We start from the raw sequence: 113,168 nt of genomic DNA, 5'->3' as shown, positions 1-113,168 counted from the left end.
ATATTTCCTCGAAACCCTCACGCAGGGCGACACCTTCCTGTTTTCCGGCAGGGTGCTGCGCTTCGAGGGCATTCGCGAGAATGAATGCCTCGTGTCTGCAGGCGGCGGAGAGGATGCCAAGGTGCCCTATTACGCCGGCGGCAAGTTTCCACTCTCCACCTATCTGGCAGCGGAAGTGCGCGCCATGCTGGCCGACCCGGAGCGCTGGAAGACATTGCCGCCACAGGTCGCCGAATGGCTTTCCATCCAGCGCGACAAATCCATTCTGCCGCGCCGCGAAGACCTTCTGGTCGAGACATTTCCGCGTGGCAACCGCTTCTACATGGTGCTCTACCCGTTCGAGGGACGGCTCGCCCACCAGACGCTTGGCATGCTCCTGACCCGCCGGCTCGAGCGCGCCGGTGCGCATCCGCTGGGCTTTGTCGCCAATGATTACGCGATCGCCGTTTGGGGCCTGAACGACATGAGCGCCATGCTTAAGAGTCGCAAACTTAGCCTGGCCGCGCTCTTGGACGAGGACATGCTCGGCGATGACCTCGAAGCATGGATCGCCGATAGCTGGCTTTTGAAGCGCACCTTCCGCAATTGTGCGCTGATCTCCGGGCTGGTCGAAAAACGCCACCCCGGTCAGGAAAAGACCAGCCGGCAGGTGACCGTTTCCGCCGACCTCATTTACGACGTTTTGCGGGCCCATGAGCCGGATCACATTCTCATGCAGGCCACATGGGCGGACGCCGCGCAGGGCCTGCTCGATGTCAGGAGGCTGGGCGAGATGCTGTCGCGCATTCGCGGGCGAATCGTGCATAAGGCGCTGACGCGCATTTCCCCGCTGGCCGTGCCCATCATGCTCGAAATCGGCAAGGAAGCGGTGGCCGGCGATGCAAATGAGGCGCTGCTTGGCGAAGCGTCGCGACTTTCAGGCGAGGAATTGATGCAGGAGGCGCTTGAGGCATGAACAGCCTTGCACCCGCAACCGAGACAAGCACGGCACTGACGGTGCGCATTGCCGGACATGAGGCCGTGTGCGACTGGCGGGGCGTGCTCTTCTTTCCCGCGATGGGGCTGATGGTGGTCTCCGACCTGCATCTGGAAAAGGGCGCGGCTTATGCCAGGCGGGGGCGCATGTTGCCGCCCTACGACACCGCTGCAACGCTGCAGCGGCTCGAAGAGGTTGTCGCCACTTATGACCCCGAAATGGTGATCAGCCTCGGTGACAGTTTCCACGATGAAGAGGGTGCCGCAGAAATGCCTGTCCCTTTTCGCGATCACCTCTTCCAGATCATCGACAAGCGCGACTGGCACTGGATTGCCGGCAACCACGATCCCGCGCCGCCACCCGACCTGCCCGGCCACTGCGCTCAGGTAATCGCTATCGACGGCCTCACTTTCCGCCACGAGCCTGCACGCGGTGCGGGCCCGGGCGAGATCGCCGGACACCTGCATCCTGGCGCGCGCATCGTAAGACGCGGGCGTGGTGTGCGTCGGGCCTGTTTCGCCTGTGATGGTAGCCGGCTCATCATGCCGGCATTTGGCAGTCTGACCGGCACGCTGAACGTACTCGATCGCGCATTCAACGGCCTTTTCATGCGTGAGAAGCTGGCAGCCTACATGCTGGGGCGGCAGGGAATCTACGCCATTGCCGGCAGCATGCTGCGGTGATCAATCCTTGCGGAAGAACAGCCGCCCAAGCCAGCCAGTAACGATCGCAATCAGCACGGAAAGAATGCCATAGAGCATGCTGTTCTGATGGGCAAACTGGTAAAGGCGCTGCTCCAGCCCCGCCTTGCGGATGGTGAGTTGCGCCGAGGTTTCACGCAGGAACATGCCATTGCGAAACAGGAAGGCTCGTGCCCTGTGGGTGCCGACCGCGACATTGGGGGCGAGCCTGAGCGACGCCCTGAAAAGGCTTTGCGACAGGAACCGCACCGCGCCCGCTCGCGTCGAGTAAAGTCCCTCGGCTTCCTTGCGTTCGCGCAGCGCACGGGTGAATTCCTCGATCGTTTTCGGGTCGCCATCTGAATCCAGCGGCTGAAGATGAAGATTGTCTGCACCCAGCGCCAATTGCCGATAGCCATCGGGGGCCGTGATATCCTGCGGTGCGCGCGTGAGCGCCATGGAATAGGAGGCGGGAACATCGCGGAAGATCACCGATTCCGTATTGATCCACATGCCCGCGACGCGGGTTTTCTTGCGGACCGTCACGGGACGCGGTGGCCCTTCCAGAACCACGATCACGTCGTATCGCCCCTGCCGGGAAATCAATGGGTCAGCGTTGTCGAGCGCACCAAATATCGTGAGCTCCGCACCGCTGAAATCCGAGGTAATCGAGACCTGATCCGTGGACAGGCCGATCTGGATATTCTCCGGGATGTGGTCCTGCGCCCGCGCAGCCAGCATGGGCATCAAAAGGGCAAGCGTGGACAACATTGCAAAACGCATCGCTCACCCCCCTACCATTGATAGCGAATAGACGCTCTCGGGCCGAACGAAGAGATCGAAGCCCAGACGAAGCGCCACGGCCAGAACGAGGAGTGCAAGAAGCGCACGCAACTGCTCGCCGCGAAGCTTTTGTCCCACCCTCGCACCGTATTGGGCACCGGCAACTCCACCCACCATGAGAAGAAAAGCGAGGACCACATCGACGGTCTGGTTGGCCGTGGAATGAATGATCGTCGTGAAAGCGGCCACGAAGATGATCTGGAACAGCGATGTGCCGATCACGACATTGGTGGGCACCTTGAGGAGGTAAATGAGCGCAGGCACCATGATGAAACCGCCGCCCACACCCATGATCGACGCCAGAAAGCCAATGAAGGCGCCGAGCACCAGAACAGGGATGACACTGACGAACAGCTTCGAGGCGCGAAAGCGCATCTTCAAGGGTAGACGGTGAATCCAGTTGTGCTGACCGGGCTTGCGCAATGTCACTGTCTGGCCACCACGGGAGCGCCTGATGGCACGCAGGCTTTCCATCAGCATCAGCCCGCCGACCACGCCAAGAAACGCCACATAGAGCAGAGAGACAATCAGGTCGAGTTGCCCCAGACGCCGCAGATAGGCAAAAACGGACACACCCAAAGATGCGCCGACTATGCCGCCTGCCAGCAATACGGTGCCAAGCTTCAGATCAAGAGATTTGCGTTTGAAATGCGCCAGTGCGCCAGAGAAAGACGATGCGATCACCTGATTGGCGCCGGTGGCAACAGCAATGGCGGGAGGAATGTTGTAGAAGATCAGGAGCGGCGTGATGAGAAATCCGCCACCGACGCCGAACATGCCGGAGAGAAAGCCGACCGCGCCGCCCATGGCCAGCAGCACGAACACGTTGACGGACATTTCGGCGATTGGGAGATAAATACCCACCCGCGGCACCCGAATAATTGTTTGCCCGGCGAAGAGGCCGGGCGAGATGTGGAAGCATTATGCGTGCTTCCGTTCTGCGCTCTGACGGTCTCGAAGTCAAACCGAGTTGTCACCAAATCGGGAAAAGATTGAACGACTTGCCCGGCAAACGTGAACTGCGACCATTCAGACACACATAAAGCGGCGGGCGGACAGGTGGCATTGCCCGAACGCCCGCCCGCAAACGGAAATACATCGCGGTCGTTCGCCGGATGTGGGCGACTTTACCCACACCGCGATTTAAAGCCGGCTGTGTTCAAAGCGCCAGGCTGCCTTACTGGGCAGCTGCCGCGGCCTTGTTCTTTTCCAGAAGGGCGCGCACCAGCGCCTCATCCACTTCTCCGGTCGGAGCCAGACCGTTGGCCTTCTGGAAAGCACTGATCGCCGTTTTGGTTTTGGCGCCCATAATGCCGTCCGGCTTGCCCGCATCAAACCCCTGCTGGTTCAAGATCAGCTGAATGTTCGTGACCGCCTTCTTCATGTCCACGCTGGCCGTCAGCTCTCTGCTCTCACGCCAGGATTCGGGGATATCCACCATGTTTGCAGCAGGATCGACGGATTTGGCTTTCCACAGAGCCGTTTTGTTCTTTGCCTGTTCCAGCTTGTCCGGCGAAAGAGCGGCGGCGATTTCATCGCGCTTGCTTGCAGCATCTGCGTCGCCACCATTGGCAACAATGGCGAACCATTTATACGCTTCCGTCAGATCCTGCGGGACGCCCATACCTTTGGCAGAGAGAATGCCGAGGTTGAACTGGCTGTCCTTGACGCCGTGCTCCGCCGCTTCCAGAAACCAGCGAGCTGCAGAAGCGTTGTCGGCCGGTCCATCAGCTCCCATGGCGTAGAGAACGCCCAGATTGTGCATCGCGCCGGCATTGCCCTGCTGTGCTGCAAGCTGGAACCACATTTTCGCTTTCGCCGCGTCGCGGTCTACGCCGGTTCCTTTTTGATAAAGATCACCGAGGCGGTACTGGGCCGGAGCAAAGCCGGCTTCAGCGGCCTTTGTGTACCATTCGACGGCTTTTGAGATGTTGGCCGCCGCTCCGCGTCCTTCCGCATAACGGCTGGCAATCTCGAAATACGCTTTCGGATCTCCCTCGGCAGCCGCTTCCCGAAGCGGTACCGGTCCTGCATCCATGGGGATCTCATCCAACGAAACCGGCTGCACCACCTCCGGGATTGGCATTTGGAGTGTATTGTCCACTTCAGCAACCGAAAGCGGTTCTTCAAATTTTCCCTCGGCGGGACCATCCATGTCCGGCATGGAGGCCAGAGTGTTCACGGTCTCGTCAGCGCTTTCGCTCACGGCTGCGTCTTCCAGCGGCTGTTCATCAAGGACGCGAACGGGCCGATCTTCGGCCTTGGCCACTACAGGTGCTGCTTCCGGCGAAAAGCTATCGCTGGCAACCGGCGTCGGTATAGAGGTCGAATTCGACAGATAAATCTTGGTCATCTGGTAGCCGCCAGCGACCACGATACCAGCTCCGAGCATGACCATGAGAGGCTTCTTGGAGCGTTTCAGGAGACGGCCGAAACCGAAGCCCCCGCGTTCCTCTGTCGTCTCGCCGCGGCGTTTTTTGAGGATTTCAGCCTCGGCAGCGGCAGCCTGAGCTGCCCTGCGCGCCGCTGCGATGAAGTCCGATTTCGCTGCGTCGTCAGTCTCCGCGCGCGCTGGCGCTTTCTTTTCGTCACGCACGCGGCGCAGGATCGCGTTGAGGTCCGGGGCGCCTGAGCCTGGTTCAAGCGGCTGATTGATGCGCTCTGCATCAAGTTCGACCGCATCGAGACTTGAATCGACTTCGAAATCGTCCGGCCCTTCGGCATTCTCCTCCAATTCAACGTGTTGCTTGTCCCCTCGGGAGCTCCAGGCACGGGACAAGCCACCGAGCAGAGATGTACGACCCGGTTTTGCCTGTTCCCTCTCACCATCCTCATCCAATGCAGCGCGTGCTGCGGCTGCGGCGGCTTCGGCGGGAGAGCGGTTGGACGCCGGCTCGTAGTCTGCAGCACTTGTTGCAGCAGGGTCGTCTTCATCAGGCGAGATCGACGGGGCGGCTGCCACGGCAATCTTCGCAGCGTCGCCCCGACCGCCGTCTTTGGCAGATCCCTCTACAGCGCCGATCCGATCAACAATTTTGAGAAGCGTATCGTGAATGGCCTCGAAGGTTTTGGTGTTGCGTTCGTCCGACTTGCGCGTGAGTTCCTCAAGCGCTCGCAGTTCCGCCCGCAGTTCGCGATCGAAGGCTTCAGCCTGTGCACTGTTGCCAAGGGCGCCGATCGCCTGTTCCGCAGCGTGCCGTGCGGCTTCCACAACGGCGGCGCGGTTCTCGTGAATGGACCGTTCAATGTTCTCCAGACGCGGACCCAGATCCTCGAACTCCGGCAGGTCGGTATTCGGGCGCGAGAGATGTTCGGAAAGGCTGCGCACCTGCGCTTCAAGATTCCGAATTACGTCGGGATCAACTGAGGAAGCGCTTGCTGAGGATGCCTGCAAGCGTCCGGAGATGTCGTCAAGGCGAGCTTCCAATGCGCGCAGTGCATCACCATCACCACGTCCCCCGCCGGCGCCTGTATCGAGACGCGCGACCAGTTCGTTGAACCGGGCATCGATCGTCGCCATGATGCCCGCCTCATCCTGAACAGGATGGCTGCGCTCATCGATCCGGGCGGAAATTTCCTGAAGACGGCGTTCCAGCTCGTCGACCAGCGTTCGGCTCTGCTCGACCACATCGCCCTGTCGCTGTTCGATCATTTGGGAAAGATGCGCGAAGCGGTCTTCGATGCCGCGCAGCATGTGCTCCGCAATCTGAGGCTGCGGTGCGTTGTCCAGCTTCTCGGCGATGCCGGCAATCTGTCCGGCAAGGCGTTCCACGGTCTGTTCCGGCATGTCGATACGGCGGGCGATATCATCGACGCGCTGTGACAAGGAATAGAGCTGGTCGCTGAGTTGCCCGACTGCCTCGCCACCTCCGCGCTCTGCGAGCAATTCCGACACCTGGTTCGCCAGAGACGAAATACGTGCCTCAATGCGCTCAAACGGCTGTGGATCAAAATTGGCCGCCTGCGCCTTAGGAGCAGAGGCAGCGATCGCCCTGCTGATCTCATCCAGACGCTCGTCGAGTGCCGCATAGATTTCGGGATTGCTTTGCTGCTTGCGCTCAAGCAGCTGATCAAGCGCGCCGGCCAGTGTGCGCACACGATCTTCAAGCGACTGGATGGAAAGCGACTCGGGGAGATTGTTGACCGCATGGGCAATCTCTTCGATGCGCTGATGCAGCATTTCAATCGCCGGATCGCTTTTGCGTATATCACTGGAAACACGATCCTCGAACGCGCTCCAGCGATCATCCAGTGCATCCCAACGCTGATCGACCGCTCGCAGCGTTTCTTCGCGCGCCAGGTTGGAGATGGACGACTTCAGCTCCTCCATTTCCAAACGGAGCATTTTGACATTCTTGTCATCGCTGCGTTCAGCAAGCTGACCAATGGCATTGGACAAGCGTTCGAACTCGACCACAAGCTCGCGGCTCAGCGCGGCGTTAGGCACGGAAGCCATGATGCCAGCCAGTTCACGGCGCAAGACGGAGAACTCGTCGTTCAAGCCGGACTGCATCGCATCCCGCAGGTCCGCTCTCAGGGTCTTGAGCTCATTGGCAATGCTCCCGATCGAAGCGATTTCGCGTTCCTGCCTATGGCTGCGCTCGAGCTCATGCGCAGCGCGCTCAAAGGACGTGTGCGGCGGTGCCTTACGTCTGTGTGGCATCGACCGCTCCATGGGACGGGCATAGGTCTGCGAGACGGTTTCGGAAAGTTCCTGGATCCGACGGGCAACCTCATTCTCTTCCGTTTTTCGGTCGAAACGACCCGTTGCATGCCCGAGGCGATGCTCCATTTCCTCCAGCGTTCGGCTTATCTCATCAAGAGACGCGTTCGCCCCTGGCCGCCGCCGACGACCGGCATTTATGTTTTCCAGATAGGAACGCTTGTTGTTCATCGGAACGCCCGCCTCTCCACCGGTTGCCGGTTGGCCATCGATAGTCCTTGCCACGCGGGCCCTTGAGCTTTGGAACGCCGGGAAGGCTGAAGACAAACGCCGCAAAGACACCCACGGTCAGGCTGCCATGCCCGAGGCGACAAAAGCGAACGGGCACGGTCTACTGACGAACCCACAATTCCCCGATCATGGTAAACACGAAGTTAATATTTCTTACCGGGGATTAATCATACGCGCGGAAATCGGTCGAAAAGGTTGTTGGCAAGACATTCACAATTTGGCGTCAGGCCCTTGTAATGCCGTATTCTGCAACGCATAAGCCCGCCTTCAAATCATGTCTGCGTGGCACAATCTTCGCCATCAGCGACGCTTGACCAACAGACATGGCATCATTCCGGCCCCCCACCGGAGTGTTCATTCGATACGGAACAGTGATCATGACGAACATTGCAAAGGCAGTCGAAAAGGCCGCCGAGGGAAATGATTCTCCCAACCACTCCGAAGACTACACCCGCATTGGTGAGATGGCGCGCGAGTTTGGCGTCACGCTACGCGCATTGCGGTTTTACGAAGACAAGGGTCTCCTGACGCCGGAGCGAATCGGCACATCACGCCTTTATTCGCGATACGACAAACTTCGCCTCCAGCAGATTTTGCTCGGCCGGAAGATCGGATTTTCTCTGAGCGACATCAAGGAAGTGCTCGATCTGCACGATCCCGAGAAGGATCGTAAGGCGGGCAATGTCGAGCAGTTGAAACTCGTGCTTAGAAAATCCGAACGCCAGATGGTGCGGCTCGAAAAACAGCAGCGCTCCATCGAGGATGCAATTTCCGAGCTCAAGAAGCTGATCGCAGACGTAACGGCTCGCCTGGAAGGCGCTACGGCCTTCAGTCAGGCCGGCTGATTTCCCACTGCATCCGGGCGGGCGACACCAAACGCCCCTCATTCAGTTAGCGCCGCTGCACTTTCATTGATCCGACCGCGCTGAAACGATTCCGCGCGGGGCTTGTTTGCGTCTCGAGTCATTTTTTGACGTTTACGCAAACGTCAAAATTTGCTACAGCGTTTGCGACATTGCGCGAAAGCTCTTTTCGCGCGCAAATCCGAGAGCTGGAGGAGTCTCATGCCGACCTACCGGGCGCCCGTGCGCGATACGCTGTTCGTGCTCAATGATGTTCTTGGCTACGGCAATTATGACAATCTGCCGGGCTTTGCCGACGCCTCGCCGGACATCGTCGAGGCGATCCTGAGCGAAGGTGCGAAATTGGCCGAAAACGTCATGCAGCCGCTCAACCGGGTTGGCGACGTGGAAGGCTGCACCCGCCATGACGATGGCTCCGTGACCACGCCGAAGGGTTTTGACGAGGCCTACCGTCAATATTGCGAAGGCGGCTGGCTGGGCCTTTCCGTGCCTGCGGAATATGGCGGCCAGGGCCTCCCCTACACGGTGCACTCTGCCGTCAGCGAGTATCTGGTTTCCGCCAATATGGCGCTGATGATGTATCCCGGCCTCACCCAGGGCGCCATCGCGGCGATCCTTGCGCATGGGACGGAGGAGCAGAAGCAGAAGTGGCTGCCGAAGATGGTGGAAGGCAGCTGGACCGGCACCATGAACCTGACCGAGCCCCATTGCGGGACCGACCTCGGCCTCCTGACTTCCAAAGCCGTGCCAAACGGCGACGGAAGCTACAAGATTTCCGGCCAGAAGATCTTCATTTCCGCGGGCGAGCACGATCTCTCGGAAAACATCATCCATCTGGTTCTGGCTCGCATCGAGGGCGCACCCGCCGGCGTGAAGGGCATCTCGCTCTTCATCGTGCCGAAGGTGATGATCGACGATGCCGGCACGCCCGGTGCGCGCAATGCGGTTTCCTGCGGAGCCATCGAGGAAAAGATGGGCATTCACGGCAACGCCACCTGCGTCATGAACTATGACGATGCGACCGGCTATCTGCTTGGTGAAGAGAATGGCGGATTGAAAGCCATGTTCACCATGATGAACGAGGCGCGTCTCGGCGTCGGTCTGCAGGGCCATGCCATTGGTGAAGCGGCGTATCAGGGTGCGGTGGAATATGCGCGCGAACGGCTTCAGGGCCGCTCGCTCACAGGGGCGAAAGCGCCGGAAAAGAAGGCCGATCCGATCATCGTCCACCCGGATGTGCGCCGCAATCTGATGACGATGCGCGCCTTTAACGAGGCCGGACGTGCGCTGATCCTGTGGACCGCGCTCAAATCCGACATCGCGCATCTCTCCGAAGACGAGAAGGACCGCGAAGCGGCATCCGATCTCCTGGCGCTGATGACGCCCGTGATCAAGGGTGTTCTCACCGACAAGGGGTTCGAGCACGCCGTCATGGCGCAGCAGCTTTTCGGCGGTCATGGCTATATCGAAGAGCATGGCATGAGCCAGTTCGTGCGTGACGCCCGCATCGCCATGATCTACGAGGGCGCGAACGGCATTCAGGCGCTGGACCTGGTGGGCCGCAAGCTGCCAGCCAAGGGTGGCCGCGCCGCACAGGCCTTCTTCAAGGAGGTGGGCGATTTCTGTGAGGCCCATCGTGGAGACGAGGCGATGGCCCCCTTCACGAAGGCGCTCAAGAAAGGCCTTAACGACCTGCAGGCCGCTTCGCTGTGGCTGATGCAGAACGCCGTACAGAAGCCTGACAATGCGGGTGCGGCCTCCCATGACTACATGCATCTGATGGGCCTTGTGGCGCTCGGCTACATGTGGGGCCGAATGGTCAAGAAAGCGCAGGAGCAGATTGCCGCAGGTGCCAATGGCGACGCCTCCTTCCTTGAGGCCAAGATCGCCACCGGCCGGTATTTCATGGAGCGCGTCATGCCGGAAACGGCGGCGCACCTTGCCCGTATCTCCACCGGCGCCGACGCGATGATGGCACTGCCGGAAGAGGCGTTTTGACTGGCATGAAAACCGTGCTCGTTCTAGCGTGCTTTCGCTAGAGCGCAGTGCTGTCAGCGAGGAGGCGTAGAGTGGCAGACCCACAGTCCGTACTTGGCCTTTCCCGGCCCGACTGGGCCGGCGAAGACGTCGCCATGCTCTATGACATGGCGAGCCGCTTCCTGACGGAAGAGATTGCGCCTCACTATGAAGCGTTCGAGAAGGCGGAGATCTTCGACCGCGCTAGCTGGGAGAAGGCCGGCGCTGCGGGCCTTCTATGCGCCTCGATGCCGGAAGAGCATGGCGGTGCGGGCGGCACCTACGCCCATGAAAGCGCGATCATCGAAGCGATCAGCCATGTGGGCGTCGATGGTTTCGGCATTGCGCTCCACAACGCCATCGTCGCGCCATATATCCTCCATTACGGCTCGGAAGAGCAGAAGCAGCGCTGGCTGCCGAAGCTCGCGAACGGCGAGCTGATCGGCGCGATCGCCATGACCGAACCCGGCGCCGGGTCCGATCTTCAGGGTGTGAAAACGCGGGCGGAGAAGGACGGAAACCATTACCGCCTCAACGGCTCCAAGACCTTCATCACCAACGGGCAGTTAGCCAATCTCGTAATAGTGGTGGCCAAGACGGACCCTAGCCAGGGCGCGAAGGGCACATCCCTGATCGTGGTCGAAACCGACGAGACCGAAGGGTTTGAGCGCGGTCGCAACCTCGACAAGATCGGCCTCAAGTCCAACGACACTTCGGAACTCTTCTTCAACGATGTGCGTGTTCCAACCGCCAATCTTCTCGGTCATGAGGAAGGCCAGGGTTTTGTGCAGCTCATGCAGCAACTCCCGCAGGAGCGGCTTCTGATCGGCGCTCAGGCGATAGCCATGATCGAGCGCGCTCTGGCTGTCACCCTCGACTATGTGAAGGAGCGCAAGGCCTTCGGCCAGAAGGTGATCGACTTTCAGAACACCCAGTTCAAACTGGCGGAACTGAAAACCGAGGCGACGGTCGGCCGCGTTTTCTACAATGATTGCGTGGCACGTCACCTCGCCGGAAATCTCAATACCGCCACCGCCTCCATGGTCAAATACTGGCTCACCGACCTGCAGTGCAAAGTGGTTGATGAATGCCTGCAGCTCCATGGCGGCTATGGCTATATGAACGAATATCCCATCGCGCGCATGTATCGCGACGCCCGCGTGCAGCGCATCTATGGCGGCACCAACGAGATCATGAAGCTGGTGATCGCCAGAACCCTTTGAACCAATCGCACGACCCCGCGTTGGGTCGGTAAAGCAGGGAGACCGATATGGCTGACGCTTATGTATATGACGCCGTGCGCACGCCGCGCGGACGGGGCAAGAAGGACGGTTCGCTGCACGAGGTGCCCGCCGTACGCCTTGGTGCGAAGGTTCTCGAAGCCGTGCGCGACCGTAACGGGCTGGACACCACAAAGGTGGACGACATCATTTTCGGCTGTGTCGATCCGGTCGGCGAAGCCGGCTCCGTGATCCCGCGCTCGGCCGCCTTCGAGGCGCGCTACGCGAATGCGGCTCCGGGCATGCAGATCTCGCGTTTCTGCGCCTCCGGCCTCGACGCCATCAATCTGGGCGCGGCCAAGATCGCCGGCGGCTCCGACGAAATCGTGATTGCCGGCGGCGTGGAAAGCATGTCGCGCGTCGGAATGGGCATGTCCGGCGGCGCATGGTTCATGGACCCTTCGGTCGGCATTCCCTCCTATTTCATGCCGCAAGGCGTTTCCGCCGACCTGATCGCCACGAAATACGGCTTTTCCCGCGACGACGTGGACGCCTATGCCGTGGAAAGCCAGAAGCGCGCCAAGCACTCCTGGGACAAGGGCTATTTCAAGAAGTCCGTGATCCCGGTGGAGGACCAGAATGGCCTGACCATTCTCGATCATGACGAGCACATGCGCCCCGGCACCGACATGCAGGCGCTTGGCCAGCTGAACCCCTCCTTCGTGATGCCGGGCGAAATGGGCGGTTTCGACGCCGTCGCCGTGCAGCGTTACCCGGAGCTTGAGAGCATCAACCACGTGCACCACGCCGGCAATTCGTCGGGCATCGTCGATGGCGCGGCCGCCGTGCTGCTCGGTTCGCGCAAGGCCGGCAAGTCCATGGGGCTGGAGCCGCGCGCAAGGATCCGCGCCTTCACCAATATCGGCTCCGAGCCAGCAATCATGCTGACCGGCCCGGTCGACGTGACGGAAAAGCTTCTCAAGAAAGCCAAGATGAAGCTTTCGGACATCGACCTGTTCGAGCTGAACGAGGCCTTCGCCTCGGTGGTGCTGCGCTACATGCAGGCTTTCGAAATCGACCACGACCGGATCAATGTGAATGGCGGCGCAATCGCCATGGGCCACCCGCTCGGCGCAACCGGCGCGATGATCTTCGGCACGGTTCTCGACGAGCTGGAGCGCCGCGACCTGAACACGGCGCTTGTCACGCTGTGCATCGGCGCGGGCATGGGCACCGCAACCATCATCGAACGCGTTTGAGCTGTCGGGGAGAGATCAGACCATGACCGACTACAAGAACTTTACCGTTGACGTGGACGCAGACGGCGTCGCGCTCGTCACCTGGGACATGCCGGACCGTTCCATGAACGTCTTCACCGAAGAGGTGATGAACGAGCTGGACGCGATCATCGACCAGATTGCCGGCAGCGATGCGATCAAGGGCGCTGTCATCACCTCCGGCAAGGAGACCTTCTCCGGCGGCGCGGACCTGACCATGCTGCAGAAGATGCTCGGCCTGTTCGAGAAGGAAAAGGCAAACGACCGCAAGAAGGCGGTCAAGCTTCTGTTCGACAATGCCGGCCGCATGGGCTGGCTCTGGCGCAAGCTCGAGACCTCCGGCAAGCCGTGGGTCTCGGCCATCAACGGCACCTGCATGGGCGGCGCGTTCGAGCTGTCACTCGCCTGCCATGGCCGTGTCGCAGCCGACAGCCCGGCAGTGAAGATGGCGCTTCCTGAAGTGAAGGTGGGCATCTTCCCCGGCGCGGGCGGCACCCAGCGCGTGCCGCGTCTGGCCAAGCCGCAGGAAGCCCTGCAGATGCTGACCACCGGCCAGACGCTGACGCCGCAGAAGGCGAAGGCCATGGGGCTGATCCACGAGATCGCCGCGCCGAAGAAGCTGGTCGAGACCGCGAAGAAGATGATCCTCGACGGCCTCAGCCCGGTTCAGCCATGGGACGAGAAGGGCTTCAAACTGCCCGGCGGCCCCGTCTACTCGGCGGCGGGCGCAAACCTCTGGCCGCCGGCAATCGCCATTCTGCGCCGTGAGACCTACAACAATTACCCGGCAGCAGCTGCGATCCTGAAATGCGTCTATGAGGGCATGCTGGTGCCCTTCGAGACGGCGCTGACCATCGAGCAGCGTTATTTCACCGAGATCATGCAGACGACCGAAGCGAAGATGATGATCCGCTCGCTCTTCGTCTCGCTGCAGGAGCTCAACAAGGGCGCGCGCCGCCCCGACGACGTGCCGGTCAGGAAGTTCAAAAAGATCGGCGTTCTGGGCGCAGGCTTCATGGGCGCGGGCATCGCCTTCGTCACGGCCAAAGCCGGCATTCCGGTCGTTCTGATCGACCGCGACACGGCATCCGCCGAAAAGGGCAAGGCGCATTCCGCCGAGCTGATGGACAAGAGCATCAAGCGCGGCCGCGCCACCGCCGAGGACAAGGAGAAGCTCCTCTCGCTCATCACGCCGAGCGAGGATTATGCGGAGCTTGAAGGCTGCGATCTGGTGATCGAGGCCGTGTTCGAGGATTCGGAGATCAAGAGGGTGGCGACGGAGAAGGCCGAGGCCGTTCTGAAACCGTCCGCCGTGTTCGCCTCCAACACCTCGACCATTCCGATCTCTGGTCTGGCGAAAAACTCCAAACGCCCGAAGCACTTCATCGGCATTCACTTCTTCTCGCCCGTCGACAAGATGATGCTGGTCGAGATCATCATGGGCAAGAAGACCGGCGACAAGGCGCTTGCCATGGCGATGGACTATGTGCGCGCCATCAAGAAGACGCCCATCGTGGTCAACGACACGCGCGGCTTCTACGTCAATCGCTGCGTCCTGCGCTACATGCAGGAGGCCTTCTCCATGGTCATCGAAGGCGTTCCCGCCCCGATGGTGGAGAACGCGGCGAAGATGGCCGGCATGCCGGTCGGCCCGCTTGCGCTCACCGATGAAACGGCTGTCGACCTCGCCCAGAAGATCATGAAGCAGACCGTGCGCGATCTCGGCCCCAAGGCCGTCGACCCGCGCCACATGGAGCTGATCGACACGCTGGTCGACAAGCATGGCCGCCTTGGCCGCAAGAATGGCAAGGGCTTCTATGACTATCCGGCAAAGCCCGCGAAGAAGCATCTGTGGGCAGGCCTGAAGGATCTCTATCCGCAGAAGAACCCGGACAAGATCGACGTCGAGGAGCTGCAGGAGCGCTTCCTCGCCACGATCGCGCTGGAAGCGGCCCGCATCATGGAAGAAGGCATTGTCGTCGATCCGCGCGAGGCGGATGTCGGCTCCATTCTCGCCTTCGGCTTCGCGCCCTACACGGGCGGCGCGCTGTCCTACATTGATGGGATGGGTGCGGAGGCTTTCGTTGCCATGACCAAGCGCCTTCAGAAGAAGTACGGCAAGCAGTTCAAGGCCCCTAAACTCCTTCTGGACATGGCCGAGAGCGGCGAAACCTTCTACCAGCGCTTTGCGCCTGACAAGGCGGCAGAGAAGAAGGCGGCCTGAAGCAATCACACCGCCTCGGGGCGCTTTCCGCATCCGGGGCGGTGGACACGTCAGAACCTCATTGCGCTATTTCCCCAAAACGCCTTAAAGGTCGGGAGGAACCCCCTCCGCAACGCCAAACTTTTCGGGATAAAAAATCATGTATGTCTGGATGCGTCTTCTTCGCGTGGCCGCCACACGCAAGAGCCGGGGCGTCTACCGGCTGGGCGATGAGAGCAAACTCTCGTTCCGCTGCCTGCCCACCGACATCGACATGAACATCCACCTCAACAACGCCCGCTACATGATGCTGGCGGATATGGGACGGATCGACATCTTCCTGCGCAGCGGGCTGATCGGTGCCGCGCGCGAGCGCGGCTGGGCACCTCTGCTTGGCGGGTTACAGACGGCTTATGTGCGCGAGGTGCGCCTGTGGCAGCGTTTTGATGTGATCTCTACAATCGAGACTTGGGATGGCACGCAGATTATCGGCCAGCACCGGTTCGTGCTTGGCGATGGGCGCGTCGCCGCCATGATCCTCACCACGGGCGGCGTCTATGATTACAAAGGCAGACGCTTTGTCCCCGTCGAGGAGGTTATGGGCGCTCTTGGTGTGGACGCCGCCCCGCGCCCGCCAAACGATGAAGAGCGCGCATTCATGGCTTCACATCAGGGCATGCGTGCTCGCGCAAAAGTGTTGTCCTGAAGCCTATCGGTGCGCGACCGGGGCCGATAGTTTCGACCTGCTAGTTTGAACCGGAGACATCGATGACGACCACCGTTGATTACTATTTCACATCTGCATCGCCCTTCACCTATCTGGGGCATCAGCCTCTGCGTGCGGTTCTTTCCAAGCATGGAGCGAGCGTGCGGGTGAAACCGGTCAACCTGATGGGGATCTGGGAAATTTCCGGTGCAGTGCCACCGGCGAAACGTCCTCCTGTTCGCCAGAGATTGCGGCTGGTGGAACTTCAGCGCATCGCCGACTTCCGGGGCATGCCCATCAACAAAATGCCCAAACACTGGCCGGTCGACCCGGCTCTCGCGGACCATGTGATCGCGGCGCTCGTCGCCGAGGGGCATGATCCCATGAGCTATATGGAGCGTGTCTTCGCCGCCGTGTGGGCAAATGAAGAAGACATCGCCGATCCCGATACGCTTGCGAAATATCTCGAACTGGAAAAATTCGACTCCGCGTCCATTCTGGAGAGAGCACAAAGCGAAGAGATTTCGGCAATTCGCGCACAGAACACCAAAGATGCCGTGGAAGCCGATGCTGTCGGCGTTCCTACCTACGTGCTCAATGGAGAGGCATTCTTCGGCCAGGACCGCGTGGAATATCTTGACCACGCGCTGGCGACAGGCCGTACTGCCTTCAAAGCCTAAGTCTCAGCCTGCCTCACCATCGGCGAGCGGCACCTCTATCCCGGCAAGCTCGGCTGCCGTGACACGTGCCGCCCCCGCCCGCGCAAAGCGCAGCATCATTGCCTTGCGCGTGGCAGCGGCGAGCCTGTGCTCATCCGGTTCACGCAGGATCTCTGCCCCATAGCCATCGGAGAGGATGAACCCGCACTCCTCGGGAAAAATCTCTGCCGGCACTTCCGGATGAGTCGCAAAGAAGAAGCGATCGGAATGCTGGCGATACTCAGGCCATTTCCGATCCACTCGAAAATCCTCAATTGACGACTTGATCTCGATAATCCAGATGTCGCCCTTCTTCGTCAACGCAACGAGATCGGCGCGGCGGCCGGTGGCAAGCGTCACTTCCGGCAAGACCACGGCCCCCATGGCTATCAACAGCCGCTGGACACCGCGGCGGATAACCATGGCCCGGTCGGACTGGCGTCCATCTGCCAGCGGATTGAGAGGAATCGGAGAGATGATCGGCATCTGCTGACTATGCCATTCCTGCTCGTCTGATTGAAGCCTCAGCGCGCGCCGGCTATGTCGTTGAGGATCGGGCAGTCAGGACGTTCATCGCCACGACAGGCGTGGATCAACTTGTTCAGGGTCGCGCGCATGGATTGCAGTTCAGCGATCTTTTCATCGATCGCCGCCACATGGGAGACGGCTATGTCGCGCACGTCCTGGCTTGCCCGTTCCCTGTCCCGATAAAGCGCCATGAGTTGCCGGCACTCGTCGATCGAGAAGCCAAGCCCCCGCGCGCGCTTCAGAAATGTGAGGAAATGCAGGTCCTCATCGCTGTAGGCGCGATATCCATTGCCTGCGCGCTGCGGCGCTATCAGGCCAATTTCCTCATAATAGCGGATCGTCTTAGCCGGCAATCCCGAGCGGCGGGCGGCCTGTCCAACATTCATGATGCAGCTCCTGCGCTTTCCTCGAAACTGGGGATTGTGTTGCCTGTTTGCAATAATCGGAGTCAATAACAGGCTTACGCAACGTCAATGCGGCCGAAGCCTTGGCAATTCATTAACCAAGAATTTAACAATGGTACTCAAATTACGCTACGCTTCAGGCACAATTAAGATATCCGGGTTTGGGGGAACACATGAGATTCAAGTCGATTGCCATCGCTGCGGCACTGGGATTCGCAACGGCACTCGCAGGTTGTACGTCGGGCGGACCCCTGAAGGTCTTCACCTCGGACTACGGCACCGTGAAAGACGCTGGCTATCAATTGCCACGAATTCCGATCAACGAAGTTCCCCGACAGTATCACCGTCAGATTGTTTCCTACGAAACCAAGGAAAAGCCCGGCACGATCATTGTCGACACCAACGCCAAGTTTCTTTACCTGGTGATGGATGGCGGCAAGGCGATGCGCTATGGCATCGGTGTGGGGCGTGAGGGTTTTGAGTGGGCAGGCACAGCACGCATTGCCATGAAACGCGAATGGCCAACATGGACGCCGCCCTCTGCAATGATCGGTCGTCAGCCGGAGCTGGCGAAATGGCGCCAGGGCATGCCGCCCGGCCTGTCCAATCCGCTGGGCGCTCGCGCGCTCTATCTCTTCAACCGTGGTGGCGACACGGGCTATCGCCTGCACGGTACGCCGGAATGGCGGTCGATTGGCAAAGCAATGTCGTCGGGATGCATCAGATTGATGAATCAGGACATCATCGACCTTTACAACCGTACCGAAGTTGGTGCTAAAGTAATCGTTAAGCGGTAGAAACCGTCTCAGCGACCAGGGTCACTCGATCTGACCCTGAAAAAAACCGGGCCTTGGAGCCCGGTTTTTTCTTGCCTAACCTTGATGAAGAGAGGGATCAGAGTACCTGCTCGACTTCCCGGACTTCCGGCACGAAATGATGAAGCAGGTTCTGGATGCCGTGCTTCAACGTGGCTGTGGAGGACGGGCAGCCAGCGCAGGCACCTTTCATATGCAGAAAGACGGTGCCCTTTTCATAGCCGCGGAAAGTGATGTCACCACCATCCTGGGCGACTGCGGGACGCACCCGGGTATCCAACAGTTCCTTGATGGTGGATACGATCTGCTCGTCGGCCTCGTCGTAAAACTCTCCATCTTCCGAAACCGGAAGCCCGCCTAAGCCTGCCTTCGCCATCACCGGCTGGCCCGACATGAAGTGCTCCATGATGGTGCCGAGAATGGCCGGCTTCAAATGCTGCCAATCCGGACCATCCTCTTTGGTGACCGTGATGAAGTCATAACCGAAAAAGACACCGGACACGCCTGTGACCGAGAAAAGCCGCTCTGCCAGGGGCGATGTCTCTGCTGCAGACTCCGCCTCGCGGAAATCGGCAGTGCCCTCTTCCAGAACCACGCGGCCAGGCAGGAATTTCAGCGTCGCGGGATTGGGGGTCGCTTCGGTCTGAATGAACATGGTGGTTTTCCGATCTGGCGTTTCTTGGAATGATTCTAAAATAGGAGGAATCGTTCGAGGGTTCAAGCGCACATATGGGAAGCAAAGCGCGCTTATGCCAGACTTTCGATTTCCTCGTCGCTCAGATTTTGGGGGACGACGGTGACGGGGATGGGAAAAGCAGCCGTCTTGCCGGCGATCGACGAAACCAACGGTCCCGGCCCTTCCTTGGAACTGCCCGCCGCCAGAACGAGAATAGCGATGTCCTGGTCTTCCTCGATCAGCTTGTGAATCTCGTCGGCGGATTTTCCTTCGCGCACGACGAGCTCCGGCTCGATGCCGATGGTCTCGCGAACCTTGGTCGCGTGGGTGTCGAGAGCCGCATTGGCGGTTGCCGTGGCTTCTTCACGCATGATCTGCTCAACACCGAGCCAATGCTGAAAATCGCCGGGTTCGATCACGAAAAGAAGCACCAGAACGCCGTTCGTCGACTGGGCACGCCGGGCCGCATAGGCAACGGCCCGTTCGCATTCGGGCGTGTCATCAATGATGGCAAGGAATTTGCGGCGGTGTCCCGCCTCGCGGATCAGTCGCTTGGAGACCATTCACACGTCCTGTTTCGCCGGCGAGTGACCCGCCAATTCCGCGCAATCTGCCATCGCAGAGAGCTTTCGGCAAGACGGGGCAGTCAAAGGCCTCACCCGTCGATGAGCCCGATGATCTCGCGCACCATCTTCATGGTCGCTTCCGCCTTCTCGCGCGCCCGGCCAGCACCTTCACGCAGAACACCGTCAATATAAGCCGGGTCGTCGAGGATGCGGCGCATTTCACCAGCGATCGGAGACAGTTTCTCGACCGCAAGTTCCGCCAGTGCCGGCTTGAACTCGGAGAATTGCCGCCCACCGAACTCTGCAAGCACATCCGCCTTGGTGGCACCGGAAAGCGCGGCATAGATGCCAACGAGGTTCTGCGCCTCGGGCCGCTCGGCCAGGCCGTCCAGTTCTGAAGGCAGAGCCTCGGGGTCGGTCTTTGCCTTCTTGATCTTTTTGGCGATGGCGTCGGCGTCGTCCGTAAGATTGATGCGCGACAGGTCGGACGGGTCCGATTTGGACATCTTCTTAGAGCCGTCACGCAGGCTCATCACGCGCGTGATCGCGCCTTCGATCAGCGGTTCGGTGAGCGGGAAGAAGCCGTTCACCTTCTCTTCGCCCACCTCCATCTCCACGCCATAACCCAACTCGGCGATGCGGGCTGAGAAGTCGTTGTTGAACTTCTGCGCAATGTCACGCGTCAGCTCGAGATGCTGCTTCTGGTCATCGCCCACCGGCACGTGGGTGGCGCGATAGACGAGAATGTCAGCAGCCATGAGGCTCGGATAGGCGAGCAGGCCGAGCGATGCGTTCTCACGGTCCTTGCCGGCCTTGTCCTTGAACTGCGTCATGCGGTTCATCCAGCCGATGCGCGCGACGCAGTTGAAGATCCATGCGAGCTCAGCGTGCTGCAGCACCTGGCTCTGGTTGAAGACGATGTTCTTCTTCGGATCGATTCCGCTCGCCAGGAAGGCGGCGGTGATCGAACGCGTCTGGTCGGCCAGATCGTCATGCGTCATGGTCGCGGTCAGCGAATGCAGATCGACGACGCAATAGATGCACTCATGGCTCTCCTGAAGCGCGACAAATTTCTGCAACGCGCCCAGATAATTGCCGAGGTGAAGATTGCCCGTCGGCTGAACGCCGGAGAAGACGAGCTCCCTGAATTCGCTCATGGATCTTTCCTGAATGCCCTGTGGAGCGCGAAGGCCGCGCGCCATGGCTTATGAACGACGCGAAACCGGCAATCAAGCCCCACGCATCGATTGCGTTTCCGCGCCACCCGCCGGAAGCGGTTTTCCACGAGGCGGAAGCCCCACCAGAAGGCCGATGCGCCCGGGCAGCAACTCAACCGCCGCGGCGAACAGGAAAGAGCCGGCGAACGTGATCGCAAGAACCAGCAAATATTCCGTCCAGACAGCGAGCCCAAGCGGCAACACGTAATAAAGGGCCGCCACCACCACGGTCTGGTGGACGATATAAAGTGGAAACACCTTGCGGTTAAGCCATGAGACAGTGGCACTCGGTGCATCCAGATACTTCGCGGTGAACCCGCATATCGCCAGGATCATCGTCCATGCGAGCGCCATTAGCAGCACCTTGTATAGTGGTGTCATGGTCTCATAGTCGCCGATGAAGTAGCCGCCAGCTCCTGTCCATGAAAAGAGGTAGAGCGCTAAAGTCAGCGCCGCCGCAGACCACGCGCTTTGCCAGCGTAAACCCACGACATTCCCGATCAGCGCTTGATGGTATCGCGCGAAAAGAAAGCCGAGCCCGAACCAGCTCGCCCATACCGCAAACCATGCACCGTCATTGTAGAGCGCATTGGTCTGGCGCGGGAAGAAGGGCGACAGCGCGAGATTGAGCACAAGCGGCAGAAGGAAAAGCAGGTAAACCCAGGAGGAGCCCGCCACCCGCTGGAACCAGTCGGTCACCGGTTTCATGAAGGGCTGGTCGATCAGGCGGAAGACCGGATAGCAGACGACGGTCATCACCAGCAGATAGGCAACAAACCACATATGCGCCCAGGTGAAATTCCCCTCCGGATATTTGCCCTCGGTGAAATAGCGCGTGAGCCAGAAGGTGAGGAACGAGCCCTCATAGCCATTCTCATACATGCGCTCGTACCAGACCTGCGGAACGATGATGACACACATGGCGAAGATCAGCGGCGGGAAAAGCCGCATGAACCGACCCTTCAGGAAGGTGAGATCATGGCACCGCCGGTAGACAAACCAGGTTCCCATGCCTGACACGAAGAAAAGCAGGGCAAGCCGCCATGCGCGCGGGTGTTTCATAATCAGCGCCAGTGTGGCGCTGCCCTCCGGCGCCTCAATGAGCCATTTCATGTCCGGAAAGAACGCGACGGAGGCGTGATATGCGATCAGCAGCATGAACGCGGAAACACGCAGGAAATCGATGTAATAAAGACGTTGCTGCATGCTTCTCCCCCCGATATTGCGAAGGGCATGCTATCAGCAGCGCCTTCGCATTCGGTTAATTGGGGGCTTATCTGCCGCGTCTGCGCCGAACACGCGCCAGTTCTGCCCGGTCGATGCCGCCGGTCGCGAGCGCCACGCCGAAATAGGCAATGGCTGCCAGTAGGACGATGCCAACAACCGTGAGTACACGCACGATCAACAGATCGTGCCCCACGAACCCGGGCAGCGCAGCAAGCAGCGCCCATACAACGGCCCCCATGACCGCGCTCGCAAGCAGCATGAAGGCGATGCGGCGGAGAGTGAGCGACGAGGGGCGAAAATCACCCCGCCGCCAGAGGGTAATGGCCAGAAGAAGCACGTTCACCCAGGCAGAGAGCGCCGTCGCGGCCGCGATGGCCACATGACCATATACAGGGAAAAACAACAGGCTTGCCGCGATGTTCACCGCAACCGTGATCAGCGAGAACCACATGGGTGTTTTCATGTCCTCGCGGGCAAAAAATGCGGGCTGGAACACTTTCGTCAGCACATAGGCCGGCAGGCCGCTGGCGAAGGCGGCGAGCGCCGCCGCCGTCATTGCGGTGTCAAGTGCGGTGAACTGGCCGCGCTCATAAAGCAGCGCAACGATTGGTGCAGGCATCACCATGAGCCCCACGGCAGCCGGCAATGTGAGCCCCAGCGCGAATTCCATGGAGCGGTTCTGCAGATGCTGGGCATCCGCGTGATCGCCGGCCTTCAGGGCGCGTGAGAGCTCCGGCAGAAGCACCACACCCACGGCGATGCCGATGACGCCGAGCGGCAACTGGTTGATGCGGTCGGCGAAGTTCAGGAGGCCGATGGCGTTGTCCTGTGTGGAGGCGATGATCTGCCCGACCAGAAGATTGATCTGCATGATACCGCCGGTCAGAAGCGCCGGCGCCATGAGCACAAGCAGGCGTTTGACACCCGGCGTGAGGCGCGGACGCCGCACCCGCATGGAGTAGCCTGCGCGGCGCGCACCCTGGATGAGAAAGAAAAGCTGCGCCAGACCCGAGGCGAACACGCCCCAGGCAAGCCAGATGCCCGTCTGGCGCGGGTCAAACTGCCAGAAAAGCGCGACGAGCAGAACCCCGATCAAAATGACGTTGAGAAGCGTCGGCACCAATGCCGCCAGGAAATAGTGGCGCATCGCATTCAGAATGCCGGAAAACATGGCCACGAGCGACATGCAGAACAGATAGGGGAACATGATCCGCGTCATGATCACCGTCAGATCGAATTTCTCCGGCGTGTCGGCAAAACCCGGTGCGATGATGGTGGAGACGAGGAAGGGCATGGCCAGCATGGCCACAGCGGAAAGCAGCAGAAGCACCGTGACCAGAACGGCGAGCACATTTTCGCCAAAACGCCGCGCCGCCTCAATGCCGCCGCCCTCCATCTCCTTTGCAAACAATGGAATGAAGGCGGTGTTGAACGCGCCTTCAGCGAACAATCGGCGGAAGAGATTGGGAAAGCGGAATGCAGCGTAGAATGCATCGGTTACAGGGCCGACACCGATGGCGGCGGCAATCAGCGCTTCGCGCACAAAGCCGAGGATGCGGCTTGCCATGGTGGCGCTGCCGACACTGGCGAATTTTCCGATGAGACTCATGGAAGGAAAGACCTGAAATTGGGGGCGGGATGGGGGCTGCAGTCCATAGAATTGCGATGCTGAGATGCTCTGGCATGGATCCTCGGGTCAAGCCCGAGGATGACGAACTCATTGGAAACCCTGAGTGCCCCGAGACGAGCGAGCAAGCGGACAACATTCCGCTTCGTCATCCTCGGGCTTGACCCGGGGATCCATGCCGGAACGCTGCTGCCGCTGCCGCCCCGCAAGGCTCCCTCCCCCTCCGTTCCGCTCATTCGGCAGCCGCCCGTGACTTGCCTCTCGCCGATCGCTCCACGTCGCTTTCCAGCGTTTTCAATAGCGCCTTGCGGATCGCATCCAGCCGGTCGGTGCTGACGATCTTCTGGCCTGTGAGATCGGTCACGTAAAACGTGTCGATCACCTTTTCGCCAAACGTCGTGATGTGTGCCGAGGCAATATCAAGCGAGAGGTCGGAGAGCGTTTCGGTCACCTCAGAAAGAAGACCGGGCCGATCGAGCCCCTTGACCTCGATGACGGAGAAGCGGTTCGACAGGGTGTTGCCAATCTCCACGCGGGGCTCGACGCGGAATGCCCGGGTGCCGCGGCGTGGCTTCGCGCGCTTCTCGATCATGTCGGGCAGATAGGATTTGCCCGAGAGCACATCCTCGATGAGCTTGCGCACGCTTTCGGCGCGGCGGCGCTCATCGGCATCGAAATCGAATTCGCGGTTGATCAGGATCGTGTCGAGCGCGCGGCCATGGGTGGTGGTGAAAATCTGCGCATCGACGATGTTCGCTCCCGCCGCCGAGCACGCGCCAGCGATGATCGACAGGAGGCGCGGGTGATCGGGCGCGAACACCGTGATCTCCGTCACAGCCTCGAATGTATGCGGCTTGACCATCGTTGCCAGCGGGCGCTCTTCCCTGTCGGCTTCGCGAATAAAGTCCGCGTGACGGATCTGGTCATCCAGATCAACAGCCAGCAGGTAGGCCGAGTAGTGCAGATCGAGATAGTCCTCGATGTCCTTTTCAGGCCAGCCATGCTCTTCAAGTGCCCCTGCCAGCCGCTGGCGCGCCTCGTCTGCACGGGTGGAGCGCGGCGCTTCGGAGAAGCCACCGGTCAGAAGCACTTCGGTCTCGTAATAGAGCGTGCGCAGAAGCTGGCCTTTCCAGCCATTCCACACGCCGGGGCCGACGCCGCGAATGTCGCAGACGGTCAGCACCAGAAGCAGCTTCAGCCGCTCCACAGACTGCACCATGTCGGCGAAGTCCTGGATCGTCTTGCGGTCGTTCAGATCGCGCGTCTGGGCGACCATGGACATGTCGAGATGATGCTCGACCAGCCAGGCGATCATCTCCGTTTCCTTGGGATCGAATCCCATATGCGGGCAGAGCCTGCGGGCGATGCGTGCACCTGCCGTGGAGTGATCCTCCGGCCTTCCCTTGGCGATGTCGTGCAGGAGAAGCGTCGTGTAGAGCACTTCGCGCCACGGCTTCAGCGACGGCATCAGCGAATGGGAAAGCGGATGCAGCTTCTCGCCGTCGCCATGCTCGATTTCCGAAAGCACGCCGATGCAGCGGATGAGGTGCTCGTCGACCGTATAGTGGTGGTACATGTTGAACTGCATCATCGCCACGATCTTGTTGAAATCGGGGATGAGCTTGCCCAGAACGCCGGCCTCGTTCATGCGGCGCATATTGAGCGCGGGATCGCGGTCGGATGTCAGCACATCCATGAAGAGGCGGTTTGCCTCTTTGTCACGGCGCAGATTGCGATCGATCAGCTTGAGCGAACGGGTGAGCAGTTTCAGCGCCTCGGGGTGATATTCGAGCCCGTGTCGGTCTGCGAACCAGAACAACCGCAACAGGTTCACCGGGTCGCGCTCGAACACGCCTTCATCGGCCACGTTGATGCGGTGATTGTCGACGATGAAATCGCTGGTGCCGGCAAGTTTTCTACGGCGGCGCGAAAAGTTCATGAAGAAGCGGTTGAAGCCGGGCACATGCTTGCCCTGTTCTTCCTCAAGCGCTGCACAGAAGATGCGTGTCAGGTCGCCCACGCCCTTGGCCGTCAGGAAGTAATGCTTCATGAAGCGCTCGACCGCCGACAGGCCGGGATGGCTTGTATAGCCAAGCCGCTCTGCGATATCGCGCTGGATATCGAAATGCAGCCGCTCTTCCGCCTTTCCGGTGAGGAAATGCATGTGGCAGCGCACCGCCCAGAGAAAATCTTCCGCCTTGCGGAACTGGAGATATTCCTTGCGGGTGAAGACGCCCTGCCCCACCAGGTCTTCCGCGCGGCGTACGCGGTAGAAATATTTTCCGATCCAGAACAGCGTGTGCAGGTCTCGCAGGCCGCCCTTGCCGTCCTTCACATTGGGCTCGACCAGATAACGGCTCTCGCCCGCCTTGGCGTGACGCAGGTCGCGCTCGGCGAGCTTGGCCTGGCTGTATTCGGCGCCCGTATCCTTGACCACTTCCTCGTCGAAACGCTCGACCATTTCTTCATAGAGTGGCTTCTCGCCGCAGATGAAGCGCGCTTCCAGAACGGCGGTGCGGATCGTCATGTCGGTGCGCGCCTGGCGGATGCACTCGTCGATGTTGCGGGTGGCATGACCGACCTTCAGCCCCATGTCCCACAGCATGTAGAGCACATATTCCACGATCTGCTCGCCCCAGGGCGTCTGCTTGTAGGGCAAGAGAAACAGGAGATCGATGTCGGATCCGGGCGCCAGCGTGCCGCGCCCATAGCCGCCGACCGCCACAATCGCCAGGCGCTCCGCCGATGACGGGTTCTGCGTCGGATAAACATGCGCCGCCGCAAAATGCTGCACTTCGGAGATGATCACATCCATGAGATGCGAAAGCCGCGCGGCGCAGGCCGTGCCGCCGCCATCGTTCATCAGCATGGTTTCGGCCGCCTTGCGGCCTTCCGCAATGCGCGCCTTCAGCGCCTTCATAATCTTCGAGCGCTGCTCCGGACCGCTCGTCTCTTCGGCAAAGGCTGATAGTTCGGCACGCAGCGCGGTGCCGTCTATGATCTGATCGAGCTTAAGTGGAACCTTGGCCATGAGTTTCCCGAATTGGCGGCGCTGTATAGCCTGTTTTCGCCCGCTGCGAAATGGCTGTCAAAAACTGCGGTTGCAGCACAGACACCCGGCCGCTATGTCGCAGAGGTTTCGCACAGAAAGCACACGGGTTTCAAATGGAGCTTCCCGCCCCGCTGCGCCAGGCAGTCGACGCATATCTGGAGGGCACGCCGCTTTCCCAGATACAGGATGCTGCCCAGCGCCTGTCAAAGCGCTATCGCGCCGAAACCCGTGACGGAAGCCTGCATGTGGGCGATGCGCTGGCTGCAAAAGCCTATCTGGCAACCCGCCTGCCCGCCACCTATGCCGCGGTGCGCCAGTGCCTGGCGGAGACCGCAGCACGGCGTGAGGATTTTGCGCCATCGTTCCTACTCGATGTGGGCGCAGGCCCGGGCACCGCGCTCTGGGCCGCACATGCACAGTGGCCACACCTCGGTGCGGCGACGTTGATCGAAACCAGCACTGCCATGCGCAAGGCGGGAGCAGAACTGGCAAGATCGCTCGCCATAGACACGAACTGGCATGCCGCCAGTGTGGAAAGCGGGCTTGCGGACATCGCGCCCGCCGACCTCGTGACGCTCTGCTATGTTCTGGACGAGCTTGCTCCGGCGGTACGCGAAACGCTGATCGACCGTCTCTGGGCCCTGACCGCCGACACGCTGGTGATCGTGGAGCCAGGCACCCCTACCGGATGGCAGCGCATTCTTGCCGCACGCGACCGGCTCATCGCCCTTGGCGGCCACATTCTCGCCCCCTGCCCGCATCACGCGCCCTGCCCGGTGGCAGCGCCCGACTGGTGTCATTTCTCCCGCCGCGTCGCCCGCTCGCGCCTGCACCGCACGGCCAAGGGCGGCGAGGTGCCGTGGGAGGATGAGAAATTCAGCTATCTGGCGGTTTCACGCCGTGCCCCCGACGACCGCCCCGCCCGTGTGCTCGCCCCACCGAAAACGGCAAGCGGCATGGTGCGGCTGAAACTGTGCACCAGCGACGGCGCGCTGGACGAGCCCCTCGTCACCCGCCGCGAAGGCCGCACCTTCAAGGCCGCCCGCAAGGCCGACTGGGGCGATGTGCTTTAGATTGGTAGCGCAGCCTATTTCTCAGCCGCGAGCTGCTTCAGCCGATAGAGCGCCTCCAGCGCTTCACGCGGTGTCATGTCATCAGGGTTGATCCCGAGCAGTTCCTCGCCAATCCGATCCGGCGTCTTCGACGCTTTCGCTTCCTGCTTCGCCGCCACCGAGAAGAGCGGCAGATCGTCGATCAGTTTCGACGCCTTGCCGGAGGTCTCGCCCTCTTCGAGCTGCTGGAGCACCTCGCGCGCGCGCTCCACCACCGCATTCGGCAGACCGGCGAGCCGTGCCACCTGCACACCGTAGGAACGGTCGGTCGCGCCGCGCCCCACCTCGTGCAGGAACACCACGTCGCCCTCGAATTCCTTCACCCGCATGGTGACGTTGGACAGCCGCCCGAGCTTTTCGGAAAGCGCGGTCATCTCGTGGAAATGGGTGGCGAAGAGCGCGCGGCAGCGGTTCTCTTCATGCAGATATTCAACCGCCGCCCAGGCGATCGACAGGCCATCGAAGGTCGCCGTACCACGACCAATCTCGTCGAGGATCACCAGCGCACGCGGCCCAGCCTGATTGAGGATCGCCGCGGTCTCCACCATCTCGACCATGAAGGTCGAACGGCCACGCGCCAGATCATCGGATGCGCCAACGCGGCTGAAGAGGCGGTCCACCACGCCGATGCGGGCAACGGACGCCGGCACGAAGGAGCCCATCTGCGCCATGACTGCAATGAGTGCGTTCTGGCGCAAAAAGGTCGATTTACCGCCCATGTTCGGACCGGTCAGAAGCCAGATCGCGCCGGCCTCTTCCCCACCTGTCGGCGAGAGATCGCAGTCATTGGCGACGAAAGGCTCAGCAAGCTGCTTGCGCAACGCCTGCTCCACCACCGGGTGACGCCCGCCCTCAATGTGAAAATCGAGACTGTCATCCACCTGCGGGCGGCAATAGTTTTCCGCTTCCGCAAGCTCGGCAAGTGCTGCCGAAACATCAAGCACCGCTAGCGCATCCGCCGCAGCGCGGATGCGGTCGGCGGCGGCCACGGCTTCCGACAGCAGTTGATCGAAGACGCCAAGCTCGATCTGCAAGGCGCGGTCGGCGGCGTTGGCGATTTTCGTTTCCAGTTCCGCCAGCTCCGTCGTGGTGAAGCGCATGGCGTTGGCCATGGTCTGGCGGTGGATGAAGCGCGCCTTCGCCTCGTCCGTGCCGGTCATCACGCCGGCATTGTTGGCCGTGACCTCGATATAGTAACCAAGCACATTGTTGTGCCGGATCTTGAGCGACTTGATGCCCGTCTCCTCGGCAAGCTGCCGCTCCATCCCGGCGATAACCCGGCGCGACTGGTCGCGCAGCGCGCGCATTTCATCGAGCTCGTCATTGTAGCCAGCGCAGATGAAACCGCCGTCGCGCTTCAGAAGCGGGAGCTCGTCCGCCAGTGCGCGCGATAGATGGGCGGCGAAGTCCAGAGGCAATCCGGCAATACCCGACAGCGCCCCGGCGATCTCCGCAGGCGCGTCCTTGCCCTGAAGCAGCTCCGCCACGCCATGCGCCGCCTCGAAACCGGAGGCGAGCGCGCCGAGATCGCGCGGGCCGCCACGGTTGAGAGCCAGACGCGAGAGCGCGCGGGCAATGTCCGGCACGCCCTTCAAAAGCCGGCGCACAACTTCGCGCAGGCCCGGCTCGCCAAGGAAGAACGAGACCGCATCAAGCCGCCCGCCAATCGCTTCCGGATCGGTGAGCGGTGACATGAGCCGCTCGTAGAGAAGCCTGCTGCCCGCCCCCGTCACCGTGCGGTCGATCGCCTTGGCCAGACTGCCCTCGCGGCTGCCCGAAAGCGTGCGGCCAAGTTCCAGATTGGCGCGGGTGGCCGGGTCGATGAAGAGGCTCGCGCCCTCATCATCGCGCTCCGGGCGGCCAAGCGGCGGACGCTCTGCCTTTTGGGTCTTCTCCACATAGGCGACCGCGCCGGAAATGGCCGAAAGCTCGGCGCGGGAATAGCGGCCAAAGCCTTCCAGCGTCGCCACACCATAAAAGCGCGTCAGGCGCATTTCGGCAGAGGCGGAATCGAACAGGTTCGCCGGCTGCGGATTGGCCACCCGCCCCAGCACATCGAAGGCAGGCCGAAAAGCCTCGTCATAATAGACGGCCTCGGGCACGATCAGTTCGCGCGGGTCAATCCGCAGCACATCGGCCAGAAGCCGGTCGGGCCGCGTGGGCGCGACGCGGAATGCGCCGGTGGAAATGTCGATCCAGGCGAGCGCCAGGCTCTCATCCCCGCCCTTCACCCGGCCAAGCGCCATCAGGTAATTGGCCTCGGAGGGATCGAGCAGCTTTTCCTCGGTGATGGTGCCCGGTGTGACCAGCCGGATCACATCGCGCTTTACCACGGATTTCGAGCCGCGCTTCTTGGCCTCGGCAGGGTCTTCCATCTGCTCGCAAACGGCCACGCGATGGCCAAGGCCGATCAGCTTTTGCAGATAATCGTCTGCCGCATGCACCGGCACGCCGCACATGGGGATGTCGTCGCCCTGATGCTTGCCGCGCTTGGTCAGCGTGATGCCCAGCGCCCGGCTGGCGATCTCCGCATCCTCGAAGAACAGCTCGTAAAAATCGCCCATGCGATAAAACAGGAGCGAATCGGGATTGGCCGTCTTGATTTCGATGTATTGCGCCATCATGGGCGTTGCCCCGGCGGCGGCCTGCATTGCCTTGTGGCGCATGGGCGTTTCGTCGTTCAAGGAAGGGCTCCCGGCCTTTGCATTGGCTTTGTACTGGCTTCAAATCAACAGCTTCAATCTGCTTGGCCATTTACTGGGCAAAAGTGTAGCCTTATGCACCCGTCACTGGCAAAACTCCACAGAAAGCATAAGCCAGAGCCCGTCTCCCGGAGGAAACAAGCCGACATGCCCAACGATAAAAAGTCCGAACGTCAGGGACCATCCGTCAGCCCGCAGGAAGCGCTGGACTTCCACTCATCCGGCAGGCCCGGCAAGCTGGAAATCACCCCCACCAAGCCGATGGCGACACAGCGCGACCTGTCGCTTGCCTATTCTCCGGGCGTGGCCGTGCCCGTTCAGGCCATTGCCGAAGACCCGAGCCGCGCCTTCGACTACACGACGCGCGGCAACATGGTGGCCGTCATTTCCAACGGTACGGCGATCCTCGGCCTCGGCAATCTGGGCGCACTTGCCTCCAAGCCGGTGATGGAGGGCAAGTCCGTGCTCTTCAAGCGCTTCGCCGATGTCGATTCCATCGATCTGGAAGTCGACACGGAAGACGCCGACGCCTTCGTCAACTGCGTCAAGCTGCTCGGCCCCTCCTTCGGCGGCATCAATCTGGAAGACATCAAGGCGCCTGAATGCTTCATCATCGAAAGCCAGTTGCGCGAGCTGATGGACATTCCCGTCTTCCATGACGACCAGCACGGCACGGCCATCATCGCGCTCGCCGGCCTCATCAACGCGCTGCACCTCACCGACCGCGACATCAAGACGACCAAGCTTGTCTGCAATGGCGCGGGCGCTGCCGGCATTGCCTGTATCGAGCTTGCCAAATCGCTTGGCCTCGCACCGGAAAACGTCTTCCTCTGCGACACGAAGGGCGTGGTCTACAAGGGCCGCGAGGAAGGCATGAACCAGTGGAAATCCGCCCATGCCGTGGAAACCGACAAGCGCACGCTGGCCGAGGCGCTGGAAGGGGCGGATGTGTTTTTCGGCCTTTCGGCCAAGGGGGCGCTTACGCCGGCCATGGTGCAGTCCATGGCGAAAAACCCGATCATCTTCGCCATGGCCAATCCGGACCCGGAGATCACGCCGGAGGAAGTGGCCGAAATCCGCACCGACGCCATCATGGCGACGGGCCGCTCGGACTATCCCAACCAGGTCAACAACGTCCTCGGCTTCCCCTATATCTTCCGTGGCGCGCTCGATGTGCGCGCGACCACCATCAACGACGCGATGAAGGTGGCCGCTGCCGAGGCGCTGGCCGAGCTTGCCCGCAAGGACGTGCCGGACGATGTGGCCGCCGCCTATCAGGGCAACCGCCCGAAATACGGCCCCAACTACATCATCCCCGTGCCGTTCGACCCGCGCCTCATCTCGGCCGTGCCGGTGGCTGTTGCAAAGGCGGCGATGGATTCGGGCGTTGCCCGCCGCCCCATCCTCGACATGCAGAAATACGAAAACGAGCTTTCGGCCCGCCGCGATCCGCTCGCCTCGACGCTGCAGCGCATCTACGACCGGGTGCGCCGCCAGCCCAAGCGCGTGGTCTTCGCCGAGGGCGAGGAAGAACAGGTGATGCGGGCTGCCGCCTCCTATGTGAACCAGAAGCTCGGCACCGCCATCCTGCTCGGCCGGGAGGAGCAGATCCGCGAGACGGCGCGGCAGGCGGGCGTCGATCTTTCCAAATCCGGCATCGAGATCATCAATGCGCGGCTTTCGCGCCGCAACAGCATCTATGCCGACTATCTCTATGAGCGCCTGCAGCGGAAGGGCTATCTCTTCCGCGATGCGCAGCGCCTCATCAACAACGACCGCAACCATTTCGCCGCCACCATGGTGGCGCTGGGCGATGCGGATGCGATGGTGAGCGGCGTGACGCGCAACTATTCCACCGTGCTCGACGATGTGCGCCGCGTGATCGACGCGCGCCCCGGCCACCGGGTGATCGGCGTCACGCTGGCGCTGTGCCGCGGGCGCACCGTGCTCGTGGCCGATACGGCGGTGCACGACATGCCCAATTCCGAGGAGCTGGCCGACATTGCCGAGGAGGCCGCCGGACAGGCCCGCCGCATGGGCTATGAGCCGCGCGTGGCGATGCTCGCCTATTCCACCTTCGGCCACCCGCCGGGCGAGCGCTCCGAGCGTGTTCAGGAGGCGGTGAAGATCCTCGACAAGCGCCGGGTCGATTTCGAATATGATGGCGAGATGGCCGCCGATGTGGCGCTGAACCCGAGCCTGATGCAGCAATATCCCTTCTGCCGCCTGTCGGGCCCGGCCAACGTGCTGGTCATGCCCGCCTTCCACTCCGCCTCCATCTCCACCAAGATGCTGCAGGAACTGGGCGGCTCAACCGTCATCGGCCCGCTTCTGGTGGGGCTGAACAAGTCTGTTCAGGTGGTTTCGCTAAACGCGAAGGATTCCGATATCGTGAACATGGCGGCGATTGCGGCTTATAATGCCGGGGGGTGATTGGAATTGGATTCTCGGCTTGAATTTTATAATGCCAACTACGATGCAGTTTTTCGTCGCCTCTGGGAGGTTAATGAAAGAATAACCCTTGGCAATAGGTCAAGAAGGCAATGCCGCTTTTGTGGCTTAAGCTCTCCAGAAACTTCCTTTAGAAAAAGAGCTCATGCGGCGCCCGAGTGCATCGGGAATCGCGGACTAACTACTTACTATGAATGCGATATCTGCAATGGATACTTCGGGAGGACGATTGAAAATGATCTAGGCGTATGGCTGAAGCCCATGCGGACATTTATCCGCATTCCAGGGAAACGGGGCGTTCCTACTTTAAAAGACTTATCAGACGAGCACGGCTATAGAATAGAGTACACGGACGGCAGAATAATAGCAAATATTAATGAACACTCTAAAATCGCTATCATAGACGAAGAAAAAAATATAATTTCCTTCAAAATACCAAGAGGGTCATATACACCTGTTGCAGTTTATAAATCATTCGTTAAAATTGCATTAAGCCCTATTCCAGAAACAGAATTTGACCCATTCAGGCCAACCTTTTCCTGGATTTTAGAGCAAGACCACACAAAAATATCGATGCCTCAACTTTTTATACACATTAAAGAAATGGGGCCATTTCAATCTGACAGGATATTTGCTCAGGTTCTTCGGAGAAGAGAAGATGATCACCCTACCCCATACGCATTTCTGATCGTCGGCTTTGGAAATAGTATTTTTCAGGTAATGATCCCGTGCCCGAATAAAGACAGAATACTCTCCGACAAGAAAATAAAATTTCCACCTTTTCCTACCCCTGGCGGCCTCAACCCTGAGAGACACGGAAAACCTTCTTGGGAAAAATTGGACCTCAGCAACACAAATCAAACTTCTGATGAATACAATCTGTCACTAAAATTCGAAAGTATTCATAAATCATACAAGGGATGACGCACTACGCCGCAAAACGCTGCGCTTCAGCCCCGTAGTAATTGATATACCGGTCCGAGATCGCCTCCACCGGCAGCACGACGAACACATCCGTGGTGCCGAAATCATGGTCGATCACGCAGCCATCGCCGAAGCGTGCGCCGAGGCGCAGATAGCCTTTCACGAGGGGCGGCATGGCGGCGAGCGCCGAGCGGGTCTGGATCGCTTCCTTTGGCATCAGATCGAGCGGGGCATAGCGGCTGGCGACGGCGCGCACATGCCATTCAGGCTCCACCTGGCAGAAATGCCCGAGGAAGGAGAGCGCTTCCGCATGGGCGGCCGGCACCACGCCGGGGAAGGAGGCGCAGCCCATCATCACGTCGATGCGCTTCTTGCGGCAATAGGCCCAGATGCCCTGCCACAGAAGCTCGATCGTGCGCTTGGTGCGGTAGGGCGGCAGAACGCAGGAGCGGCCAAGCTCCAGAAAGCGGCGGCCCTGGTGGCGGGCCATCAGCGTTTCGATGGCGAATTCGTCTGCGGAGTAGAATCTTCCGGCCCGGCACGCGCCCTCCGGCGTCAAAAGCCGGTAGGTGCCGACAATGCGGTCGACATCCTCACCCGGCAGCGCGGTGTCGAACACCAGAAGATGGTCGCATACGGCATCGAACGCATCCGCATCGCGGTCGGCACTCAGCGCGCCGAGCGGCGCTTTCGCGCCCATTTCATTGTAGAAAACCCGGTAGCGAATGCTCTGGGCCGCGGCAATCTCCTCCTCGCTGCGCGCAAGGCGCACTTCGAGCGAGCCGATGCGGCCCAGAAGCGCGTCCTCGGCATCGCCGGCGAGCGGCGGCCTTGCGGCCTGGTCATCGAGAGGGGCCCGGTTCAGCGTGATGCCCTGCATTGCTGATTCTCCTCCGCTTGGCGTTGACGCTGAAATAGTGATCGCTTGCGACAGAACTATGACACTACCGTCACACGGGGGTAAGCGGCAAGCGAGTGTGCGGTCCGGGCATCGCCCCTGCTTCACCGGCAGCTCCTTCTGCGAAACCCGGCCTCGCTTCTCAATGGGTCCCGGGTCAAGCCCGGGATGACGCGGTGGTGCGGGGAGAAGGAGGCCGTCACAGCGGGAGCCGGGCCGGTATGTCCCACCCTGTTCTCAGGCCGTGACCTGCAGCTCCAGCGCGGCCAGAAGTTCGTCCGGATCGAGCGGCTTGGTCACAAAGCCATTGGCGCCATGGGCAAGCACGCCGCTGCGCGTCTCTTCCTGCCCGTCGGCGGTGAGAACGAGGATGGGCAGAGGTGCCAGCCCTGTTTCCTCCTCGTGCCGGCGGATGGCGTTGATGGCGTCGAGCCCGTCCATCACCGGCATGTGCAGGTCCATCAGCACCGCGTCGAAGCGCGTGCCCGGCGCGCTCACCGCCTCCACCGCCTCGCGCCCGTTGGAGACGAGCGTCACCCGGTGCCCGGCTCGCGACAGTGCCGCGCGCGCCAGCATGGCGTTGATCTCGTTGTCCTCGGCGACAAGGATGTTGAGCCCGCCCGCACGCCGGCCCATGGTCCCGGCATCATGTGTGCGATCATGCGTTTCCGCAGCCGGCCAGGTGGCCTCGCCCTTGCTGCCCAAAAGCTGGCGCAGCAGCGTCCTGCCCCGCACGGGCCGCGCGAGAAACGCGCCATAGCCGCTGGCGCGAAACGCGGGAAGCCGCCCGCGCTCGGATGGCGTGATCAGCGTGAGCGCGCGGTCTCCGCCAACGCCCAGCGCGTGCAGACGGGTGATCAGCGCGCCATCGTCGCTTTCAAGCGAGGCGTCGACCAGCACCGTGTTGAACGGCCGGCCGCTCTCTTCGGCAAGTCGTGCCGCATCCTCCGCAGTGGCGGCGATGGCCGCGCGTCCGCCATGCACACGCACGGTCATGGCGATGGTTTCGGCCTCCTGCGCGAAGGGCGAGAGAATGACGGCGTTGACCTCTTCGAGCACGGGCTCGACACGGCCCGCCTCGTCCGCCTCCGCGCCCAGCGGCAGGAGCACGGCAAATTCCGAGCCCTCGCCCGGCGTGCTCGCCACGCTGACCGAGCCATTCATCGCGTCGACAATGCGCTTGGTGATGGCAAGGCCGAGCCCCGCCCCGCCATGGCGGCGGGTGGAGCTGCCGTCCACCTGTTCGAAATCCTTGAAAATGCGGTTGATGTCGTCCTTTTCGAGCCCGGGTCCGGAATCGGAAACGGCAATCCGCAGCGCCGGCGCGCCATTCTTCTCCGCCCGCGAGACCGCGACCGTCACCCCGCCCTCATCGGTGAATTTGAGAGCATTGCCGAGCAGGTTGATCAGCACCTGGCGCAGCCGACCCGGATCCGCCGTGATGGTTTCGGGCACATCCGGCGCGATGTAGCAGCCAAGGCCGATGTTCTTTGCAAAGGCGCGGGCAGCCAGAAGCTCGACCACGTTTTCCACGAGCTCGTTCACCGGAAGCGCCTGGGGCTCCAGCTCCAGCCGCCCCGCCTCGATCTTGGAATAGTCGAGCAGATCCTCGATCAGCGCCACAAGCGCGCTTGCCGAAGTGGAAACCGCGCCCACATAGGTGCGCTGCTCGGGCGTCAGTTCCGTGTCGGCCAGAAGCGTCGCCATGCCCATAATGCCGTTCATCGGCGTGCGGATTTCATGGCTCACCGTGGCAAGGAAACTCGATTTCGCGCGGCTTGCCTGTTCGGCGCGTTCGCGCGCGTTGATCAGCGCTGTCTCGGCCCGCTTGCGGGCGGTGATATCGCGCGCAATGGCCCGGTGCGACACCGAATCCGCGCTGTCGTCGCGCACCGAGTGCTCGATCCATGAATACCAGCGCGCCCCGCCACGCGTGTGGATCGCCACATCGGTGGAGCTCAGGCATTCGCCATCGGTGAAGGCGGCATCCGGCACGAGGCCGATGTCGATGCCGAGCTGGCTCAGCGTGCGGCCCACCAGGGTGGAAGGGTCGCGGCCCAGAAGGTCTGCAAACACGCGGTTCACATAGACGATGCGGCCGCTGCGGTCGCGGTGGACGATCAGGTCACCCAGCGCATCCACCAACCCGTGAAAGCGCTCCTCGCTTTCGCGCAGCTCCCACATGCGGTCGGCCAGTTCTTCGAGCTCGCCGCGATTGACCGTCTCGGATTCGGCAAGCGCAGTCGCCATGCGCCGGTCTGCCGTGGAAGCGCGGAAGGCAAGGGCCAACGCAAGGGCGCCCAGCCCCAGAAGCGCTATGCCGACCAGCGGCGAGGCGCCCGTCAGATGGCTGAGCCCGGCGATCAGGATGATCGCGAGGCCGATGGCCACCTCGCCATGATGTGTGGGTACGGGGAGCCGCACCGGCGCGAGCGCCGGTGGCCTGATGCGGATCCTCTTGCGCGGCTGCCGCTCTGGAGAGAGCGTCCTTGCCGGCTTCGGGTCGCCTTTGTCTTTCCCCGCCATTGTCATGGCGAGAACAATAGGCGGCGGGCATTACGGAAGCTTTTGGCTGGCCGTTCGAATTTTAGCGAATGGCTTAACCGGGCATCTCCACCACCACGCGTCCGCGCACCCGGCCCTCGATGATGTCCGTTGCAGCCGAAATCACGTCGCTGAACGGCACGACGCTTGCGATCGCGCCGAGCTTCTTGTGATCGAGTTCCTTGGCAATGCGCTGCCAGGCCTCCATGCGCAGCTCCTTCGGCGCCATGACGGAATCAACGCCCAGCAGCGAGACGCCGCGCAGGATGAACGGCGCGACACTGGCCGGCAGGTCCATGCCCTGCGCCAGCCCGCAGGCCGCCACCGCGCCGCCATAGGAGGTCATGGAAAGCACATTGGCGAGCGTGTGGCTGCCCACCGCATCAATGCCGCCGGCCCAGCGCTCCTTGCCGAGCGGACGGGCGGGACCGGAAAGCTCCTCCCGGTCGATGATTTCGGCAGCGCCCAGCTCCTTCAGGTAATCGGCTTCGGATGCGCGTCCGGTGGAGGCGATCACGTGATGCCCCTGCCCGGCCAGAAGCGCGATTGCGACAGAGCCGACACCGCCGGCCGCCCCCGTCACCACCACCGGCCCGCGTTCCGGCGTGATGCCGTGGCGCTCCAGCGCCATCACGCACAGCATGGCCGTATAGCCGGCGGTGCCCACGGCCATCGCGTCCTTCGGGGTCATGCCATCGGGCAGCGGCACCAGCCAGTCGCCATTCACCCGCGCGCGCCCGGCATAGGCGCCATAATGCGTCTCGCCCACGCCCCAGCCATTGAGAATGACCTTATCGCCCTCTTTCCAGCCGTCATGGGTGGATTTCGTCACCGTGCCGGCGAAATCGATGCCCGGCACGAGCGGAAAGCGCCGCACCACGGGGGCCTTGCCGGTAATGGCGAGCCCGTCCTTGTAGTTGACCGTGGTCGCCTCCACGGCGACTGTAACGTCGCCGTCCATCAGATCATCTTCGGAAAGCTCCGTCCACTCGACGGACTGCTTCTTGTCCTCGTCGCGCGAAATCAGAACCGCTTGAAACGTGTCCGCCATCACTCACTCCGGCTGGTTACGGTCATCAATGATCGCAGACTTTGCGGCGCGGCGGGCGCGAGGTCAATCCGCGTGCGTCTGGCCACCCGTGCGGCCGCGCCGCCAGTCAAGAAACTCGTCGAGGATGACAAGCCCCGCACCGATGGTGATGAACACATCGGCCAGATTGAAGATCGCAAACGACCAGACCGGCGTGTGGAAATAGATGTAGTCGGTGACGAAACCGTTGGTGAGCCGGTCGATGAGATTGCCGAACGCCCCACCCAGAATGAGCGCGAAGCCGAGGCGCGCCCATTTTTGGGCAGATCCCGTGCGCAGTGCGAGATAGCCGATGAACAGGATCACGCCTGCCATCACGAGGCTGAGTGCCATGTCGCTCATGCCGGAAAACATGGAGAAGGCAATGCCGGTGTTGCGTGAATGCAGAAGCGAGAGGAACGGCAGAAGCTCGATCCGCTCATGCAGCGGCATCATCGTCTCGACCAGTTCCTTCACCACCTGATCTGCGACCGTGAAGAGCACGATCAGCAACGCGTAGAACCCGATGGCGCGCGCGCTCATGCGTCGGCCCTTTCTTCAAGCGGCAGCGCCTCGCGCCGGATTTCATAAAGCATCACGCCCGTTGCCACGGCGAGATTGAGCGAATCCGCCCGCCCTGCCTGCGGGATGCGCACGAGTGTGTCGCAGCTTTCAGCAAGCCGGTCCGGCAGGCCCTGCTGCTCATTGCCCATCAGGAGCAGGACCGGCCCCTTCTTGTAATCGACGGTGCGATAATCGACCGAGCCCTTCAGATGCGTGCCCACGACCCGGCCGGCAAAACCTTTCCGCCAGGCGAGAAACGCCTCTTCGCCCGTGCGCACGATGGGCACGGCGAATATGGAGCCCATCGTGGCCCGGACCGTCTCGAAGGAAAACGGGTCGGTGCAGTCGCCAACCAGAATGACACCCTTTGCCCCCACCGCGTCCACGGTGCGCAGAACGGTGCCCAGATTGCCGGGATCGCGGACCCGGTCGAGCGCCACCCAGACGTCGCCATCGGCGGGCTTTACGGTTTCAAGCTTAACCGTCTTCTGCTCGAAGACGCCGACAACCATCTGCGGATTGTCGCGCTTGGTGATGGTCGAGAGCACCTTTTCGCTGACGATGAGAACAAGACCGCCGGATGCCACGGTGCGCGCGGCCAGCCGCTCTACCGCCTCATTGCCGCGCCCCGCCTTGGCATAGAGAAGCGTGCGGATCGTCCAGCCGGCATCGAACGCGTCGATCACCAGCTTCTGTCCCTCGGCAATGAAGGCGTGTTCGCGGTCGCGATACTTCTTCTGCGCCAGCGCGCGAATGTCCTTGATGATCGGATTGGTGAGGCTGGTGACTTCCTTCACCTGACCCGGCCTGCGCCGTTCGTTTTCATGTCCGCTCATGATGCCACCCAGCGCGAAAAGAGCGAGGTGGACAGCGCGCGGCCGGCCGACTTCTCGCGAATAATGAGCTCCCCCGATTCCACCTGGCCACCATCGCCGGCGAATGTGTCGCGCATCAGGGCGTGGATGGCGAAGAAGGAAGCGCGGATGGAATAGGCCGTCAGCACCACCGCCAGCGGCTTGGGTGTCAGGATCGAGCGGCAGAGATCGGCCAGATAGGGCAGATCCTCGAACAGCTGCCACACCTCGCCCTTGGGCCCGCGCCCATAGGCCGGCGGGTCGAACAGAACGATGTCATAAGCATTGCCGCGCCGCGCCTCGCGCTCGGCAAATTTGACGGCGTCCTCACAGATCCAGCGGATCGGCTTGTCGCCAAGGCCCGCCATTTCCTGGTTTTCACGCGCCCAGCCGATCGCCTTCTTGGAAGCGTCCACGTGGGTCACTTCCGCGCCGGCACGGGCCGCAACCAGCGAGGCCAGCCCCGTATAGCCGAACAGGTTCAGCACTTTCACCGGGCGGCGCGCCTCGCGCACCAGGGTTTCCATGTGCGACCAGTGGGTCGCCTGCTCGGGAAACACGCCCACATGGCGAAACGAGGTGAAACGGCCGAGATAGTCGATCCCGTCATGGCGCATGGGCCAGGTCTCGCCCAGCGGCTCTCTGGGGAAACGCCAGCGGCCCATGCCTTCTTCATCCGTATCGCCGGTGAAAATGGCATCCGCCCTGTTCCATTCCGCCGGGCCAAGCGCAGGTTGCCAGATCGCCTGCCCCTCAGGCCGCACGATCCGATAGGGGCCGTATTGCTCAAGCTTCTGCCCGCCGCCGGAATCGAGCAGCGCATAGTCTTCATTGGGCAGCACTTCGAGAATGACGGGCAGGCGCTCATCCGGTAGGGCACCGCTGCGCCGCGGGGGCGCCGGACGAGCACTTGGAGCACTTGTCGCGGGTTGCCGTTGCGGCTTCTCGCTCGGCGCTGAGTGTTTCCTGGGGCTGCGCCGGTCTTCGTTCCGGCGTTTGGGGCGCGCTGGCTTCAATCGGGTCTCCGAAACTGGGCGATCACGCCCGCGCTTCTGCCATAGCCGCGCACGACAGGCAACAAAGCCTCAACCAGCTTCAGCTCTGTCGTACAGCGCTCACGAAGCGGAATGCTTGATCTGCGGTGCATTGCTCGCGACCACAGGCGGAGCCTTGCGCAGCTTGTCGACTTCTTTTCTGCGTTCACGTGCATCGCGGCGGTAGCGCCCCTGACGGACCCAGGTGGCAAGACTGCCAATCACCATGCCCAGCGCCGCAGAGCCAAAGAGGTAGGTGAAGAGCGGCCAATGGACAGTCAGCACGGGATTGCCGGGATTGAACGGGTCGATGGTGAAAGGCACGAGGGCGCGGTTGGCAACTGCCAGCGCAATGATGATCACTGCCAACGGCACGAGAACGAGTACGAGAATGATGCGGTTGGCCATTTCAACCCACTGTTAAATTCTGGAGGCTTCGAGAAAGACCGATCAGTCTTTCTCCGCGTTCAGTCGCTCACGCAGTTCCTTGCCGGTCTTGAAGAACGGGACCCATTTTTCCTCGACTTCGACGGACTCGCCGGTGCGCGGGTTGCGACCAGTGCGGGCCGGGCGGTTCTTCACGGAAAATGCTCCGAAACCTCTCAATTCGACGCGGTTTCCTTCCGCGAGCGCGTCAGAAATCTCCTCGAAGATCGCGTTGACGATGTTTTCCACGTCACGCAGATAGAGATGCGGGTTGCGATTGGCAATCGTCTGCACGAGCTCTGATTTGATCATGGATTCTTTTCCGCCGCTGAGTTGCCCTGTTTGGCACCGTGTGTCTGTGACACAAAGATGATTTTGCTTGCTTTTTTAGTCAGTCAACCTTTTCATTTCAGGTTGCCAGACCGATAGGAGACCGTCAAGGAAGATGCGGTCGGCACCGAGCTCGCGCAGGATGTCGGCACCGCCTTCGGGTACTCCGAGGAAGCGGGAAGCGATCTGAGGCAGAAGGAGACTGCCGGCCGTTTCGCGTTTCTTCCATTCGACAATGTCGAGATCGTCGCTGAGACCCTTTGAAACGAGCCACTCTTTTGCTTCACGTTCGCCGCCAAGCCCATCGACCAGTTTGTTCTCAAGCGCCTGACGCCCGGTAAATACCGAACCGTCGGCAAGTTTCAAGACTTCGTCCCGCGACAAGGGACGGCGCTCGGTGACCAAATCCACGAGCCAATCGTAGCTGTCGAGAATCATGGCGCGGATCATCGCTCGTGCCTCATCGCTCGTCGGCTTGAAAGGCGACGGTTCTGCCTTCAGAGGCGATGACTTGATCTCTTCGAGCTTTACACCCAGCTTGTCCATCAGCCCGCTGACATCCGGGTATTGGAAGAGAACGCCAATGGACCCAACGATTGAGGACTGGCGCGCAACGATATGATCGGTCGCGCTTGCGATCATGTAACCGGCCGACGCTGCCAGTGTGCCCACCTGCGCTGTCACCGGCTTCTCGCTGGCGAGGCGTCGGACCTCTTCGTAGATCGCCTCGCCCCCGGCTGTGGTGCCGCCGGGCGAGTCGATCGTCAGGATCACGCCTTTTACCGATGGGGCCTCGCGGATGCGCTGGAGCCGCTCCAGCAATTCGTCGTCTTCGAAGATCGTTCCGGAAATCTTGACCTGCGCAATGTGGTTTGCGGAAACATCCGCTGCGCTTCCCATGATCTGACGTGTGGCGAACGCAATCGCCAGCACAATGACGGCAAAGGCCACGATCCGCCAGAATGTCAGCTTGCGCCGCAATCGCCGCCGGTCGATCAGTTCATCCGCTCGAGTGGACATGACATCCTCGCTTTCACCTGGTTTCGGTCCAGACCAAGCGCCTTTTAGTGCAAAGGCCAATCCGGGACCACCGCCTTTGTACAAGATTTTGCGTCGAGTACACGCCATGGGCGAGAAAGCCGCAAAAATTGCGCCTAAATCATTGTCGTTAATCCAAAAATAGCCATATTGGGATTGAATGGAGTAAGAAGGGGCGAGTTTGGAACTCGGGGTTTTGTGGCTGCGCTGTTTCGGTCGGAAGCCGTGTTGGGTTGTATCGCCTCATGGATCGTGCGCTCCTCGTCGGATCGTGATCGGTAAGCATCCGGAGGGTTCAGCCCTGATCGGTTCATTGGTCCGCTGCAGCGCACACGGAAAAATAGAATGATTGAATCAGTCAACAGCAGCGCCACGGCGGCGAAGAGCGGGCGGGGGCAGGTAATCCGTAGCAGCGAACGCGGTGTGGAAGCCTTCGAGCAGGCATCCCGGCATTCGCAGCGTGTGCGACTTCTCAAACGCGTTCTTCCCGCGGCGGCTCTTGTGATCACCGTTGTGTTTGCCGGATATTCCTACATCTTCTCGGGCACACGCGGTGCGATAGATCTGGCAAGCGCATCCATCGAGGGCGGATCACTGGTCATGTCCAGCCCCGAATTGAACGGTTTTACCAGTGACGACCGCCCCTACAAGATGACAGCCGAGCGCGCCCGCCAGAAGCTGGGCGGCGAGGACGTGATCGAACTGGAGGGTATTCGCGCTCATGTGCCGGTGGACGCCGATAATTTCGCCACCATTCAGGCGAGTGACGGCATCTATGATCGCGGCAACAATCGTCTGGACATTACCAGCAAGATTTCGCTACGCACCACTTCAGGTATTGTCGCCACCTTGGATTCTGCGGAAATCGACATCGAAAACAGCAGCCTTGCCTCCTCAAAGCCCGTGGAAATCGAGCTTGAAGGAACGAAGATTGCAGCCGATTCCTTCGCAGCGGAAGACGGTGGCAAAGTGTTTGTATTCGATAAACGCGTTCGCGTTACAATCGACCCGTCGCGGCTTCGCGAAACGGCGTCAGCATCGGGAAATTGAATCACGGTCACCGGCGCGATGACCAATCAACGGAGAGGAACACAATGCGCATCGGAAGCTTTTCAAGGCTCGCCTCGGGCGCGCTTCTCCTGACGGGAGTATCGTCTGCCGCAATTGCTCAGGATTCCCAGAGCCGCCTGACGGGTCTCCAGCTTTCCGGTGACAAGCCCATCCAGATTGAGAGCGAGCGCCTTGAAGTGCGCGAGAGCGAAAACGTGGCAGTGTTTTCAGGAAATGTCTCTGTCGTGCAGGGGCCAACCCTCCTCAAGGCCGGGCGCATGAAGGTCTATTACCTGAAAGACGGGGGCTCTGCGGCTACCGGAAGCGCGAATATCGACCGGCTCGAGGTGGACGGCAATGTCTACGTGAAGTCGGAGAATCAGGTCGCCACCGGCGATAGCGCCACCTTCGACATGGCAAGCGAAGTGCTTGTGCTTTCGGGCAAGGAGGTGGTGCTTTCGGAAGGCGAGAACGTGATTGTCGGTTGCCGCCTCACAGTGCAGATGAAGAGCGGGCAGGCAAAGCTCGATGGCTGCAAGGGCGGTGGTTCGGGCGGCCGTGTGAAGATGCTGCTCACCCCCGGCTCACAAAACAGGCAGTAACCCACATTGATTTCCAAGTTGCGTAAGAAGCGGGCGGCAAAACAGCCCGCGGCGGAAAATCCCGCCACCAGCAAGTTGCCCAATTACAAGGGCACGCTTATCGCGCGCGGCCTCACCAAAGCCTACAAGGGCCGCCAGGTCGTCAGCGGGGTTTCCATCGGTGTGCGCGCGGGCGAGGCCGTGGGCCTGCTCGGCCCCAACGGTGCCGGCAAAACCACCTGCTTCTACATGGTCACCGGCCTTGTTCCCGTGGATCAGGGCACGATCCATATCGACGGGCACGATGTGACCGGCATGCCCATGTATCGCCGCGCGCGACTGGGGATCGGCTATCTGCCTCAGGAAGCCTCGATCTTCCGCGGCCTGACGGTGGAACAGAATATCCGGGCCATCCTCGAAGTGGTCGAGCCCAGCCGCAAGGAACGCGACAAGAACCTCGACGCACTTCTTGACGAGTTCAACATCGGCCATCTTCGCAAATCGCCATCGGTGGCGCTTTCCGGCGGCGAGCGGCGAAGGCTGGAGATCGCCCGCGCGCTGGCCAGCCGCCCCAACTTCATGCTGCTCGACGAGCCGTTCGCCGGCATCGACCCGATTGCAGTGACTGACATCCAGCAGCTTGTGCGCCATCTCACCGCCCGCGGCATCGGTGTGTTGATCACCGATCACAATGTGCGCGAAACATTGGGGCTGATCGACCGGGCCTACATCATTCATGCCGGCCAGGTGCTCACCCACGGACGTCCCAACGATATCGTTGGCAATGCCGATGTGCGCCGCCTTTACCTTGGTGAAGGCTTCACACTTTAACCATCCCTGCCTTTCAACTTGACAAGCAAAAGTCGGGCCAATTGAATCCGGCTTCGTTTCGGCACTCCCTGTCGGGCTCAATCGGGGCTGGTTTTAATGGTGCTTGCGCCAAAACTCCATCTGCGTCAGACGCAATCGCTCGTCATGACGCCGCAATTGCTGCAGTCGATCAAGCTGCTGCAGATGACGCATCTGGAGCTTGAGCGCTTCCTCGATTCCGAGATCGAGCGCAATCCGTTGCTGGAGCGCGGCGAAACCAATTCGGAAGAACGGACTGAACCCGGACCAAGTGCGCCAGAACTGCGCGAAAGCACAGCCGAATTCATTTCAGAAAAACTGGATTCTTCACTGGAGAACCTGTTTCCGGACGATCCGGGCACAAAGGAGCGCATCGGCTCCGACCTCTCAGCACAATGGAAATCGGCGAGTGGCAACGGGCTCCAAACCAGCAGTGGCACCGCCTTTGACCTGGAAAGCACAACGGCCGCCGCCCCCACCCTGCGCGACCATGTGAATGGCCAGATCGCGCTGGCCTTTACCGATCCGGCGCAGATGCTCATCGCCCATGAACTCGCCGATGGCCTGGACGAGGCGGGATATTTGAGCCTCGACATTGAAGAGCTCACTGAACGTGTGGGCGCATCACCCGAAACCGTTCAGGCAACGCTGTCAATCTGCCAGACATTCGATCCGCCGGGTCTTTTCGCCCGTGATCTGGCCGAGTGCCTTGCACTGCAGTTGATCGCACAGGATCGATACGATCCCGCCATGAAGGCGATGGTAGAAAATCTCGAACTTCTGGCAAAACGCGACTTCCGTACGCTTGGCCGCCTGTGCGGCGTCGATGCGGAAGACCTCGCAGACATGTTGTCGGAAATTCGCGCGCTCGACCCCAAGCCCGGCATGGCGTTCTCGGGCGGCACCGCAGACCCGGTCGTGCCTGACATCGTCGTCAGGGCGGCAAGCGATGGAAGCTGGGCGGTAGAGCTCAATCCTGAAACCCTGCCACGGGTTCTCGTCAACGAGCCATACTACGCGAAGGTTTCCCGTCACGCCCGCGAAGGCGAACGCCAGTTCCTGAGCGAATGCCTGCAAAGCGCCAACTGGCTCGCCCGCAGCCTCGACCAGCGGGCAAAGACCATCGTGAAAGTCGCTTCCGAGATCGTGCGCCAACAAGACGCGTTTCTGGTCCACGGTGTCAGTCATCTGCGACCACTCAATCTGCGCACCGTGGCAGAAGCGATCGGAATGCATGAATCGACGATAAGTCGCGTGACCGTAAACAAATACATGATGACGCCGCGCGGCACATTCGAGCTGCGGTATTTCTTCACATCGGCGCTTGGCTCTGCGTCCGGCGGCGACGCGCACTCGTCGGAATCGGTTCGTGATCGCATCCGCTCGCTGATTGAAGCCGAAGCGCCGTCAGCGGTGCTTTCCGACGACACGCTGGTGGACATGTTGCGCAAAGAGGGTATCGACATCGCCCGCCGCACTGTCGCCAAGTACCGGGAAGCGCTCAATATTCCGTCGTCGGTGCAGCGTCGCCGCGAGAAGAAGATGCTGGCGGCAGCAGGCCCGCGCGGCTGATTGCGCCTGCGGTTGAATTGACAAGGGCGGCGGAAGCCACTAGAAGCCCGCCCGCATGGACTACCAGGCCTTGAGAGCCTTCGACTTTTGTCCGCAGTGCCAGCAACCGAAGAAGGGATACGCGGCCGACTTACATCACAATCCGCCGCGGCACCTTGTACATGCAAGCCACACGTATAAACTCGATTCGTTCGGTGTCTGATCAGGAAAGGTCTGTTTTCAGATGAGCTTACGTATTTCCGGAAAGCATATGGACATCGGCGAGGCGTTTCGCTCGCGTATCGAGGAGCGGATCGGCGAAGCCGTCGATAAGTATTTCGATGGTGGTTTTGCCGGTCGCGTGACGGTTGAAAAGTCGGGTTCTCGTTTTGCCGCCGATTGTATGATCCATCTCGACACGGGCATGGTGTTGCAGGGCACTGGCCAGGCGCAGGAGCCGCAATCCGCTTTCGATGCTGCCGCCGAGCGCATCGAAAAGCGTTTGCGCCGCTACAAGCGCCGGCTGAAGTCCCACAACAACGGCCAGAATGTCGATCCGATGGACATTGCGTATCGCGTCATGGCGCCGGTGGCCGAAGATGAAGAAGAGGTCCCGGAAGATTACGCGCCCACCGTGGTCGCCGAATCGAAGATGGCGCTGCAGACCATGTCTGTCGCCTCAGCCGTCATCGAGCTCGACACCAAGGACAATCCCGTCTTCGTGTTCCGCAATGCCGGAAACAACGAAGTGAACATTGTCTACCGCCGTGCTGATGGAAACATCGGCTGGATCGATCCATCGGCAGTGGCAAGCGCATAGGTTCCGTGCCAGCCTCAGCGCCTGTCATGCAGCAACATGACAGGCGAACAGACGAAGCAGAGGATGCATAGACATGGATCTGAGCGATCTGATCGACCAGAAGGCCGTGATCCCCGCCCTGAAGGCCAATTCGAAGAAGCAGCTCCTGCAGTTGCTGGCTGAGAAAGCTGCCGGCGTGACCGGGCTGCCGGAGCGCGAAATTTTCGACACCATTCTGCAGAGAGAACGCCTGGGTTCAACGGGCGTCGGCAACGGTGTTGCGATCCCGCACGGCAAACTTCCCGGCATTGAGCGCATCACAGGCGTGTTTGCGCGCCTGGAGACCCCGGTCGATTTCGAGGCCATCGACGACCAGCCCGTCGATCTCGTTTTCCTGCTTCTTGCGCCCGAAGGAGCCGGTGCGGATCACCTCAAAGCACTGTCTCGTATTGCGCGTGTGCTGCGTGACGCAGACAACACCGCGAAGATCCGCGGCACAAAAGATGCTGCCGCCATTCACAGCTTCCTGGCGCAGGCGCCTGCTTCCAACGCGGCCTGACCAATCATTTCTGACGACAGAATTACCGGTTCAGCCGGAAAACGGCCTTTTCACATGGAAAGGGCCGTTTCTTTTTCCATCACCGGAAACTGGTGAAACGGATTGTCGGGATCATTGCCGCGTCGGATATGCATCAGCCTTTGTGACAGATCCATCGCGATGGTGCACACAGTGCCCTTTCGACCGAGAAACCCGTCGCTGTCTTTGTAGGGTGCAAGGATTGCGTGCTCCGGGTGCTCTTGATCGGAAAGAACCGATTTGAGCCGAGCAAGGTCCCTCGGCGGGCCAGACGCCGTCAGGGCGCGGATGCGGTCGAGCCGAGCTGTCGAATTTTCCAGCAATTCGGCATCCACAGGGGCATCGCAGGTCAGGTAGTGGTTGGTGTGGGTCGTGGCAGAGCCACCCGCCTCCATGCGCCGCGCGGCATCACCCTCATATTCGATGTTGATACTGCGCCCGTCCGCACTGGCGACCAGCAGGTTCAGCGACCGGCCGGTGCCGGCACGCTCAATCGTTTCTTCCACCTCTGCCCAGGATCCCGCATCCAGGAGCGCGCGCAAGAGTACGTGCGAGGGTAGCCCGTTGGTTTGTTTTGGAGTGGGGAGGAAATTGAGGCAGACGCAGAAGCCTGCATCATTCAATCCCACCTTTGCCAGAATGCCCGGCTCGGTCATCGTGAGAAAACGACGCCCCCGTTCGTCCTCCGAGCGGATCAAGACGACCAGATCCTCAAGCTTGTCGGACCAGTCCCAGTTTTGCCCGACAAAAGGTGTGCCGGAATAGTGAACGACGGTGCATTCCGAGGCTGAAAGCGCTGCAAGAAGCTCACTGCGCGCATTTAGAGCGTAGATCCACAATGGATCCACCTCTGCCCCCTCCGCAATCCCTTCGATTTCGGCTGAATACTGCGGGTTGAAACTGTCGATAACACCACGAAAATGAGCGGCCACAGGGAGGATAGCCTCGTCGGGCCGCGCAAAATATGCCTTGTAGATGGAGAGTGTCTGGGCAATGCGCTCGCCGAAGGCGGCGCCTATTTGACGGCCCCTTTCTTTCGGTCCACCCCAAACATCAAGAAGTGGAAATCTGTTTTTGCCGACCGGCATGGCCACCCCTCCCATTCTGATGCGCCAAAAGCGCGCCAGCCATTCCCCGGGAGATCGGCCCCGCTGTCAAGCCCGGAGAGCGGCTTTACAGAGGCGAAGAGGGGCGCGGCCTCCGGCACACGCCCCTGCCGTGTTCAAGCTACGCCTCAATGCTCAATGGACGCTGACAGTCTCCAGATCATTCTGCATTGCACCTGCAAGTGCTGCATCACGGGCATCCGCCAACAGAATCGGCTGCCCATCGGCACCGAAAAGCGCCCATAACCGCGTGCCCGGCTTCAGATCGGGCATACCAGGGAACTTGCCCTGCAAATCCTCGGCGTTCATCTCGCGCATATAGGCCACTGCGCCTTCGCCGATGTGTGCAAGCTGCTGCTGAGTAATCGCCAATTTATGCTCATGTTCGGTCATGCAAGCCTCCTTAACGCAGGCGTTTCCCTGGGAAACCAACCCGCTGAAGAGCCCAAGGTTCCGGAACGGGTCAGCCCGCCCCGGGTTCCTCCCGAATAAGACCAGTATGTCAGTCTTTCACGGAAATGTTTATTTTTTGTACAAGACGCTCAGGTTCGGGGCGGTCGAGATCGATGGACAGAAGGCCGTTTTTCAGTTCGGCGTTTAGAACCCGCATCCCTTCCGCAAGCACAAACATGCGCTGGAACTGGCGCGCTGCGATACCACGGTGAAGATATTCGCGCTCGCCTTCGTCCGCCTGGCGGCCACGGATAATAAGCTGGTTCTCTTCCGTCGTAACATCCAGATCGTCTGCGCTGAAACCAGCGACAGCCAGCGTGATACGAAGCTTAACGCCCTGCTCGTTTTCTGCGCGGATGCGCTCGATATTGTAAGGCGGGTAGCCATCGCCCGATTTCGCAATGCGCTCGAGCGTTTTTTCCATACTGTCGAACCCAAGCAGAAGCGGATTCGAAAAAGGAGTCATACGCGTCATTTCAAACAGTCCTCAAAGAGCGACGTGGATAGAGAAAAACCCGGTTGGCATTTTTCTCTTCCCAACTGATATGGTCGCTCAAAACACGCGTTTCAAGCATTTTGGAGCTTCTGTATGACGTCAGCGCGCAAGATCATTATCGACACGGATCCGGGCCAGGACGACGCGCTGGCCATATTGCTGGCACTGGGCAGTCCGGAACTGGATGTGCTTGGTATCACGGCCGTGGCCGGAAATGTTCCGCTGACCCTGACGGAGAAGAATGCACGCAAAATTTGCGAACTGGCCGGCAAACCCGAAACGCGCGTTTTCGCAGGCGCAATTCGCCCCATGGTTCGCGAACTGGTGACGGCAGAGCATGTGCACGGCCGGACCGGGCTCGACGGGCCTGACCTGCCGGAGCCTCAGATGCCGTTGCAGGAAAAACACGCCGTCGATTTCATCATTGAGTCCCTGATGGCCCATGAGGAGGGCGAAATCACCCTGTGCCCCCTCGGTCCCCTCACCAACATCGCACTCGCGCTCAACCGAGAGCCCCGGATCGCCTCTCGTATCCGCGAAATCGTCCTGATGGGTGGCGGTTTCTTCGAGGGTGGCAATGTCACGCCCACGGCCGAATTCAACATCTATGTCGATCCGCATGCGGCTGATGTGGTGCTGCGTTCGGGTGTACCGGTTGTCATGATGCCGTTGGACGTCACGCACAAGGCCCTCACCACACGTGCGCGCATTGATGCCATTCGTCACCTCGGCACCAGGGTCGGTGAGGCCTGCGCGGAATTGCTGGAGTTCTTTGAGCGGTTCGATGAAGAAAAATACGGTACCGATGGGGGACCATTGCATGACCCCTGCGTCATTGCCTACCTTCTCAAGCCTGAACTCTTCAAAGGACGCATCTGCAACGTAACCGTAGAGACCGGCTCCGAACTCACCATGGGCATGACTGTGGTCGACTGGTGGCAGGTGACCGATCGGCCGAAGAACGCCCTTGTCATGCGAGACGTGGATGCCGACGGCTTCTTTACGCTGCTGACGGAGCGGCTGGCGCGGTTATAAGCCGCGCCGCCGACCAATTCCCACTCACGATAGTGCGTTGTCGACATCCTTCCGCAACGGAATGGCCGGCTGTGCACCCGGCTTAAGACAGGCCAGCGCTCCGGCCACGGTCGCCTGCCGCAGCGCCAGCTCGAGATCCAACCCCTCGGAAAGGCCTGCGGCCAGATACCCGCAAAACGTGTCGCCCGCACCGACCGTATCTATGGGTGTGATCTTCATGGAGGGACAGGCAACAAAACCATCCGGTGTTGCAGCCCAAGCTCCTTCACCCCCCAACGTCACAATGACGGTTCGACCGGTCTTGGCGACGAATGCTTCCATGCGCGCACGACGGTTTTCACCCTGGAGGGCGAGTGCCTCTGCATAAAGATCAAATTCCGTTTCGTTGGCGACCACATAATCTGCACCCTCAAGCAGCTCTGTCGCCTCCGGTCGATAGGGTGCCGTGTTGAGTATGGAGATTGCTTCGGCCTTGCGCGCAGCTTTGAGTGCCGCAGCCACCGTTTCGATAGGAACCTCAAGCTGGAGCAGCACGTGATTGCCGGCGGCAAGCGCTGCCTGTGAGACGTGCCCCGGCAAAACGTCGGCATTGGCACCCGGAACAACCGCAATGGTGTTTTCACCCTCGCGGTCAACAAGGATATGCGCCGTGCCCGTCGCACTTTTCGCTTGATGCACTGCGGAAAGATCGACGCCCGCAGCTTTCAGAAGGCCCAGTGCCTCGCTGGCAAAGGGATCGTCTCCGACTGCACCGACCATGCGGGTCTTGGCACCGGCGCGCCTTGCAGCCAGCGCCTGATTTGCCCCCTTGCCACCCGGTGCGGTGACGAACGTGTCACCTGGCACCGTTTCGCCCGGCTTGGGAAGGCGATGAACGGTTGCAATCAGGTCGAGATTGATGGAACCGATAATGACGATCAAGGCACACTCCCACGCAGATTTGCGGGGAACCTAGACCATTTTGCAGCATGGTGAAATCCATTCGAACTCCAACATCCAAGGCTCGATCAATCGGCCTGGCAAAGCTGCCCCGCTTCCCAGCCAAGGATCGCGCGTTTGCGCGTCAAACCCCAGTGATAGCCCGTCAGAGCACCGGATTTGCCCACCGCGCGATGGCACGGCACCACGAAGGAAACCGGGTTCGCACCCACCGCCGCACCCACGGCGCGCGAGGCGGTGGGCTTGCCGATCCGCTCGGCGATATCGGAATAGGCGCAGGCCCGGCCCATCGGGATTTTCAAAAGCGCATCCCACACCCGCACCTGGAAATCCGTCCCGATCAACACAACGCGCAGCGGTTCTTCCGCGCGCCAGCGCGAGGGATCGAATACCCGCGCCGCATAGGGTGCAGTGGCAGCCATGTCTTCCTCGTAATCGGCGTTCGGCCAGCGCGACGCCATATCTTCGAATGCCGCGCGCTCATCGCCCGGATCGCAGAAGGCAAGTCCTGCCAGACCGCGCTCCGTCACCATGACAAGCGCCTGACCGAAGGGCGAGAGATGAAAACCGTAGCGCATGGTGAGGCCAGCACCCCGCGCCTTGTATTCACCGGGTGAGATCGCCTCGTGTGTGACAAACAGGTCGTGCAGCCGCCCTGGCCCGGACATGCCGAGCTCCAGTGCCGCGTCGAGCAGCGGCATGCCTGAATCGAGCAAACGACGCGCATGATCCAGCGTCACCGCCTGCAGAAACGCCTTGGGTGATAGCCCCGCCCAGCGCGTAAACAGTTTCTGCAGACCGTTCGGCGTATCACCCACCTCCTGTGCGATTTCTTCCAGCGAAGGTTGGTCCCGATAGTCGAGGCTGATCTTCTCGATCACGCGGCGCACGACCTCATAGTCACTGCCTTCCGGTGTGACGTCGCGTTGCAACAAAGCCGTCTGCATGTTCATGGCGCTAACTCCCGGCACCCGCCTTAGCGTTGGTGCCACATGACATTCTTCCTGAACATGACCATGCCGTTTTTCGCACCGGCCAACCACCCGATTCCTGCCGAGTTCACGGCCCTTTTGCAGTGGCGAGCGCCTTTCCGAAGGCCGTTGCGAAACTTTCCCGGTCGTCCGGGTTCAAAAAACTGCCAAGCGAGACACGCTTGCCGCGCATCTCAACCGCCATGTCGGTGATGCCGGCCTCGTCGTGCCGGTCGATGCGAAACCGTGTCCAGAACGGGTTGAAATGGTACTCTTCAGCCTTGCCCGAGGGCGGCACCTTGCGGATATCGAGGCTGGTGCGCGACAGGCGGACCTCTTCGCGCACGCGGGCAGCACGGTAGTTCAGCCGGAAGGCAATATAGATCGCGAGCACATCGAGCCCGAAAAAACCAAACACCGGCCACGCGCCGAGCTTCAGGAACACCGCGCCGATGGTCAGCCAGACAAACAGAAGAACGCCCATCAGCGTCGCGAAACCCCGCTTACCCAGCGAGCGATAAGGCGTCAGCAACGCCTGAAAGACGGGAGCATCTGCACTGTTTGTTTCGGCCATGATCCCGATTATAGAAGGCCCATGGAAAAGCCCAAGAAGAAAATTGCCGCGCCCCGCAAACCCGCCCGCTCCCGCAAACGCAAAACCGTCTATTCGCCCGAGGAGGTCCACGAGATCTTCCGCCGCTTCTCGGTTCAGCGGCCGGAGCCGAAAGGCGAGCTCGAGCATGTGAATGCCTTCACGCTCCTGGTGGCCGTCGTGCTGTCGGCGCAGGCAACGGATGCAGGTGTCAACAAGGCGACGCGGGATCTTTTCAAGGTTGCCGACACGCCGGAGAAGATGCTGGCACTCGGCGAGGAACGGGTGGGTGAATATATCCGTACCATCGGGCTCTGGCGCAACAAGGCGAAGAACGTCATCGCGCTTAGCGAAGCGCTGATCCGCGATCATGGATCTGAGGTGCCCGACAGCCGCGAGGCCCTCGTCACCCTGCCGGGCGTGGGCCGCAAGACGGCCAATGTTGTGCTCAACATGTCGTTCGGTCAGCCCACCATGGCCGTCGACACGCATATTCTGCGCATCGGCAATCGCATCGGGCTTGCTCCCGGCAAGACACCGGAACAGGTCGAAGATACGCTGGTGAAGATTATCCCGGCCGAATTCATGCGCCACGCCCATCACTGGCTGATCCTGCACGGGCGCTATGTCTGCAAGGCGCGCAAGCCCGATTGCGTGGCCTGTGTCATTGCGGACATCTGCAAATCAGCTGAGAAAACGACCGAAATACCTGCGCCGCTGGTGGAATTGGCACCACAGGCCTGATCGCTGGCTTCGACTACCCGCGCTGCTCTGCACTCTGCCCAGCGCGGGCCGCATCTTCCTGTGAAATCATCTTGTGCAGATGGACCATCATGGCGGCTGCGAAAAGCGGCGTCAGAAGGTTGAGGATCGGGACGGCGAGGAACCCCGCGATAACAAGACCGGCCAGAAAGATCGTACCTGCATGGCGACGGCGCAGCGCCTTCGCCTCAGGCTCACTGCGGAACCGCATGGCGGCGAACTCGAAAAACTCGCGGCCAAGCAGGTAGCCATTCACAAGGAAGAAGGCGAGGATGTTGATGCCTGGGACGAGCAGCAGGAACAACGCGACGATGTTTCCGAGAATGACAATACCGAAAAACTTGATCGATGTGGCGATCGCAGCGCCCAGCGGCAGCGCCTTGCCCGGCGGATCCTGCGGATAATCTTCCTTTTCGACAACTTCGGCCACATCGTCGAGAAATAGTCCGGCGATCACAGCGGTCACGGGCCCGATCAGAAGCGCCAGACCGGCAGCGAGCCCCAGACCGGCAGCGATCAGCGCGACGAAACTCATCCAACCCAGCCAGGAAGGAAGGTCAGGAAAAAATGCATCAAGCCACGGCAGTGCGATGTACTCAAAAAGCTCCTTGGCTCCCAGCCACAGCCCGGCAAGCACCAAAAGTGTCAGACCCAGCGTCTTGAAAAACACGCTGCGAAACTCTCTGGAGAAAAGTCGGCTGATAGCGGCGCGCGCCGCGTCGAAGATCATGGAAAGCCAAGGCCTTTCGAACTTTGATTTCCCATCCGAGATAGGAAGCCTTTCGGGCCGGCGCAAGCAAAAGCGTTCACACCAATGGCTTGCAAATCACGCTCAAACCAGTAAACCGCCCGGAGCCTAGAGACAAAAACGCTTCCCTTGCATATCTGGAGATCTGAATTTGAGCGAATATGACGTGCTGTGCATCGGCAACGCCATTGTCGACATTATCGCCCGCTGCGACGAAGCGTTTCTTGAAGAAAACAACATCATTCGTGGTGCGATGAACCTGATTGATGTTGATCGTGCTACCCTTCTCTACGAGCGTATGGGGCAGGCCATCGAGGCCTCCGGGGGGAGTGCTGGCAACACGGCAGCCGGTATCGCCAGCCTTGGCGGAAAAGCAGCATTCTTCGGCAAGGTTTCAAACGACACGCTTGGCGAAATCTACGCGCACGACATCCGCGCTCAGGGTGTCGCCTTCGATACAAAACCGCTTGTAGGTCATCCGCCAACGGCGCGATCGATGATCTTCGTCACGCCAGATGGTGAGCGCTCCATGAACACTTATCTCGGCGCTTGCGTGGAGCTTGGCCCGGAAGACGTGGAGGAAGACAAGGCGAAGGGTTCCAAGGTTACATATTTCGAAGGCTATCTGTGGGATCCGCCTCGTGCCAAGGAAGCGATCCGCATGACCGCCGATGCTGCGCATGCGGCGGGCCGCGAAGTTGCGATGTCCTTGTCTGACCCGTTCTGCGTCGATCGCTATCGCGACGAATTCCTGGAGCTGATGCGTTCAGGCAGGGTCAACATCGTGTTCGCCAACGAACACGAATTGCTGTCTCTTTATCAGACCTCGTCGTTCGACAGTGCGGTGGAGGCCATCCGCAAGGATACCCGCCTTGCGATCGTCACCCGCTCCGAGAAAGGCTCGGTTATCGTGTCGGATAACGAGACCATCCCAGTCGAAGCCACGAAGATCGACGAGTTGGTCGACACGACTGGTGCGGGTGATCTCTACGCGGCGGGCTTCCTCTACGGCTACACCAACGGACACAACCTCGCCGAATGCGGCCGTCTTGGCTCATTCGCAGCCGGTCTCGTCATTCAGCAGATCGGCCCGCGTCCGCAAAAGGACCTTCGCTACGAGGCGCAGCAGGCCGGCCTACTCTAGCTCCTCGGGCGGTCGGCCGGGGCGGGAACGGTAGCGCGGAATGGTCCATCCGAACCGGAGGGCTCCACCGCGCACCAGAAATGCCGCCGTGACCGCGATCAGCGCTGCGATTGCACCCTCAATTCCGGCAAAGCCGGCCACGGTAAACACGCCCGCCCCGACAAGTGCCGCGGTGACATAGACCTCAGGCCTGAGAAGCACTGAGGGCTCCCCAGCCAGCACATCGCGCAAAATACCTCCGAAGGTCGCTGTAAGGACACCTGAGACCAACGCGACAATGGCCGAACCGGAAGCCTCCAGCCCCTTGGCCGCCCCCAGAACCGAATAGGCGGCAAGGCCCGCGGCGTCCAGCCACAGCAGTAGCCTGTAGCGATACTCCACGAGTGGCGCAGCAAAGAATACGAGGACCGCAACCAGGGCGCAGACGATGATGTATGTGTGGTTCTCGACCCAGAAAACTGGCACACCAAGCACGAGGTCGCGCAGGGTGCCGCCGCCAGTGCCCGTTACCCCCGCAAGAAAGATGAAGCCAATGAGGTCAAGTTCCTTGCGCGAGGCAGCAAGAGCGCCTGTAGCCGCAAAAACGGCCACGCCGGCATAATCGAGAAGCTGAATCAGATCCATGGGGGCCTCCATGCTCTGGATAGCCGAAGCCCCCCTGAATAGGAAGTGAGTGCTTGCCTCACTTCCACTTGCCGCACACAGAATGCGGCGCGACAGAGATCAGGCGTCTCGCTCGGCCTGCGGATTGGGCGGACCAGGTTCGGCGCCGGCATTCTCGCCGTTCTGGATCGCTCCCGCCTTGGGGCCGCCCTTGGCGACACCGACCATTGCGGGACGCAGAACACGCTCGCCGATCACATAGCCCTGCTGAACCACCTGAACGACGGTGTTCTCCGGGGTTTCGGGATCGGGCACCTCGAACATCGCCTGATGGAAATGCGGATCGAAGCGCTCGCCCTTGGGATCGATCTGCTTCACACCGTGGCGCTCCAGGGTGGAGAGCATGGAACGCTCGGTCATCTCCACGCCTTCCATCAGCGAGGAAAGGCCGCTGTCGCCGGCGGCTCGGGCCTCTGCGGGCACAGCCTCGAGCGCGCGGCGCAGATTATCCGAAACCGTCAGCATGTCGCGGGCAAAGCCAGCGATCGAATAGCTGCGCGCCTCGGCAACGTCGCGGGCGGTGCGCTTGCGCAGGTTTTCCATCTCGGCGGCGAGGCGAAGGGCGCGTTCCTTCAGCTCCTCGTTTTCCTTGGCCAGCCGCACAAGGACGTCTTCTTCCGAAACCGCCTCTTCGCCAGCATTTTCCTCGAACGCTTTAACGTTCGGATCATCTGCCACTTCGGTTCTGGATTGTTCGCTGTCCTTAGCCTGATTGGTCATGTCAGTCCGTCTATGGTTTTAGAATTGCTCGGATATTGCGTCCGATATCGAGGTTCGCGACGGCAAAATCAAGGGGCGACGGTTTCAGTTTCCGATCCCATACACCGGCTCCGTTCGCACACTGCTGTCGAAACCAGCGATCAAGGGCCGCGCTTCGACGATCGCCGCCTGAACTGCCGGCAAGGTGAGAGACCTCTTGTGACTATCCTCATTGTCCCAGACTTCTGTAATCCAAATCCCGTCAGAATCCTCGGGATCGCGGGCGATTACATAGCTCAGGCAGCCCGGCATGGATGCCGTGCCTTTCGAGAGAATCTCCAGTAGCGCATCGCGTTTACCTGGATGCGCACGCATCTTGCCGATAAGGCCGAACATTGATCCTCCCGGTTGAAAACTTATCGGAGCAATCGCCCGACAATTTGTGCCGTGTAATCCACCATTGGCACAATGCGCGCATAATTCAGTCGCGTCGGCCCGATAACGCCCAAAGCGCCGATCACACGTGATTCCTGATCGCGATAGGGGGCCACGACGAGCGAAGAACCAGAGAGGGAGAAAAGCCTGTTCTCCGAGCCAATGAAGATCCGCACACCAGAGCCTTCTTCTGCCAGGTCCAGAAGCTGGATCAGACCTTCCTTGGTCTCGAGATCCTCGAACAGGCGCCGCAGAAGTTCCAGATCTGCTTCCGCAGTCAGGTTCTCAAGCAAATTGGCCCGCCCCCGCACAATCAGCCGCGCCGGCTGGCCGCTTTCAGCGCCTGCCCATACGGCCAGGCCCTGTTCCACGAGTTCCTGCGACAGCGTATCCAATGCGGCGCGCGTTTCTTCCTGAAGTCGCGAAAGCTCCGCCCGTGTTTCCGCCAATGTACGGCCACGAATATGCGCGTTCAGGAAATTCGAGGCTTCATGCAATTGCGAAATGGTGACCCCTTCGGGCAGGTCGATCACCCGGTTTTCCACGTCACCATTCTGCGAAACGAGAATGGCTAGCCCTCTACGCGGCTCAAGTTGCACGAATTCGATGTGTTTAAGCGCTGCCTCAGACTTGGTCGCAAGAACGACGCCAGCACCCCGCGAAAGGCCGGAAAGAAGCTGGCTTGCTTCGGTCAGCATATGGTCCAGAGAATGCCCGCTGCTGGAGGCCTTGACCTGCGTCTCGATGATCCGGCGCTCATTGTCGGAAAGGTCCCCGATTTCCATGAACGCATCGACGAAAAAGCGAAGCCCCTGCTGCGTGGGCATGCGTCCAGCGGAGACATGCGGAGCATAGATGAGCCCGAGCTGCTCAAGGTCGCTCATCACATTGCGAATTGTTGCCGGGGAAAGCTGTGTCGACAGAATGCGTGAGAGATTGCGCGAGCCGAGCGGCTCACCGTCTCTGAGATAGGTTTCAACGATGACCCGAAAAATCTCGCGGGAACGGCTGTCCAGCGATTGCAGCGCGTGCTCCTGAAATTCTCTGTCCAAGACCGGTTTCGTCATTCGCGACCTCTGATCGCCTGAATATAAGCGTGACTGCCGCGAAAACAACAGTCTTGTTTGGAGGTATGCGTATGGTTTCCCTCCTTTTCCGGAATTCCTTTGCGTTCATGAATGCGGAAAGCTACAAGCCGGCAAGACTGGCCGACAACATGATATGACACTGGAGAAATCGCTCATGCGCCCTTCCAAACGCGAACCCGATGAAATGCGCGCCATCAGTTTCGAGCGCGGCTTTTCAAAACATGCAGAGGGGTCGTGTCTGGTGCGGTTCGGCGATACGCATGTGCTTTGCACAGCAAGCCTTGAGGAGCGGGTGCCGCCATGGCTTCGCAATTCCGGCCAGGGCTGGGTGACGGCAGAATACGGTATGCTGCCGCGCTCCACCGGCGACCGTATGCGCCGGGAGGCCTCCTCCGGAAAACAGGGCGGCCGCACATTGGAAATTCAGCGCCTGATCGGCCGCTCGCTGCGCTCGGTGGTCGACCTGCAGGCTCTCGGCGAAAAGCAGATCACCATCGATTGTGACGTTATTCAGGCTGATGGCGGGACACGCACTGCGGCCATCACGGGCGGTTTCATCGCCCTTTCGGACTGCCTGTCCTGGATGGAAGCGCGCCAGATGGTCAGCCGGGATAAGGTTTTGAAAGACCATGTCGCAGCCATCTCCTGCGGCATCTATAACGGCACACCCGTTCTCGATCTGGACTATGCTGAGGACTCGGCTGCTGAGACCGACGCCAATTTCGTGATGACGGGCAAGGGCGGCATCGTGGAGATTCAAGGCACGGCCGAGGGAGAGCCATTTTCTGAGGACGAATTCGCAGCCTTGATGGGACTTGCCCGCAAGGGTATCACCAAGCTCGTTGACATGCAGAAGATGGCCATCTCCTGAACGGGCGCAAGGCGGACCATGCAACCCTCGGCAATCCTCGAAGCCGCGCTTTATGTGAGCGATCTATACCAAGCAGAGCACTTCTACGGCGAAACGCTTGGGCTTGAGAGGATCGCGAAAGTCGAGGGTCGGCATGTGTTCTTCCGTTGCGGCCAGGCAGTGCTTCTGCTGTTCGACCCCGCAGTGACCGCCGAGCCGCCTGCTCCCGGCGCACGGCTTCCCGTGCCGCCACACGGAGCCCAGGGGCCGGGGCATCTTTGTTTTGCTGCGACCGCCCAAGAGATCAATCGCTGGAAGGCGCATCTTGAAGCGGCTGGCATTGCCATCGAGGCAGATTTCGAATGGCCGAGTGGCGGACGCTCCATCTATTTTCGTGACCCTTTCGGCAATTCGCTCGAATTCGCCGAGCCACGTATCTGGGGATTGACTTGAGACCGATCGAAAACAAGACTTTCGTGCTCGCCAGCCACAACAAGGGCAAGCTGCGGGAATTCTCCGACCTCCTGGCTCCCTTCGGCTACACGGTGCGCTCGGCTGCCGAACTTGGCCTGCCAGAGCCGGAGGAGACGGGCACGACGTTTGAAGAGAACGCCCGCATCAAGGCGCTTGCAGCCGCCGAGGCGACGGGCCTGCCGGCGCTTTCCGACGATTCCGGCCTTTGCGTTGATGCGCTGGATGGTGCGCCTGGCGTCTACACCGCCGACTGGGCCACGAAGGACGACGGCAGCCGCGACTTCATGATGGCTATGGAGAAGACCGAGAAGCTGCTCTGCGAGAACGGGGCCACAACGCCGGAGAAACGCACCGGCCGTTTTGTCGCGACACTTTGCCTTTGCTTCCCTGACGGGGAGACCGAGTATTATCGCGGTGAAGCAGAAGGCCATCTGGTCTGGCCGCCGCGCGGTACAGACGGGTTCGGCTATGACCCGGTGTTTCAACCGCTCGGCTATGACATCACTTTTGGCGAGATGACGGCTGAGGAAAAGCATGGCTGGAAGCCGGGCGATGACCATGCGCTCTCTCATCGCGCCCGCGCCTTCCAGAAATTCGCTCGCGCCAGACTGGGCGCGGTGTGATTTCCGCGCCTGACAATAGCCCGGGGTTCGGCGTCTATCTGCATTGGCCGTTTTGCGCGGCCAAATGCCCCTATTGCGACTTCAACAGCCATGTGCGTCACCAGCCGGTGGACCAGGGCCGCTTTGCCGCCGCCTTTGAGCGCGAGCTCGCCACCATGCGTGCGCGAACCGGCCCCCGTACCGTTACCAGCATTTTCCTCGGCGGGGGAACGCCCTCGCTGATGGAACCCGGAACGGTCGGTGCGCTGCTCGATGCCGTTGCAGCCAACTGGAGCGTGCCCGACGGCATCGAAGTGACGCTGGAGGCCAATCCGAGTTCCGTGGAAGCGGATCGCTTTCGCGGTTACCGCGCGGCCGGCGTCAACCGTGTTTCGCTCGGCGTTCAGGCGCTCAACGACCGGGATCTGAAATTTCTCGGACGGCTGCACAATGTCGAGGAAGCTCTGAAGGCGATCGGGCTTGCCCGTGAGATCTTTCCACGCCTCTCCTTCGACCTGATCTATGCCCGCCCGCACCAGAGCGAGGAAGCCTGGGCCAGCGAGCTCGAACAGGCCATCGGCCACGCGGCTGATCATCTCTCGCTCTATCAGCTCACCATCGAGGAAGGCACGCGCTTTCAGCTTCTTCATGAGGCAGGAAAGCTTGCCATGCCGGATCAGGATCATGCCGCACGACTTTACGAGATCACGCAGGAGGTGACGGCGGCACGGGGGCTGCCAGCCTATGAGATTTCCAACCACGCCCGCCCGGGCGCGGAGAGCCGGCACAATCTCGTCTACTGGCGCTATGGCGAATATGTCGGCGCCGGCCCCGGCGCCCATGGGCGGTTTGTCGAAGATGGCCGCCGTCATGTGACGTTTACCGAAAAGATGCCGGAGACCTGGCTCGAGCGCGTCGAGACCGAGGGTCATGGCGTGATCGGCGGCGAGGTGCTGACCCACGAGGAGGAAGCCGATGAGTTCCTGCTGATGGGGCTGCGGCTCGTCGAGGGCATCGACCTGCCGCGCTATGAAGCGCTTTCGGGCCGGGCGCTCTCCAATGCGCGTATTGCGGTGCTGCAGGAGGAAGGCCTTGTCGAGCCTGTCGGCAACACCCGGCTACGGGCAACGCCGAAGGGCATGATCGTTCTGGATGCGGTTGTTGCCGATCTGGCACGGTAGGACCTAACTGCCTCCACCGAATCGTGACGGGGCCGCATCGATGATCTCGGCCTTGCCTTCCCGCACCTCATAGATGGCGTATCCGCGCTCGGTCGTGCCGTCGGCCAGAAAGCGGAAAAGGCCCGTATAGCCATTGAACCCGACCGGCGTTTCCAAGGCATGTCGCGGGATTCCGCCGCCGCCCTTGGCAATGTTGGCGACAAGCACAACGGAGTCGTACGCAAGCGCGGAGGTCAACGACGGCTCGGCGCCGAACCGTGCCTGATAGCTCTGTTTGTAGGTGTTGACACGGGTCTGGTCCGTATCGGCGAACCACCCGCCCTGCAGCGCAGGATCCGCCAGATTGGCGCTCGCCCATTGTCCGGTCCCCAAAAGCTTCTTGCCGGAAATGTCGATCCCGGTTTCGGTCATGGTGGAGACGATGGTCGCCGGGCTCGTGCCGCCATCGGGGATGAACACGGCATCCGCCGCGCGCACCGCATCGGCAACGCCCTGCACCGCTTCATACACGGACATGTTGTCATAGGCATAGCGGGCAACCGCCGTCACCTCGCCACCCATGGACAGCATGGTGCGCCGCGCTTCAGCTTCCGCAATATCGCCGGCAGCCCCTTCGGGCAGGATCGCCACCACGCTGCGCACGCCCTGCCCTGCCGCATAGGAGAGCGTGCGCTGAACCACGCCCTGCGGCAAGAAGGAATTGAGATAGACGCCGGGCGCTGCCGCGGCGCGGTCCGAGGAGAACGCGACCATCGGGGTCTGCGATGTTCCGAGCGCCTGGGCAGCGGCGCGCACATTGGCCGAAAAGAGCGGGCCGAGCACGGCAGCCGCACCTTCGGCGGAGGCCTGGCCAGCGGCGATTGCAGCGCCCTCCGTGGTCCCGCCCGTGTCCTTCACGACCAGTTCAAGCGCGTTGAGACCGACTTCGTCCATGGCAAGCAGCGCGGCGTTCTTCAGCTCGGCAGCGATGCGGCTGGCATTGCCTTCGCCGGTTAGTGGCAAAAGCAGCGCGACCCGTGTCTCTCCCGTACCAATCACCTCACCCGAGGCGGGCAGACGCGGCGCATTGTCCACGACCGGCTGCGTGGCAATGGTCTGAGCGCCTGGCTGCGGCATGCCGTAGGGCACATCGCCCCCCACGCAGCCACCGAGCACCAGAAGACCGGCAAGCGCCAGCGAGAGGATCCCGGCTCTGCGACCGGGCGATGTCCAGACTTTCATATGTCGCTTCCGTCCCAAATTCAGCGCGCGACTTTGCAACCCACATGCCTCCATGTCAAAGAGATGAGCGAATAAGGATCAAAGAGTTATGGATAACCCGCGCGGGGAAAAAAGTTTCGTCGTTGGCAGCGCCCGCATCGGTGCCGGGCCGCTCGAGCCGGCGCTCTATCTCGTGGCGACGCCCATCGGCAATCTGGGCGACATCACGCTGCGCGCGCTCGAGGTGCTTGCCGGGGCGGATATCGTGGCCTGCGAGGACACCCGCGTTTCGCGCGTGCTTCTTGCACGCTACGGCATCGGCCAGAGCCTCACCGCCTATCACGAGCACAATGCGGACAAGGCCGGCCCGCGCCTGCTTTCCGCACTGGAGGCGGGGCAGAGCGTTGCGCTCATCTCCGACGCCGGAACGCCTCTCGTCTCCGATCCCGGTTATCGTCTTGTGGATCAGGTGATCGAAAAGGGTCTGCGCGTCGTGCCCATCCCCGGCCCCTCTGCTGTGCTGGCAGCGCTCTCGGCCTCCGGCCTGCCGACGGATGCTTTTCTTTTTGCCGGCTTTCTGCCGGTGAAGGATGGGCAGCGCCGCACACGGCTTGAAACCTTTCGCCAGACGCCGGCGACGCTGGTGTTCTTTGAATCGCCGCGTCGCCTCGATGAGAGTCTGGCCGCCATGGCGGAGGTGCTCGGCGGCACGCGGCAGGCCTGCGTGGCGCGCGAACTCACCAAAACCTTCGAGGAGCTGCGGCGCGGCACGCTTTCCGACCTTACTGCCCATTATGCCGACACCGGTGCGCCCAAGGGCGAGGTGGTGGTGTGCGTGGCGCCGCCCCTGGGTGAGGAGGAAACAAGCGCGGAAGATGTGGACCGGCTGCTCATGGCGCTCTCCGGTGAGATGTCCGCCTCGAAAGCCGCCGGCGAGGCTGCCCGCATGACCGGAGGGCGCAAGTCCGAGCTCTATCAGCGGCTTCTTGCGCTGAAGGACGAGCGCGATGCAGAGTGAGGCGCGGCAGAAGGCCTATCGGCTCGGCCATCGCGGCGAGTGGCTGGCGGCCATGGCGCTGCGGCTGAAGGGCTATCGCATTCTGGCTCGTCGTTATCGAACGAAACTTGGCGAGATCGACCTGATCGCCCGGCGCGGCGATCTGGTGGCGATTGTCGAGGTGAAGGCACGCCCGACCGTTGAGGCGGCAATGGATGCGGTGTCTTATCATGCGCAGATCCGTATCGAGCGCACGGCGGACCTCTGGCTTGCGCGCCAGCCCGACCACGCGCGCCTCTCGCTGCGCTTCGACCTTGTTGCCGTGCTTCCTCGCCGCTGGCCGGTGCATGTGGAGAATCTGTTCCAGGGGCGTGATTGAGAGCCTGGCTGTGCTTTTGCATGTTCTTCCAATGGGTCTCGGGCCAAGCCCGCGGTGACGGCCTCCTTCTCCCCGCTGGCGGGGAGAAGGTCCCGGCAGGGGGATGAGGGGCATGCGGTGCCTTGCGAGCTTTTCCAGCTCTGTCGGTCTCCTTGCAGGTGATGGCGCTCGCCCCTCATCCTCACCTTCTCCCCGCCCGCGGGGAGAAGGGGGCGTTTGAAGTTGGTGAGCAATTTGCTGAGCAGCGATACATTTTAGGCAGGCTCCATTGTTGCCGCGCGGGGAAGCCGCCGGGGTTTGCCATCGGTTCGGGAAACGGGGCGCGTTTTTCGTGCCTCTCTGTTGTGAAGTAAGTGGCGCGAAAAGCGCGCCCCGCCGGCCGCTGTCCCGACTGCCGACCGGTCACTCGGGCGATCTGTGCCCTAGCGGCTTTTCCGCAACCGACATGATGCCGGCCGCCGGCCTTTCGCGGGCCCTCACAGGCCTCGGGTCACCGAACCCGAGGGGGAGGCTGCCGTCGCCCCTCCTGATCCCCGGCTCCGGACCCGGTTCCCGACAGGGGCGATGGGGGGAGTGTAAGGGAGGTTTTGGGGGTGGGGAGAAAAGAGCGAATAGGGATTGGCGAATAGCGAGTAGGGAATGTGCTTCAACTCCGTCGTCATCCTATGGCTTGACCATAGGATCCATGCCGTTGCGGTGGTGATGGGGGCGTGTGAGAAAAATTGCGTTTCGCCTTGAAGGGCTGCGGTTTATCCCCGGCGCTTTGGCATGGGTCCTCGGGTCGGGCCCGAGGACGACGAAGGTTGGGGGATGTTGTGAGGAAGCGGTTCTGGTGGTGATGCTTATCCTGATACGGTGTCAGCGCCGCGACACGCGCATGGGCAGGCCGCCCTGGGGCTGGGTGGTGAGCTTCTGGACAGGCCAGGGTTTCGTGTCCGGCAGCGTGTCGAAGCGGAAGCGGGAGAGGAGGATGGCGAGCGCAATGACGGCCTCCTGCATGGCGAAACTGGCGCCGATGCACACGCGCGGGCCGGCGCCGAAGGGCAGATATTGATAACGGTCGAGCTTTTCGCGATTCTGAGGATGGAAACGCGACGGCATGAAGGCATCCGGCTCATCCCACAGGAGCCGGTGGCGATGGACCGTCCACGGCATGACGAGCACCTGCGCGCCCCTGACGATGGTGAAATCGCGGTAGCGATCTTCCGCGAGCGCTTCGCGGTTGATCGAGGGGGCGGGTGGATAAAGCCGCATCGCCTCCTCGAAGGCGGCGCGGGTGAAGGGCATGGCATCGAGCCATTTCACCGGGTCGGGTTCGTGTGCGAGCACTGCGTCGATCTCGGCCTCGACCTTTTCACGCTCCCACGGGGCTGAGGCGAGGCAATAGATCGTCCAGCCGAGAGCGCGCGCCGTGGTTTCGTGGCCGGCACCGATGAAGGTGATGATGTTGTCCTCGATCTCCGCACGGGTGAGGCCTTCCGGTCCCTCAGCGCGCAGGAGAAGGGTGAGGAAATCTTCCGGCACGTCCTGGCCGGACGCCATCTTTTCGCGGCGCATGGCCATCGTCTCGGCAACGATGTCGCGGAAGAATTTCAGCGAATTGCGGCCCAGAAGACGCGTGATGCGCGGGAGCCAGTCGGGCGCGCCCAGAAGATCGAGCGGGTCGACGCGGCCCATGGTCTCAAACAGGCGATCCACCTGATGGGCGAAACTGCCGGGCTCGCCGGCGATCTCGCCGGAAAAGAGCGTCTCGGCGAGAATGTCGAAGGTGAGAAGGGTCATGTCGCGCGAGACATCGACGGGCTCGTCTGTGTTTTCGTATCGCGTGACGAAGGCCTGGGTGCGCTCAAGCATCGGTCTGGCGAAGCCGGCGATGTGGCGCGGGGTGAAGACCGGCGCCATGGCCTTGCGTGAACGGCGCCAGACCGCGCCTTCCGCCGTCAGGAGCCCGTCGCGCAGGATGGGGCGCAGGATCTTCTGGCGCACGCGGGCCATCTGGTAATTTTTGGCATTGTCGACGAGGACATGGCGGATGAGGCCCGGATCATTGGCGATGACGAGCGGGCCGCCGATCGTGTTGTCGATGGAAATCCACGGTTCGTTGTAGGAGGGCTCACCCCACAGTTCGAGCGGATTGCGATAGACGATCCTCATCATCTGAAGGGTCGAGGGTGGGCTGGTGCGCGGGCGCGGGGCTGGTGGCACGAAAGGCGCTGGCTGGCTTTCCATCAAAGGTTCCTTTCCCGCTTAATCTAGGGGCGGGAGCCCCTGCGTTCAAATCTGCATGTGGCGAAAACAAGGCGGGAACCACATGATGGCTCAAGCATTATCGAGGCACCTAGGCCGATGACCTCAACCGGAGTGCACTCCTTTCCAAAACGGAAGGATACCGACATGAATTGGAATCAAGTCGAAGGGAACTGGGAACAGTTCAAGGGCAAGGTCCAGCAGCAGTGGGGCAAGCTCACCAATGATGACCTGGATGTTGTTCGCGGCAATCGCAAAGAGCTGGCCGGCAAGCTGCAGGAACGCTATGGCAAGGCCGAGGAAGAGGCCGAGCGCGAGATCGACGACTGGCTTTCCCGCGGATAATCGACCCTCGGCATAAACAAGAAGAGCCCCGCCGGAAACAGCGGGGCTTTGTCTTTGCGGTGATCTGCGATCAGTGGTTTTCGTGGCTTTCGCCCGAGCCGCCGACGGCGACGATGTTGTAGGGCTTGCCTTCCACAGCGATGTCGCGGGCCTTCTCGAAACTAACCGCATCGATGGCATGGACAACGCTCTTGAGCGGGTCAGTGACCATGATCTCGTCATGCGTGACAGCGATGCGCGGGCGTGGATCGGACCAGTGTCCGTCCATGGAGTAGGGTTCCGTCAGCTCGAGCGACTGGTCGACCTTGCCGGAGAGGACATTGATGCGGTTGAGCTTGCCGTCCTCGGTGAAGACATAGGCGAATTTGGGCCGCACCGGATCGACCACGAAATGCACGGCGCGTACCGGGAGCTCGATCAGACGGAAGGCGTCTTCATCCTCGGGGTCGATCAGAACGAGGTTGGGCTTGCCGAAGTTTCCAAGGAAATACTGCAGAGCCTTGCCGCCGGCGAGGGTCGAGACCTTAAGGTCTTCCGGGAGACCATCGCTATAGGCGATGTGGCGGATTTCCGGGACATCATTGCGGCCTCCCGTGATGAGAAGCAGCCCCGTATCACAGGCGATTGCCGTGATGTTGCCGGAGGTCGCCTCACCGTGCAGACCGGGACAGGCAGCGGGCTCGCCGATGGCTGCGCCCTTTGCATCCACCACCTGAACACCCTCGGGCAATTCGCTCGGATCCTTGCTGTTGGGAACCGTTGCGATCGCGTGTGCGCCATAGGGAATCACAACGCCATGATGGGGGGCTGAGGTCCTGACTTCGCGCATGTCGGGCTTTCCCCCGGAGACCGCCTTTTCCGATACGAGGCGCGCGACACCTTCACCGTCGAAAAAGAGCGCGATCTCACCGAAATGCGCGACGAAATGCACTGGCTGATCGCCATTGATCGAGCCCTCCAGCGCCCTGGGTGCCGTGACCTCCATATCCGCATGATCGCCGTGATCATCGAAATGGATGCCGGTGGAGAAGGCCGTAACCGTGTTCGCATCGCGCTGCACGGCAAAGACGGTTTCATTGCTCTCCGTCGCATAAATTCGTGCCGGGGCCTTGAGCCGGAAGGTTTCGAGCACCTCCCCTTTCTCCGCGTCCAGGGCGCGCAGAACCGGTTCGCTGTGATCGGCGATGAACAGCCGCCAGGCTTCCTTTTCATCCGCGTGAAGGGGCTGCATGGTGGCGAGTGCGGTGCCAAGGGCAAGCACCCCCGGTTTCATGAGATGATAGAGTGGGCGCATTCCAATTCTCCTATTTGTTATAACATTACAAATTTAGGGTGAGTGTTTTGGTCTCGTCCAGGCGGTCTGTCGCGGCAGGTCAGCCGACGTGGCGGCTGGGGCCAGCTCCCGCGCCCGCATTTGAGGGCGACGGCAGCTTTGCTGGCAGATCGCTGGCGGTGGCCGGAGAACCGGCTACTTGGCGAGGCAGCTCTTGAACGACGACGCCATGCCGCGCATCAATTCGAAATAGAGGTCTGGTCCGTCGGTGATCTCGGCGCCCAGCGGATCGAGAACACCGGATCTGGCATTGGTGCCCTCGGTCACGACCTCCACGAGCCTCGGCTCGAACTGGGGCTCTGCAAAGACGCAGGCGGCGTCGAGTTCACGAACCTTGGTTCGGATCTCATCCACGCGCTGCGCGCCGGGAATGACCTCGGGGCTGACGGTGATCGAGCCGGCAGCGGCAAGGCCGAAGCGCTTTTCAAAGTACTGATAGGCATCGTGGAAGACGATGAAGGGGCGGTTCCTGACGGGCTTGATCTCGGCAGAAATTTCCGCTTTCAACGCCTCAATGCGCTCGTTGAGCTTGGCTGCGTTGGCAGCGTAGGTCGAGGCGTTTTCGGCATCCGCTTCGCTCAGCACTTCCGCTACAGCATTGACGATGATTTTTGCATTTTCCGGGTCGAGCCAGATATGCATATCCGGACCGTGGCCGTGATGCGCATGCGCTTCGTGATCATGTTCCGCATGCTCATGTTTCCCGTGCTCATGGTTCTCGTGTTCATGCCCCTCGTTTTCATGCCCCTTGTGGGCGTGAGCCTCTTCATCTTCTTTGTGATCGTGCTCGCCTTCATGGGCGTGGGCTTCTTCATGATCATGCCCCTTGCTGTCGCCATGATCATGACCATCGTCATGTGCCTTATGATCGTGGTCGTCTTCATCACCATGGGAATGGGCCTCGAAAGCTCCGCCCTCGCGCATGTCGAGCAACGTGATGCCGTCGGTTTCGGCCAGGGCCACCTGTTTTGCCTCGCCAGCCAGTGTTTCGAGCGGCTTGGCCAAGAAAACTTCCATGCCCGGCCCAACCCAAAACACGACATCGGCACCCGCAAGCATCCGCGCCTGCGAGGGGCGCATGGAATAGGTGTGTGGTGAGCCGGCGCCCTGCAGAATGAGTGACGGTTCGCCGACACCTTCCATCACCCCAGCCACCAGGGAGTGCACCGGCTTTATGGAAACAACGACTTCCTGATCGGCTGCGAACGCGCCCGTGCCCCCTCCCGGTGCCAGCAGCGCAAGGGAGGATGCGGCGGCGAGTAAGAGGCGGAAGGATTTCATGGCTGGCTCCTGTCAGGCGTCGAACGAACGGGCGAATGCATGATCGCAAATGCAATCTTAACAATAATGTTATGACATTACACATCCTTGCGTTACGCTATAACGTGTGCCATATCCGCTGACAAGTCGGAAAAATGACCATGCTGGAAAAATCAAAAACACATGCCCAACCCAGTGGCGACATGCTGGTGGAGATGCACAATGCTGGCGTCAATCGCGGTGGGCGATGGCTGGTGCGCGGCGTGGATCTTGCTGTCCGCCGCGGGGAGATCGTCACACTGATCGGTCCGAACGGCTCTGGCAAGAGCACAACTGCCAAGACCGCAATCGGGGTCATTCAGCCGAGCGAAGGCCATGTTCATCGCGCGAGCGCCCTTCGGATCGGCTATGTGCCCCAGAAAATTGCGCTCGACTGGACACTGCCTCTCAGCGTGGAGCGACTGATGACGCTCACGGCTTCGGCAAGCCGAAAGGAGATTTCCGGGGCGCTCGAGGCGGCCGGCGTGGCGCATCTGGCCGACCGGCAGGTGGCAGCGCTTTCGGGCGGCGAGTTTCAGCGTGCGCTTTTGGCGCGGGCCATGCTTCGCAAGCCGGATCTTCTGGTGCTCGATGAGCCGGTACAGGGCGTGGATTTTACCGGGGAAGTGGCGCTCTATGAGCTGATCCGCGACATCAGAGACCGGACCGGTTGCGGCATATTGATGATTTCGCACGATCTGCACATCGTGATGGCCGACACCGATACGGTGATCTGCCTTAACGGCCATGTGTGTTGCCGCGGGGAACCGCAAAGCGTGATGGACAGTCCCGAATACAGGAAACTGTTCGGAACGCGCGCCGCAGAATCGCTGGCGCTCTACCGCCACCATCATGACCACACGCATCTGTCCGATGGCCGTGTGCGCCACGCCGATGGGACGATAACCGCGCATTGCCATCCCGACGACGGCCACCACCATCATGATCATGCGGATACCGAACCGCCAGCAGAGGGAGGCCGCGATGCTTGACGATTTCTTCATCCGCGCGCTTGTTGCCGGTATTGGGCTTGCGCTTGTCACGGGTCCGCTCGGCTGTTTTGTCGTGTGGCGGCGCATGGCCTATTTCGGCGACACGATGGCGCATTCCGCGCTGCTGGGCGTGGCGCTCTCGCTGGTGATGGAGATCAACCTTATGGTGGGTGTCTTTCTGGTGGCTGCACTTGCCTCGCTGGCGCTTATCCTTCTGGAACGCCGTCGCGCGCTTTCCACGGACGCTCTGCTCGGCATCCTGTCGCATTCAACCCTTGCGCTCGGTCTTGTCATGGTCGCCTTCATGACCTGGGTGCGGGTGGACCTCATGGGCTTTCTGTTCGGCGACATTCTTGCCGTATCGAGAACGGATATCGCGATCATTTACGGCGGCGGCGGCCTGGTTCTTGCCCTGCTTGTCTGGCTGTGGCGACCATTGCTGGCTGCGACCGTCAATCCGGATATCGCTCAGGCCGAAGGGTTGCGACCGGAACGCTCGCGCCTCATCTTCATGCTGCTGATGGCAGCAGTGATCGCCATTGCCATGAAGCTGGTGGGCATCCTGCTTATCACGGCGCTGCTGATCATCCCGGCCGCCACCGCGCGACGCTTTGCGGGCAGCCCGGAAATCATGGCCGTATTTGCCGCGATTATCGGCGCAATTTCCGTGGCCGGCGGGCTGACGGCCTCGCTGCAATTCGATACACCTTCGGGTCCGTCCATCGTGGTGGCGGCGCTCGCGCTCTTTGTGCTCAGCCTCGCGCCCTCGCCCGTGATGAAAACGGAAACGTCCTCCGCGGAGACCAAACCATGAGTGCCGATCTGACCCGTAACCAGACGCTGGTGATGAAGACGCTGTCGGGCGCTGAGGCGCCGCTCAGTGCCTACACGATCCTCGACCGGCTGCGCGATGACGGGCTGCGCGCGCCACTGCAAGTCTATCGCGCACTCGACAAGCTGACGGAGATGGGACTGGTGCACCGGCTCGAAAGTCTCAACGCCTTTGTTGCCTGCGCGCACCCCAATTGCCATGAACAGGAGCTGATCGCCTTTGCCATCTGCGAGACCTGCGGCAAGGTGGAGGAGTTTTCCGACGATGTGGTCAAGGACCGCCTCGACGGCTGGACGCGCGCACACGGTTTCAGACCGGCCAAGACGACGATCGAGATCCGCGGAAATTGCGGCGGGTGTGTGGGCGGAAAATAGCGAACGATTGCTCTATCGCTGTCCCATTTGCACCCAAGCAGGGCGTTGCCTCCAATCCCCGGGAAAGCCCATGTCGCGGCGATGCTCAGAGGATACCCCTTCCAAAAGTCCCCTCAACCTCATCCGAAAACTACTGTCGGTTCGCTGATGATCCAAGAGGCGCAATAGTACAATCAGAACATTGTATATGTGATTGTCGTTCTGGTGCTGTCCCTTGTGTTCAACCAGTACCAGATCATTGTTCCAGTGATTGATTTTGGGTATGCGCTTCAGGATACGACGATTCCATAGTCGAGCGTGATGCGCGCATATATTCCGCACAAAAGACAAAACCTGCAGAACGCCCTCTGTGACCTGCCCGGATGGCAACCCCAAATCCGCCGCAACAGCCGATTTAACGCTGCTGTCTTTTGTTGCCTGAAACCATTTCGACAGTTCGCCCAATGACATCAGTTCCGTGGCAGCCCAAAGGGGCGGAGAGTAGGGCTCCGTGTACTTGCCTTTATAGTGAATAACAAAAGTCTCTTTAGAAGAGTCGACTGATCGCGCTAATCTTACAAGCTGCTCACTGTGACGCAATCCATCGCCAAACAGGCTGTGGTCCAGATGAGCGTGTGCACCATACTTATGGACCAGTCGATAGGTCCAACGTGAGCGCAGATGAATTTCGATACGCTCTATTGCCTCCATTAGAAGAAGGCGCAACCGTCGATCAAAAATATATGTATCTCTAATGCTGTTGAAATGCGTGCCTGCTTTGAAACGTTTACTGCGAACCTTGCCTTCTGGAGCCACTTCTTCGTATGGAAGCCAATAAGCGCTCATCCGGTAGTAACCGACTGATGCAAGCCACAACTCCGCATCTTCCCGCGATGGAACCGCCATCCCCCGCTCGATCAACAGGTCGACTTGCTCAGCAATACACGTCGGTGTCTTGGAGTATTTCACTGTACCGCAGTGCAGATAAAAGGAACCCCCCGGTATTGAGCTCAGTTTTACAACTGATCGCCTGGGGGGTGTTGTTATAAGCATAGATACACACGCAATGTTCACCTGTCAAGAATCCGACCTGAACGATTACATGGAAGCAAGCTTCTCCCCTTGACGCGCGCCTCGAATCGTAACTACATAAGTTACATGAAACGAGACAGCCGCCTTTCCTCCGTTCTGCACGCGCTTCTTCACATGGCCGAAGAGGACGGGCCGATGACATCCGACAAGCTTGCCGAGTGTCTGCACACCAATCCCGTGGTTGTGCGACGTACCATGGGGCTTCTCCGCGAAGCAGGGATTGTGACGTCGGATCGTGGGCATTCTGGCGGGTGGCGTATCGCGGTCGATCTCAACACCGTGACGCTGCGCCAGCTTCATTCAGCCCTTGGGGAACCGGCGTTCTTTGCGATGGGAAACCGCAATGAGACGCCCGAATGCCTGGTGGAACAGGCAGTCAACGCAGCACTCGACGACACGTTCATCAAGGCAGAAGCCCTTCTTCTGGAACGCTTTTCAGAAATCACGCTCGCCGATCTCGCCGCCGATTTCTCGCGCCGATACGCCGAGCAGCGAAAACAAGGACGCTAGACGATGGATCAGGATGTCATCATCATCGGCGGCAGCTATGCAGGCATGGCTGCGGCACTTCAACTTGCAAGAGCCCGACGCAGGGTTACGATCGTCGATGCGGGCCGAAGACGAAACAGAACTGCAAACCACTCCCACGGCTTCCTGAGCCGCGACGGTGCCGGCGCGGCGGAGATCGCACTGGAGGCCCGAAAGCAGCTTGAAGCCTATCAGACCATCAGCATCCTTACCGGAAACGCTACTGCCGTTTCCGGCGAGCGCGACCGTTTTGTGGTGGAATGCGCGGATGGGGCGCACCATACCGGCCGCCGCGTAATTCTCGCCACGGGTGTGCGCGATCATCTGCCGGCCATCGACGGGATGGTGGAGCGATGGGGCAGGAGTATCTTCCATTGCCCCTATTGCCATGGCTATGAGTTGAACAGGGGTCGTATCGGCGTGATCGGCAGTGGTGCCATGTCGACCCATCAGGCCGAGCTTCTGACCGAGTGGGGGGCCGTCACCTTCCTGCCCAACGATGCGCTGACGCTGGACGCTGAAACATGCGACCGGCTCGTCCAGCGCGGCGTGAACATCGAAACCGCCGGAATTTCACGGATTGCCGGGCAAGCGGATGTGGAACTTACAGATGGTCGGAAGCTCTCCTTTTCCGGTCTCTTTGTCGCGCCGCGTGTAGAGCCTGCAAGCGACCTTCCGGTGGCGCTCGGCTGCGCGCTTCAGGAGACGCCCATGGGGACGCAAATCAAAACGGATGTATCCAAGGAAACCAGCATTCCGGGCGTTTTTGCCTGTGGCGATGTCGCGCTGGCACCGCATTCCGTATCGCTTGCCGTGGCAGACGGCGCGATGGCTGGCGCACAGGTTCACCGCTCGCTGGTCTGGCCCGGATAGGACCTGCATGCCTCCTTCACACATGATAGCCACCACTGCGGCGGAGGGGTATGAGGAGCGCGTGACGCGCCAGGTGCCGGGTCTCGCCGACATGCACCGGATGGCAGGCATTCTTCTGGCGGAGCATGCCCCGTGGAACGGGCACATCCTCGTGCTCGGTGCGGGCGGCGGGCTTGAATTGCGCAGTTTCGCACGGGCGTATCAGGGTTGGCGCTTCGAGGGGGTCGACCCCTCCGCGGATATGCTGGCGCTGGCCCGAACCACGCTCGGTCCTCTGCAGGACCGGGTCACCTTTCACCAAGGCTATATCGAAGACGCGCCCGATGGGCGCTTTGACGGCGCCTCCTGCTTTCTCACCCTTCATTTCCTGCCGCGCGCTGCCCGACTCGACACGCTGCGGGCGCTGCGTCACCGGCTCAAACCAGGCGCACCGCTTGTGGTGGCTCACCACTCCTTTCCCATCGACACATCTGCCGGCGAACAATGGCTAAGACGCAACGCCCGCTTTCACGCCGCTTCGGGGGAGGCGTCAAACCGTGTGATTGCGCAGATCGAAGCCATGCGGAAAAGCTTGCCGGCATTGTCACCCGAAGAAGATGAAGCCCTGCTTCAGGAAGCGGGCTTTGGAGATGTGGAACTGTTCTATGCAGGCTTCAGCTTCCGGGGTTGGGTGTGCCGCGCGCTTCCGGTTTCATGACCGGAGAGGACAACCCCCAAACGCGGTAAAGTTCGTTCAGCGCGCGGGCTGTGTGGCATTCAACGGCCGGAAGGCCCGAGGCGCGGACAATTTCCGCATATTTTTTGTCGCTGTCGCGGGTTTTGACGAGGATCCAGTGGATCATCTCCCATTTGATGCTGTCCCGGGCGCCTTCCAGATGCCCGGCGCGATCAGCCCGGTTGATCAGGGTCCGCTTCAGATATCGACCGATACGCAGCCATGGACTGGATGTGATGAGAATGATGCCGGTGGCGCGAGCCAGGCGCTGCGGCATGAGACGGGAATAATTGCCCTCCATCACCCATTGGTCTTTCTCGATCGCTGCATCATGTAGGGCCTTGAACTCGGCCTCCGACCGGGGTTGCCAGTCGGTACCGGGCAAATGTTGCAGTTGATCGAGATGGACCGCCGGCAAACCGAGTTTTGCGGACAGGGCGAGAGCCAGCGTTGATTTTCCAGCGTTGGACGGGCCGAGAATGACAATCCGCTCGCCGAGCGAAGCAAGAGGCTGCATGGGATCACCGGTGAGTTGCGTGCGAGGGGCGGCTGAAATGCGCCTTGCTCATGCCGATGTCAACCGCCATTGAATGCGCACAACAAGGCCCGGCCGATCTAGGGCGTGCTGCCGAAATATTTGAGGCGCAGTTCCTCCAATTCTCCGCTTTCCCGCAATGCGAGTATCTTCAAGGTAACTTGGCGCGCCAACGCGCTCTCATGAGGGAAAGCGAAGCCATATTTGTCGGGGTGGAAGAGACTGCCCACCACCGTCATTTCGTCGTCCGGATTGTGGTGTGCGTGATACTCCAGAACGGGAGCATCGCCGACGATCGCATCCACACGGCCGCTTTTCAACGCCGCAACGGCTGCGTCGAGATCCTTGTAGGGGCGTGTCGCAATGCCGAGTTCGGCGAGATAGTCCTCAGCCGAGCTATCGGCAATGACACCTGTGGTTTTTCCGGGAAGGTCAGCCAGAGAATCAATCTGCTGTTCGAGAGAAACCGCGGTCATGACGCTCGTTACAGACGATGTAATATATGCAACCACCGCCACGCCGCAGACCAACCAGAGAGCGGACCAGATCCGCCCCACCCAACCAAACAGGTTTTTTCGCGAAGCCTTGCCAGTGGTCGCAATGGACATCACATGGTGGAAACTCTCTGCGATCCCTTCCCTCCATCGACGCGGGAAGTCCTTGTCGAAACGGCGGTCGAACAGGGTCAACAGAATGGTGGACACCACGATCACCAACACCAGCCATGCGTAGGCACGCAAATGGCCCGCATTGCGCAAGCCCGACACGACGCTTCCAAAGCTAGACGTTCCCTCGTCGGGAACCATGATGCGCATTCCCGAATCGTACCAGGGCTGGCTGAATGAAACTGCCTCGGCACGCCGCCGGGTGATGGTGAGATTGGTGACCGCAGCATCGACCTCCCCGCTGCTCACCGCCGCAACCAGTTCGCGCAGGGTTGGATAGGCTGTGTAACGGGGCGTCAGCCCAAGTTCGGCAGACACCATTTCCCAAAGTTCAATCGCCATCCCCTCATAACGGCCGGGTGCGCCGGAAACGAAGGGTGGACTTTGAAAGATGCCTATCTGAGTTTGGGGGGCGATCTCAGCCTGGGGGACGATTTCCGGGGCAGGCTCCTGCGCGGCAGCCGGCTGCACCAACAGCAGAACCGGGAGCAGGCAATAACGGACCAGCGATAACGCTTTCCAAAGCAACGTTCTGACCGTCTCATCAACTGCGCCGTGTTGAAACGGATGGCCGCCCCTCCAATACATCAGAGCCTCCTGTTTGTATGTCGTCACTCAACGGGAGGCTACGAGGATGACCCGGAGACCTTTATAATACGTTTTTTACCGTTTGCTGCCGAAGCGCCTGCTCTAGCCCTTCTTCTCCACGTGATTGTTCCTGAGCCTGGTCACCGCGTTTCCGTGCGCGTCGAAACCTTCGTAGCGGGCAAAGCGCAGGGTGTGGGGGGCGAATTCGGCATAGCCTTCCGCCGTCACATGGCCAATGGACGAGGTTTTCATGAAATCGTGCACGCCGAGCGGCGAATGCGCACGCGCCATGCCCGAAGTGGGCAGAACCGCGTTGGGACCCATCGCATAATTGGCCATGGAGCCTGGTGCATACTCGCCCAGAAGGATTTCGGATGCGTTGCGGACCCGGGACAGATATTCGAACGGCGTCTTCGAGAGGATCTGCAAATGCTCCGGCGCGTAGTCGTTGATGAAGTCGAACGCCTGTTCGGGCGTGTCCGCGAGCACGATGCCGCCGCTCGTTCCACCCAGCACATCGGAGGAATAGCGCACGCGCTCGGCATTCATCTCGGCCCAGTATTTTGGCAATGCCTCCCGCACCTTTTCCGCGATCTCGCGCGACCAGGTGACCAGGAAATTGGAGCTGTCGCTGCCATGCTCGGCCTCGACCAGGAGATCAAGCGCTGCGATCTCGGGATCGGCTGTCTCATCTGCAAGCACGATGCTCTCGGTGGGGCCGGCAGGAAGGCGCGAGGCGATCTGCCCCTGTAGAAGGCGCTTGGCTGCCGCGATCCACGGGCTGCCCGGCCCCTCGAACTTGGCGCAGCGCGGAACGGTGGCCGTGCCATAAGCGGCGGCGGCGACGGCCTGACCGCCACCGGCCTTGTAGACATGCCGGACACCGGCGATGCGCGCGGCAACGAGCGTCGCCGCATCCACCTTACCGTCGGGCCCGGGCGGTGTGAGAACGATGGGCATGGGTACGCCGGCCACCACGGCGGGGATCGCCGTCATGAGGGTCATCGAAGGGAATGTGCCCTTGCCGCGCGGTGAATAAAGCGCAACGCTGTCGATGGGCGTGGCGCGCTCGCCGACCAGAACGCCGGGGCGGATTTCCTTCATCCACATTTCTTCAGGCCGCTGTGCCTCGTGAAAGCGGCGGATGTTGTCGGCGCAGAATTCCAGCGTCTCGATCATCTCGGGATCGAGCGCCTTGAAGGCGGCATCGAAGTCTTCTTCGGTCGCCGCAATTTCGTGAGGGTCCACCTGCGCCTTGTCGAACAGGCGCGCAAACCGGGAAAGCGCCGCATCGCCTTCTTGCCGGACTGCGTCGATGATCGGAGCGACATTTTCGAGGAAATGGGTGAGATCGTCTTCCGTTCGCGTGAGCAGCGTCTTGCGCTCTTCAGCGGACAGTTTCGACAATTCGTGCCAGGCAACGCGGTTCGACATTTCACTCTTCCTCGGGTTGTGCGACAGGCGGCTTTGCCGCCCGCGGCACGTATACCCTATTTTTCCCCGAGGCAAAGGTGGGAAACGGCTTAGCCCAATGCCCGGCTGGCAAGATACGCAGCCTTTGCCGGCACCGAGAGCCAGACCTTCGCAAGCGCCACGCGCTCGGGCGTGTAGTGGTGCTCGACATCGAGCATGTTGACGGTGCCGACCAGCGTGTCGCCCAGCACCACCGGCAGGTTGATGACCGAGCCGCAGCCGAGCTTGCCGATCAGCGTGGCGTCGGGGAACACCGTGTCGATGTCAGCGAGCGTGTTGGCGACGAAGCATTCGCGCTTCTTGTGCACCGTCTCGAACCAGCGGTCATAATGGATCGGCTTGGTGCCGGAGACGGGATATTCTTCGGGATGCGAGGTGTAGGAACGGCTTGCCGTTTCGGTCTTCATGTCGGCGGTCATGAAGGTGAAGAGTTTCGTGCCGACCACGGCACGCGTCAGCTCCAAAAGCGCATCGAAGGGTGCATCCGGGGTCGTGGCGCGTGAAAGCGCTCGGTCGAATTCGGCCAGCGGGCCGGTGTAGTCGGTCATTTTCAGTCTCTGTTATGCGGGTTGGAGCATGCCGCCGCTGGCGGCGTAGAGTTCGCGCGAATAGGAATCGGAAAGCCGACCCGTCTTCAGCGCATCCACCTCTGCGATCTCGACAACACGGCCATGACGCATGACCGCCATCCGGTCGCAGAGGAAGGAAACCACGGGCAGATTGTGGGTTACCATCAGATAGGTGAGCCCCTGCTCGCGGCGAAGCTTCTTCAGGAGGTTGAGGATTTCCGCCTGCACCGACACGTCGAGCGCCGAGGTGGGCTCGTCGAGCAGCATCACGCGCGGCTCCAGCATCAGCGCACGGGCAATCGCCACGCGCTGCCGCTGACCGCCCGAAAGCTGGTGCGGAAAGCGGAAGCGGAAACGCTGGTCGAGACCGACCGCGTCGAGCATGTCCTTCACGCGCGTGTCGCGCCCGCCGATGCCATGCACGGCAAGCGGCTCGGCAAGACAATCGTCCACCGTCTTGCGCGGATGCAGCGAGCCGTAAGGGTCCTGAAACACCATCTGGCAGGTTTTTGCGAATTCCCGGTCAGGCGCATGGCCGCGCGGCTTTCCGAGCACGGAGATCCTGCCGGTCCAGTCGGGCGCAAGGCCGCTGATCGCCTTCAGGATGGTCGACTTGCCGGAGCCCGATTCGCCCACCAGCGCGAAGCTCTCACCTTCGGACACCGAGAAATTGACATCGAACACCACCGGCGTCTTGCCGTAGCTGATCGACAGGTTTTCGAGATGAATTGCGCCGTTCTTCATGTGCCCGCTCCCGTGGTCCAGGTGCTGCGGTCGAGCACCGGCAGTTCGTCGCGGTTCTCGTCCATGCGCGGCATGGCCGCAAGAAGCCCTTTCGTGTAGGGGTGCGTCGCCCTATTGAGATCGCTGGCCTTGCACGATTCAACGATCTCGCCGCTGTTCATCACGAGGATGCGGTCGCAATAGCGCGAGACGAGGTTCAGATCGTGGCTGATGAGGATCAGCCCCATGCCCTTGCCGGTCACCAGATCGTCGATGATGTCGAGCACCTGTGCCTGCACCGAAACGTCGAGCGCCGAAGTCGGCTCGTCGGCGATCAGAAGGTCGGGCTCGGGGATGAGCATCATCGCAATCATCACGCGCTGGCCCATGCCGCCGGAAACCTCGTGCGGATAGAGATTTGCCACCCGCTCCGGCTCGTTGATGCGCACGGCTTCCAGCATGGAAAGCACCCGCGCCTTCAACTCGCTGCGTGGCAGCTTCCTGTGGGTGAGCAGCGCCTCGCCAATCTGCTCGCCTATGGTCATCACCGGGTTCAGCGAGAATTTCGGATCCTGCATCACCATGGAGATACGCGCGCCGCGAAGCTCGCGCATCTGCCGTTCGCTTTGCGCCAGAAGGTCGATGCTGTCGAAGGTCATCCGGTCTGCCGAAACACGGCCCGGCTTGCGGATGAGCCGCAGGATGGAGCGACCCGTCATCGACTTGCCGGAACCGGATTCGCCGACGATGCCCAGACGCTCGCGTCCGAGCGAGAAGGAAATGCCCTTCACCACGTCGACCGGTCCCCTGGATGTGGGGAAGGTGACGGTCAGGTTTTCGATTTCAAGCAGCGGTGCACTCATTGCTTTTCTCCCTGCTTGGGATCGAGCACGTCACGCAGACCGTCACCCAGGAAGCAGAAGCCGAGGCTGACGAGAATGATCGCAAAGCCCGGCATGGTGGCGACCCACCACTGATCGAGGATGAAGTTGCGCCCGCGCGAGATCATCGCGCCCCATTCAGGCAAAGGCGGCTGCGCACCGAGGCCGAGGAAGCCGAGGCCGGCGGCGGTGAGGATGATGCCTGCCATGTCGAGCGTCACGCGCACAATGGTCGAGGACGCGCAGAGCGGCAGAACATGACGCAGGATGACCCGTGTTGCCGAAGCACCCTGCAGCCTGACCGCCGAGATGAATTCCGAATCCCGGAAGGTGATCGTCTCGGCGCGAGCGATACGCGCATAGACCGGCCATGCGGTGATGGCGATGGCGATGATGGCGTTTTCGATGCCGGGCCCCAGTGCTGCCACGAAGGCAAGCGCCAGAATGAGCTTCGGCATCGACAGGAAGATGTCGGTCACGCCCATCAGGACGCGGTCGACCCAGCCGCCGAAATAGCCGGACACCGCACCGACCACGAGGCCGATGGGGGCGGCGATGACGGCCACCATGGTGACGATCAGAAGCGTGATGCGCGCACCGTAGACGACGCGCGAATAGATATCGCGGCCAAGCTCATCCGTGCCCATCCAGTGTTCGGCGGAGGGCGGCATGAGGCGGTTTGCGAGATCCTGCCCAACGGGGGAGTAGGGCGCAATCAGCGGTGCGAAGATCGCCATGACGACCAGCGTCAGCACGATCAGTGCGCCGACAACGGCGAGCGGATTGCGCAACAGCGCGGTCCAGACGCGCCATGCGCGGCCCATATTGGCCTGCAGGCGCGAGGTGGGGGAATCGTCGAGAAGCCAGTCAATCATCGGCGGGCCCTCGGGTCGAGGATGCGGTAAAGCACATCGGAAATCTTGTTGATCATGATGAAGACAGCGCCAATCACCAGCGTCGCGCCCAAAACGGCGTTCATGTCGGCGGTCAGAAGCGCGGTCGTGAGATAGTTGCCGATGCCCGGCCACGAGAACACGGTTTCGATCATCACCGACCCTTCCAGAAGGGCTGCATAGGACAGGCCGATCACGGTGATGAGCTGGATGCGGATCGGATAGAACGCATGCCGCCAGATGACGCGGCGCTCCGATACGCCTTTGACCCGCGCGGTCGTCACATATTCCTGCCCGAGCTGGTCAAGCATGAAGGAGCGCGTCATGCGGGCGATATAGGCCAAAGAGAAGAAGCCCAGGATCGACGCCGGGAGCATCAGATGGTCGAGCGCGTTCCAGAAAATGTCCCACTCGCCGGCGATCACGCTGTCGATGAGATAGAGCCCGGTCACGGGATCGAGCAGGCCGTCATAGAAGATGTCGACGCGGCCCGGACCGGCAACCCAGCCAAGCCCGGCATAGAAGACGGCGAGACCGACGAGCCCGAGCCAGAAGGCAGGCACCGAATAGCCGAGCAGGCCGAGCACGCGGATCACCTGGTCGATCCAGCTACCCTGATGCGTGGCGGCGACAACGCCCATGGGCACGCCCAGAACGACACCGATGATGATGCCGATGGTGGCCATTTCCAGCGTCGCGGGGAAGACGCGCGCCAGATCGTCGACCACGGGGCGGCCGGTGGAGATCGACATGCCGAGATCGCCTGTCAGAACGTCGCCCACATAGGCGAAGAACTGCACGATGAGCGGTCGGTCGAGGCCCATGGCCTGACGCGCTGCCTCATAGACCTCCTGTGTCGCCCGGTCGCCAACGACCGAGAGCACGGGATCGATCGGGACGACACGACCGATGAAGAAGGTGATGGCCAGAAGGCCGAGAAATGTGCCGGCAACGACGACCACGAAACGCAGAACGCTCGCAACGCCCTCAAAGGCACGGCCGGCCAGCATGCCCATGCGTGCGCCGGCAGCCCCGGTGGATGGTTCAAACGCCATGGCTTGTTCGCTCTCTGGCCGCGGTTTCTTTGAATGGATGCCCCAAACGCGCCCCCTCTCCCTGGCTGACCTTCAAGCCGGCGCACGCACCACCAGGAAGCCAACATTCTGTTTTCATGCAGTTTTGCGGCGCAAAAACCCGTCTCGCGCCCTGCAAGACCTTCAAAAAAGAGCTTGGATCATACAAAAAAATCTGGTTACATCAAAAAAATTTTTGTGGGGGAAAAATCTTTGAGCACGCAGCCGGCCCGCGCCACACCCGATGTCGACACCCGAATTGGTGTGCTGATACGCGCTCGCCGAAAGCAGCTCGGCCTTACCCTGCAGCAACTGGGAGAGGCGTCCGGCCTCTCGGTGGGCTATCTGAGCCAGGTGGAGCGCGACAACGCCACGCCGACGCTCGGTTCGCTCGCCGGTATTGCCCGCGCGCTGGGTGTCGGGCTCGATTATTTCGTCGCCCAGCCCCGCGCCGAGGACGGGCTGACCCGTGCCGAAAGCCGCCAGCAGTTTTCAATTGCCGGCTCCTCGATCATCTATGAGCGGCTCGGGACGGAGTTTCCCGGCAGCCAGCTATCCTCCTTCGTGCTTACCGTGCCTCCCGGCTATTCCTCGGAGACAGTGAGCCATGAGGGCGAAGAGCTGATCTACATTCTCGAAGGCACCATCACCCAGTATCTCGACGGCGAGGAAATGGTGATGAAGGCCGGCGACAGCCTGCATTATCGCGGCAACACCCCGCATGCGTGGAAGAACACCACCGATACACCGGCCCGCCTTTTGTGGACCGGCACGCTGACCGTGTTCGGCGCCAATGGCCAGGCCAACAATCGCATCGAACTGGTTTCGCCGGACAAGGCCTCCGGCAAACCACCAAGAAAAACCAAGAGCAATTCCTGATCCAAAAAGGAGGAGAACATGATGAAGCTCTTCAAGACGGCGCTCCTTGCCGCCGCCCTCACCATGCCGCTGTCGCAGCAGGCATTCGCTGCAACGCCGGACAATGTGCTGGTCGTCGCGCAGAACATCGACGACATCGTCGCCATCGATCCCGCTCAGGCCTATGAATTCTCGTCGGGCGAGCTGGTCACCAACATCTATGACCGCCTCGTTCAGTATGACGCCGAAGACCCGACGGTGCTCGCTCCCGGCCTTGCAGCCGAGTGGGAAGCCGATGCGGAAGCAAAGACCATCACCTTCACCATGCGCGACGGCGCGACCTTCCACTCGGGCAACCCGGTGCGCGCGGAAGACGTGGCGTTTTCCTTTGCCCGCGTCATCAAGCTAAACCTCACACCCGCCTTCATTCTCGCCCAGCTCGGCTGGACGGCGGAGAATGTGGATCAGATGGTCACCGCCGACGGCAACAAGGTTGTCGTGAAATATGAGGGCGACTTCTCGCCTGCCTTCGTGCTCAACGTCCTGGCCGCCCGCCCGGCTTCCATCGTCGATGAAAAGACGGTGATGGAGCATGAAGAAAACGGCGACATGGGCAACAAATGGCTCAACGCCAATTCCGCCGGTTCCGGCCCGTTCAAGCTGACGGCCTACCGCCCCGGCGAACTGGTGCGCATGGGCGCCAATGCCGACTACTTCAAGGGTGCGCCGAAGGTCGAGAACGTCATCATCCGTCACGTGGCCGAAGCAGCGACCCAGCAGCTTCTGCTCCAGTCGGGCGATGTGGACATGGCCCGCAACCTGACGCCGGACCAGATCAACGGCATCAGCGCCGACAACATCAAGGTCGAGACCTACCCGCAGGCGGCCGTGCATTTCGTCTCCTTCAACCAGAAGACGGAAGCGCTGCAGCCGGAGGCCGTCTGGGAGGCCGCGCGATACCTCGTCAACTATGAGGGCATGACCGAAAGCTTCCTCAAGGGACAGATGGAAATCCATCAGGCCTTCTGGCCGAAGGGCTTCCCCGGCTCCTATGACGAGACGCCCTTCACCTACGATCCGGAGAAGGCGAAGCAGATCCTTGCCGATGCCGGTGTGGAAACGCCGATCAACGTGACGCTCGACGTCATCAACTCGACGCCGTTCACCGACATGGCGCAATCCCTGCAGGCGAGCTTCGCGGAAGCCGGCATCAATTTCGACATCATCCCCGGCACGGGCTCGCAGGTCATCACCAAGTATCGCGAGCGCAGCCACGAGGCGATGCTGCTCTACTGGGGCCCGGATTTCATGGATCCGCACTCCAACGCGAAGGCCTTCGCCTATAACCGCGACAATTCCGACGACAACTACCAGGCCACCACCACATGGCGGAACGCCTGGGCCGTGCCGACGGAAATGAACGACAAGACCGCTGCGGCACTGGCAGAATCCGACGCCGACAAGCGCAACGCGATGTATGTCGAGCTGCAGAAGGAGGTGCAGGCCAAGTCGCCGATCGTCATCATGTTCCAGGCTGCCTATCAGGTCGCCATGGACAAGAAGGTGAATGGCTACGTCAACGGCGCCACCTCCGACTTCGTCTACTACCGGCTCGTCACGAAAGACTGACGAACGCCGCACCATTCGAGGCCGCCCCGCCAGTCGTGGCGGACTCCTTTCTTTTCAATGCGCCTCTCTCAATTCTGGAGTTTTTCGATGTCCACCACCTCCAACCGGCGGCTTGAGGCCCTGCGCGAGCGCATGCGCGAAACCGAGACCGATCTCGTCGCCATCGGCCCTTCAAGCCACATGATTTATGTGACGGGCCTCGATCCGCATGGCGACGAACGCCCCGTCATGTTGCTCGTCTCGAAGGATCATGCCGGCTTCCTGATGCCCGCGCTCAATGTCGACAGCTCGCGCCAGAAGACCGACCTGCCCTTCTTCCCCTGGCGCGACGATGACGGCCCGGACGCAGCCCTTGCCGCGCTTTTGGAGGCATCGAACCTGCCGGAGGCTCCCAGCGTCGTGATCGACGAGACGATGCGCGCTGATTTCGCGCTGCTTCTGCTCGACGCGCTGCCGGGTGCAAAGCGCCGCTTCACGGACGACACGGTGGGCCACCTGCGCGCCCGCAAGGACGAAGACGAGTACAAGCGCCTGAAGGCAAGCGCGGTGCTGAACGACAGGGCCGCCATGGCCGGCTTCGATGCGCTGAAGCCGGGTATCACCGAGCTGGAAGTGGCGGCAGCCATCCGCGACGTCTACAAGGCGGCGGGTGCGGTGCCGGTGTTCACCAGCGTGTGCTTTGCCGGCAATGGCGCATTCCCGCATCACCACACCGGCGACACGAAGCTGAAGGAAGGCGATGCGGTGCTGATCGACACCGGCGGCCGGCTGGGCGGCTACCCCTCCGACATGACGCGCGTCGGCTATTACGGAAAGCCCGATGCCGAGTTCGAGAAGGTTCATGCCATCGTGGAGCGGGCTGTCACCGCTGCGCTGAATGCAGCCAAGCCCGGCGTCACCGCGAAGGCCATCGACAAGGCCGCACGCGACGTGATCACCGAGGCGGGTTATGGCGAATACTTCACCCATCGGACCGGCCACGGGCTTGGCATCGACATCCACGAGCCGCCCTACCTGACCGCCACCTCCGAGACCGTTCTGGACGAGGGTATGGTGTTTTCCATCGAGCCCGGCATCTACCTGCCCGGAAAATTCGGCCTCAGGCTGGAAGAGATCGTCATCATGCGCGCCGATGGCGCGGAGATCCTCTCCGACATGCCGCGCAAGGCGCAGATCCGGGGGTAGCACCGCGGGACAGCCCCTGTCTGCATGACGCGCCTCTAGCCACGAGGCGCGTTTTTTAACTGGTCCCCCAGAAAGGCAAGGAAGCGCGGATGCGCGCCGTAGGCAACATTCACCCGGATCGCTGCCTTGCCATTTACCGATTTGCCCGGACGGAAGACGCTGCCAGGCGCAAGGAAAATGCTTTGTTCCGATGCTGCGCGGCACAGTGCCATTTCGTCCATCGAATCGGGAAACTCCACCCAAAGGTAGAAGCCCGGCGAGACACTCTTGCGGACCGTCAGCCCCAGCCCCTCGAGCCGCGCAAGCGAGGTCTTGTGCGCTTCCTCGACACGGGATTTCAGCTTTCGCAGATGCCGCAGATATTGGCCGCCCTGAATGAGATGAAACACAAACCGCTCGACATAGTCGGAGGTGGCCACCGTGGTCAGCATCTTCAGATTGCCTAGAGCGCTGGTGATCGCGGGATCGCCGGCGACGAAACCGCAGCGCAGGCTGGCTGAAAGCGTTTTCGAGAAGGTGCCGACATACAGAACCCGGTTGAGCTGATCGAGGGATGCGAGGCGCGGCAGTGTCGCGGGCAAGATATCGGCCAGAGCATCGTTCTCCACAAGCAGAAACCCCCAGCGCTCGGCAAGCTGCATAAGGCCGAACGAAACCGCCGGAGACAAGGTGCTGCCGGTGGGGTTGTGAGCCAGCGACTGGGTGAAAAACACCTTTGGTCTGTGAAGCGCCAGCTTCGCTGCCAGGTCCTCCAGATCCGGCCCGTCATGACCACGAGAGATGCCGATGATCTTCGCCTTGGCAAGCGTCAGCTTTGCAAACAGCGGGTAGTAGCCCGGATCGTCGACAAACACCGTATCGCCCGGCTCAATGAGATGCCGAATGATCAGGTCGAGCCCGTGATTGACCCCATGCGTGAGGAGAAGCCCGTCTGGCTGGGCGGTGATCGAGCGCTCCAGAAGCAGGACACGCAAACGCTCGCGCAGGGGCGCATACCCCCAGGAACTGCCGTAACCGAAATCCACCGTGTCGACGTCTGCCGTCCTGAAGCTGGAAAAATATCGTTTGAGCTCCGCGCCCTCCATCCACGAGGCCGGCGGCCTGCCATCACCCGGTCGCACCTCATAGTGCTGGTCAAGCTGCTCCCGCAGGAGAGAAACCACATCCACCGCCGCAGCGACATGCGGGGCGGGAGGCGAAGGCCGGTCGAGCTGGAACTGGGCAACGTAATAACCCGACCCCGGCCGCGCCTCGAGAAGCCCCCGTGCAACCAGCCTGTCATAGGCTTCCGCCATCGTGTTCTTGGAAACACCATGCTCACGGGCAGCCTGGCGCACGGAGGGCAACCGCTCACCCGGCTTATAAGCACCCGCGGAGAGAAGCGCACTCACGTGCTGGACAATGCGATCGACACGAGAGAAGCGTGTATCGGTGGCGGTCATCAGGTATTGTCCCACTTTCAAAACTGGGACAGTCATCGCCAATTTGCGCCAAACTGTCCCTTGATTGTCCCAGTGAATTTTATGACAATTTGGCTTTATGATCAAACTTGCTGTCTTGGGAGGAAACAATGACAGATTTGAAGAGGCGCCGTTTTCTGACGGCTTCCGCATTGGGTGGTGCAGCAACATTGGCCATGCCGGCAGTGGCACGCGCAGAGGACACCGTGCAGTGGCGCATGCAGGCCCTGTGGGATGGCGGAACCACACCCTTTGAGTTCGAGAAGAAGTTCGTCGAACGGGTTGCCGAACTTACCGGAGGAAAGTTCGACATCAAGCTGTTCTCGGCAGGGCAACTCGTGCCGGCCAATCAGGCCTTCGATGCGGTCCGCAGCGGCGCATTTCAGATGATGAAGACTTTTGACGGCTATGAAGCCGGAAAAATTCCGTCCTTCGCCTTTACCTCGACCATCCCGTTCGGGTTCCCGGACGCCGACCAGTACGAAGCCTGGTTCTATGAACTCGGCGGCCTGGACATGGCCCGTGAAGCCTATGGCAAGGCCGGACTCACCTACGTCGCGCCGACCGTCTATGGCGAAGAACCGATGCATTCGACCGTCAAAATCGAGAACATTGCAGACATGGCCGGCAAGAAGGGCCGTTTTGTCGGCCTCGCCTCCGCCGTCATGGGGGATCTCGGTGTGGCGGTGACGCCGATGGCGACGGCGGAAGTCTATTCCGGCCTCGAAAAGGGCCTGATCGACTTCGCCGACCGCGGCGACCTCACGGCCAACTATGAGGCCGGTCTCGCAGAAGTCGCGAAATTCATCATTCTGCCCGGTGTCCACCAGCCGACCACGGCGACCAGCTACGTGGCGAATTCGGCGGCATATGACGCATTGCCGGACAACTACAAGGCGGCTCTCGCCGTCGCGGCCCGCGAGATTTCCGGGTCCCTGCGCCAGCGCATCATCGTGCAGAACAGCCAGGTGCTCGACAAATACCGCGAACAGGGGGTCGAGGTGATCTATCTCGATCCGGCGGATGTGGCCGAGGCCCGCTCCAAGGCGGTTGATTCCTGGAAAGCTGCGACGAAGGAAGACCCGCTGGCGACAAAGATCGTCGACAGCCAGATTGATTTCATGCAGTCACTCGGTCTCATCTGACCCTTGTTTCAGGCGGGCGGCCAAACGCCGCCCGCTGCCAACCCCAGGCTGAATATCAGTTCCATGCAGGCAGTTTGCGCCTTTGTCACCGGTGTGAACCGGGTTCTTTTCGTTGTCGCCGCGGTGATCATCTTCGCGGTCGTGCCGATGCTCCTCTACGAGGTGATCGCGCGCTATGCTTTTGATGCGCCCACGGTCTGGGCCATGGAAGCGAGCACGCTTGTGTTCGGTCCTCATTTCATGCTGGCCGGGCCTTACCTGCTGCATCTGCGCGGCCATGTGGCGGTCGACATTGTGAGCGAGAAGGCTCCCGCGCCGGCGCGCCGCATGCTCGATGTCTTCGCCTTTCTCGTGATCGCCATATTCGCGGCGGTTTTCGCTGCCGTGAGCTGGCCACTGGCGATGAACGCCTGGTCGCTTGGAGAGACGAGCTTTTCTGCCTGGAACCCACCCATCTGGTGGCTGAAATTCGTGGTGCCTTTCGCCTTTGTCATGCTGTGCGCCCAGGCGCTGGTCGAGGCAGTGTCGGCCCTGCGCAATGATGAACACCCGGAGGCGCGTCCATGAGCTCCGAACTCGTTCTGCTCATCATGTTCGCAAGCCTGGTCGGGCTGCTTCTGACTGGCCTTCCGCTCGCCTTCACGCTGGGCGCGCTCGCCCTTGTCTTCACGATCACCCTTTGGGGACCGGCAGCCCTGTCTGTTACCGTCCTCAACCTCTTCGACACGATGCAGTCGGAATCGCTGCTCGCCATTCCGCTCTACGTCATGATGGCGAGTGTGCTGCAGCGTTCCGGCGTGATCGAAAGTCTGTACAAGGCAATGGAGTTGTGGTCGCGCCGCCTGCCCGGCGGGCTTGCCGTCGGCACCATCGCCATCTGCACGATCATCGCGGCGATGACCGGCATTGTCGGCGCGGCCGTGGCCGCCATGGGGATGCTCGCCCTGCCCTCCATGCTCAAGCGCAATTACCAGCCGGAACTTGCCATCGGAACGATCTGCGCCGGCGGCACACTCGGTATCCTTATTCCGCCTTCCGTCATCACGATCGTCTATGCCGTCACCGCGCAAGCCTCGATCGGCCAGATGTTCATCGCCGGTGTCGTTCCAGGCCTTCTGCTCGCCTCGCTTTACATCGGTTACATCGTGCTGCGGGCTGCACTCAATCCGGCCATCGCGCCACGCCCGGATGAGAATGAAGACATCACCTGGGCCATGCGCATCGCGGCGCTGAAGTCGCTCATCCTGCCAATGCTGATCATCGTCGGCGTTCTGGGCACCATCTATATGGGCATTGCGACACCGACCGAAGCTGCCGCCGTGGGTGTGGCGCTCGCCTTCGTTTCCGCCCTGATCGAGCGCCGTTTCGGCTGGGAACTGCTGCGCGGGGTCGGCATGGATGTGGTCAAGGTCACGACCATGATCCTCTGGATCACCATCGGCGCGCGGGCCTTTGTCGCGATCTTCACCGGTACCGGCGGTGCCGACTTCCTGCTCGGCTTCATTCAGGACATGGAGGCCAATCGATGGATCGTGCTGGCCGTCATGCTGGCGATCCTGTTCTTCCTCGGCATGTTCCTTGACGAGATCGGCATCATCCTCCTTTGCGTGCCCGTCTTTCTGCCGGTCATCGACTTTCTGGATTTCGACCGGCTCTGGTTCGGCATCCTGTTCCTGGTCTCCGCGCAGATGGCCTATATCTCGCCGCCCTTCGGCTACACGCTCTTCTACATGAAGGGCGTTTTGCCGGCCGGGATCGGCATGGGGACGGTCTATCGGGCCATCATCCCGTTCATGCTGCTTCAGGCGTTCGGCATCCTGATCTGCGCACTGTTCCCGGAGCTGGTGCTCTGGCTTCCCAAAACCATGATTCAGTAACCACAGGACACATGATGAGCGACGCCCAATCGTCCCGTATTGAAGGCCTTCACAAGATGTCACCAGCGGAGCGGCTTCAGGCTGTTGCGCGGCAGGCGCAGTTGGGCAACGAGGCCATGGCAAGCCTCGCGGCAGCAGCCGAAGGACAAATCGAGCTTGCTGATCGCCTCGTCGAAAACGCCATCACCACCATGGCGATTCCGGTAGGCATCGCCACCAACATGATCGTCGACGGGCGCGAGGTGCTGGTGCCTATGGCGACGGAAGAATCCTCCGTCGTGGCCGCCGTCTGCAACGCGGCCAAGCGATGCCGTTCCACCGGCGGCTTCTTCACCTCGGGCAGCGGACCCGTCATGGCCGCGCAGATCCAGCTTCTCGGCGCAAGCGACCCCGAGAATGTCCGTCTCAAGGTTTATGAGAAGATCGATGAAATCCGGGCGATCTGCAACGAAACCGATCCGCTTCTCGTCAAATTCGGCGGTGGTTTCCGCGACATCGACGTGCGCGTCATCGACAGCGACGAAGGGCCCATGACCATCGTGCACATCATCGTCGACACGCGCGACGCGATGGGCGCCAATGCGGTCAACAGCATGGCCGAGGCGCTTGCCCCAAGGCTCGCCGAATGGACCGGCGCCCGGACGTTGCTGCGCATTCTTACCAATCTGGCAGACCGTCGCGTGGTGCGCGCACGCGCGGTGTGGACACTCGACGAGATCGGCGGCGCACAGGTGCGCGACGATATGCTTTCCGCCTATCGTTTCGCCGATGCGGACCCCTACCGCGCGGCGACCCACAACAAGGGCATCATGAACGGCGTCAGCGCTGTCGTGCTGGCGACCGGCAACGACACCCGGGCCATCGAGGCCGGCGCACACGCATATGCCGCGCGCGAGGGCCGCTATCGCTCCATGTCGCGCTGGGAAAAGGACAAGGACGGCAACCTGGTCGGCATACTGGAAATGCCGATGGCGGTCGGCCTGATCGGCGGCGCCACCAAGGTGCACCCGACCGCGCAGGCCCATCTGAAATTGCTCGGCGTCGAAACCGCCGACGCACTCGCACGCATCATCGTTTCCATCGGACTTGCTCAGAATTTTGCCGCCATGCGCGCGCTTGCCACGACCGGCATTCAGAAGGGGCACATGGCGCTGCACGCGCAGAATGTCGCGCTGATGGTCGGTGCGGTGGGCGACGAGATCGATCTGGTGGCAAGTGAACTCAAAGCGCTCGGCAAGGTGCGGCAGGATCTGGCCGAAGAGATCCTCAACCGCATTCGGGGCGAACGGTGAGCACACAGGTCTCCATCGTCGAGGTTGCCCCACGGGACGGGTTGCAGGCGCGCAAGGAGCACATCGAAACCGCCCACCGCATCGAACTGGTCGAGCGGCTGCGCCGCTCCGGAGTGACACGGATGGAAGTGGGCGCGTTCGTTTCGCCAAAGCGTGTGCCACGCATGGCGGACACGGCGGAGGTCATGCAGGCCGTGTGCGCATCACGACACACAGGCGACATGGTGTTGGTGGCAAACGAGCGCGGGCTTGAGCAGGCGCTTTTGGAAGGCGCGCGCGCCATCGCCGTTTTTACGGCGGCGAGCGATGCTTTCGCCGAGAAGAACATCGGTTCTACCGTGACCGCCTCGCTCGAACGCTTCGCACCCATCGTCGCGCGGGCGCGCGATGCGGGTGTCTTCGTCCGCGGCTACGTCTCCACCATCACCGATTGTCCCTATGCCGGCCCGGTGGACCCCACGGCCGTTGCGCCGGTGGCCAAAGCGCTGCGCGACATGGGTTGCCAGGAGATCGCTCTCGGCGAAACACTGGGAAAGGCGACGCCTGCGCGCATCGCCGCCGTGGTTGAAGCGGTGGCAACCGACGTTCCGATAAATGAGATGGCAGCGCATTTCCACGACACGTACGGCATGGGTATCGCCAATGTCTGGGAGGCGGTGAGGCTGGGCATCCGCACGGTGGACGCGGCGGCGGGGGGCCTTGGCGGCTGCCCGTTCGCGCCCGGCGCTGCAGGCAATGTGGCGACAGAGGATGTGGTTTATCTTCTGAATGGCCAGGGCATCAAAACCGGCATCGCGCTCGAACCGCTGCTGGATGCCGTTTCTTTCTGCGCGAACACGATGGGCATCGCCCCAACAAGCAGGGTCTACAAGGCGCTGCGCTCTGCCGATTCCTGAGTTGAACGGGAGAGCAGATCCAGGTGGGCTGATTGACACATATGGAACTTTCTTTATTTATACACTGTATAATTAGGGAGTTTTCGAATGGTCACTGGTCACGTATTCATTGCCACCAGCCTCGACGGCTTTATTGCCCGTGAAAACGGGAATATCGACTGGCTTCTCAAGCACGACCAGGCTGAGGAAGATCATGGCTATGATGACTTCATAAAAGACATCGACGTCATCGTGATGGGGCGCGGCACCTATGAAGCAGTCCGAAGCATGGGCGCGTGGTTCTACAACCGTCCGGTGCTGGTTCTTTCGAGACAGCTTGCGCCACAAGACGTGCCGCATGAACTCAGCGGAAAGGTACGCTTTTCGGACAAATCCCCTGAAGAGGCGATGGCGATGCTGACGTCCGAGGGTGCACGCCGTGCCTATGTGGATGGCGGGCAGGTCATTCAATCCTTTCTCGAACGCGACATGATCAGCGACATGGTGATCACACGCGTGCCAATCCTTCTGGGTAAGGGACGGCCTCTGTTTGGCGGTGGTCCCCGCGATGTGGCTCTGGCACACAAGGGTACAAGATCTTTCCCTTCCGGACTGGTTCAGTCTCGCTATGAGGTCATCAAATGATCGCAAGGCGGCGCGGTCGGCCACCCGCCGACGGAAGGACTGTTTCTCCCGATCGCATTCTCTCGGAAGCCTTGGAAATACTCCATGCCGAGGGGCTTACCGGCTTGACGATGCGTGCTCTGGCAACGCGCGTGGGCATCAACCCCATGACCATCTACCACCACTTCAAAGATCGCGATGGTCTGATCAAGGCGTTGGCAGAGCATGCATATGCGGACGTGGCAACACCCGAAACGGGGGATGATCTTGCCCGCGCACACGCTCTCCTCACGGCTTACTACTCCAAGGTTGTTCTTTATCCGGCATTGACCCTGGCGATCTTTGCCCAGCGCGCCATTTTTCCCGAACACGCCCGGCGGATCACCGATGAGCTCACCCGTTTGCTAAACGAACACGACAATGCCCTGCTTTGGACGCACATACTCGTCGACTATACGCATGGTGCGGCTCTCGCGGTGGCCAGCCGGGATGAATCCGCAGAACAGCAGCGCTCCAGGCAAGCAATGCTCAACGACTTTGAATGCGGACTTGCCGAACTTCTGGCGGCGTTTGGGAAATCGCTGAGACGCCACACCGCCTAGCGCGCCCGCTGCAAGGAGCGTCGCGGCACTCGACCGGCATGGGCTATGGGTTGGATTCGGAAAGGACACGGTGATATGTGGCGGGCCGCAACCGAGGAGGCGCAGGAGGGTGTCTGGGACTGGAGTCCGGCCACATAGCGCTGTGCAACCCGACGGTGCCCGGACCGATGATCGGCCGCCAACCCGCTTCTTCGATGCCAACACTCCCGATGAAGCTCGCTCAGGTGGCCGTGAATCCCGTGCCAATCTGAACCTTGAGCATGACTGCCGCTTATCTGGGCGTCAAGATTTCGGTACCCACTCCCTCCGATCCGGCGACCGTCCATATTCCCTGGAGCGTACCGTTCTGCTGTACGTTGTAGATAACGAGTCCTATCGCCCGACCCAGAACATAGGCTGCGGAGAATGCGGAACCGTTGCGCATGCAGATGCCCTGCGACGTTGTCCCTCCGGTCTGCCATCTGATTTTGCAGGTGGTGGAGCTGGTCAGCGTGATGGTTGCCGTACCGCGATAGGATGAGCCGTCGAGATTGGTCCCTACGGCCTCATAGACGCCGCCAATTGACTGTGCGTTCGCGGGCGCCATCAAGGTCATGAATAAAAGTGCAGTTTTTAGTCCCAAGCCAAATCGCATCATATCCATCTCCTCCGTTCGTATTGGGAATTGTCTATTCGTCTTCGACCAATGCGACCACGCGATCAAAGGCACTCGAAAACCCGGAGAGCGAGACGGAAAAGATGAGCTCCTGACCGCCATCGGCCGTGGCGATCACGTTGAGCTGGTTGCCGTCCCGCAGCGAAGCGACGGTGCCCGCGTCAAATGCAACATCGACGATACAGCCCGCCGGCAGGCAGGTGCGAAACGGCTGGATAGCACCGGCGCTTCCTTCGTCGAGCCGGTAGGTGATGCCGCTGGCGAGATCCAGGCCGAAGGGCAGGACCAGCGCACCGCGCGCCGCGCTGCTGTCGCCAGCACCGGTCAGTTCGATGCTGAGCACCCTCTGACGGTTCTCACTTACCTGAGTTTGTGACATTACGCACCGCACGCTGCCTCCGGGCACCGTGCAGGCCACCTGCCAGTCGCCATGGCCCTCGCGCAGGCTGGAGGCATTGCCGGGCAGGCCCGTCTCCTGTGCGAAGGCCATTGAAGTGGAAATGACGACAGCGGTCGTGGCAGAAAGGCCAGATCTTATACGGGACATGGTGATGGTCTTTGTTGGCAGAAAGAAAGGCAGCCGTCGCCTGGGGTCTTCGGCGGCGGATGCAGTATTCATGGGCGTACCTCTGAACAACAACGCCGGCGATCAGAACCGCACGTTCAGGCTCAGGCTAGCCGAATGATCCTGAACACCGGAGCCGAACTGGCCGCCATAGGCGAGGCCCAGCGTGGCATCCTCGGTGAAGTTCACCGCGAACCCGACGTCGAGCACCAGACTGTCCTGTGCCAGCGGCACGCCCGCAATGGAGAAGCCATTGCCACCCGAGGCAAAGACCATCTGCGCACCCGGTGCGCCGCCGATGGCATGCCGCCAGCCCAGCATGCCGCTCAGTGTGGCCTCCATGTCACCGAGCGCCACGTCGGTCTCAGCGCGCGCGCCCAGCGTGGTGAAGGTCGCTTCGACACCATTGGAAACGGTCGTGAGTGCCGCAGCACCACCGGTCTCCATAAATCCATCGGTTGACAGGTTGACGTATGCGAGGTTGGCAAAGGGTTCAAATCGGGCAGAGCCCACCTCGAATTTGTAGGCGGCCTCCCCCCAGGCTTGCAGGGTCCGGGCGCCGTAGGATGCAGAAAGGCTATCCGAGAACCCGGTGAAGGCCACCGAGCGCACCGTGTCGAGGCTGTGCCAGCTATGAGCGACCCCGCCGGTCAGGGTGTAGCCCCCCCATTCCCCGCCGCTGTAGACGCCCAGCGTATAGGTGTCGGCCGTGCCGGAGGACAAGCGATCATCGACGCTGAAACTTGAGCGCGAATAGCCACCCAGCACACCAATGCGCGCATTGTCCCAGACCAGTGCATCGCCGCCCATCAGAAACCCGCCGATGGTGCGGTCCAACGCGGCGGCATTGCCGTCGCTGCCCCACCGGCTCCAGGATCCGAAGCCCTGGCCCCACAGGCCAAAGCTTTCGGAAATCCGATCCTCGATCTGTGCACTATTGTCGGCCGCCACACCGCCCAGCGCGACACGCATCCGGTCCATCGCCGCCTCGCGCGGGAACCGGCTGTCTTCCAGGAGTGCGGTCTGGGCAGAGGCGTGGATCTCACCGGAAAGCTGGTCGAGGGCGATGGGAGCTTCGGCGTTGGAGACACCGAGCACCGCATCAAACACACGATTGCCGCTGCCGAGCGAGAACGCACCCTTGCCAGCCGCGCATTGATTGGTGCTCATCCCGGAAAGGCAGAACGATGTCACCGCGACACGTGAGGTCAGGTAGGCCTCGTTGAGCGCGTAATCATAGCTATCCACGAAGTCGAGGAAGGCGAAGTCGTCGATTACGTTGTCGAAAGCTCCAGTCAGAGTGCCGGCAGCGAGGATGGTATAAGTGCCCGGCGTATAGGTCGAGCCATCATCGGTGCCGTTCTCCGGCGTTACATGCACAGTGCCGCCATTGATCGTCACCGCAGCTGTCGCGGTCAGCAGATCATTGTTGATTCCTTCAACGAACCCGCCATCGTTGAGCTCGACCGTATAGGTCGAGCCCGCGTTGAAGGTGGCATTCGTCGCATGGATCGTACCAACGGAATTGCCCGGCGCCAGTGTACCCCCGGCGTTCACCGCCAGATCACCGATGTCCCCGGAGCCGCCAAGAACGCCTCCATCCACATCGATGGTGCCGTTGAGCGCGCCGTCAACCAGGAGGGTGCCGCCCGAGACCGTCGTGGTGCCATTGAAGGCCGACCAATCACCACCAAAGATCGATTCGCCCGCCTCGTGTAGAACACGGTGCATCCCGGCGCCGGAAGAAGCCAGAAAGGTGTTGAAATTGTAGCCAGTGTCGGTGTGATTGAATACCAGCGTACCGTCGCCATTGCCGAAGGCGATGCCTGCGGCAAGCGTGCCCGCGCCGGCGGCGGCATCGCCCGATGCCGAACCGATGTTGAGGGTTCCGGCAACGCCGCTGTCAGAGGCGATGACCAGCCCTCCGCTTGTCACAGCGCCGCCATCGGCAATAGTGACGGAGCCGTCATTGGTCGATCCGACATAGATGGTCCCTGTCGTCATCCATTGCGAACCGGTTCCCGTAACCAGAACGCTGCCGGAACCGGCAGGGTTGGTGCCGGCGCCGATATGTGCATCGCCGGAATTCTGATTCACCATACCCCCGTCGGCGATGGTCAGCGTGCCCGCCGCTTCTTCGCCGACGAACAAACTGCCACCCCCACCGGTCAGCCTCCACGACGTGCCTGGACCGGTCACCGTCACGGAACCGGAGGAAGTGGCCAGTTGGGCGACATAGCCGCGCGTACTGGTTACCCGGCCACCATTGCTGATCGTCAGTTCGCCGACGCCCTCCCAGCCAACCAGCACCTCGTCGGCACTGAGTTCTGATCCCGCGCCATCGACCAAAACATGACCGGCACTATCGGGGTTCTCGGCAATGATGAGGAAGTCGGCTTCGACCTGCCCCTCGTTCAAGACTTCGACACGGCCAGTCCCACTCCACCCTACATACAGGTTCTCGCCCACATCCAGGGTCGAGCCGTCTCCATCGACCACCACCGTGCCCTGCCCGTCTACGTCCCATCCGATACGGGCCCTATCGGTGGTGACCCTGCCGCCACTGGCGACACGCAGTCCGCCGACGGTATCAACGCCAACCGAAAGCACCAAGCCGACATCGAGAAGCGAGTCTGTTCCCGCGACAAGGACAGTGCCCTCCGTGCCACTGCCTTCGCCAATCTCGACCTCGTCGGCTGTCACAGTGCCGCCGTCGTAAATGTAAAGTCGACCGGTACCGCCCTGGCCGACATAGAGCGCATCATTGGCATTCCAGGAGGCGGTATCTCCAACCACAGAGACCGAGCTGCCGTTTGCGACGGCGTTGTCAGCGATGATGCCGTACTGGCTCTCGACCTGTCCATTCAGAACACGCATCTCGCCCAAGCCCGACTGGCCGACAGTGATGTAGCCTGTATTGACCCAGGTGCCCTCAACCGTGGCCACGCCGGCGGAATTGAGGTTCCGCCCGATTACGGCGGAAACGCTGTTCACCTCACTTTCAGCGTCGATGGTCAGATAGCCTTCCCCCTGGTCGCCGACGACGAGCATGCCCGCGTGATCCCAACGCCCCTCGGACAAAAGTTCGACCGCGCCCGAAGAACCGGCCTCCCGGCCTATCCTGGCAATATCGGTGCTGGACACATAGCCGTTATTGGCAATCGTCAGAAGCCCCTGCCCCTCTTCGCCGACATCAATGCTATAGTCGACAAGCAGTTGCGCGCCGTCTCCGTGAACCACGACCGTACCGACACCATCGGAATTCTCGCCAATGGTGAGATATTCTGCTTGGACTTGTCCGTCATCCTGAATGAAGAGCTGGCCCGTCCCACGCCGTCCCACAATCAGATCCTCGCCGGCATTCCAAGACGAGCCGATACCCGACACAGACGCGATGCCATACGTATTCGGCCCCTCAGCCAATACAGCATCGGAGCTCGTCATGGTGCTGCCATCGCTGACAACAAGGTTGCCCTGCGACACGGTGCCGAGATAGATCGTGCCCCAAACGTTCCAGGACGAACCGCCTCTCAGCGCGATGACATGCTGGGCGCTGGCCGCCTCCCCGACACGAGCGGTGGCACTCTGCAACTGGCCAGCATTGTCGATAAGCAGGCTACCCGCCCCTCCTGGCACGGTTCCGAAAAAGATGTCATCCGCATAGGCTGGTCCCCCCATCACGCCACCATCGATAACCGGATCGATACCCTGGCCGTTGAGGTAAACGTCGAGACTCCCTGTCGGAACCGTTCCCAGATCCCAGTTGTCGGCGGTGCCCCAGTCGGAGGAGGTGTCCCCTTCCCAATTGATGACCTGCGCCAGGGCCGGGACGTTGGCGCCAAGCAGACAGCCCGCAATTGCCGTCGAGCAAAGCAGCGCCCTGGGCAATTCATTGAAACTCATTCTTGCGATCACCTTCACCACCATCCGGTGCCCCTCTTCAATGCTTCAATCCATTCGCTGCGGTAGGCGGCGAATCCGGTTGATTGAGGCATAGAGGGCCGGGGTCGCGGATGGGTCGCGGATCGAGCCGCCCATTCGATGGGCCGGATTTTTCTCAGGTTTGCGGCTGGATGTTGCGAACTGGCAACAGAGTTGCCAACGTGTTGTTACGCTTGATCGCCGGCCCTTGCATCTGCTTCCAGCGCGTCGGCATCCAGCTCGACGCCGAGATGTTCGGCGGCTTCGGTGGCCAAGTCGTAGAGGGTTTCACGGAAGCCGAGGCGCTCCAACCCCTCCCTCGATACGCGCAGTGCGCGCGGCCAGTCCCCCGAGACGCTGAGCGAGCGGACAAAGGCCGTGCAAGCGTTTATCGCCGCTTCCTCAAGCTTGTGCTCGTATGCGATCAATCCCGTATCGTCGGCATAGTGGTAGACAAATGGTCCGCGATAAAGCCGGAGCGCCTCCGTATAGCGGGCTTCCGCTGTCCAGCCGGGCGCCGTTGCCAGCGCCATCAGATCCCACGCGTCGATGGAAACATGATCGGGATCGAGCGCGATACGGCCGCCCTGCGTGACAATGGCTTCAGATATTCCGATCATCTGCCGCAAGCGGTAGACGGTCGACTTCATCCGTTTGCGCGCGTCGGTCGCATCGAGCTCCGGCCAGAGCCGGTCGGCCAGGGCCTCGCTGGACTCGCCATCCTGGCCCGCCGCAATCAGATGCACGGCGAGCGCAATGGGGCTGCGCGGGAGCTTGCCCGAAGTCAGGCGCGATATACTGCCCTCCAAAACGTCGAAACGTCCGAGCGAAACGATCTGTATCCGGGCACCATCTGCCTCGGACGGTATTTCTCCGGCAAGACCAAGCACACGGATCAATTCATTGGCGTAGTCAGTCTCGATATCGTTGAGGATCGCGAAGCGCATCAGTTCGGCCATTTCGGCCCGGCTCGTCCAGGCATGAAGATAGAACCGCATTGTGGCGCCCGCCGCGAGCGCCGTACGCAGATAGGGCTTCGCGCGATCAGGATTGATGCTCTTCAACGCCAGGAAAGCGCCGCGCAGCCCGCTTAGAAAGACGAGCAGCGGACTGTTCTGCCTGGCTGCAGCCCGGCGTGCACGGCGCAGCCATGCCAGGGCCTCGCGCCGCCGCTCCAAGCTTTGGAGGACGGTGGCGACGGCATTGCCGTAGAGAACGGGGAACAAAGCCATCCCGATCCGTTCACCGGCACGGTGCGCCCCCAGAATAACCGCAAGTGCTGCATCATACTCTCCGCTGAGCCAATGATCCCAGGCAATAAAGTGCTGATGAAAGGCGACGTAAGGCGGGGGAGCTTGTGGGCCGACACGAACGGAAAGCATGGTCAGGTAACGCCGCGTTCTATCGCGATCTTCCAGGGTTAGCGCCTTATACAGGGCAGCATTCAGGAGCGCGCCATCGAAAAACTGCTGCTGATGTTTCGCGTTGGCTTCGATTCCGCTCTCCATTGCGCGAAATGTCTCGTCACCCGAAGCATCGAAAATCGACAGGAACTCGGCGGCAACAAAGTGACGCGCGCAGATGTCGACAGCAGGGGCCAACTCCTCGTCAAAGACCTGGTTCAGTCGCGTCCGGACCTGGGCGGCTTTCCAGCGATGGCCCTCGCAATAGCAATAACGAAACATCAATTGAATGCCGCGCCTGATGGTTTCGTGACGGGGCAAGGTCTGGAAATAGAAGTCCAGATTACACTGTTCCCAGAACGGAAAATCAGGATGATCGGGTCGGCGGAGCAGCATTGCGACGAACGCCCCGCGTGCCAGAGATGCCTCGCTGCGCGGCCCAAGCCTTCTCGCCAATTGAGTTAACTGCGGCAGCATGACGATCAGATCATCCAGCAGGTGGAGATCTGTCCATTTAAACCATATGGAATCTATCAGTGCTGTCCAGATCGGGATCAACAACTCCTGCTGATGGCATTGCTGTGCCGCATCAAGCGCGGCCGATAAGACCTCGCACGCCTTGGCCGGATTAACGCCGAGCAGGGATTCGCCATACCAGTAGCGCAGTGCCAGGCTGGTTTCCAATTCCGCTTCCGGCATAGGTTCCAGCGCGGCCAGGATGACGCCGAGTTCACCCTGTTCGCCAAGCGACGGCGCATATTCAGCGATCGCATCCCTTAGGGCATCCCATGCGCCCGACGCCGACAAGAGCAACAATCCTTCGCCCACGTCCCCGTTTTCAAGCAGCGCCTGACCGGCCCTTGAGCCGAGTTCGGCCGTCTTGGCTGCGTCGACGAGGTCTGAATAATGGTGGTGAAGTGCTGCCTTGAGAAGGTCGTGAATCTGCAACCGGTCGCTGCCGTCCCGTTCGACGAACAGCAATCTGTCCGCCAACCTCGCCAACCGTTTGTCGCCGCGCGGCAGATTGAGCGCGTGCGCGACAATCCTGACCGGCAGGTTGGGCAACCGTGCGGCCCGACAAAGCATCATGCGGTCCGGCTCGGAGAGCGGCTCAACGAGTTCATGGACAATGAGATCGAGCAGATCCGTTGAATCGGGCGCAAGTCGGTCGGCGGCATCGTCAGCCCTGGACATCGCAGATTGCAGTAGCAGGCATGCACCGAGCATCCACCCGCCGGAGGCGCGGACCAGTTCCGGCGCCGACCAGCGGCTGCGATCGCCATCGAACGCGCCGATCAGTTCATCTGCTTCGGTTTCGTTAAGTTTAAGCATGTCGAAATCGACCACCATCGCCTTGCCGATGGCATTGAGCCTCAACCATGCAGGATGTTGGGCCTCACGCGAAACCAGAACAACTCGGATGTCGCCGGTCTCATCACTGACCGCATCAGCAAGCGCCTGATGCACGGCAGTTTCGGCAGGCAACACGTGGAGATCGTCCAGCACAACGGTGATACGGTTGCCGCGGCCACCGGCGGCGATCAAGCGCCGCAGGTAGTCCACGGGGAATGCGATGTCCTGCGAAGCCAGAGCGGGCAGATCGTATTTCGGAAACGCATTGCGGAACGCCGACTCGAGAGAGGTCAGGAACGCGCCCATATCGGCCATGCGCGGCTCGGCACGCAGCCACACAAATGCCCCGCCGAGCCGGCGGCACATCTGCATGGCAAAGACGGATTTTCCGCTCCCCGCTGGCGCGGTGATCCAGACGACCGATTTGTGCTCTGCGGCCAGGACATCACCTGACTGGCGCGATATCGTTGTCCTCGATTGTCTCCTGGCGGTGCCCGCAGACTTTCTTGTCACGTCCAGTTGTCCCCCAAACCGGCTTGCCTCTCCTGCAAACTTGCCGCCATCTGCAGGCCGATGCAAATTGCAAGCATGGACTTAAAGCCGCCGGGAGCCGGCCGGATCCCGTGCGCGCACAGCGGGTTGTAAATACTTATGGTCGCAGATCGGTCGCGGATTCATCATGGAAGGCGAAACGTCGTCTTCCGGACGCAATGCTTCTACCTGGTTTTCACAGGCCTGCAATTGGTCTGCCTGTTGCTATCAGGCGCGGGGAGTGTTGCCCCTGGCAGGCCTGCCTCGAACACCTGCTTCCTGTTTCCCGCCCACAATTCTCGCGCTCGTTCGCCGTCCGCGCTTTGGAGCTTTTCGGCCATCCAAATGAGCGCGCCTTAGATCATCTCGCGGTTATCGTCGGCGCGTTGGACGAGACCCGCCTCGACGACGAGGAGGCCTGGTTCGATCATGCGCCGGGTGCGCTTCAGGGCTCGATTGGAAAATGGCGGAGAGAGAGGGATTCGAACCCTCGATACGGTTTCCCGTATACACGCGTTCCAGGCGTGCGCCTTCAACCACTCGGCCACCTCTCCACGGCACAGCTTTATCGGCTGCGCGAGGCTCATCTAGTCGATCTGATCGAGAATGCCAAGTCCAGTCTGTGACAGTTTTGCAATTTGCCGCACTTTCCTGCGCCTGGCCCTCCCTTACTCTCAACTTTCCGTAAGGTGATTGCCAAGACGGGTCGCCCGGCCTATGTCTCGCACGGGTCGTTTTGTGGTTTGATGGCCCATGCCGGCAGCGGCACAGAGGTGAGGCCTGAATGTTTCGTCTGTTCTTTCGGATTTTGGCTGTTTTCGCTCTCGCAATCGCCGTTGTCATGGCCGTGATCGACGCCACACGCTCCATCGCCGCTGACGCCCTGACATTCACGCCATTGGGCGAAAGCTGGTACGCTGTATCGCCCGACACACTCAATCTGGCGCAGGCAGTCATCCAACGCTATACATTTCCCTTCATCTGGGACCCTGTGATCATCCAGATCCTGACCCTGCCAGGCTGGCTGGTCTTCTTCGCTCTTTCTCTCATTTTCTACATTGTCGGATACCAACGCCGGCGGACTGTTCTTGCCTGAATGCAGCAAACAGACTGACGCTGCTTCGCGTGCTGCGCAGCCTGCAAGACCATCTCAAGTCGTTTTTCCGAACGGTCAAAATTCCGCGTGAATTTTCATTTCAGCCGTGCAAGAGTGCCCGTAAGGGGAGAGCGGAAGACTTTCTCCATGCCGTTCCCGATGGTCCACGGCCGTTGCGGGACGCTCGCAAGAGTGCTTGAGCGGATATGCCATTCGAGGCTGCCCGCTCGTGCGGCGTAGACGGAAACACAAGACAACCGACAGGGTGTGGATCACATGAAGCGTATTGTTCTCGGCCTTCTGGCCGCTACCGCGATGTCCGCAAGCGCGTTTGCGGATGAGATCGCTCCGGCTCTCATCTACGATCTGGGTGGCAAGTTCGACAAATCGTTCAACGAGGCGGCCTATAACGGCGCCGAGCGGTTCAAGGAAGAAACCGGGATCGAATATGTAGAGTTCGAAATCTCCAACGACGCCCAGCGCGAGCAGGCCCTGCGCCGCTTCGCCGAGAACGGCCGCAACCCGATCGTCATGGCGGGTTTCACCTGGGTCGATTACCTGAAGAAGGTCGCGCCGGAATATCCCGATACCGATTTTACCATCATCGATGACGCAGTCGACGCGCCCAATGTGCGCTCCGTGACCTTCAAGGAGCAGGAAGGCTCCTATCTCGTCGGCATGCTCGCCGCACTCGCCTCGGAAACCGGCACGGTCGGCTTCGTCGGCGGCATGCAGGTTCCGCTCATCGGCAAGTTCGAGTGCGGCTATGTGGGCGGCGCAAAGGCTGCCCGCTCAGACGCCAAGGTGATCCGCAACTACACGGGCGACACGCCTTCCGCATGGAACGACCCGACCAAGGGCGGTGAGATCACGCGCACGCAGATCGACCAGGGTGCGGACGTGATCTATCACGCCGCGGGCGGCACGGGCGTTGGCGTGCTCCAGGCGGCAGCAGATGCCGGCAAGCTCGGCATCGGCGTCGATTCCAACCAGAACGGCCTGCATCCGGGCAAGGTTCTGACCTCGATGGTCAAGCAGGTGGACGTCGCCGTCTACAATGCCTTCATGGACGCCAAGAACGGTGAGTTCAGCTACGGCCTCCAGGATCTCGGCCTGGCCGAGGACGGCGTCGGCTATGCGATGGACGACAACAACAAGGACCTCATCACGGACGAAATGAAGGCCGCGGTTGAAGAGGCCAAGCAGAAGATCATCGATGGCGAGATCGAAGTGCACAACTTCCTCAGCGACAACGCCTGCCCTTACTGAGGCAGTGCCCGTTTTCGACTGAACCAATCCGAAGGGCCGCCTGTGCGGCCCTTTTTCCTTTCCTCATCACTGCCGGTATGTGTTAGGTCGCTTCAATATCTTCTCCGAACAGTCTTCAGGAGCTTTCCATGTCCGATATCGCCCCGGTTCTCGATCAGCTCGATCGTTCCATCGATCAGAGTCTGGAGCGGCTTTTCCACCTTCTGAAGATCAAATCGATCTCCACCGACCCGGCCTTCGCGGCAGAATGCCGGAGGGCTGCCGAATGGCTGGTGGAAGACCTGAAGACAATCGGCTTCGAGGCCAGCGTGCGTGACACGGCAGGCCATCCGATGGTGGTGGCGCATCATGACGGCGAAGGGCCGCACGTGCTTTTTTACGGGCATTATGACGTGCAGCCGGTCGACCCGCTGAACCTGTGGGACAATGATCCGTTCGACCCGTCGGTGAAAGAGATCGAACCCGGCCGCAAGGCGATCATCGGGCGTGGGTCTTCCGATGATAAAGGCCAGCTCATGACCTTTGTGGAAGCCTGCCGCGCTTATAAGGCGGTGCATGGCAAGCTGCCCTGCAGGATCACCATTCTGTTCGAGGGCGAAGAGGAATCCGGCTCGCCTTCGCTGCGTCCCTTCCTGGAAGAAAACCGCGCAGAGCTTTCAGCCGAATACGCGCTGGTGTGCGACACCGCCATGTGGGACCCGGAGACGCCCGCCGTCTGCGTCGGCCTGCGCGGGCTTGTCGGCGAGGAGATCACCATCAAGGCGGCGGACCGCGACCTGCATTCGGGCTTTTTCGGCGGCGCGGCGGCCAATCCGATCACGGTTCTGGCCCGCATTCTGGGCGACCTGCATGACGAGAACGGGCGCATCACCGTGCCCGGCTTTTACGAGGGCGTTGAAGAAACGCCGGCAGACATCCTGAAGAGCTGGGAAGGGCTTGGCGAGACGACCGAAAACTTTCTCGGTCCGATCGGCCTTTCAAAGCTTTTTGGCGAAAAAGACCGCTCGGCGCTGGAGCTCGTCTGGGCGCGCCCGACGGCGGAAGTGAATGGCATTACCGGCGGCTACACCGGCGAAGGCTTCAAGACTGTCATTCCGGCTGAGGCTTCCGCCAAGGTCTCGTTCCGGCTGGTGCACAAGCAGGACCCGGACAAGATCCGCACCGCCTTCCGCAAATTCGTCGAAGAGCGCCTGCCGGCCGATTGCCGCGTGGAATTCCATCCGCATGGCGGCTCGCCCGCCTTCCAGCTCGACTATGACATGCCGCTGGTGACGAAGGCGCAGGGTGCGCTGAGCGACGAATGGCCAAAGCCCGCAGTGGCGATCGCCATGGGCGGTTCCATTCCGATTGCCGGCGAGTTCCGCCGGATGCTCGATATGGAAACACTTCTGGTCGGCTTCGGCCTTCAGGATGATCGTATCCATTCGCCGAATGAGAAATACGATTTGAATTCGTTCCATCGCGGCCAGCGCTCCTGGGTCCGCATTCTCGATGCCCTGAGCAGCAAGTAAGCCTGGAAGACACGCCATGACGATCCGATTTCACAAGAACGACCTGCCCGATCTCAGCAACTACAATGTTGATGCCGTTGCCATCGACACGGAGACGCTGGGCCTGAAGCCCCACCGCGACCGGCTGTGCGTGGTGCAGCTTTCGCCGGGCGACGGCACGGCCGATGTGGTGCAGATCGATGCCGGGCAGAAAAAGGCGCCGAACCTCGTCGCGCTTTTGAAGAACCGCAAGATCACCAAGCTGTTTCACTTTGCGCGCTTCGATCTGGCGGTGCTCTATCACAGCTTCGGCGTGATGCCGGAGCCCGTGTTCTGCTCCAAGATCGCCTCGCGCCTCACACGCACCTATACGGATCGGCACGGGCTGAAGGATCTCTGCAACGAACTGCTTGGCGTGTCGCTTTCGAAGGCGCAGCAATCGTCAGATTGGGCAGCCGAAGAGCTTTCGCCCGAACAGCTCGAATATGCGGCGTCCGACGTGTTGTACCTGCATCAGTTGCGCGAAAAGCTGATCGTACGGCTGGAGCGCGAGAAGCGCACGCGCGAGGCGGAAGCCTGTTTCCGCTTCCTGCCGACACGGGCGAAACTGGACCTGATGGGCTGGGAAGAGGCGGATATTTTCGCCCATAGCTGAGGGGCTCCCGCCGATTTTGTTTAATTTGACTTAACTGCGCCTTAAACCGCTGCCTTTTACTGTGCCCGCAATGAGATGTGCGGGTGCAGGGTTGCGGGGTTTGTGAACGTATGGCGCGCAGGACGAAAAACCGAAGGATCGAGCCGACTTTCGACGCGCCAGCGGCGCGCCGGGGCAGCGACGATCTGAAACTCGGTGACGGCGACCGCGTCGTGCCTTCACGCCAGCGGCGCAGGCCGGGCAAAGGCAAGAGCGCCAAGGGAGCGAAAGCCACTCGCCGCGCCAGCCCGCGGCGCAAGAGTGGCGGGGGCGGTGGCTTCTTCAGCTTCCTACGCACCGCCGTCTACTGGTCGCTCGTTTTGGCCCTGTGGGGCGGTATCGCCGCTGCCGGCATCACCGCTTACTATGGCGCCAAGATGCCCTCAGCGACCACCTGGGAAATTCCCGACCGACCACCCAATGTGAAAATTGTTTCGGCTGACGGGGACATGATTGCCAATCGCGGCATGACAGGTGGCGAGGCGGTGGGCCTGCACGAAATGTCGCCCTTCATCCCGCAGGCCGTGATCGCCATCGAGGACCGCCGATTCTACTCGCATTTCGGTGTGGACCCGATCGGCCTTGCCCGCGCCATGGCGGAGAATGTGATGGCTGGACGGCTGACACAGGGTGGCTCCACTCTGACGCAACAGCTCGCCAAGAACCTCTTTCTGAAGCCCGACCGGACGATTGAGCGCAAGGTGCAGGAAGTGCTGCTGGCGCTGTGGCTGGAGCAGAAACATTCCAAGGACCAGATCCTGGAAATGTATCTGAACCGTGTCTATTTCGGCTCGGGCGCCTATGGCGTGGAGGCGGCCTCGCGGCGCTATTTCAACAAGTCCGCACGGGATGTCACGCTCTCGGAAGCCGCGCTTCTGGCCGGCCTTCTGAAAGCCCCCTCGCGCCTGTCGCCCGCGCGCGATCCACAGGCCGCCGAAACACGGGCGCAGGTGGTGCTGACCGCCATGCGCGACCAGGGCATGATCGGCGATAGCGAGATGACCACCGCCATGAGCCGACCCGCCACGCGCGCTGCGGCCTACTGGACCGGCTCGGAGCACTATTTCGCCGACCGGGTGATGGAGGAACTGCCGGCGCTCATCGGCGATGTGAAGAGCGACATCATTGTGGAAGCCACGGTCGATCTTCGTCTTCAAAAGCAGGCCGAAAAGACCATTCGCAGCCTGATCGACGAGAAAGGCGGCAAGCTCGCCGTCAGCCAGGGGGCGCTCGTTTCCATAGACACCACCGGAGCGGTGCGGGCGATGGTGGGGGGCTATGACTATGCCAACAGCCAGTTCGACCGCGCTTCCGAGGCACGCAGGCAGCCGGGCTCGGCCTTCAAGCCCTTCGTCTTCATGGCTGCGCTGGAGCAGGGCCGGCGGCCTGATAGCGTGCGCAACGACGCGCCGATCAAGATCGGCAACTGGACGCCGGAAAACTACAAAGGCAAGTATTATGGTCCGGTGACGCTTTCAGAAGCCCTTGCGCGCTCGCTCAATTCGGTGGCCGCGCAGCTTGCCATGGAAGTCGGACCCAAATCCGTGGTCGAGCTCGCGCACCGAATGGGCATCGAATCCGACCTGAAAGCCAATGCCTCCATTGCGCTTGGGACCTCGGAGGTAACGCCGCTGGAACTGACCGCGGCCTATCTGCCCTTCGCCACCGGGGGATACAGGCCTGAGGTCTATTTCGTGCAGCGCATCACCACATCGTCCGGCAAGGTGCTTTACCAGCACGACCGCCCGCGCATGACACGGGTGGCAAGCCCGGAGATCATCGGCATGATGAATGCGATGATGCAAGAAACCGTGGAATATGGCAGTGCGCGCGCGGCGAACATCGGTCGCCCGGCGGCAGGCAAAACGGGAACCACCCAGCAATCGCGCGACGCATGGTTCGTCGGATATACGGCCGATCTGGTAACAGGCGTCTGGTTTGGCAACGACGCCTCCAAGGCAACGAAGGCAACAGGCAGCTCCATGCCTGTTCCTGCCTGGAAGGCATTCATGGAGGAAGCGGAAAAGGGACGACCGGTGAAACGCTTGCCAGGCTCCTGGAGCCCTGGCGCTCCGGCGCCCGGCATTGCGGCAAGGGAACCGCAGACACCCCCGGTCCCGCAGGCATCCGTTGGTGGCGGGACGCAGGCCCCGCAGGGGCACCCGACACCGCCCGCTGCGGTGCCTTCCGGCGGCGATCCGGGTCACACCGCTTCCGTTCGCCGCCCCGTACCGCCTGCCAATGTGGGGGGTGGCGTGCAGAGGAAGCAGACCTCCATCCTCGACATCATTCTCGGAAATTAGAGCCAGCCAGTCCGCTTTTGCCTATCGCATTCGCCTCCACTCTCGCTTACATAGGAGCGGAACAGGGAGCAGGGCATGGCCGACGAACGCAAGACACTGGTTTTGACAGGTGCGAGCCGAGGTATTGGCCACGCGACGGTGAAGCGTTTTTCTCGTGAAGGCTGGCGGGTGATCACCTGCTCGAGGCAAGCCTTTGCGGAGGATTGCCCGTGGCCTGCCGGGCCGGAAGATCATATCAAAGTCGATCTTTCCGACCAGGAAGACGTCGGCATTGCCATCGCCGAAATTCGCCACCGGCTGGAAGCGAATGGCGGACGGCTGGACGCGCTGGTCAACAACGCCGCCATTTCGCCCAAGCTCGAAGGCGGCAAACGCATGAACTCCATCGAAACGCCGATGCATATGTGGCGCGATGTGTTTCAGGTGAATTTCTTCGCACCGATCATGCTTGCGCGCGGGCTCTTCAAGGAGTTGGGCAACGCGAAGGGCTCTGTTGTGAACGTCACTTCCATTGTCGGCAGCCGCGTGCACCCTTTCGCCGGAACCGCCTATGCGACCTCCAAGGCAGCGCTCGTGGCGCTCACGCGGGAGATGGCAGCCGATTTCGGTCCGCATGGCATTCGCGTCAACGCTATCGCACCGGGCGAGATCGAAACCTCCATCCTTTCCCCCGGCACGGAAAAGATCGTCGAGACCATCCCGCTACGCCGGCTTGGGCAGACGTCGGAAGTGGCTGAGACGATCTATTTCCTTTGCTCGGATCAGTCGTCCTATGTGTCTGGCTCGGAAATTCACATCAACGGCGGCCAGCACGTTTAATACCTTTGAGCGTGATCGATCTTGGTGGTGCCCCTCAATGGCGCTTCGGCACGGGGCTTCGGCGGCGCGTTTGTTGGCGCCGCCCAACCCACCTCATCTACTGCATCAGCACCTTTTCTATATCGCCGACCGTGTGATTGGTCAGCGTCTTGGCGACCTCGCCGATCACCTTGTCTTCCACTTCCTTGTGCATCTCCTTGCGCAACTCGCCCAGCACCAGCGGCGGGGCGACGAGCACCAGCTTGCTGAACTTGCCCTTGTGCGCGAGCTTGTATAGCCGCTCGGCGACGTCGGCGGCAAAACGCTCCTTCTCGATACGGTGCCAGTCGGTTTCGTCCACTGCGCTGCGGTGAACCCCATGGCCGTCGTTGAAGCGTCCCGGCTTGTCGGTGCCCTGCTCACGGCTTGGCGGATTTTCTTCGTGGATCGTTCGCACCACCTGAAGATTGGGATAAGTCGCGTCGCCCTCATTGCGAAGAAACAGCGCCTTTTCACCATCGGCGACGACAACCCAAGCATCGTGTACGAGCCGGAACTCAGCCATATCAATCTCCATTGCTTCTACGGTCCTGAGGAAACGCAGCCTCTCGCTTCCTGTTCCACAAAGTGGATATGGGTATCCGCGCAGGGCCGGGGAAGGATTTGCTGCCGCGAAGCGGTGCGATGAAAAAGCAATCTTGTCACATTCATGCGGCAGCGAGTGTGTTTCTTCTCAGGCGACGCTGCAAACCGCCATTATTGCGGGCATCGTTCGAGAAGGCTCGCAAACCATGACGACTAAGACCCAAAAGCTTGCCGCTTTCCCCGTGTTCCTGCGGGTGGAGAACCGTGCTGTCGTCATTGTGGGCAATGGGGATGAGGCGCTTGCGAAGGCGCGGTTGCTGGGCCAGTCGAAAGCGGCGCTCACGCTCGTTGCTGATGCGCCCGAGAAAGCGCTCGCCGCATGGGCGGCGGAAAATGGAGCCCATCTGATCCGCGCACCCTATGCTCCGCGCTACATCGAAAACGCAGCGCTTGTTTTCGCCGCGACCGACGACGAGGCGCAGGATCGCGTCATTGTCGCGGATGCGCGGGCTCGCTCCATCCCCGTAAACGCAGTGGACCGGCCCGAGCTTTGCGATTTCTATACACCGGCCCTTGTGAACCGGGCCCCGCTTGCGGTTGCCATCGGGACCGAGGGGGCCGGACCGGTGCTGGCGCAAATGGTGCGGGCGCGCGTCGACCAGATGCTGTCCCCATCGCTTGGCGTACTCGCCCAACTTGCCACACAATACCGCGACGCCGTCGACCGGCTGGTGCCCCGCGGCCTAGCGCGTCGCCGGTTCTGGAAAGCCTTCTTCACCGGCGACACAGCCCGCGCGGTCGAGCGGGGAGACGTGGCCGCTGCCCGCCGCAGCGCCTCCAGCCTTCTGGCGGCTGGTGAAGACATTCCGGGCCACATCGCGCTGGTGGGCGCCGGTCCCGGCGCGGAAGACCTTCTGACACTGCGCGCGCAGCGCCTTCTGATGGAGGCGGATGTCATTGTCTATGACGCGCTGGTGCCGGAGGCCGTGGTGGCCATGGGCCGGCGCGATGCAGAGCGCATCTCCGTCGGCAAGCGCAAGGGCTGCCACTCCAAGAGCCAGGAGGAGATCAACGATCTGCTCGTGGCGTTGGGACGCGCGGGCAAGCGCGTTGTACGGCTGAAATCCGGCGATCCGCTGATCTTTGGGCGCGCGGGTGAGGAAATGGCGGCACTCCGTGAAGCGGCTGTCTCCTATGAAGTTGTGCCGGGCGTGACCGCCGCCTTCGCCGCCGCTGCCGATTTCGAGCTGCCGCTGACGCTGCGCGGCATTGCCTCCTCCATCGTGTTCACCACCGGCCATGACCTGAAGGGCCGCACCCTGCCCGACTGGGCGAGCCTCGCCGTCTCCGGCGCGACCATCGCCGTCTATATGGGGCGCTCGGTGGCTGCCGATGTGGCGGGCCGTCTCGTCGAGGCAGGACTTTCGCCGGACACCGCCGTGGCCGTGATCGAGAACGCCAGTCGCAACGACAGGCGGCTCCTGCACGGAACGCTGCACGACCTGCCCTCGCTTGCCGACCGCAACGAACTGACCGGCCCCGTTATGACGCTGATCGGCGATGCAGTGGCCGGCGCGAATTTCGAGCGCTCGGAAGCGCTCGCATCCCACAAGCACCAGCTGGAGCGCGCGTGATGAAGATTGTAGCCGCCAATCGCCTGACCGATGGTGAAACCGTGTGGTTGGGAGCCGGCGACCGCTGGGTCGACACGATCGATGCCGCCCATGTGGCCAAGGATGCGGAGGATGAGGCGCGCATTGCCGCTGCCGGGAACCTCGCTCTTGCCGCCAACATCGTGATCGACGTCACGCTGGTCGACGTGGAGATCGCCGAGGGCCGCATCCTCCCCAAACGCCTGCGCGAACGCATCCGCGCCGGCGGGCCCTCCATTCATCCAGAGATCGGCAAGCAAGCGCGCAACGCTGCGCTCAGCGCCGCCTAAAGCCAGGTCACGTTTCATGTATCGTTACGACGAATTCGACCAAGCCTTCGTGAAAGCCCGCGTTGCGGAGTTCACCGACCAGGTGAAGCGCCGCCTTGCAGGCGAGCTCACGGAAGACCAGTTCAAGCCGCTTCGGCTGATGAATGGCGTTTATCTGCAGCTGCACGCCTATATGCTGCGGATCGCCATTCCCTATGGCTCCCTCTCGCCGCGCCAGATGCGCAAGCTGGCGCATATCGCGCGCACCTATGACAAGGGCTATGGCCACTTCACCACGCGTCAGAACCTGCAG

At 61.2% G+C, this 113,168-nt stretch carries 105 protein-coding genes and 1 tRNA gene (2 of these 106 running past the window's edge); 54 read left to right on the top strand and 52 right to left on the bottom strand.

Features of this window, described 5'->3' with window-relative positions; all coding sequences use genetic code 11:
- Both AC2CHD_RS09035 and pdeM read left to right on the top strand, forming a co-directional pair.
- Positions 1 to 955: the end of a ligase-associated DNA damage response DEXH box helicase gene (locus tag AC2CHD_RS09035; protein ID WP_484553416.1), read on the top strand. 1,577 nt of this gene lie to the left of the window's left edge; only the last 955 of its 2,532 coding nucleotides appear in the window; its start codon lies off the left edge, out of view; its stop codon occupies positions 953 to 955.
- Positions 952 to 1,659: a ligase-associated DNA damage response endonuclease PdeM gene (pdeM, locus tag AC2CHD_RS09030; RefSeq protein ID WP_484553415.1), complete on the top strand. Its 708-nt coding sequence runs from the start codon at positions 952 to 954 to the stop codon at positions 1,657 to 1,659. Before AC2CHD_RS09035 ends, pdeM begins: the two co-directional genes overlap by 4 nt.
- On the opposite strand, the gene AC2CHD_RS09025 is transcribed toward pdeM, so the two are convergent.
- From AC2CHD_RS09025 to AC2CHD_RS09015, 3 genes are all read right to left on the bottom strand, one after another.
- Positions 1,660 to 2,439 (bottom strand): TIGR02186 family protein, encoded by a 780-nt coding sequence (locus AC2CHD_RS09025; protein WP_229450364.1) that lies wholly within the window; start codon positions 2,437 to 2,439, stop codon positions 1,660 to 1,662.
- A gap of 3 nt (positions 2,440 to 2,442) precedes the next feature.
- On the bottom strand, positions 2,443 to 3,363 hold the full coding sequence (locus AC2CHD_RS09020; RefSeq protein ID WP_484553414.1) for a sulfite exporter TauE/SafE family protein: 921 nt from the start codon (positions 3,361 to 3,363) through the stop codon (positions 2,443 to 2,445).
- Positions 3,364 to 3,676: 313 nt separating this feature from the next.
- On the bottom strand, positions 3,677 to 7,393 hold the full coding sequence (locus AC2CHD_RS09015; protein ID WP_484554217.1) for a peptidoglycan-binding protein: 3,717 nt from the start codon (positions 7,391 to 7,393) through the stop codon (positions 3,677 to 3,679).
- A gap of 437 nt (positions 7,394 to 7,830) precedes the next feature.
- On the opposite strand from AC2CHD_RS09015, the gene AC2CHD_RS09010 reads away from it, so the two are divergent.
- The 7 genes from AC2CHD_RS09010 to AC2CHD_RS08980 all read left to right on the top strand — a co-directional run bounded on the left by AC2CHD_RS09010 (position 7,831) and on the right by AC2CHD_RS08980 (position 16,418).
- Complete coding sequence (locus AC2CHD_RS09010) at positions 7,831 to 8,298, top strand: MerR family transcriptional regulator (RefSeq protein ID WP_229450361.1); 468 nt, start codon at positions 7,831 to 7,833, stop codon at positions 8,296 to 8,298.
- A gap of 219 nt (positions 8,299 to 8,517) precedes the next feature.
- Positions 8,518 to 10,314 (top strand): acyl-CoA dehydrogenase C-terminal domain-containing protein, encoded by a 1,797-nt coding sequence (locus tag AC2CHD_RS09005; protein ID WP_484553413.1) that lies wholly within the window; start codon positions 8,518 to 8,520, stop codon positions 10,312 to 10,314.
- Between the two features lie 134 nt (positions 10,315 to 10,448).
- On the top strand, positions 10,449 to 11,555 hold the full coding sequence (locus tag AC2CHD_RS09000) for an acyl-CoA dehydrogenase family protein (protein ID WP_484554216.1): 1,107 nt from the start codon (positions 10,449 to 10,451) through the stop codon (positions 11,553 to 11,555).
- A gap of 47 nt (positions 11,556 to 11,602) precedes the next feature.
- On the top strand, positions 11,603 to 12,811 hold the full coding sequence (locus tag AC2CHD_RS08995; RefSeq protein ID WP_484553412.1) for an acetyl-CoA C-acetyltransferase: 1,209 nt from the start codon (positions 11,603 to 11,605) through the stop codon (positions 12,809 to 12,811).
- Positions 12,812 to 12,833: 22 nt separating this feature from the next.
- Positions 12,834 to 15,053 carry a 3-hydroxyacyl-CoA dehydrogenase NAD-binding domain-containing protein gene (locus AC2CHD_RS08990; RefSeq protein WP_484553411.1) on the top strand — a complete coding sequence of 740 codons (2,220 nt, stop codon included), beginning with the start codon at positions 12,834 to 12,836 and terminating at the stop codon, positions 15,051 to 15,053.
- Positions 15,054 to 15,192: 139 nt separating this feature from the next.
- Complete coding sequence (locus tag AC2CHD_RS08985; protein ID WP_484553410.1) at positions 15,193 to 15,738, top strand: thioesterase family protein; 546 nt, start codon at positions 15,193 to 15,195, stop codon at positions 15,736 to 15,738.
- Positions 15,739 to 15,800: 62 nt separating this feature from the next.
- A complete protein-coding gene (locus AC2CHD_RS08980) occupies positions 15,801 to 16,418 on the top strand; it encodes a DsbA family protein (RefSeq protein ID WP_484553409.1) in 618 nt (205 codons plus the stop codon).
- 3 nt (positions 16,419 to 16,421) lie between these two features.
- Here the strand turns inward: AC2CHD_RS08980 and AC2CHD_RS08975 are convergent, their stop codons facing one another.
- Complete coding sequence (locus AC2CHD_RS08975) at positions 16,422 to 16,922, bottom strand: MmcB family DNA repair protein (RefSeq protein ID WP_229450353.1); 501 nt, start codon at positions 16,920 to 16,922, stop codon at positions 16,422 to 16,424.
- Positions 16,923 to 16,960: 38 nt separating this feature from the next.
- Positions 16,961 to 17,350, bottom strand: a complete 390-nt coding sequence (gene cueR / locus AC2CHD_RS08970; protein ID WP_484553408.1) for a Cu(I)-responsive transcriptional regulator — start codon at positions 17,348 to 17,350, stop codon at positions 16,961 to 16,963.
- A gap of 191 nt (positions 17,351 to 17,541) precedes the next feature.
- On the opposite strand from cueR, the gene AC2CHD_RS08965 reads away from it, so the two are divergent.
- Positions 17,542 to 18,165 (top strand): L,D-transpeptidase, encoded by a 624-nt coding sequence (locus AC2CHD_RS08965; protein ID WP_229450351.1) that lies wholly within the window; start codon positions 17,542 to 17,544, stop codon positions 18,163 to 18,165.
- A 97-nt stretch (positions 18,166 to 18,262) separates the two neighbouring features.
- Here AC2CHD_RS08965 and AC2CHD_RS08960 read toward each other — a convergent pair whose 3' ends face one another.
- The 6 genes from AC2CHD_RS08960 to AC2CHD_RS08935 form a co-directional block, all read right to left on the bottom strand.
- Positions 18,263 to 18,838 (bottom strand): NifU family protein, encoded by a 576-nt coding sequence (locus tag AC2CHD_RS08960; protein WP_229450350.1) that lies wholly within the window; start codon positions 18,836 to 18,838, stop codon positions 18,263 to 18,265.
- A 92-nt stretch (positions 18,839 to 18,930) separates the two neighbouring features.
- Positions 18,931 to 19,422: a universal stress protein gene (locus AC2CHD_RS08955; protein ID WP_007008142.1), complete on the bottom strand. Its 492-nt coding sequence runs from the start codon at positions 19,420 to 19,422 to the stop codon at positions 18,931 to 18,933.
- 92 nt (positions 19,423 to 19,514) lie between these two features.
- On the bottom strand, positions 19,515 to 20,582 hold the full coding sequence (trpS, locus tag AC2CHD_RS08950) for a tryptophan--tRNA ligase (protein ID WP_484553407.1): 1,068 nt from the start codon (positions 20,580 to 20,582) through the stop codon (positions 19,515 to 19,517).
- Between the two features lie 72 nt (positions 20,583 to 20,654).
- On the bottom strand, positions 20,655 to 21,848 hold the full coding sequence (locus tag AC2CHD_RS08945) for an acyltransferase family protein (protein WP_484553406.1): 1,194 nt from the start codon (positions 21,846 to 21,848) through the stop codon (positions 20,655 to 20,657).
- A 67-nt stretch (positions 21,849 to 21,915) separates the two neighbouring features.
- Positions 21,916 to 23,478: a murein biosynthesis integral membrane protein MurJ gene (murJ, locus tag AC2CHD_RS08940; RefSeq protein ID WP_229450347.1), complete on the bottom strand. Its 1,563-nt coding sequence runs from the start codon at positions 23,476 to 23,478 to the stop codon at positions 21,916 to 21,918.
- 250 nt (positions 23,479 to 23,728) lie between these two features.
- Complete coding sequence (locus tag AC2CHD_RS08935) at positions 23,729 to 26,527, bottom strand: [protein-PII] uridylyltransferase (protein ID WP_484553405.1); 2,799 nt, start codon at positions 26,525 to 26,527, stop codon at positions 23,729 to 23,731.
- Between the two features lie 134 nt (positions 26,528 to 26,661).
- Here AC2CHD_RS08935 and AC2CHD_RS08930 point away from each other — a divergent pair, with 134 nt between their 5' ends.
- Complete coding sequence (locus AC2CHD_RS08930) at positions 26,662 to 27,621, top strand: small ribosomal subunit Rsm22 family protein (RefSeq protein WP_484553404.1); 960 nt, start codon at positions 26,662 to 26,664, stop codon at positions 27,619 to 27,621.
- A gap of 14 nt (positions 27,622 to 27,635) precedes the next feature.
- Here AC2CHD_RS08930 and mutS read toward each other — a convergent pair whose 3' ends face one another.
- Positions 27,636 to 30,284: a DNA mismatch repair protein MutS gene (gene mutS, locus AC2CHD_RS08925; protein WP_484554215.1), complete on the bottom strand. Its 2,649-nt coding sequence runs from the start codon at positions 30,282 to 30,284 to the stop codon at positions 27,636 to 27,638.
- 225 nt (positions 30,285 to 30,509) lie between these two features.
- Here mutS and AC2CHD_RS08920 point away from each other — a divergent pair, with 225 nt between their 5' ends.
- Entirely contained in the window at positions 30,510 to 32,795 is a 2,286-nt protein-coding gene (locus AC2CHD_RS08920; RefSeq protein WP_484553403.1) for an NADP-dependent malic enzyme, read from the top strand.
- The gene (locus AC2CHD_RS08915; protein ID WP_484553402.1) at positions 32,796 to 33,737 is read left to right on the top strand and encodes an HNH endonuclease; all 942 of its coding nucleotides are present in this window, start codon (positions 32,796 to 32,798) and stop codon (positions 33,735 to 33,737) included. It abuts the gene before it with no gap.
- A gap of 4 nt (positions 33,738 to 33,741) precedes the next feature.
- Here AC2CHD_RS08915 and olsB read toward each other — a convergent pair whose 3' ends face one another.
- The 9 genes from olsB to sppA all read right to left on the bottom strand — a co-directional run bounded on the left by olsB (position 33,742) and on the right by sppA (position 42,476).
- Positions 33,742 to 34,617, bottom strand: a complete 876-nt coding sequence (gene olsB, locus AC2CHD_RS08910) for a l-ornithine N(alpha)-acyltransferase (RefSeq protein WP_484553401.1) — start codon at positions 34,615 to 34,617, stop codon at positions 33,742 to 33,744.
- 255 nt (positions 34,618 to 34,872) lie between these two features.
- Entirely contained in the window at positions 34,873 to 37,167 is a 2,295-nt protein-coding gene (locus AC2CHD_RS08905; RefSeq protein WP_484553400.1) for a PAS domain-containing hybrid sensor histidine kinase/response regulator, read from the bottom strand.
- Positions 37,168 to 37,234: 67 nt separating this feature from the next.
- Positions 37,235 to 38,230 carry an acrylyl-CoA reductase (NADPH) gene (acuI, locus tag AC2CHD_RS08900; RefSeq protein ID WP_484553399.1) on the bottom strand — a complete coding sequence of 332 codons (996 nt, stop codon included), beginning with the start codon at positions 38,228 to 38,230 and terminating at the stop codon, positions 37,235 to 37,237.
- 63 nt (positions 38,231 to 38,293) lie between these two features.
- Positions 38,294 to 38,791, bottom strand: a complete 498-nt coding sequence (lspA, locus tag AC2CHD_RS08895) for a signal peptidase II (RefSeq protein ID WP_007008129.1) — start codon at positions 38,789 to 38,791, stop codon at positions 38,294 to 38,296.
- A complete protein-coding gene (locus tag AC2CHD_RS08890) occupies positions 38,788 to 39,648 on the bottom strand; it encodes a TrmH family RNA methyltransferase (protein ID WP_484553398.1) in 861 nt (286 codons plus the stop codon). Before AC2CHD_RS08890 ends, lspA begins: the two co-directional genes overlap by 4 nt.
- Positions 39,645 to 40,682 carry an RsmD family RNA methyltransferase gene (locus AC2CHD_RS08885; protein WP_484553397.1) on the bottom strand — a complete coding sequence of 346 codons (1,038 nt, stop codon included), beginning with the start codon at positions 40,680 to 40,682 and terminating at the stop codon, positions 39,645 to 39,647. The genes AC2CHD_RS08890 and AC2CHD_RS08885 overlap by 4 nt, the downstream gene beginning before the upstream one ends.
- A 99-nt stretch (positions 40,683 to 40,781) precedes the next feature.
- Positions 40,782 to 41,108, bottom strand: a complete 327-nt coding sequence (locus tag AC2CHD_RS08880; protein ID WP_484553396.1) for a LapA family protein — start codon at positions 41,106 to 41,108, stop codon at positions 40,782 to 40,784.
- 42 nt (positions 41,109 to 41,150) lie between these two features.
- Positions 41,151 to 41,438, bottom strand: a complete 288-nt coding sequence (locus AC2CHD_RS08875) for an integration host factor subunit beta (protein WP_229450334.1) — start codon at positions 41,436 to 41,438, stop codon at positions 41,151 to 41,153.
- 75 nt (positions 41,439 to 41,513) lie between these two features.
- Positions 41,514 to 42,476 (bottom strand): signal peptide peptidase SppA, encoded by a 963-nt coding sequence (sppA, locus tag AC2CHD_RS08870; RefSeq protein ID WP_484553395.1) that lies wholly within the window; start codon positions 42,474 to 42,476, stop codon positions 41,514 to 41,516.
- Between the two features lie 363 nt (positions 42,477 to 42,839).
- Here sppA and lptC point away from each other — a divergent pair, with 363 nt between their 5' ends.
- From lptC to ptsN, 6 genes are all read left to right on the top strand, one after another.
- A complete protein-coding gene (lptC, locus tag AC2CHD_RS08865; protein ID WP_484553394.1) occupies positions 42,840 to 43,544 on the top strand; it encodes an LPS export ABC transporter periplasmic protein LptC in 705 nt (234 codons plus the stop codon).
- Between the two features lie 44 nt (positions 43,545 to 43,588).
- Positions 43,589 to 44,146, top strand: coding sequence for an LptA/OstA family protein (locus AC2CHD_RS08860; protein WP_459439533.1), 558 nt, complete (start codon positions 43,589 to 43,591; stop codon positions 44,144 to 44,146).
- A 75-nt stretch (positions 44,147 to 44,221) separates the two neighbouring features.
- Positions 44,222 to 44,956, top strand: coding sequence for an LPS export ABC transporter ATP-binding protein (gene lptB, locus AC2CHD_RS08855; RefSeq protein WP_484553393.1), 735 nt, complete (start codon positions 44,222 to 44,224; stop codon positions 44,954 to 44,956).
- Positions 44,957 to 45,052: 96 nt separating this feature from the next.
- The gene (gene rpoN / locus AC2CHD_RS08850; protein WP_484553392.1) at positions 45,053 to 46,546 is read left to right on the top strand and encodes an RNA polymerase factor sigma-54; all 1,494 of its coding nucleotides are present in this window, start codon (positions 45,053 to 45,055) and stop codon (positions 46,544 to 46,546) included.
- A 223-nt stretch (positions 46,547 to 46,769) separates the two neighbouring features.
- The gene (gene hpf / locus AC2CHD_RS08845) at positions 46,770 to 47,345 is read left to right on the top strand and encodes a ribosome hibernation-promoting factor, HPF/YfiA family (RefSeq protein ID WP_007008119.1); all 576 of its coding nucleotides are present in this window, start codon (positions 46,770 to 46,772) and stop codon (positions 47,343 to 47,345) included.
- Positions 47,346 to 47,418: 73 nt separating this feature from the next.
- Positions 47,419 to 47,883, top strand: coding sequence for a PTS IIA-like nitrogen regulatory protein PtsN (gene ptsN, locus AC2CHD_RS08840; RefSeq protein ID WP_484553391.1), 465 nt, complete (start codon positions 47,419 to 47,421; stop codon positions 47,881 to 47,883).
- Between the two features lie 50 nt (positions 47,884 to 47,933).
- Here the strand turns inward: ptsN and AC2CHD_RS08835 are convergent, their stop codons facing one another.
- The 3 genes from AC2CHD_RS08835 to AC2CHD_RS08825 all read right to left on the bottom strand — a co-directional run bounded on the left by AC2CHD_RS08835 (position 47,934) and on the right by AC2CHD_RS08825 (position 49,935).
- Positions 47,934 to 48,989, bottom strand: coding sequence for a C45 family autoproteolytic acyltransferase/hydrolase (locus tag AC2CHD_RS08835; protein WP_484553390.1), 1,056 nt, complete (start codon positions 48,987 to 48,989; stop codon positions 47,934 to 47,936).
- A 153-nt stretch (positions 48,990 to 49,142) separates the two neighbouring features.
- Positions 49,143 to 49,400 carry a BQ00720 family protein gene (locus AC2CHD_RS08830; RefSeq protein WP_229450326.1) on the bottom strand — a complete coding sequence of 86 codons (258 nt, stop codon included), beginning with the start codon at positions 49,398 to 49,400 and terminating at the stop codon, positions 49,143 to 49,145.
- Positions 49,401 to 49,509: 109 nt separating this feature from the next.
- The gene (locus AC2CHD_RS08825) at positions 49,510 to 49,935 is read right to left on the bottom strand and encodes an Hsp20 family protein (RefSeq protein WP_229450325.1); all 426 of its coding nucleotides are present in this window, start codon (positions 49,933 to 49,935) and stop codon (positions 49,510 to 49,512) included.
- Between the two features lie 114 nt (positions 49,936 to 50,049).
- On the opposite strand from AC2CHD_RS08825, the gene AC2CHD_RS08820 reads away from it, so the two are divergent.
- Positions 50,050 to 50,991, top strand: coding sequence for a nucleoside hydrolase (locus tag AC2CHD_RS08820; RefSeq protein ID WP_484553389.1), 942 nt, complete (start codon positions 50,050 to 50,052; stop codon positions 50,989 to 50,991).
- Between the two features lie 24 nt (positions 50,992 to 51,015).
- Here AC2CHD_RS08820 and AC2CHD_RS08815 read toward each other — a convergent pair whose 3' ends face one another.
- The 3 genes from AC2CHD_RS08815 to AC2CHD_RS08805 form a co-directional block, all read right to left on the bottom strand.
- Positions 51,016 to 51,912 carry a ribokinase gene (locus tag AC2CHD_RS08815; RefSeq protein WP_229450323.1) on the bottom strand — a complete coding sequence of 299 codons (897 nt, stop codon included), beginning with the start codon at positions 51,910 to 51,912 and terminating at the stop codon, positions 51,016 to 51,018.
- Positions 51,913 to 51,998: 86 nt separating this feature from the next.
- On the bottom strand, positions 51,999 to 52,883 hold the full coding sequence (locus tag AC2CHD_RS08810) for a methylated-DNA--[protein]-cysteine S-methyltransferase (protein WP_229450322.1): 885 nt from the start codon (positions 52,881 to 52,883) through the stop codon (positions 51,999 to 52,001).
- A 106-nt stretch (positions 52,884 to 52,989) separates the two neighbouring features.
- Complete coding sequence (locus AC2CHD_RS08805) at positions 52,990 to 53,475, bottom strand: DUF2244 domain-containing protein (RefSeq protein ID WP_484553388.1); 486 nt, start codon at positions 53,473 to 53,475, stop codon at positions 52,990 to 52,992.
- 21 nt (positions 53,476 to 53,496) lie between these two features.
- Here AC2CHD_RS08805 and nth point away from each other — a divergent pair, with 21 nt between their 5' ends.
- Positions 53,497 to 54,237 carry an endonuclease III gene (gene nth / locus AC2CHD_RS08800; RefSeq protein WP_229450320.1) on the top strand — a complete coding sequence of 247 codons (741 nt, stop codon included), beginning with the start codon at positions 53,497 to 53,499 and terminating at the stop codon, positions 54,235 to 54,237.
- A gap of 13 nt (positions 54,238 to 54,250) precedes the next feature.
- Here nth and AC2CHD_RS08795 read toward each other — a convergent pair whose 3' ends face one another.
- Positions 54,251 to 54,985, bottom strand: coding sequence for a sulfate transporter family protein (locus AC2CHD_RS08795; RefSeq protein ID WP_484553387.1), 735 nt, complete (start codon positions 54,983 to 54,985; stop codon positions 54,251 to 54,253).
- Positions 54,986 to 55,154: 169 nt separating this feature from the next.
- On the opposite strand from AC2CHD_RS08795, the gene AC2CHD_RS08790 reads away from it, so the two are divergent.
- Positions 55,155 to 56,147 carry an adenosine kinase gene (locus AC2CHD_RS08790; RefSeq protein ID WP_484553386.1) on the top strand — a complete coding sequence of 331 codons (993 nt, stop codon included), beginning with the start codon at positions 55,155 to 55,157 and terminating at the stop codon, positions 56,145 to 56,147.
- Here AC2CHD_RS08790 and AC2CHD_RS08785 read toward each other — a convergent pair.
- From AC2CHD_RS08785 to hrcA, 4 genes are all read right to left on the bottom strand, one after another.
- Positions 56,139 to 56,771: a trimeric intracellular cation channel family protein gene (locus AC2CHD_RS08785; protein WP_229450317.1), complete on the bottom strand. Its 633-nt coding sequence runs from the start codon at positions 56,769 to 56,771 to the stop codon at positions 56,139 to 56,141. The genes AC2CHD_RS08790 and AC2CHD_RS08785 overlap by 9 nt on opposite strands.
- A gap of 99 nt (positions 56,772 to 56,870) precedes the next feature.
- Complete coding sequence (gene grpE / locus AC2CHD_RS08780) at positions 56,871 to 57,530, bottom strand: nucleotide exchange factor GrpE (protein WP_484553385.1); 660 nt, start codon at positions 57,528 to 57,530, stop codon at positions 56,871 to 56,873.
- Between the two features lie 84 nt (positions 57,531 to 57,614).
- Complete coding sequence (locus AC2CHD_RS08775) at positions 57,615 to 57,905, bottom strand: putative quinol monooxygenase (protein WP_229450315.1); 291 nt, start codon at positions 57,903 to 57,905, stop codon at positions 57,615 to 57,617.
- A 20-nt stretch (positions 57,906 to 57,925) separates the two neighbouring features.
- Positions 57,926 to 59,011: a heat-inducible transcriptional repressor HrcA gene (hrcA, locus tag AC2CHD_RS08770; protein ID WP_229450314.1), complete on the bottom strand. Its 1,086-nt coding sequence runs from the start codon at positions 59,009 to 59,011 to the stop codon at positions 57,926 to 57,928.
- Between the two features lie 175 nt (positions 59,012 to 59,186).
- Here hrcA and rph point away from each other — a divergent pair, with 175 nt between their 5' ends.
- From rph to hemW, 4 genes are read left to right on the top strand one after another with little or no spacing between them, the layout of a single operon-like run.
- Positions 59,187 to 59,903, top strand: coding sequence for a ribonuclease PH (rph, locus tag AC2CHD_RS08765; protein ID WP_484554214.1), 717 nt, complete (start codon positions 59,187 to 59,189; stop codon positions 59,901 to 59,903).
- An 18-nt stretch (positions 59,904 to 59,921) separates the two neighbouring features.
- Positions 59,922 to 60,335, top strand: a complete 414-nt coding sequence (locus AC2CHD_RS08760) for a VOC family protein (RefSeq protein ID WP_484553384.1) — start codon at positions 59,922 to 59,924, stop codon at positions 60,333 to 60,335.
- Complete coding sequence (gene rdgB, locus AC2CHD_RS08755) at positions 60,332 to 60,979, top strand: RdgB/HAM1 family non-canonical purine NTP pyrophosphatase (protein ID WP_229450311.1); 648 nt, start codon at positions 60,332 to 60,334, stop codon at positions 60,977 to 60,979. The genes AC2CHD_RS08760 and rdgB overlap by 4 nt, the downstream gene beginning before the upstream one ends.
- The gene (gene hemW / locus AC2CHD_RS08750; RefSeq protein ID WP_229450310.1) at positions 60,976 to 62,139 is read left to right on the top strand and encodes a radical SAM family heme chaperone HemW; all 1,164 of its coding nucleotides are present in this window, start codon (positions 60,976 to 60,978) and stop codon (positions 62,137 to 62,139) included. The genes rdgB and hemW overlap by 4 nt, the downstream gene beginning before the upstream one ends.
- A 3-nt stretch (positions 62,140 to 62,142) precedes the next feature.
- On the opposite strand, the gene AC2CHD_RS08745 is transcribed toward hemW, so the two are convergent.
- A complete protein-coding gene (locus AC2CHD_RS08745; RefSeq protein ID WP_484553383.1) occupies positions 62,143 to 63,360 on the bottom strand; it encodes a penicillin-binding protein activator in 1,218 nt (405 codons plus the stop codon).
- An 88-nt stretch (positions 63,361 to 63,448) separates the two neighbouring features.
- On the opposite strand from AC2CHD_RS08745, the gene rsmI reads away from it, so the two are divergent.
- Together rsmI and AC2CHD_RS08735 are read left to right on the top strand one after the other, a co-directional pair.
- Positions 63,449 to 64,357, top strand: coding sequence for a 16S rRNA (cytidine(1402)-2'-O)-methyltransferase (gene rsmI / locus AC2CHD_RS08740; protein ID WP_484553382.1), 909 nt, complete (start codon positions 63,449 to 63,451; stop codon positions 64,355 to 64,357).
- On the top strand, positions 64,347 to 64,715 hold the full coding sequence (locus tag AC2CHD_RS08735; protein WP_484553381.1) for a YraN family protein: 369 nt from the start codon (positions 64,347 to 64,349) through the stop codon (positions 64,713 to 64,715). The genes rsmI and AC2CHD_RS08735 overlap by 11 nt, the downstream gene beginning before the upstream one ends.
- An 858-nt stretch (positions 64,716 to 65,573) precedes the next feature.
- On the opposite strand, the gene AC2CHD_RS08730 is transcribed toward AC2CHD_RS08735, so the two are convergent.
- Entirely contained in the window at positions 65,574 to 66,944 is a 1,371-nt protein-coding gene (locus tag AC2CHD_RS08730) for a cytochrome P450 (protein ID WP_484553380.1), read from the bottom strand.
- 165 nt (positions 66,945 to 67,109) lie between these two features.
- On the opposite strand from AC2CHD_RS08730, the gene AC2CHD_RS08725 reads away from it, so the two are divergent.
- Positions 67,110 to 67,307 carry a CsbD family protein gene (locus AC2CHD_RS08725; RefSeq protein ID WP_484553379.1) on the top strand — a complete coding sequence of 66 codons (198 nt, stop codon included), beginning with the start codon at positions 67,110 to 67,112 and terminating at the stop codon, positions 67,305 to 67,307.
- Positions 67,308 to 67,377: 70 nt separating this feature from the next.
- Here the strand turns inward: AC2CHD_RS08725 and aztD are convergent, their stop codons facing one another.
- Together aztD and AC2CHD_RS08715 are read right to left on the bottom strand one after the other, a co-directional pair.
- The gene (gene aztD / locus AC2CHD_RS08720; protein ID WP_484553378.1) at positions 67,378 to 68,601 is read right to left on the bottom strand and encodes a zinc metallochaperone AztD; all 1,224 of its coding nucleotides are present in this window, start codon (positions 68,599 to 68,601) and stop codon (positions 67,378 to 67,380) included.
- A 174-nt stretch (positions 68,602 to 68,775) separates the two neighbouring features.
- Positions 68,776 to 69,921: a zinc ABC transporter substrate-binding protein gene (locus tag AC2CHD_RS08715; RefSeq protein ID WP_484553377.1), complete on the bottom strand. Its 1,146-nt coding sequence runs from the start codon at positions 69,919 to 69,921 to the stop codon at positions 68,776 to 68,778.
- A gap of 140 nt (positions 69,922 to 70,061) precedes the next feature.
- Between AC2CHD_RS08715 and AC2CHD_RS08710 the strand changes: the two genes are divergently transcribed.
- Genes AC2CHD_RS08710 through AC2CHD_RS08700 form a run of 3 tightly spaced genes read left to right on the top strand, consistent with a single transcriptional unit; the run spans position 70,062 to position 72,137 of the window.
- On the top strand, positions 70,062 to 70,931 hold the full coding sequence (locus tag AC2CHD_RS08710; RefSeq protein ID WP_484553376.1) for an ATP-binding cassette domain-containing protein: 870 nt from the start codon (positions 70,062 to 70,064) through the stop codon (positions 70,929 to 70,931).
- Positions 70,924 to 71,745, top strand: a complete 822-nt coding sequence (znuB, locus tag AC2CHD_RS08705) for a zinc ABC transporter permease subunit ZnuB (RefSeq protein WP_484553375.1) — start codon at positions 70,924 to 70,926, stop codon at positions 71,743 to 71,745. Before AC2CHD_RS08710 ends, znuB begins: the two co-directional genes overlap by 8 nt.
- Positions 71,742 to 72,137 (top strand): Fur family transcriptional regulator, encoded by a 396-nt coding sequence (locus tag AC2CHD_RS08700; RefSeq protein WP_484553374.1) that lies wholly within the window; start codon positions 71,742 to 71,744, stop codon positions 72,135 to 72,137. The genes znuB and AC2CHD_RS08700 overlap by 4 nt, the downstream gene beginning before the upstream one ends.
- A gap of 12 nt (positions 72,138 to 72,149) precedes the next feature.
- Here the strand turns inward: AC2CHD_RS08700 and AC2CHD_RS08695 are convergent, their stop codons facing one another.
- Positions 72,150 to 73,085 carry an Abi family protein gene (locus AC2CHD_RS08695; protein WP_484553373.1) on the bottom strand — a complete coding sequence of 312 codons (936 nt, stop codon included), beginning with the start codon at positions 73,083 to 73,085 and terminating at the stop codon, positions 72,150 to 72,152.
- Between the two features lie 189 nt (positions 73,086 to 73,274).
- On the opposite strand from AC2CHD_RS08695, the gene AC2CHD_RS08690 reads away from it, so the two are divergent.
- The 3 genes from AC2CHD_RS08690 to AC2CHD_RS08680 are packed head-to-tail and all read left to right on the top strand — an operon-like array spanning position 73,275 to position 75,306.
- On the top strand, positions 73,275 to 73,718 hold the full coding sequence (locus AC2CHD_RS08690; protein WP_229450298.1) for an RrF2 family transcriptional regulator: 444 nt from the start codon (positions 73,275 to 73,277) through the stop codon (positions 73,716 to 73,718).
- A 3-nt stretch (positions 73,719 to 73,721) separates the two neighbouring features.
- The gene (locus AC2CHD_RS08685) at positions 73,722 to 74,609 is read left to right on the top strand and encodes an NAD(P)/FAD-dependent oxidoreductase (protein WP_484553372.1); all 888 of its coding nucleotides are present in this window, start codon (positions 73,722 to 73,724) and stop codon (positions 74,607 to 74,609) included.
- 22 nt (positions 74,610 to 74,631) lie between these two features.
- A complete protein-coding gene (locus AC2CHD_RS08680) occupies positions 74,632 to 75,306 on the top strand; it encodes a class I SAM-dependent methyltransferase (RefSeq protein ID WP_484553371.1) in 675 nt (224 codons plus the stop codon).
- Here the strand turns inward: AC2CHD_RS08680 and AC2CHD_RS08675 are convergent.
- From AC2CHD_RS08675 to AC2CHD_RS08640, 8 genes are all read right to left on the bottom strand, one after another.
- Complete coding sequence (locus AC2CHD_RS08675; protein ID WP_229450295.1) at positions 75,263 to 75,841, bottom strand: P-loop NTPase family protein; 579 nt, start codon at positions 75,839 to 75,841, stop codon at positions 75,263 to 75,265. The genes AC2CHD_RS08680 and AC2CHD_RS08675 overlap by 44 nt on opposite strands.
- A 98-nt stretch (positions 75,842 to 75,939) precedes the next feature.
- Positions 75,940 to 77,112, bottom strand: coding sequence for a transporter substrate-binding domain-containing protein (locus AC2CHD_RS08670; RefSeq protein WP_484553370.1), 1,173 nt, complete (start codon positions 77,110 to 77,112; stop codon positions 75,940 to 75,942).
- A 102-nt stretch (positions 77,113 to 77,214) separates the two neighbouring features.
- On the bottom strand, positions 77,215 to 78,546 hold the full coding sequence (gene hisD, locus AC2CHD_RS08665; RefSeq protein WP_484553369.1) for a histidinol dehydrogenase: 1,332 nt from the start codon (positions 78,544 to 78,546) through the stop codon (positions 77,215 to 77,217).
- 89 nt (positions 78,547 to 78,635) lie between these two features.
- Positions 78,636 to 79,133: a GAF domain-containing protein gene (locus AC2CHD_RS08660; protein WP_484553368.1), complete on the bottom strand. Its 498-nt coding sequence runs from the start codon at positions 79,131 to 79,133 to the stop codon at positions 78,636 to 78,638.
- 12 nt (positions 79,134 to 79,145) lie between these two features.
- On the bottom strand, positions 79,146 to 79,898 hold the full coding sequence (locus AC2CHD_RS08655) for an ABC transporter ATP-binding protein (protein ID WP_484553367.1): 753 nt from the start codon (positions 79,896 to 79,898) through the stop codon (positions 79,146 to 79,148).
- Positions 79,895 to 80,740: an ABC transporter ATP-binding protein gene (locus AC2CHD_RS08650; protein ID WP_484553366.1), complete on the bottom strand. Its 846-nt coding sequence runs from the start codon at positions 80,738 to 80,740 to the stop codon at positions 79,895 to 79,897. Before AC2CHD_RS08650 ends, AC2CHD_RS08655 begins: the two co-directional genes overlap by 4 nt.
- Positions 80,737 to 81,633 carry an ABC transporter permease gene (locus AC2CHD_RS08645; protein ID WP_484553365.1) on the bottom strand — a complete coding sequence of 299 codons (897 nt, stop codon included), beginning with the start codon at positions 81,631 to 81,633 and terminating at the stop codon, positions 80,737 to 80,739. Before AC2CHD_RS08645 ends, AC2CHD_RS08650 begins: the two co-directional genes overlap by 4 nt.
- On the bottom strand, positions 81,630 to 82,706 hold the full coding sequence (locus tag AC2CHD_RS08640) for an ABC transporter permease (RefSeq protein ID WP_370633416.1): 1,077 nt from the start codon (positions 82,704 to 82,706) through the stop codon (positions 81,630 to 81,632). The genes AC2CHD_RS08645 and AC2CHD_RS08640 overlap by 4 nt, the downstream gene beginning before the upstream one ends.
- A 231-nt stretch (positions 82,707 to 82,937) precedes the next feature.
- Between AC2CHD_RS08640 and AC2CHD_RS08635 the strand changes: the two genes are divergently transcribed.
- The 3 genes from AC2CHD_RS08635 (at position 82,938) to AC2CHD_RS08625 (ending at position 86,396) form a co-directional block, all read left to right on the top strand.
- A complete protein-coding gene (locus AC2CHD_RS08635) occupies positions 82,938 to 83,603 on the top strand; it encodes a helix-turn-helix domain-containing protein (RefSeq protein ID WP_229450289.1) in 666 nt (221 codons plus the stop codon).
- A gap of 21 nt (positions 83,604 to 83,624) precedes the next feature.
- Complete coding sequence (locus AC2CHD_RS08630) at positions 83,625 to 85,211, top strand: ABC transporter substrate-binding protein (RefSeq protein ID WP_484554213.1); 1,587 nt, start codon at positions 83,625 to 83,627, stop codon at positions 85,209 to 85,211.
- Between the two features lie 87 nt (positions 85,212 to 85,298).
- Positions 85,299 to 86,396 (top strand): M24 family metallopeptidase, encoded by a 1,098-nt coding sequence (locus tag AC2CHD_RS08625; RefSeq protein ID WP_484553364.1) that lies wholly within the window; start codon positions 85,299 to 85,301, stop codon positions 86,394 to 86,396.
- 35 nt (positions 86,397 to 86,431) lie between these two features.
- Here the strand turns inward: AC2CHD_RS08625 and AC2CHD_RS08620 are convergent, their stop codons facing one another.
- Positions 86,432 to 87,838, bottom strand: coding sequence for an aminotransferase-like domain-containing protein (locus tag AC2CHD_RS08620; protein ID WP_484553363.1), 1,407 nt, complete (start codon positions 87,836 to 87,838; stop codon positions 86,432 to 86,434).
- 128 nt (positions 87,839 to 87,966) lie between these two features.
- On the opposite strand from AC2CHD_RS08620, the gene dctP reads away from it, so the two are divergent.
- The 7 genes from dctP (at position 87,967) to AC2CHD_RS08585 (ending at position 94,271) form a co-directional block, all read left to right on the top strand.
- Positions 87,967 to 89,001, top strand: a complete 1,035-nt coding sequence (gene dctP, locus AC2CHD_RS08615; protein ID WP_484553362.1) for a TRAP transporter substrate-binding protein DctP — start codon at positions 87,967 to 87,969, stop codon at positions 88,999 to 89,001.
- A 63-nt stretch (positions 89,002 to 89,064) separates the two neighbouring features.
- Entirely contained in the window at positions 89,065 to 89,568 is a 504-nt protein-coding gene (locus AC2CHD_RS08610) for a TRAP transporter small permease subunit (RefSeq protein WP_484553361.1), read from the top strand.
- Positions 89,565 to 90,878, top strand: a complete 1,314-nt coding sequence (locus AC2CHD_RS08605; RefSeq protein ID WP_484553360.1) for a TRAP transporter large permease — start codon at positions 89,565 to 89,567, stop codon at positions 90,876 to 90,878. The genes AC2CHD_RS08610 and AC2CHD_RS08605 overlap by 4 nt, the downstream gene beginning before the upstream one ends.
- 14 nt (positions 90,879 to 90,892) lie before the next feature.
- A complete protein-coding gene (locus tag AC2CHD_RS08600; RefSeq protein ID WP_484554212.1) occupies positions 90,893 to 92,170 on the top strand; it encodes a hydroxymethylglutaryl-CoA reductase, degradative in 1,278 nt (425 codons plus the stop codon).
- A complete protein-coding gene (locus tag AC2CHD_RS08595; protein WP_484553359.1) occupies positions 92,167 to 93,066 on the top strand; it encodes a hydroxymethylglutaryl-CoA lyase in 900 nt (299 codons plus the stop codon). The genes AC2CHD_RS08600 and AC2CHD_RS08595 overlap by 4 nt, the downstream gene beginning before the upstream one ends.
- A gap of 87 nt (positions 93,067 to 93,153) precedes the next feature.
- Positions 93,154 to 93,690, top strand: coding sequence for a dihydrofolate reductase family protein (locus AC2CHD_RS08590; RefSeq protein WP_484553358.1), 537 nt, complete (start codon positions 93,154 to 93,156; stop codon positions 93,688 to 93,690).
- Positions 93,687 to 94,271, top strand: a complete 585-nt coding sequence (locus AC2CHD_RS08585) for a TetR/AcrR family transcriptional regulator (protein ID WP_484553357.1) — start codon at positions 93,687 to 93,689, stop codon at positions 94,269 to 94,271. The genes AC2CHD_RS08590 and AC2CHD_RS08585 overlap by 4 nt, the downstream gene beginning before the upstream one ends.
- A 271-nt stretch (positions 94,272 to 94,542) precedes the next feature.
- Here the strand turns inward: AC2CHD_RS08585 and AC2CHD_RS08580 are convergent, their stop codons facing one another.
- The 5 genes from AC2CHD_RS08580 to AC2CHD_RS08560 form a co-directional block, all read right to left on the bottom strand.
- Positions 94,543 to 94,866: a hypothetical protein gene (locus AC2CHD_RS08580; RefSeq protein ID WP_484553356.1), complete on the bottom strand. Its 324-nt coding sequence runs from the start codon at positions 94,864 to 94,866 to the stop codon at positions 94,543 to 94,545.
- Positions 94,867 to 94,939: 73 nt separating this feature from the next.
- Complete coding sequence (locus AC2CHD_RS08575; protein WP_484553355.1) at positions 94,940 to 95,473, bottom strand: invasion associated locus B family protein; 534 nt, start codon at positions 95,471 to 95,473, stop codon at positions 94,940 to 94,942.
- A 102-nt stretch (positions 95,474 to 95,575) separates the two neighbouring features.
- The gene (locus AC2CHD_RS08570; RefSeq protein WP_484553354.1) at positions 95,576 to 99,394 is read right to left on the bottom strand and encodes an autotransporter domain-containing protein; all 3,819 of its coding nucleotides are present in this window, start codon (positions 99,392 to 99,394) and stop codon (positions 95,576 to 95,578) included.
- A 206-nt stretch (positions 99,395 to 99,600) separates the two neighbouring features.
- Positions 99,601 to 102,540 carry an AfsR/SARP family transcriptional regulator gene (locus AC2CHD_RS08565; RefSeq protein WP_484553353.1) on the bottom strand — a complete coding sequence of 980 codons (2,940 nt, stop codon included), beginning with the start codon at positions 102,538 to 102,540 and terminating at the stop codon, positions 99,601 to 99,603.
- 623 nt (positions 102,541 to 103,163) lie between these two features.
- Positions 103,164 to 103,253: transfer RNA gene (locus AC2CHD_RS08560), tRNA-Ser, on the bottom strand.
- 230 nt (positions 103,254 to 103,483) lie between these two features.
- On the opposite strand from AC2CHD_RS08560, the gene AC2CHD_RS08555 reads away from it, so the two are divergent.
- The 6 genes from AC2CHD_RS08555 (at position 103,484) to AC2CHD_RS08530 (ending at position 110,370) form a co-directional block, all read left to right on the top strand.
- The gene (locus AC2CHD_RS08555) at positions 103,484 to 103,795 is read left to right on the top strand and encodes a hypothetical protein (RefSeq protein ID WP_484553352.1); all 312 of its coding nucleotides are present in this window, start codon (positions 103,484 to 103,486) and stop codon (positions 103,793 to 103,795) included.
- Between the two features lie 276 nt (positions 103,796 to 104,071).
- Entirely contained in the window at positions 104,072 to 105,064 is a 993-nt protein-coding gene (locus tag AC2CHD_RS08550) for a BMP family lipoprotein (RefSeq protein ID WP_229450223.1), read from the top strand.
- A 128-nt stretch (positions 105,065 to 105,192) separates the two neighbouring features.
- Positions 105,193 to 106,575, top strand: coding sequence for a dipeptidase (locus AC2CHD_RS08545; RefSeq protein WP_484553351.1), 1,383 nt, complete (start codon positions 105,193 to 105,195; stop codon positions 106,573 to 106,575).
- Between the two features lie 16 nt (positions 106,576 to 106,591).
- Entirely contained in the window at positions 106,592 to 107,209 is a 618-nt protein-coding gene (locus tag AC2CHD_RS08540) for a ribonuclease D (protein ID WP_229450221.1), read from the top strand.
- Between the two features lie 110 nt (positions 107,210 to 107,319).
- Positions 107,320 to 109,551, top strand: a complete 2,232-nt coding sequence (locus AC2CHD_RS08535; RefSeq protein ID WP_484553350.1) for a transglycosylase domain-containing protein — start codon at positions 107,320 to 107,322, stop codon at positions 109,549 to 109,551.
- 75 nt (positions 109,552 to 109,626) lie between these two features.
- On the top strand, positions 109,627 to 110,370 hold the full coding sequence (locus tag AC2CHD_RS08530) for an SDR family NAD(P)-dependent oxidoreductase (RefSeq protein ID WP_229450219.1): 744 nt from the start codon (positions 109,627 to 109,629) through the stop codon (positions 110,368 to 110,370).
- A 97-nt stretch (positions 110,371 to 110,467) separates the two neighbouring features.
- Here AC2CHD_RS08530 and AC2CHD_RS08525 read toward each other — a convergent pair whose 3' ends face one another.
- A complete protein-coding gene (locus AC2CHD_RS08525) occupies positions 110,468 to 110,914 on the bottom strand; it encodes a baeRF12 domain-containing protein (protein ID WP_223019348.1) in 447 nt (148 codons plus the stop codon).
- 226 nt (positions 110,915 to 111,140) lie between these two features.
- Here AC2CHD_RS08525 and cysG point away from each other — a divergent pair, with 226 nt between their 5' ends.
- The 3 genes in view from cysG to AC2CHD_RS08510 are tightly spaced (at most 16 nt apart) and all read left to right on the top strand, a layout consistent with a single transcriptional unit that may run on beyond the window.
- A complete protein-coding gene (gene cysG, locus AC2CHD_RS08520) occupies positions 111,141 to 112,568 on the top strand; it encodes a siroheme synthase CysG (protein ID WP_484553349.1) in 1,428 nt (475 codons plus the stop codon).
- Positions 112,568 to 112,876 (top strand): DUF2849 domain-containing protein, encoded by a 309-nt coding sequence (locus AC2CHD_RS08515; RefSeq protein WP_484553348.1) that lies wholly within the window; start codon positions 112,568 to 112,570, stop codon positions 112,874 to 112,876. Before cysG ends, AC2CHD_RS08515 begins: the two co-directional genes overlap by 1 nt.
- Before the next feature lie 16 nt (positions 112,877 to 112,892).
- A protein-coding gene (locus tag AC2CHD_RS08510; protein WP_484553347.1) for a nitrite/sulfite reductase crosses the window boundary here: on the top strand, positions 112,893 to 113,168 show its 5' end (the start). The gene runs 1,395 nt beyond the window's last position; 276 of the gene's 1,671 nt are visible here — the first part of the coding sequence; the start codon lies at positions 112,893 to 112,895; its stop codon lies off the right edge, out of view.

The organism is Nitratireductor sp. ATLC21 (assembly GCF_057196525.1).
This window is presented reverse-complemented; position numbering and strand designations above follow the sequence as displayed.

Excerpts from the sequence above, each read along its gene's own strand:
- AC2CHD_RS08550 (WP_229450223.1), top strand. The coding sequence starts at position 104,072 with ATGAAGCGTATTGTTCTCGGCCTTCTGGCCGCTACCGCGATGTCCGCA.
- AC2CHD_RS09015 (WP_484554217.1), bottom strand. The coding sequence starts at position 7,393 with ATGAACAACAAGCGTTCCTATCTGGAAAACATAAATGCCGGTCGTCGG.
- olsB (WP_484553401.1), bottom strand. The coding sequence starts at position 34,617 with ATGCAGGGCATCACGCTGAACCGGGCCCCTCTCGATGACCAGGCCGCA.
- sppA (WP_484553395.1), bottom strand. The coding sequence starts at position 42,476 with ATGTCCACTCGAGCGGATGAACTGATCGACCGGCGGCGATTGCGGCGC.
- lptC (WP_484553394.1), top strand. The coding sequence starts at position 42,840 with ATGATTGAATCAGTCAACAGCAGCGCCACGGCGGCGAAGAGCGGGCGG.
- AC2CHD_RS08540 (WP_229450221.1), top strand. The coding sequence starts at position 106,592 with ATGACGATCCGATTTCACAAGAACGACCTGCCCGATCTCAGCAACTAC.
- AC2CHD_RS08890 (WP_484553398.1), bottom strand. The coding sequence starts at position 39,648 with ATGAGCGGACATGAAAACGAACGGCGCAGGCCGGGTCAGGTGAAGGAA.
- AC2CHD_RS08960 (WP_229450350.1), bottom strand. The coding sequence starts at position 18,838 with ATGTTCATTCAGACCGAAGCGACCCCCAATCCCGCGACGCTGAAATTC.
- AC2CHD_RS08620 (WP_484553363.1), bottom strand. The coding sequence starts at position 87,838 with ATGACCGCCACCGATACACGCTTCTCTCGTGTCGATCGCATTGTCCAG.
- AC2CHD_RS08545 (WP_484553351.1), top strand. The coding sequence starts at position 105,193 with ATGTCCGATATCGCCCCGGTTCTCGATCAGCTCGATCGTTCCATCGAT.
- AC2CHD_RS08605 (WP_484553360.1), top strand. The coding sequence starts at position 89,565 with ATGAGCTCCGAACTCGTTCTGCTCATCATGTTCGCAAGCCTGGTCGGG.
- dctP (WP_484553362.1), top strand. The coding sequence starts at position 87,967 with ATGACAGATTTGAAGAGGCGCCGTTTTCTGACGGCTTCCGCATTGGGT.
- AC2CHD_RS08775 (WP_229450315.1), bottom strand. The coding sequence starts at position 57,905 with ATGTTCGGCCTTATCGGCAAGATGCGTGCGCATCCAGGTAAACGCGAT.
- AC2CHD_RS08810 (WP_229450322.1), bottom strand. The coding sequence starts at position 52,883 with ATGAACATGCAGACGGCTTTGTTGCAACGCGACGTCACACCGGAAGGC.
- AC2CHD_RS08580 (WP_484553356.1), bottom strand. The coding sequence starts at position 94,866 with ATGACCTTGATGGCGCCCGCGAACGCACAGTCAATTGGCGGCGTCTAT.
- hrcA (WP_229450314.1), bottom strand. The coding sequence starts at position 59,011 with ATGACGAAACCGGTCTTGGACAGAGAATTTCAGGAGCACGCGCTGCAA.
- rph (WP_484554214.1), top strand. The coding sequence starts at position 59,187 with ATGCGCCCTTCCAAACGCGAACCCGATGAAATGCGCGCCATCAGTTTC.
- lspA (WP_007008129.1), bottom strand. The coding sequence starts at position 38,791 with ATGAGCGCGCGCGCCATCGGGTTCTACGCGTTGCTGATCGTGCTCTTC.
- AC2CHD_RS08590 (WP_484553358.1), top strand. The coding sequence starts at position 93,154 with ATGGTCACTGGTCACGTATTCATTGCCACCAGCCTCGACGGCTTTATT.
- hpf (WP_007008119.1), top strand. The coding sequence starts at position 46,770 with ATGAGCTTACGTATTTCCGGAAAGCATATGGACATCGGCGAGGCGTTT.
- mutS (WP_484554215.1), bottom strand. The coding sequence starts at position 30,284 with ATGATGGCGCAATACATCGAAATCAAGACGGCCAATCCCGATTCGCTC.
- nth (WP_229450320.1), top strand. The coding sequence starts at position 53,497 with ATGGAAAAGCCCAAGAAGAAAATTGCCGCGCCCCGCAAACCCGCCCGC.
- AC2CHD_RS08935 (WP_484553405.1), bottom strand. The coding sequence starts at position 26,527 with ATGGCCAAGGTTCCACTTAAGCTCGATCAGATCATAGACGGCACCGCG.
- murJ (WP_229450347.1), bottom strand. The coding sequence starts at position 23,478 with ATGAGTCTCATCGGAAAATTCGCCAGTGTCGGCAGCGCCACCATGGCA.
- AC2CHD_RS08670 (WP_484553370.1), bottom strand. The coding sequence starts at position 77,112 with ATGTATTGGAGGGGCGGCCATCCGTTTCAACACGGCGCAGTTGATGAG.
- AC2CHD_RS08555 (WP_484553352.1), top strand. The coding sequence starts at position 103,484 with ATGTTTCGTCTGTTCTTTCGGATTTTGGCTGTTTTCGCTCTCGCAATC.
- AC2CHD_RS08530 (WP_229450219.1), top strand. The coding sequence starts at position 109,627 with ATGGCCGACGAACGCAAGACACTGGTTTTGACAGGTGCGAGCCGAGGT.
- AC2CHD_RS08965 (WP_229450351.1), top strand. The coding sequence starts at position 17,542 with ATGAGATTCAAGTCGATTGCCATCGCTGCGGCACTGGGATTCGCAACG.
- AC2CHD_RS08745 (WP_484553383.1), bottom strand. The coding sequence starts at position 63,360 with ATGAAAGTCTGGACATCGCCCGGTCGCAGAGCCGGGATCCTCTCGCTG.
- AC2CHD_RS08535 (WP_484553350.1), top strand. The coding sequence starts at position 107,320 with ATGGCGCGCAGGACGAAAAACCGAAGGATCGAGCCGACTTTCGACGCG.
- AC2CHD_RS08515 (WP_484553348.1), top strand. The coding sequence starts at position 112,568 with ATGAAGATTGTAGCCGCCAATCGCCTGACCGATGGTGAAACCGTGTGG.
- aztD (WP_484553378.1), bottom strand. The coding sequence starts at position 68,601 with ATGCGCCCACTCTATCATCTCATGAAACCGGGGGTGCTTGCCCTTGGC.
- AC2CHD_RS08995 (WP_484553412.1), top strand. The coding sequence starts at position 11,603 with ATGGCTGACGCTTATGTATATGACGCCGTGCGCACGCCGCGCGGACGG.
- AC2CHD_RS09010 (WP_229450361.1), top strand. The coding sequence starts at position 7,831 with ATGACGAACATTGCAAAGGCAGTCGAAAAGGCCGCCGAGGGAAATGAT.
- grpE (WP_484553385.1), bottom strand. The coding sequence starts at position 57,530 with ATGACCAATCAGGCTAAGGACAGCGAACAATCCAGAACCGAAGTGGCA.
- AC2CHD_RS08600 (WP_484554212.1), top strand. The coding sequence starts at position 90,893 with ATGAGCGACGCCCAATCGTCCCGTATTGAAGGCCTTCACAAGATGTCA.
- AC2CHD_RS08525 (WP_223019348.1), bottom strand. The coding sequence starts at position 110,914 with ATGGCTGAGTTCCGGCTCGTACACGATGCTTGGGTTGTCGTCGCCGAT.
- AC2CHD_RS08980 (WP_484553409.1), top strand. The coding sequence starts at position 15,801 with ATGACGACCACCGTTGATTACTATTTCACATCTGCATCGCCCTTCACC.
- znuB (WP_484553375.1), top strand. The coding sequence starts at position 70,924 with ATGCTTGACGATTTCTTCATCCGCGCGCTTGTTGCCGGTATTGGGCTT.
- AC2CHD_RS08990 (WP_484553411.1), top strand. The coding sequence starts at position 12,834 with ATGACCGACTACAAGAACTTTACCGTTGACGTGGACGCAGACGGCGTC.
- AC2CHD_RS08945 (WP_484553406.1), bottom strand. The coding sequence starts at position 21,848 with ATGCAGCAACGTCTTTATTACATCGATTTCCTGCGTGTTTCCGCGTTC.
- AC2CHD_RS08730 (WP_484553380.1), bottom strand. The coding sequence starts at position 66,944 with ATGGAAAGCCAGCCAGCGCCTTTCGTGCCACCAGCCCCGCGCCCGCGC.
- AC2CHD_RS08880 (WP_484553396.1), bottom strand. The coding sequence starts at position 41,108 with ATGGCCAACCGCATCATTCTCGTACTCGTTCTCGTGCCGTTGGCAGTG.
- hisD (WP_484553369.1), bottom strand. The coding sequence starts at position 78,546 with ATGTCGAACCGCGTTGCCTGGCACGAATTGTCGAAACTGTCCGCTGAA.
- AC2CHD_RS08795 (WP_484553387.1), bottom strand. The coding sequence starts at position 54,985 with ATGATCTTCGACGCGGCGCGCGCCGCTATCAGCCGACTTTTCTCCAGA.
- AC2CHD_RS08920 (WP_484553403.1), top strand. The coding sequence starts at position 30,510 with ATGCCCAACGATAAAAAGTCCGAACGTCAGGGACCATCCGTCAGCCCG.
- AC2CHD_RS08985 (WP_484553410.1), top strand. The coding sequence starts at position 15,193 with ATGTATGTCTGGATGCGTCTTCTTCGCGTGGCCGCCACACGCAAGAGC.
- AC2CHD_RS08835 (WP_484553390.1), bottom strand. The coding sequence starts at position 48,989 with ATGCCGGTCGGCAAAAACAGATTTCCACTTCTTGATGTTTGGGGTGGA.
- cueR (WP_484553408.1), bottom strand. The coding sequence starts at position 17,350 with ATGAATGTTGGACAGGCCGCCCGCCGCTCGGGATTGCCGGCTAAGACG.
- AC2CHD_RS08905 (WP_484553400.1), bottom strand. The coding sequence starts at position 37,167 with ATGACAATGGCGGGGAAAGACAAAGGCGACCCGAAGCCGGCAAGGACG.
- AC2CHD_RS08640 (WP_370633416.1), bottom strand. The coding sequence starts at position 82,706 with ATGGCGTTTGAACCATCCACCGGGGCTGCCGGCGCACGCATGGGCATG.
- AC2CHD_RS08585 (WP_484553357.1), top strand. The coding sequence starts at position 93,687 with ATGATCGCAAGGCGGCGCGGTCGGCCACCCGCCGACGGAAGGACTGTT.
- AC2CHD_RS08825 (WP_229450325.1), bottom strand. The coding sequence starts at position 49,935 with ATGACGCGTATGACTCCTTTTTCGAATCCGCTTCTGCTTGGGTTCGAC.
- pdeM (WP_484553415.1), top strand. The coding sequence starts at position 952 with ATGAACAGCCTTGCACCCGCAACCGAGACAAGCACGGCACTGACGGTG.
- AC2CHD_RS09000 (WP_484554216.1), top strand. The coding sequence starts at position 10,449 with ATGCTCTATGACATGGCGAGCCGCTTCCTGACGGAAGAGATTGCGCCT.
- AC2CHD_RS08660 (WP_484553368.1), bottom strand. The coding sequence starts at position 79,133 with ATGACCGACTACACCGGCCCGCTGGCCGAATTCGACCGAGCGCTTTCA.
- AC2CHD_RS08680 (WP_484553371.1), top strand. The coding sequence starts at position 74,632 with ATGATAGCCACCACTGCGGCGGAGGGGTATGAGGAGCGCGTGACGCGC.
- AC2CHD_RS08760 (WP_484553384.1), top strand. The coding sequence starts at position 59,922 with ATGCAACCCTCGGCAATCCTCGAAGCCGCGCTTTATGTGAGCGATCTA.
- AC2CHD_RS08785 (WP_229450317.1), bottom strand. The coding sequence starts at position 56,771 with ATGGATCTGATTCAGCTTCTCGATTATGCCGGCGTGGCCGTTTTTGCG.
- AC2CHD_RS08675 (WP_229450295.1), bottom strand. The coding sequence starts at position 75,841 with ATGCAGCCTCTTGCTTCGCTCGGCGAGCGGATTGTCATTCTCGGCCCG.
- AC2CHD_RS08610 (WP_484553361.1), top strand. The coding sequence starts at position 89,065 with ATGCAGGCAGTTTGCGCCTTTGTCACCGGTGTGAACCGGGTTCTTTTC.
- acuI (WP_484553399.1), bottom strand. The coding sequence starts at position 38,230 with ATGGCGGACACGTTTCAAGCGGTTCTGATTTCGCGCGACGAGGACAAG.
- AC2CHD_RS08725 (WP_484553379.1), top strand. The coding sequence starts at position 67,110 with ATGAATTGGAATCAAGTCGAAGGGAACTGGGAACAGTTCAAGGGCAAG.
- rpoN (WP_484553392.1), top strand. The coding sequence starts at position 45,053 with ATGGTGCTTGCGCCAAAACTCCATCTGCGTCAGACGCAATCGCTCGTC.
- AC2CHD_RS08710 (WP_484553376.1), top strand. The coding sequence starts at position 70,062 with ATGCTGGAAAAATCAAAAACACATGCCCAACCCAGTGGCGACATGCTG.
- trpS (WP_484553407.1), bottom strand. The coding sequence starts at position 20,582 with ATGAGCGAATTCAGGGAGCTCGTCTTCTCCGGCGTTCAGCCGACGGGC.
- AC2CHD_RS08820 (WP_484553389.1), top strand. The coding sequence starts at position 50,050 with ATGACGTCAGCGCGCAAGATCATTATCGACACGGATCCGGGCCAGGAC.
- AC2CHD_RS08650 (WP_484553366.1), bottom strand. The coding sequence starts at position 80,740 with ATGAGTGCACCGCTGCTTGAAATCGAAAACCTGACCGTCACCTTCCCC.
- AC2CHD_RS08625 (WP_484553364.1), top strand. The coding sequence starts at position 85,299 with ATGTCCACCACCTCCAACCGGCGGCTTGAGGCCCTGCGCGAGCGCATG.
- AC2CHD_RS08575 (WP_484553355.1), bottom strand. The coding sequence starts at position 95,473 with ATGTCCCGTATAAGATCTGGCCTTTCTGCCACGACCGCTGTCGTCATT.
- AC2CHD_RS08570 (WP_484553354.1), bottom strand. The coding sequence starts at position 99,394 with ATGAGTTTCAATGAATTGCCCAGGGCGCTGCTTTGCTCGACGGCAATT.
- AC2CHD_RS08735 (WP_484553381.1), top strand. The coding sequence starts at position 64,347 with ATGCAGAGTGAGGCGCGGCAGAAGGCCTATCGGCTCGGCCATCGCGGC.
- AC2CHD_RS08805 (WP_484553388.1), bottom strand. The coding sequence starts at position 53,475 with ATGGCCGAAACAAACAGTGCAGATGCTCCCGTCTTTCAGGCGTTGCTG.
- AC2CHD_RS08955 (WP_007008142.1), bottom strand. The coding sequence starts at position 19,422 with ATGGTCTCCAAGCGACTGATCCGCGAGGCGGGACACCGCCGCAAATTC.
- AC2CHD_RS08830 (WP_229450326.1), bottom strand. The coding sequence starts at position 49,400 with ATGACCGAACATGAGCATAAATTGGCGATTACTCAGCAGCAGCTTGCA.
- AC2CHD_RS08860 (WP_459439533.1), top strand. The coding sequence starts at position 43,589 with ATGCGCATCGGAAGCTTTTCAAGGCTCGCCTCGGGCGCGCTTCTCCTG.
- AC2CHD_RS08715 (WP_484553377.1), bottom strand. The coding sequence starts at position 69,921 with ATGAAATCCTTCCGCCTCTTACTCGCCGCCGCATCCTCCCTTGCGCTG.
- cysG (WP_484553349.1), top strand. The coding sequence starts at position 111,141 with ATGACGACTAAGACCCAAAAGCTTGCCGCTTTCCCCGTGTTCCTGCGG.
- AC2CHD_RS08690 (WP_229450298.1), top strand. The coding sequence starts at position 73,275 with ATGAAACGAGACAGCCGCCTTTCCTCCGTTCTGCACGCGCTTCTTCAC.
- AC2CHD_RS08655 (WP_484553367.1), bottom strand. The coding sequence starts at position 79,898 with ATGAAGAACGGCGCAATTCATCTCGAAAACCTGTCGATCAGCTACGGC.
- AC2CHD_RS08700 (WP_484553374.1), top strand. The coding sequence starts at position 71,742 with ATGAGTGCCGATCTGACCCGTAACCAGACGCTGGTGATGAAGACGCTG.
- AC2CHD_RS08875 (WP_229450334.1), bottom strand. The coding sequence starts at position 41,438 with ATGATCAAATCAGAGCTCGTGCAGACGATTGCCAATCGCAACCCGCAT.
- AC2CHD_RS08685 (WP_484553372.1), top strand. The coding sequence starts at position 73,722 with ATGGATCAGGATGTCATCATCATCGGCGGCAGCTATGCAGGCATGGCT.
- AC2CHD_RS08975 (WP_229450353.1), bottom strand. The coding sequence starts at position 16,922 with ATGCCGATCATCTCTCCGATTCCTCTCAATCCGCTGGCAGATGGACGC.
- AC2CHD_RS08565 (WP_484553353.1), bottom strand. The coding sequence starts at position 102,540 with ATGCAGATGTGCCGCCGGCTCGGCGGGGCATTTGTGTGGCTGCGTGCC.
- ptsN (WP_484553391.1), top strand. The coding sequence starts at position 47,419 with ATGGATCTGAGCGATCTGATCGACCAGAAGGCCGTGATCCCCGCCCTG.
- rsmI (WP_484553382.1), top strand. The coding sequence starts at position 63,449 with ATGGATAACCCGCGCGGGGAAAAAAGTTTCGTCGTTGGCAGCGCCCGC.
- AC2CHD_RS08930 (WP_484553404.1), top strand. The coding sequence starts at position 26,662 with ATGGAGCTTCCCGCCCCGCTGCGCCAGGCAGTCGACGCATATCTGGAG.
- AC2CHD_RS09005 (WP_484553413.1), top strand. The coding sequence starts at position 8,518 with ATGCCGACCTACCGGGCGCCCGTGCGCGATACGCTGTTCGTGCTCAAT.
- AC2CHD_RS08630 (WP_484554213.1), top strand. The coding sequence starts at position 83,625 with ATGAAGCTCTTCAAGACGGCGCTCCTTGCCGCCGCCCTCACCATGCCG.
- AC2CHD_RS08645 (WP_484553365.1), bottom strand. The coding sequence starts at position 81,633 with ATGATTGACTGGCTTCTCGACGATTCCCCCACCTCGCGCCTGCAGGCC.
- AC2CHD_RS09025 (WP_229450364.1), bottom strand. The coding sequence starts at position 2,439 with ATGCGTTTTGCAATGTTGTCCACGCTTGCCCTTTTGATGCCCATGCTG.